Origin of the sequence: Halobacillus litoralis (genome assembly GCF_009856355.1) — a bacterium.
In the GTDB taxonomy this organism is placed as follows: Bacteria; Bacillota; Bacilli; order Bacillales; family Halobacillaceae; genus Halobacillus; species Halobacillus litoralis_B.
Genome location: NZ_WMEW01000004.1, coordinates 1 through 115,343, shown reverse-complemented (window position 1 = coordinate 115,343; position 115,343 = coordinate 1). Strand labels below are relative to the sequence as shown.

General features: G+C 46.9%; 116 protein-coding genes (1 of these 116 running past the window's edge). 115 read left to right on the top strand and 1 reads right to left on the bottom strand.

Features of this window, described 5'->3' with window-relative positions; all coding sequences use genetic code 11:
• From smc to mutL, 107 genes are all read left to right on the top strand, one after another.
• Nucleotides 1–914 carry the 3' portion of a chromosome segregation protein SMC gene (gene smc, locus GLV97_RS08010; protein ID WP_160889463.1) on the top strand. Its footprint begins 2,647 nt before the window's first position, so 914 of the gene's 3,561 nt are visible here — the last part of the coding sequence; the start codon falls outside the window, past its left edge; it ends in the stop codon at nucleotides 912–914.
• A gap of 13 nt (nucleotides 915–927) precedes the next feature.
• On the top strand, nucleotides 928–2,238 hold the full coding sequence (ftsY, locus tag GLV97_RS08005; RefSeq protein WP_160889462.1) for a signal recognition particle-docking protein FtsY: 1,311 nt from the start codon (nucleotides 928–930) through the stop codon (nucleotides 2,236–2,238).
• Between the two features lie 89 nt (nucleotides 2,239–2,327).
• A complete protein-coding gene (locus GLV97_RS08000) occupies nucleotides 2,328–2,657 on the top strand; it encodes a putative DNA-binding protein (protein ID WP_160889461.1) in 330 nt (109 codons plus the stop codon).
• Nucleotides 2,658–2,670: 13 nt separating this feature from the next.
• Nucleotides 2,671–4,011, top strand: a complete 1,341-nt coding sequence (ffh, locus tag GLV97_RS07995) for a signal recognition particle protein (protein ID WP_160835582.1) — start codon at nucleotides 2,671–2,673, stop codon at nucleotides 4,009–4,011.
• 90 nt (nucleotides 4,012–4,101) lie between these two features.
• The gene (gene rpsP / locus GLV97_RS07990) at nucleotides 4,102–4,371 is read left to right on the top strand and encodes a 30S ribosomal protein S16 (RefSeq protein WP_160835583.1); all 270 of its coding nucleotides are present in this window, start codon (nucleotides 4,102–4,104) and stop codon (nucleotides 4,369–4,371) included.
• An 18-nt stretch (nucleotides 4,372–4,389) separates the two neighbouring features.
• On the top strand, nucleotides 4,390–4,617 hold the full coding sequence (locus GLV97_RS07985; protein WP_160835584.1) for a KH domain-containing protein: 228 nt from the start codon (nucleotides 4,390–4,392) through the stop codon (nucleotides 4,615–4,617).
• Nucleotides 4,618–4,683: 66 nt separating this feature from the next.
• On the top strand, nucleotides 4,684–5,070 hold the full coding sequence (locus GLV97_RS07980) for a YlqD family protein (RefSeq protein WP_160835585.1): 387 nt from the start codon (nucleotides 4,684–4,686) through the stop codon (nucleotides 5,068–5,070).
• 4 nt (nucleotides 5,071–5,074) lie between these two features.
• The gene (rimM, locus tag GLV97_RS07975) at nucleotides 5,075–5,590 is read left to right on the top strand and encodes a ribosome maturation factor RimM (protein ID WP_160835586.1); all 516 of its coding nucleotides are present in this window, start codon (nucleotides 5,075–5,077) and stop codon (nucleotides 5,588–5,590) included.
• 1 nt (nucleotide 5,591) lies between these two features.
• A complete protein-coding gene (trmD, locus tag GLV97_RS07970) occupies nucleotides 5,592–6,320 on the top strand; it encodes a tRNA (guanosine(37)-N1)-methyltransferase TrmD (RefSeq protein ID WP_160835587.1) in 729 nt (242 codons plus the stop codon).
• A gap of 131 nt (nucleotides 6,321–6,451) precedes the next feature.
• Nucleotides 6,452–6,796: a 50S ribosomal protein L19 gene (rplS, locus tag GLV97_RS07965; RefSeq protein ID WP_027954188.1), complete on the top strand. Its 345-nt coding sequence runs from the start codon at nucleotides 6,452–6,454 to the stop codon at nucleotides 6,794–6,796.
• A 116-nt stretch (nucleotides 6,797–6,912) separates the two neighbouring features.
• On the top strand, nucleotides 6,913–7,464 hold the full coding sequence (gene lepB / locus GLV97_RS07960) for a signal peptidase I (RefSeq protein WP_160835588.1): 552 nt from the start codon (nucleotides 6,913–6,915) through the stop codon (nucleotides 7,462–7,464).
• Between the two features lie 10 nt (nucleotides 7,465–7,474).
• The gene (gene ylqF / locus GLV97_RS07955; protein WP_160840243.1) at nucleotides 7,475–8,317 is read left to right on the top strand and encodes a ribosome biogenesis GTPase YlqF; all 843 of its coding nucleotides are present in this window, start codon (nucleotides 7,475–7,477) and stop codon (nucleotides 8,315–8,317) included.
• Between the two features lie 99 nt (nucleotides 8,318–8,416).
• Nucleotides 8,417–9,178: a ribonuclease HII gene (locus GLV97_RS07950; RefSeq protein ID WP_160889460.1), complete on the top strand. Its 762-nt coding sequence runs from the start codon at nucleotides 8,417–8,419 to the stop codon at nucleotides 9,176–9,178.
• Nucleotides 9,179–9,393: 215 nt separating this feature from the next.
• Nucleotides 9,394–10,554 carry an ADP-forming succinate--CoA ligase subunit beta gene (gene sucC, locus GLV97_RS07945; protein WP_160835591.1) on the top strand — a complete coding sequence of 387 codons (1,161 nt, stop codon included), beginning with the start codon at nucleotides 9,394–9,396 and terminating at the stop codon, nucleotides 10,552–10,554.
• Nucleotides 10,555–10,571: 17 nt separating this feature from the next.
• A complete protein-coding gene (gene sucD, locus GLV97_RS07940) occupies nucleotides 10,572–11,474 on the top strand; it encodes a succinate--CoA ligase subunit alpha (RefSeq protein WP_160835592.1) in 903 nt (300 codons plus the stop codon).
• Between the two features lie 77 nt (nucleotides 11,475–11,551).
• Nucleotides 11,552–12,433 carry a DNA-processing protein DprA gene (dprA, locus tag GLV97_RS07935; RefSeq protein ID WP_160840245.1) on the top strand — a complete coding sequence of 294 codons (882 nt, stop codon included), beginning with the start codon at nucleotides 11,552–11,554 and terminating at the stop codon, nucleotides 12,431–12,433.
• 158 nt (nucleotides 12,434–12,591) lie between these two features.
• On the top strand, nucleotides 12,592–14,667 hold the full coding sequence (topA, locus tag GLV97_RS07930) for a type I DNA topoisomerase (RefSeq protein WP_160889459.1): 2,076 nt from the start codon (nucleotides 12,592–12,594) through the stop codon (nucleotides 14,665–14,667).
• A gap of 291 nt (nucleotides 14,668–14,958) precedes the next feature.
• Complete coding sequence (gene xerC / locus GLV97_RS07925; RefSeq protein ID WP_160835595.1) at nucleotides 14,959–15,858, top strand: tyrosine recombinase XerC; 900 nt, start codon at nucleotides 14,959–14,961, stop codon at nucleotides 15,856–15,858.
• Nucleotides 15,859–15,863: 5 nt separating this feature from the next.
• Nucleotides 15,864–16,409 (top strand): ATP-dependent protease subunit HslV, encoded by a 546-nt coding sequence (hslV, locus tag GLV97_RS07920; protein WP_160840247.1) that lies wholly within the window; start codon nucleotides 15,864–15,866, stop codon nucleotides 16,407–16,409.
• Nucleotides 16,410–16,421: 12 nt separating this feature from the next.
• The gene (gene hslU, locus GLV97_RS07915) at nucleotides 16,422–17,819 is read left to right on the top strand and encodes an HslU--HslV peptidase ATPase subunit (protein WP_160835597.1); all 1,398 of its coding nucleotides are present in this window, start codon (nucleotides 16,422–16,424) and stop codon (nucleotides 17,817–17,819) included.
• 26 nt (nucleotides 17,820–17,845) lie between these two features.
• A complete protein-coding gene (gene codY, locus GLV97_RS07910; protein WP_160835598.1) occupies nucleotides 17,846–18,625 on the top strand; it encodes a GTP-sensing pleiotropic transcriptional regulator CodY in 780 nt (259 codons plus the stop codon).
• Between the two features lie 459 nt (nucleotides 18,626–19,084).
• Complete coding sequence (gene flgB / locus GLV97_RS07905; protein ID WP_160835599.1) at nucleotides 19,085–19,474, top strand: flagellar basal body rod protein FlgB; 390 nt, start codon at nucleotides 19,085–19,087, stop codon at nucleotides 19,472–19,474.
• 3 nt (nucleotides 19,475–19,477) lie between these two features.
• Nucleotides 19,478–19,930, top strand: coding sequence for a flagellar basal body rod protein FlgC (gene flgC / locus GLV97_RS07900; protein ID WP_160835600.1), 453 nt, complete (start codon nucleotides 19,478–19,480; stop codon nucleotides 19,928–19,930).
• Between the two features lie 28 nt (nucleotides 19,931–19,958).
• Nucleotides 19,959–20,261 carry a flagellar hook-basal body complex protein FliE gene (fliE, locus tag GLV97_RS07895; RefSeq protein WP_160840803.1) on the top strand — a complete coding sequence of 101 codons (303 nt, stop codon included), beginning with the start codon at nucleotides 19,959–19,961 and terminating at the stop codon, nucleotides 20,259–20,261.
• A gap of 62 nt (nucleotides 20,262–20,323) precedes the next feature.
• Complete coding sequence (gene fliF, locus GLV97_RS07890) at nucleotides 20,324–21,928, top strand: flagellar basal-body MS-ring/collar protein FliF (protein WP_160889458.1); 1,605 nt, start codon at nucleotides 20,324–20,326, stop codon at nucleotides 21,926–21,928.
• A gap of 12 nt (nucleotides 21,929–21,940) precedes the next feature.
• Nucleotides 21,941–22,954 carry a flagellar motor switch protein FliG gene (gene fliG / locus GLV97_RS07885; RefSeq protein WP_160889457.1) on the top strand — a complete coding sequence of 338 codons (1,014 nt, stop codon included), beginning with the start codon at nucleotides 21,941–21,943 and terminating at the stop codon, nucleotides 22,952–22,954.
• Nucleotides 22,947–23,693, top strand: a complete 747-nt coding sequence (gene fliH / locus GLV97_RS07880; RefSeq protein ID WP_160889456.1) for a flagellar assembly protein FliH — start codon at nucleotides 22,947–22,949, stop codon at nucleotides 23,691–23,693. Before fliG ends, fliH begins: the two co-directional genes overlap by 8 nt.
• The gene (gene fliI / locus GLV97_RS07875) at nucleotides 23,686–24,993 is read left to right on the top strand and encodes a flagellar protein export ATPase FliI (protein ID WP_160835604.1); all 1,308 of its coding nucleotides are present in this window, start codon (nucleotides 23,686–23,688) and stop codon (nucleotides 24,991–24,993) included. The genes fliH and fliI overlap by 8 nt, the downstream gene beginning before the upstream one ends.
• A 12-nt stretch (nucleotides 24,994–25,005) precedes the next feature.
• Nucleotides 25,006–25,458, top strand: coding sequence for a flagellar export protein FliJ (fliJ, locus tag GLV97_RS07870; RefSeq protein ID WP_160835605.1), 453 nt, complete (start codon nucleotides 25,006–25,008; stop codon nucleotides 25,456–25,458).
• 4 nt (nucleotides 25,459–25,462) lie between these two features.
• The gene (locus GLV97_RS07865) at nucleotides 25,463–26,047 is read left to right on the top strand and encodes a MotE family protein (RefSeq protein ID WP_160889455.1); all 585 of its coding nucleotides are present in this window, start codon (nucleotides 25,463–25,465) and stop codon (nucleotides 26,045–26,047) included.
• Nucleotides 26,048–26,236: 189 nt separating this feature from the next.
• Nucleotides 26,237–27,451: a flagellar hook-length control protein FliK gene (locus GLV97_RS20265; protein ID WP_160889454.1), complete on the top strand. Its 1,215-nt coding sequence runs from the start codon at nucleotides 26,237–26,239 to the stop codon at nucleotides 27,449–27,451.
• Nucleotides 27,448–27,891, top strand: coding sequence for a flagellar hook assembly protein FlgD (gene flgD / locus GLV97_RS07855; protein WP_160889453.1), 444 nt, complete (start codon nucleotides 27,448–27,450; stop codon nucleotides 27,889–27,891). Before GLV97_RS20265 ends, flgD begins: the two co-directional genes overlap by 4 nt.
• A 271-nt stretch (nucleotides 27,892–28,162) precedes the next feature.
• Complete coding sequence (flgG, locus tag GLV97_RS07850; RefSeq protein WP_160889452.1) at nucleotides 28,163–29,056, top strand: flagellar basal body rod protein FlgG; 894 nt, start codon at nucleotides 28,163–28,165, stop codon at nucleotides 29,054–29,056.
• A 35-nt stretch (nucleotides 29,057–29,091) separates the two neighbouring features.
• A complete protein-coding gene (locus tag GLV97_RS07845; RefSeq protein ID WP_160835610.1) occupies nucleotides 29,092–29,301 on the top strand; it encodes a flagellar FlbD family protein in 210 nt (69 codons plus the stop codon).
• 4 nt (nucleotides 29,302–29,305) lie between these two features.
• Nucleotides 29,306–29,722 (top strand): flagellar basal body-associated protein FliL, encoded by a 417-nt coding sequence (fliL, locus tag GLV97_RS07840; protein ID WP_202409571.1) that lies wholly within the window; start codon nucleotides 29,306–29,308, stop codon nucleotides 29,720–29,722.
• A gap of 21 nt (nucleotides 29,723–29,743) precedes the next feature.
• Nucleotides 29,744–30,745 (top strand): flagellar motor switch protein FliM, encoded by a 1,002-nt coding sequence (gene fliM / locus GLV97_RS07835; protein WP_160889451.1) that lies wholly within the window; start codon nucleotides 29,744–29,746, stop codon nucleotides 30,743–30,745.
• Nucleotides 30,738–31,928, top strand: a complete 1,191-nt coding sequence (gene fliY, locus GLV97_RS07830) for a flagellar motor switch phosphatase FliY (RefSeq protein ID WP_160889450.1) — start codon at nucleotides 30,738–30,740, stop codon at nucleotides 31,926–31,928. The genes fliM and fliY overlap by 8 nt, the downstream gene beginning before the upstream one ends.
• A gap of 30 nt (nucleotides 31,929–31,958) precedes the next feature.
• Nucleotides 31,959–32,321 (top strand): response regulator, encoded by a 363-nt coding sequence (locus GLV97_RS07825; RefSeq protein ID WP_160835614.1) that lies wholly within the window; start codon nucleotides 31,959–31,961, stop codon nucleotides 32,319–32,321.
• 13 nt (nucleotides 32,322–32,334) lie between these two features.
• Nucleotides 32,335–32,985, top strand: coding sequence for a flagellar biosynthetic protein FliO (locus GLV97_RS07820; protein WP_160889449.1), 651 nt, complete (start codon nucleotides 32,335–32,337; stop codon nucleotides 32,983–32,985).
• The gene (fliP, locus tag GLV97_RS07815) at nucleotides 32,978–33,643 is read left to right on the top strand and encodes a flagellar type III secretion system pore protein FliP (protein ID WP_160840259.1); all 666 of its coding nucleotides are present in this window, start codon (nucleotides 32,978–32,980) and stop codon (nucleotides 33,641–33,643) included. Before GLV97_RS07820 ends, fliP begins: the two co-directional genes overlap by 8 nt.
• Before the next feature lie 11 nt (nucleotides 33,644–33,654).
• Entirely contained in the window at nucleotides 33,655–33,930 is a 276-nt protein-coding gene (fliQ, locus tag GLV97_RS07810; RefSeq protein WP_160835617.1) for a flagellar biosynthesis protein FliQ, read from the top strand.
• Nucleotides 33,927–34,703, top strand: a complete 777-nt coding sequence (fliR, locus tag GLV97_RS07805) for a flagellar biosynthetic protein FliR (RefSeq protein ID WP_160835618.1) — start codon at nucleotides 33,927–33,929, stop codon at nucleotides 34,701–34,703. The genes fliQ and fliR overlap by 4 nt, the downstream gene beginning before the upstream one ends.
• Before the next feature lie 6 nt (nucleotides 34,704–34,709).
• The gene (gene flhB / locus GLV97_RS07800; RefSeq protein WP_160840261.1) at nucleotides 34,710–35,795 is read left to right on the top strand and encodes a flagellar biosynthesis protein FlhB; all 1,086 of its coding nucleotides are present in this window, start codon (nucleotides 34,710–34,712) and stop codon (nucleotides 35,793–35,795) included.
• Between the two features lie 15 nt (nucleotides 35,796–35,810).
• The gene (gene flhA, locus GLV97_RS07795) at nucleotides 35,811–37,844 is read left to right on the top strand and encodes a flagellar biosynthesis protein FlhA (RefSeq protein ID WP_160889448.1); all 2,034 of its coding nucleotides are present in this window, start codon (nucleotides 35,811–35,813) and stop codon (nucleotides 37,842–37,844) included.
• On the top strand, nucleotides 37,841–38,944 hold the full coding sequence (gene flhF / locus GLV97_RS07790) for a flagellar biosynthesis protein FlhF (protein WP_160889447.1): 1,104 nt from the start codon (nucleotides 37,841–37,843) through the stop codon (nucleotides 38,942–38,944). Before flhA ends, flhF begins: the two co-directional genes overlap by 4 nt.
• Nucleotides 38,928–39,800, top strand: a complete 873-nt coding sequence (locus GLV97_RS07785) for an AAA family ATPase (RefSeq protein WP_160889446.1) — start codon at nucleotides 38,928–38,930, stop codon at nucleotides 39,798–39,800. Before flhF ends, GLV97_RS07785 begins: the two co-directional genes overlap by 17 nt.
• Nucleotides 39,797–40,861: a chemotaxis-specific protein-glutamate methyltransferase CheB gene (locus GLV97_RS07780; protein ID WP_160889445.1), complete on the top strand. Its 1,065-nt coding sequence runs from the start codon at nucleotides 39,797–39,799 to the stop codon at nucleotides 40,859–40,861. Before GLV97_RS07785 ends, GLV97_RS07780 begins: the two co-directional genes overlap by 4 nt.
• Nucleotides 40,852–42,834: a chemotaxis protein CheA gene (locus tag GLV97_RS07775; protein ID WP_160889444.1), complete on the top strand. Its 1,983-nt coding sequence runs from the start codon at nucleotides 40,852–40,854 to the stop codon at nucleotides 42,832–42,834. The genes GLV97_RS07780 and GLV97_RS07775 overlap by 10 nt, the downstream gene beginning before the upstream one ends.
• 13 nt (nucleotides 42,835–42,847) lie before the next feature.
• Nucleotides 42,848–43,318 carry a chemotaxis protein CheW gene (locus GLV97_RS07770; RefSeq protein WP_160889443.1) on the top strand — a complete coding sequence of 157 codons (471 nt, stop codon included), beginning with the start codon at nucleotides 42,848–42,850 and terminating at the stop codon, nucleotides 43,316–43,318.
• Nucleotides 43,311–43,841 carry a chemotaxis protein CheD gene (locus GLV97_RS07765; protein WP_160889442.1) on the top strand — a complete coding sequence of 177 codons (531 nt, stop codon included), beginning with the start codon at nucleotides 43,311–43,313 and terminating at the stop codon, nucleotides 43,839–43,841. Before GLV97_RS07770 ends, GLV97_RS07765 begins: the two co-directional genes overlap by 8 nt.
• A gap of 50 nt (nucleotides 43,842–43,891) precedes the next feature.
• Nucleotides 43,892–44,662, top strand: a complete 771-nt coding sequence (locus tag GLV97_RS07760) for a FliA/WhiG family RNA polymerase sigma factor (RefSeq protein ID WP_160840269.1) — start codon at nucleotides 43,892–43,894, stop codon at nucleotides 44,660–44,662.
• 39 nt (nucleotides 44,663–44,701) lie between these two features.
• On the top strand, nucleotides 44,702–45,124 hold the full coding sequence (locus GLV97_RS07755) for a hypothetical protein (RefSeq protein ID WP_160889441.1): 423 nt from the start codon (nucleotides 44,702–44,704) through the stop codon (nucleotides 45,122–45,124).
• A 167-nt stretch (nucleotides 45,125–45,291) separates the two neighbouring features.
• Nucleotides 45,292–46,029 carry a 30S ribosomal protein S2 gene (gene rpsB, locus GLV97_RS07750; protein WP_074734064.1) on the top strand — a complete coding sequence of 246 codons (738 nt, stop codon included), beginning with the start codon at nucleotides 45,292–45,294 and terminating at the stop codon, nucleotides 46,027–46,029.
• A gap of 125 nt (nucleotides 46,030–46,154) precedes the next feature.
• Complete coding sequence (gene tsf / locus GLV97_RS07745; protein ID WP_160835629.1) at nucleotides 46,155–47,039, top strand: translation elongation factor Ts; 885 nt, start codon at nucleotides 46,155–46,157, stop codon at nucleotides 47,037–47,039.
• 118 nt (nucleotides 47,040–47,157) lie between these two features.
• Entirely contained in the window at nucleotides 47,158–47,880 is a 723-nt protein-coding gene (gene pyrH / locus GLV97_RS07740) for a UMP kinase (RefSeq protein WP_160835630.1), read from the top strand.
• Between the two features lie 3 nt (nucleotides 47,881–47,883).
• Nucleotides 47,884–48,441 (top strand): ribosome recycling factor, encoded by a 558-nt coding sequence (frr, locus tag GLV97_RS07735; protein WP_027954235.1) that lies wholly within the window; start codon nucleotides 47,884–47,886, stop codon nucleotides 48,439–48,441.
• Between the two features lie 154 nt (nucleotides 48,442–48,595).
• Nucleotides 48,596–49,363, top strand: coding sequence for an isoprenyl transferase (locus tag GLV97_RS07730; protein ID WP_160835631.1), 768 nt, complete (start codon nucleotides 48,596–48,598; stop codon nucleotides 49,361–49,363).
• A 15-nt stretch (nucleotides 49,364–49,378) separates the two neighbouring features.
• Nucleotides 49,379–50,173: a phosphatidate cytidylyltransferase gene (locus GLV97_RS07725; RefSeq protein ID WP_160889440.1), complete on the top strand. Its 795-nt coding sequence runs from the start codon at nucleotides 49,379–49,381 to the stop codon at nucleotides 50,171–50,173.
• Between the two features lie 22 nt (nucleotides 50,174–50,195).
• Nucleotides 50,196–51,341 (top strand): 1-deoxy-D-xylulose-5-phosphate reductoisomerase, encoded by a 1,146-nt coding sequence (gene dxr, locus GLV97_RS07720; protein WP_160835633.1) that lies wholly within the window; start codon nucleotides 50,196–50,198, stop codon nucleotides 51,339–51,341.
• Between the two features lie 16 nt (nucleotides 51,342–51,357).
• Complete coding sequence (gene rseP / locus GLV97_RS07715; RefSeq protein WP_160889439.1) at nucleotides 51,358–52,614, top strand: RIP metalloprotease RseP; 1,257 nt, start codon at nucleotides 51,358–51,360, stop codon at nucleotides 52,612–52,614.
• An 87-nt stretch (nucleotides 52,615–52,701) separates the two neighbouring features.
• Nucleotides 52,702–54,405, top strand: a complete 1,704-nt coding sequence (locus GLV97_RS07710; RefSeq protein ID WP_160840273.1) for a proline--tRNA ligase — start codon at nucleotides 52,702–52,704, stop codon at nucleotides 54,403–54,405.
• 94 nt (nucleotides 54,406–54,499) lie between these two features.
• Nucleotides 54,500–58,792: a PolC-type DNA polymerase III gene (locus GLV97_RS07705; RefSeq protein WP_160835636.1), complete on the top strand. Its 4,293-nt coding sequence runs from the start codon at nucleotides 54,500–54,502 to the stop codon at nucleotides 58,790–58,792.
• Between the two features lie 324 nt (nucleotides 58,793–59,116).
• Nucleotides 59,117–59,590, top strand: a complete 474-nt coding sequence (rimP, locus tag GLV97_RS07700) for a ribosome maturation factor RimP (protein ID WP_160840275.1) — start codon at nucleotides 59,117–59,119, stop codon at nucleotides 59,588–59,590.
• 13 nt (nucleotides 59,591–59,603) lie between these two features.
• On the top strand, nucleotides 59,604–60,707 hold the full coding sequence (gene nusA, locus GLV97_RS07695; RefSeq protein ID WP_160835638.1) for a transcription termination factor NusA: 1,104 nt from the start codon (nucleotides 59,604–59,606) through the stop codon (nucleotides 60,705–60,707).
• A 14-nt stretch (nucleotides 60,708–60,721) separates the two neighbouring features.
• Nucleotides 60,722–60,997 carry an RNase P modulator RnpM gene (gene rnpM, locus GLV97_RS07690; RefSeq protein WP_160840276.1) on the top strand — a complete coding sequence of 92 codons (276 nt, stop codon included), beginning with the start codon at nucleotides 60,722–60,724 and terminating at the stop codon, nucleotides 60,995–60,997.
• Nucleotides 60,994–61,308: a YlxQ family RNA-binding protein gene (locus GLV97_RS07685; protein WP_027954245.1), complete on the top strand. Its 315-nt coding sequence runs from the start codon at nucleotides 60,994–60,996 to the stop codon at nucleotides 61,306–61,308. Before rnpM ends, GLV97_RS07685 begins: the two co-directional genes overlap by 4 nt.
• Before the next feature lie 7 nt (nucleotides 61,309–61,315).
• Entirely contained in the window at nucleotides 61,316–63,373 is a 2,058-nt protein-coding gene (gene infB / locus GLV97_RS07680; protein WP_160889438.1) for a translation initiation factor IF-2, read from the top strand.
• Entirely contained in the window at nucleotides 63,370–63,648 is a 279-nt protein-coding gene (locus GLV97_RS07675) for a DUF503 domain-containing protein (RefSeq protein WP_160835642.1), read from the top strand. The genes infB and GLV97_RS07675 overlap by 4 nt, the downstream gene beginning before the upstream one ends.
• A gap of 27 nt (nucleotides 63,649–63,675) precedes the next feature.
• Complete coding sequence (rbfA, locus tag GLV97_RS07670) at nucleotides 63,676–64,026, top strand: 30S ribosome-binding factor RbfA (RefSeq protein WP_160835643.1); 351 nt, start codon at nucleotides 63,676–63,678, stop codon at nucleotides 64,024–64,026.
• Between the two features lie 65 nt (nucleotides 64,027–64,091).
• Nucleotides 64,092–64,988 carry a tRNA pseudouridine(55) synthase TruB gene (gene truB, locus GLV97_RS07665; RefSeq protein ID WP_160889437.1) on the top strand — a complete coding sequence of 299 codons (897 nt, stop codon included), beginning with the start codon at nucleotides 64,092–64,094 and terminating at the stop codon, nucleotides 64,986–64,988.
• Nucleotides 64,989–65,012: 24 nt separating this feature from the next.
• Nucleotides 65,013–65,891, top strand: coding sequence for an adenylyltransferase/cytidyltransferase family protein (locus GLV97_RS07660; protein WP_160889436.1), 879 nt, complete (start codon nucleotides 65,013–65,015; stop codon nucleotides 65,889–65,891).
• Between the two features lie 128 nt (nucleotides 65,892–66,019).
• A complete protein-coding gene (rpsO, locus tag GLV97_RS07655; RefSeq protein ID WP_128522718.1) occupies nucleotides 66,020–66,289 on the top strand; it encodes a 30S ribosomal protein S15 in 270 nt (89 codons plus the stop codon).
• A gap of 116 nt (nucleotides 66,290–66,405) precedes the next feature.
• Nucleotides 66,406–68,532 (top strand): polyribonucleotide nucleotidyltransferase, encoded by a 2,127-nt coding sequence (pnp, locus tag GLV97_RS07650; RefSeq protein ID WP_160835646.1) that lies wholly within the window; start codon nucleotides 66,406–66,408, stop codon nucleotides 68,530–68,532.
• A gap of 142 nt (nucleotides 68,533–68,674) precedes the next feature.
• Nucleotides 68,675–69,595 carry a polysaccharide deacetylase family protein gene (locus tag GLV97_RS07645; RefSeq protein WP_160889435.1) on the top strand — a complete coding sequence of 307 codons (921 nt, stop codon included), beginning with the start codon at nucleotides 68,675–68,677 and terminating at the stop codon, nucleotides 69,593–69,595.
• Between the two features lie 12 nt (nucleotides 69,596–69,607).
• Entirely contained in the window at nucleotides 69,608–69,841 is a 234-nt protein-coding gene (locus GLV97_RS07640) for a YlmC/YmxH family sporulation protein (RefSeq protein WP_160835648.1), read from the top strand.
• Nucleotides 69,842–69,951: 110 nt separating this feature from the next.
• Nucleotides 69,952–70,848 (top strand): dipicolinic acid synthetase subunit A, encoded by an 897-nt coding sequence (gene dpaA / locus GLV97_RS07635; RefSeq protein WP_160889434.1) that lies wholly within the window; start codon nucleotides 69,952–69,954, stop codon nucleotides 70,846–70,848.
• Nucleotides 70,845–71,441 (top strand): dipicolinate synthase subunit B, encoded by a 597-nt coding sequence (locus GLV97_RS07630; protein WP_160835650.1) that lies wholly within the window; start codon nucleotides 70,845–70,847, stop codon nucleotides 71,439–71,441. The genes dpaA and GLV97_RS07630 overlap by 4 nt, the downstream gene beginning before the upstream one ends.
• A gap of 103 nt (nucleotides 71,442–71,544) precedes the next feature.
• On the top strand, nucleotides 71,545–72,591 hold the full coding sequence (asd, locus tag GLV97_RS07625) for an aspartate-semialdehyde dehydrogenase (RefSeq protein ID WP_160835651.1): 1,047 nt from the start codon (nucleotides 71,545–71,547) through the stop codon (nucleotides 72,589–72,591).
• Nucleotides 72,592–72,616: 25 nt separating this feature from the next.
• Nucleotides 72,617–73,858 (top strand): aspartate kinase, encoded by a 1,242-nt coding sequence (dapG, locus tag GLV97_RS07620; RefSeq protein ID WP_160835652.1) that lies wholly within the window; start codon nucleotides 72,617–72,619, stop codon nucleotides 73,856–73,858.
• Nucleotides 73,855–74,736 (top strand): 4-hydroxy-tetrahydrodipicolinate synthase, encoded by an 882-nt coding sequence (gene dapA, locus GLV97_RS07615; protein ID WP_160840279.1) that lies wholly within the window; start codon nucleotides 73,855–73,857, stop codon nucleotides 74,734–74,736. The genes dapG and dapA overlap by 4 nt, the downstream gene beginning before the upstream one ends.
• Nucleotides 74,737–74,860: 124 nt before the next feature.
• The gene (locus GLV97_RS07610) at nucleotides 74,861–75,583 is read left to right on the top strand and encodes a ClpP family protease (RefSeq protein ID WP_160835654.1); all 723 of its coding nucleotides are present in this window, start codon (nucleotides 74,861–74,863) and stop codon (nucleotides 75,581–75,583) included.
• Nucleotides 75,580–75,786, top strand: a complete 207-nt coding sequence (locus GLV97_RS07605) for a YlzJ-like family protein (protein ID WP_160835655.1) — start codon at nucleotides 75,580–75,582, stop codon at nucleotides 75,784–75,786. The genes GLV97_RS07610 and GLV97_RS07605 overlap by 4 nt, the downstream gene beginning before the upstream one ends.
• A gap of 127 nt (nucleotides 75,787–75,913) precedes the next feature.
• Complete coding sequence (locus GLV97_RS07600; protein WP_160835656.1) at nucleotides 75,914–78,229, top strand: DNA translocase FtsK; 2,316 nt, start codon at nucleotides 75,914–75,916, stop codon at nucleotides 78,227–78,229.
• A 254-nt stretch (nucleotides 78,230–78,483) separates the two neighbouring features.
• On the top strand, nucleotides 78,484–79,209 hold the full coding sequence (locus GLV97_RS07595) for a GntR family transcriptional regulator (protein ID WP_160835657.1): 726 nt from the start codon (nucleotides 78,484–78,486) through the stop codon (nucleotides 79,207–79,209).
• A gap of 103 nt (nucleotides 79,210–79,312) precedes the next feature.
• Nucleotides 79,313–80,434, top strand: coding sequence for a BMP family lipoprotein (locus tag GLV97_RS07590; RefSeq protein ID WP_160836465.1), 1,122 nt, complete (start codon nucleotides 79,313–79,315; stop codon nucleotides 80,432–80,434).
• 118 nt (nucleotides 80,435–80,552) lie between these two features.
• A complete protein-coding gene (locus GLV97_RS07585) occupies nucleotides 80,553–82,079 on the top strand; it encodes an ABC transporter ATP-binding protein (RefSeq protein ID WP_160889433.1) in 1,527 nt (508 codons plus the stop codon).
• Complete coding sequence (locus GLV97_RS07580) at nucleotides 82,079–83,125, top strand: ABC transporter permease (RefSeq protein WP_160889432.1); 1,047 nt, start codon at nucleotides 82,079–82,081, stop codon at nucleotides 83,123–83,125. The genes GLV97_RS07585 and GLV97_RS07580 overlap by 1 nt, the downstream gene beginning before the upstream one ends.
• A gap of 1 nt (nucleotide 83,126) precedes the next feature.
• Nucleotides 83,127–84,086: an ABC transporter permease gene (locus GLV97_RS07575; RefSeq protein WP_160840283.1), complete on the top strand. Its 960-nt coding sequence runs from the start codon at nucleotides 83,127–83,129 to the stop codon at nucleotides 84,084–84,086.
• Between the two features lie 134 nt (nucleotides 84,087–84,220).
• Nucleotides 84,221–85,507, top strand: coding sequence for an EF-P 5-aminopentanol modification-associated protein YfmF (yfmF, locus tag GLV97_RS07570; protein ID WP_160835661.1), 1,287 nt, complete (start codon nucleotides 84,221–84,223; stop codon nucleotides 85,505–85,507).
• The gene (gene yfmH / locus GLV97_RS07565) at nucleotides 85,507–86,802 is read left to right on the top strand and encodes an EF-P 5-aminopentanol modification-associated protein YfmH (protein ID WP_160835662.1); all 1,296 of its coding nucleotides are present in this window, start codon (nucleotides 85,507–85,509) and stop codon (nucleotides 86,800–86,802) included. The genes yfmF and yfmH overlap by 1 nt, the downstream gene beginning before the upstream one ends.
• A complete protein-coding gene (ymfI, locus tag GLV97_RS07560) occupies nucleotides 86,792–87,514 on the top strand; it encodes an elongation factor P 5-aminopentanone reductase (RefSeq protein ID WP_160835663.1) in 723 nt (240 codons plus the stop codon). The genes yfmH and ymfI overlap by 11 nt, the downstream gene beginning before the upstream one ends.
• Before the next feature lie 67 nt (nucleotides 87,515–87,581).
• Nucleotides 87,582–87,842: a DUF3243 domain-containing protein gene (locus GLV97_RS07555; protein ID WP_160835664.1), complete on the top strand. Its 261-nt coding sequence runs from the start codon at nucleotides 87,582–87,584 to the stop codon at nucleotides 87,840–87,842.
• Between the two features lie 184 nt (nucleotides 87,843–88,026).
• Entirely contained in the window at nucleotides 88,027–88,818 is a 792-nt protein-coding gene (locus GLV97_RS07550) for a DUF3388 domain-containing protein (RefSeq protein WP_160835665.1), read from the top strand.
• Between the two features lie 18 nt (nucleotides 88,819–88,836).
• Nucleotides 88,837–89,754, top strand: a complete 918-nt coding sequence (locus GLV97_RS07545; protein ID WP_160889431.1) for a helix-turn-helix domain-containing protein — start codon at nucleotides 88,837–88,839, stop codon at nucleotides 89,752–89,754.
• A 108-nt stretch (nucleotides 89,755–89,862) separates the two neighbouring features.
• A complete protein-coding gene (gene pgsA, locus GLV97_RS07540; protein WP_027954273.1) occupies nucleotides 89,863–90,441 on the top strand; it encodes a CDP-diacylglycerol--glycerol-3-phosphate 3-phosphatidyltransferase in 579 nt (192 codons plus the stop codon).
• Nucleotides 90,438–91,676, top strand: a complete 1,239-nt coding sequence (locus GLV97_RS07535) for a competence/damage-inducible protein A (protein WP_160835667.1) — start codon at nucleotides 90,438–90,440, stop codon at nucleotides 91,674–91,676. The genes pgsA and GLV97_RS07535 overlap by 4 nt, the downstream gene beginning before the upstream one ends.
• Nucleotides 91,677–91,843: 167 nt before the next feature.
• Nucleotides 91,844–92,887, top strand: coding sequence for a recombinase RecA (gene recA / locus GLV97_RS07530; protein WP_160835668.1), 1,044 nt, complete (start codon nucleotides 91,844–91,846; stop codon nucleotides 92,885–92,887).
• 283 nt (nucleotides 92,888–93,170) lie between these two features.
• Nucleotides 93,171–94,733 (top strand): ribonuclease Y, encoded by a 1,563-nt coding sequence (gene rny, locus GLV97_RS07525; RefSeq protein WP_160835669.1) that lies wholly within the window; start codon nucleotides 93,171–93,173, stop codon nucleotides 94,731–94,733.
• A 79-nt stretch (nucleotides 94,734–94,812) separates the two neighbouring features.
• A complete protein-coding gene (locus GLV97_RS07520; protein ID WP_160889430.1) occupies nucleotides 94,813–95,610 on the top strand; it encodes a TIGR00282 family metallophosphoesterase in 798 nt (265 codons plus the stop codon).
• Between the two features lie 108 nt (nucleotides 95,611–95,718).
• Entirely contained in the window at nucleotides 95,719–95,979 is a 261-nt protein-coding gene (locus GLV97_RS07515; RefSeq protein ID WP_160835671.1) for a stage V sporulation protein S, read from the top strand.
• Nucleotides 95,980–96,222: 243 nt separating this feature from the next.
• Entirely contained in the window at nucleotides 96,223–97,263 is a 1,041-nt protein-coding gene (gene tdh / locus GLV97_RS07510; RefSeq protein ID WP_337194088.1) for an L-threonine 3-dehydrogenase, read from the top strand.
• Between the two features lie 17 nt (nucleotides 97,264–97,280).
• Nucleotides 97,281–98,456, top strand: coding sequence for a glycine C-acetyltransferase (locus GLV97_RS07505; protein WP_160889428.1), 1,176 nt, complete (start codon nucleotides 97,281–97,283; stop codon nucleotides 98,454–98,456).
• 256 nt (nucleotides 98,457–98,712) lie between these two features.
• On the top strand, nucleotides 98,713–100,278 hold the full coding sequence (miaB, locus tag GLV97_RS07500; protein ID WP_160889427.1) for a tRNA (N6-isopentenyl adenosine(37)-C2)-methylthiotransferase MiaB: 1,566 nt from the start codon (nucleotides 98,713–98,715) through the stop codon (nucleotides 100,276–100,278).
• The gene (locus tag GLV97_RS07495; RefSeq protein WP_027954282.1) at nucleotides 100,279–100,707 is read left to right on the top strand and encodes a RicAFT regulatory complex protein RicA family protein; all 429 of its coding nucleotides are present in this window, start codon (nucleotides 100,279–100,281) and stop codon (nucleotides 100,705–100,707) included.
• Between the two features lie 169 nt (nucleotides 100,708–100,876).
• Nucleotides 100,877–101,455, top strand: a complete 579-nt coding sequence (locus GLV97_RS07490; protein WP_160835675.1) for an outer spore coat protein CotE — start codon at nucleotides 100,877–100,879, stop codon at nucleotides 101,453–101,455.
• 165 nt (nucleotides 101,456–101,620) lie between these two features.
• Nucleotides 101,621–104,200 (top strand): DNA mismatch repair protein MutS, encoded by a 2,580-nt coding sequence (mutS, locus tag GLV97_RS07485; RefSeq protein WP_160889426.1) that lies wholly within the window; start codon nucleotides 101,621–101,623, stop codon nucleotides 104,198–104,200.
• A gap of 13 nt (nucleotides 104,201–104,213) precedes the next feature.
• On the top strand, nucleotides 104,214–106,094 hold the full coding sequence (gene mutL / locus GLV97_RS07480) for a DNA mismatch repair endonuclease MutL (protein ID WP_160889425.1): 1,881 nt from the start codon (nucleotides 104,214–104,216) through the stop codon (nucleotides 106,092–106,094).
• 123 nt (nucleotides 106,095–106,217) lie between these two features.
• On the opposite strand, the gene GLV97_RS07475 is transcribed toward mutL, so the two are convergent.
• A complete protein-coding gene (locus GLV97_RS07475) occupies nucleotides 106,218–106,577 on the bottom strand; it encodes a helix-turn-helix domain-containing protein (protein WP_160835678.1) in 360 nt (119 codons plus the stop codon).
• Nucleotides 106,578–106,763: 186 nt separating this feature from the next.
• Here GLV97_RS07475 and miaA point away from each other — a divergent pair, with 186 nt between their 5' ends.
• From miaA to GLV97_RS07435, 8 genes are all read left to right on the top strand, one after another.
• Nucleotides 106,764–107,708 carry a tRNA (adenosine(37)-N6)-dimethylallyltransferase MiaA gene (miaA, locus tag GLV97_RS07470; protein ID WP_160889424.1) on the top strand — a complete coding sequence of 315 codons (945 nt, stop codon included), beginning with the start codon at nucleotides 106,764–106,766 and terminating at the stop codon, nucleotides 107,706–107,708.
• Between the two features lie 30 nt (nucleotides 107,709–107,738).
• On the top strand, nucleotides 107,739–107,963 hold the full coding sequence (gene hfq / locus GLV97_RS07465) for an RNA chaperone Hfq (RefSeq protein ID WP_160835680.1): 225 nt from the start codon (nucleotides 107,739–107,741) through the stop codon (nucleotides 107,961–107,963).
• A 149-nt stretch (nucleotides 107,964–108,112) separates the two neighbouring features.
• Entirely contained in the window at nucleotides 108,113–109,048 is a 936-nt protein-coding gene (locus GLV97_RS07460) for an AAA family ATPase (RefSeq protein ID WP_337194087.1), read from the top strand.
• Between the two features lie 79 nt (nucleotides 109,049–109,127).
• Nucleotides 109,128–110,363 carry a GTPase HflX gene (gene hflX, locus GLV97_RS07455; protein WP_160835681.1) on the top strand — a complete coding sequence of 412 codons (1,236 nt, stop codon included), beginning with the start codon at nucleotides 109,128–109,130 and terminating at the stop codon, nucleotides 110,361–110,363.
• A gap of 17 nt (nucleotides 110,364–110,380) precedes the next feature.
• A complete protein-coding gene (locus tag GLV97_RS07450) occupies nucleotides 110,381–111,643 on the top strand; it encodes an aminotransferase class I/II-fold pyridoxal phosphate-dependent enzyme (protein ID WP_160889423.1) in 1,263 nt (420 codons plus the stop codon).
• A 111-nt stretch (nucleotides 111,644–111,754) separates the two neighbouring features.
• Nucleotides 111,755–112,159 carry a MerR family transcriptional regulator gene (locus GLV97_RS07445; protein WP_160835683.1) on the top strand — a complete coding sequence of 135 codons (405 nt, stop codon included), beginning with the start codon at nucleotides 111,755–111,757 and terminating at the stop codon, nucleotides 112,157–112,159.
• A gap of 28 nt (nucleotides 112,160–112,187) precedes the next feature.
• Nucleotides 112,188–113,519 (top strand): type I glutamate--ammonia ligase, encoded by a 1,332-nt coding sequence (glnA, locus tag GLV97_RS07440; RefSeq protein WP_160835684.1) that lies wholly within the window; start codon nucleotides 112,188–112,190, stop codon nucleotides 113,517–113,519.
• A gap of 232 nt (nucleotides 113,520–113,751) precedes the next feature.
• Nucleotides 113,752–114,852, top strand: a complete 1,101-nt coding sequence (locus GLV97_RS07435; RefSeq protein ID WP_160835685.1) for an N-acetylmuramoyl-L-alanine amidase — start codon at nucleotides 113,752–113,754, stop codon at nucleotides 114,850–114,852.
• Nucleotides 114,853–115,343 lie beyond the last annotated feature (491 nt).

Genomic DNA, 115,343 nt, shown 5'->3' with positions numbered 1-115,343 from the left:
CTGCTTCAGAAGACATTCAGTCTCTCCGCAAAGAACGGTCGGATATCAGCGGGGATGTGCAGAAAGAGGACGAATCTCTAAAGGAGCACAACCGCCTGCACCAAAACTACCTGCAGGATATTCAGCAGAAGGAAGTAAAAGCCAACCGTCTGGACGTAGAGCTTGATAACCTTCTCACGTACCTGCAGGAGGAATACGTGATGACATTTGAAAAGGCGAAACGGGATTACGATACCGTAGTGGATGTCGATCAGGCTGCAACGAAAGTGAAGCTGATTAAACGGTCGATTGAAGAACTTGGCACGGTGAACCTTGGAGCCATCGATGAATATGAGCGTATTAAAGAGCGGTATGAGTTTTTGAAAGGCCAGCAGGACGACTTGCTGGAAGCTAAAACAACCCTTCATCACGTCATTAACGAAATGGATGGGGAGATGAAGCGGAAATTCGAAGATACCTTCACGAAAATCCGTGCGGAATTTAATGAAGTCTTCCGTACGCTCTTCGGAGGCGGCCGTGCTGATCTTCAGCTGACCGATCCTGGGAACATGCTGGAAACCGGTGTGGATATCGTTGCTCAACCGCCCGGCAAAAAACTCCAGAACCTAAGTCTTTTATCCGGCGGTGAAAGAGCATTGACAGCTATTGCTCTCCTGTTTTCCATCTTGAGAGTCCGGCCGGTGCCGTTCTGTGTCCTGGATGAAGTGGAAGCGGCTCTTGATGAAGCCAATGTGGACCGGTTTGCCCGGTTCCTGAAAGAGTTCAGCCGAAACACGCAGTTTATCGTCATTACCCACCGGAAGGGAACGATGGAGGAGTCGGATGTGCTGTATGGAGTGACGATGCAGGAATCCGGTGTTTCCAGACTGGTTTCCGTCCGTTTGGAAGAAACACCTGAATTATTGGAAGCATAGAAAGGAAGATTGGATGAGTTTTTTCAAGAAGCTGAAAGATAAATTCGTAAAAGGACAGGATGTGGAGGAAGAAGGGAAGGGTCCTGCGGTTGATGAACAGGCAGAAGAAGATGGCTCTGTTCCTTCAGACCATTCGGATGAGGAGGTTTCGCCGGAAGTCTCCACATCTCTCCCGGAAAACGAGGAGCCGCCCATGACCGAGGAACCTGCTGCGGAAGAAGCGGTTGATTCTGATGTATCCGGGACAGAAGAGGACGATAAGGAAGAGGAAGTGGAATCCGAAGCCGGGATTCATGGGGAAGACGAAGCGGACGACAGCATACCGGCAGCAGTAGAGGGCGAGGTACAGGAAGAGGATGAGGATGAGAAAGAAACCATCGCTTCCAAGTTCAAAAAAGGACTGGCCAAAACGAGAAATTCCTTCTCAAGTAAAATCAATGACCTTGTTGCCCGCTATCGTACCGTCGATGAGGATTTCTTTGAAGAACTGGAAGAAGTGCTGATTTCAGCTGACGTCGGAGTCACGACCGTCATGGAAATGATTGAAGAACTTGAGATGGAAGTGAAACGCCGAAACGTCCAGGACCCTCAGAAAGTCAAGGAAATCATTTCCGAAAAACTGGTAGACATTTATTATGGAGATGAGGATGCCGGGGAAGTAGAAGGCCTGGCGGAAAACCCGGATGGTCTGACGGTGTACCTGTTTGTCGGAGTCAACGGTGTTGGGAAAACGACTACCATCGGGAAACTCGCCCACCGTTTGAAATCCGAAGGGAAGAATGTCACGCTTGCTGCCGGTGACACATTTAGAGCCGGTGCAATTGAACAGCTGGAAGAGTGGGGGAACAGAGTGGGAGTCAACGTTACCAAACATTCGGAAGGCAGTGACCCGGCTGCGGTGGTTTACGATGGCATCAAGGCGGCTAAATCACGCGGCGCGGATGTGTTGATTTGTGATACGGCCGGCCGCCTGCAGAATAAAGTCAATCTAATGAACGAACTCTCCAAGGTGAAGCGGGTCATTGAACGGGAGGTTCCTGGTGCCCCTCACGAGGTTCTGCTCGTTCTGGATGCAACAACCGGTCAGAATGCCATGAGTCAGGCAAAAACTTTCGCAGAAGTAACAGATGTATCAGGGATTGTCTTGTCGAAGCTTGATGGAACAGCGAAAGGCGGTATTGTTCTGGCTATCCGGAATGAACTGGAAATCCCGGTGAAGCTCGTGGGGCTCGGGGAGAAAGTGACCGATCTGGAAACGTTTGATGCCCACGCCTTTGTATATGGCTTGTTCGCAGAAATGATTGAGGAGTATGAAGAGGAATAAGAAAATACGTTGTATACCTTGACACACAGGGACATGCCCGTTAATATTTATGTGTAAAGGTATTTCACTTAACAAGGAGTGCTTCAAGCGTGCTTGAAAAGACGACAAGGATCAATTACCTATTCGATTTCTACCAATCGTTGCTGACTCCTAAACAGAGAAATTATATGGAGTTGTATTATCTCGAAGATTATTCTCTTGGTGAAATATCCGAGACCTTTGATGTATCCCGTCAAGCGGTGTATGATAATATCCGCCGGACGGAAACCATGCTTGAAGAATATGAAAAAAAGCTTCATTTATATGAAAAATTCCAAAAACGCCAGCAGGTGATAGCGGAAATGGAAGCAGCTGTTGACAAACAGGAGCTTCCCAGGCATACTGCCGTCTGGCTCGAACAACTACAAGATTTAGAATAGGAGGGTTTCTTCGATGGCATTTGAAGGTTTATCCGACCGTTTGCAGGAAACGATTAAAAAAATCAAAGGCAAAGGGAAGGTAACCGAACAAGACGTAAAAGAGATGACGCGGGAAGTCCGTCTCGCCCTCCTCGAGGCCGATGTTAACTTCAAAGTAGTGAAGGATTTTGTCAAACGCATTCGTGAACGGGCTGTCGGCCAGGAAGTTATGGATAGTCTGACCCCGGGCCAGCAGGTCATCAAGGTCGTGAAAGAAGAGCTGACTGAGCTTATGGGCGGCAATGAGAGCAAAATTGCCGTGGCCAAGCGCCCGCCAACCGTCATTATGATGGTCGGTCTCCAGGGGGCCGGTAAAACGACGACGACGGGAAAGCTGGCCAACCTTCTCCGGAAGAGTTACAACCGCAATCCGATGCTGGCAGCCGCCGACGTCTATCGTCCAGCCGCCATCCAACAGCTGGAAACGCTCGGTAAACAGTTGAGTATGCCGGTTCATGCGGAGGGAACAGATGCGGACCCCGTAGATATTGCACGCAATGCGGTGGCCAGAGCGAAAGAAGAACATCATGATTATGTTCTGATTGATACCGCCGGTCGGCTTCATATCGACGGTGATCTGATGGGAGAACTGCAGCAGATTAAAGATGCGGTCAACCCGGATGAAATCTTCCTTGTGGTCGACTCCATGACGGGACAGGATGCGGTCAACGTAGCGGAAAGCTTTGATGAACAGCTGGATGTCAGCGGTGTCCTGTTGACGAAGCTTGATGGGGACACCCGCGGCGGTGCTGCTCTGTCTATTAAGGCTGTAACTGGTAAACCGATCAAATTTGCGGGTATGGGAGAAAAGCTGGATCAGCTTGAAGTTTTCCACCCGGAACGTATGGCCTCCCGTATTCTCGGTATGGGAGATGTCCTTACTCTAATTGAGAAGGCTCAGACCCAGGTCGATGAGAAACAGGCCAAAGAGCTGGAATCGAAAATGAGGAACGCTTCTTTCACGTTCGAGGATTTCCTTGAGCAGATGGAGCAGGTGAAAAACATGGGGCCGCTGGACGAGATCCTGAACATGATACCCGGGGCCAACAAGATGAAGGGGCTGCAGAATGTTTCCTTTGACGACAAGCAGATCGTCCATGTTGAAGCAATTATTCAGTCTATGACCAAGCATGAGCGTCAGGATCCATCATTGATGAATGCGGGACGTAAAAAACGGATCGCCAAAGGGTCAGGTACCTCTGTTTCAGAAGTGAACCGTCTTTTGAAACAGTTTGAAGAAATGAAGAAAATGATGAAGCAGATGAGCAATACCAAAGGGAAAAAAGGCCGCGGAATGAAATTTCCGTTTATGTAATGGAAAAAACCTTTACACACCCTTGAAGTTCTGCTAAAATCTAATTCTGTGTGAAACAATTAATTAAAGAAATTTTGGAGGTTGTTAAATATGGCAGTAAAAATTCGCCTAAAACGTATGGGATCTAAGCGTAACCCATTTTATCGTGTAGTAGTTGCAGACTCTCGCTCTCCTCGTGATGGCCGCATCATCGAGCAGATTGGAACATATAACCCGGTTGTTAACCCAGTTGAGGTTAAAATCGATGCTGATAAAGCAATCGACTGGATGTCCAACGGTGCGAAGCCGAGCGATACAGTGCGTAACCTATTCTCTAACGAAGGCATCATGAAGCAGTTCCACGATAAGAAAAACCAATAATAAATTAGTGGTGATATCATGAAAGCCTTAATCGAAACGATCGTCACTCCGCTTGTCGATCATCCTGATGACATCAAGGTGGATGTGAAAGAAGAAGAGCACAAAACGGTGTATCATCTTTCCGTCCATCCGGATGATGTCGGGAAGGTGATCGGAAAAAACGGGCGGATTGCGAAAGCGATTCGAACTGTCGTGTATGCGGCAGGCTCTGATTCTGATAAAAGAATCTATTTGGATATCATGTAAGAAGGGAGAGGGAAAACCTTTCCCTTTTTTACTATGTAATCTTTATGATAGAGAGGCGGTCAGAGAATGCAGATCATCAGAAAAGTACCTGTCAAACAAGTCCTGACAGATTCCAGCCGGGCCGAGCTTAAGGAGCGGTTCAGTCAGAGGGAGCGCCAGCTTGACGAAGAATGCCGGCAGCTTGCTTTTGAACAGAAAAAACTGGAGCGCAAACCCGGCGTATCCAAACAGGAAGTAGAGCGGAGGTTTTCCCGCGAAATCAGCCGCAGGAAAGATCAGCTCAGGTGGATAGAGTACCAGCGGAAACAGCTCGATATCCTTCCGGATGGAAGTGAGCTGGAGACGGATGAAGTCGATACTCTGATCACGATTGAAGAAGGTGACAGGTGGGAGGATATTGTCCAGGACCGCCAGATTGTCATTAAGGATGGAAAAGTCATACGAGCGAGGTAATAACATGGATAGACAAATGTTTAATGTCGGAAAAATTATTAACACACACGGCATAAAAGGAGAAGTTAAAGTTCATCGGATCACGGATTTCGAGGAACGCTTCCAACCCGGGCAGCTTTTGTATTGGGTGGATGATAAAAAGGAAACAAAGACTTTGGTCGTCCGCAGTCATCGGATCCATAAAGGATTCGACCTGATCAGTTTTGAGGATCTACCATCTATCAATGATGTCGAACCACTGAAGAATGTAACCCTGATGGTTTCCGAAGAAGAACAGGAAGAGCTCGGCGATCATGAATTTTATTTTCATGAGGTTATCGGATGTACTGTCTACCTTGAATCAGGCGAGGAACTCGGTGTGATAAAAGAGATTTTGACGCCGGGAGCGAACGACGTGTGGGTCGTTAAACGGAAGGGAAGCAAAGATCTTTTAATCCCATATATAGAACCGGTTGTAAAAAAGGTGGACCCAATGGAAAAAACCATCATCATCGATCCAATAGAAGGGCTGCTGGACTGATATGCATATTGATATTTTAACGCTGTTTCCAGAGATGTTTGAAGGTGTCCTGCAGAATTCTATTATGAAAAGGGCTCGTGAGCAGCAGGCTTTTTCATACGATTATATCAATTTCCGTGATTACACAACGAGCAAGCATAATAAGGTGGATGACTATCCTTACGGGGGCGGGGCAGGGCTCGTTCTTTCCCCGCAGCCGATTTTCGACAGCATTGAAGCCATCCAGGAAAAGGCAGAGAAGCAGCCGCGTGTCGTCCTGCTCTGCCCACAGGGGGAACCTTACAATCAGCAGAAAGCGGAAGAACTTTCCGAGGAGGACCATCTCGTATTTATCTGTGGACATTATGAAGGGTACGATGAACGCATCCGCCAGGAGCTCGTGACCGATGAAATTTCTATCGGGGATTATGTGCTCACAGGTGGTGAACTCGGGGCCATGGTCGTCATTGACTCTGTTGTCCGTCTGCTGCCGGGAGTGCTGGGAAATGAACAGTCCGCTCCGATGGACTCGTTTTCCAACGGGCTGCTTGAGCATCCTCATTACACGCGCCCCGCGGATTTCCGTGGGATGAAGGTCCCCGATGTCCTTCTCTCCGGTAATCACGCTAAAATTGACGAGTGGAGACACAAAGAGTCTTTAAAACGGACCTTTGAACGCAGACCAGATCTTTTAGAGAAGAAAGAGCTGTCGGATAAGGAAAAAACATGGCTGGATGAGTGGGAAAAATAACGGATACCGGTTGAAGTTTTTTGGCCCGTATGGTATATTAAATTTTGTGCTTAAACGATCGGTTTAAGTGGAAAACGATGTTCCGCTGCCTCTTAGAAGACAAGAGCATTAGTTAAAAAGGAGTGAAGATCATGCAACAGTTGATTCATGACATTACAAAAGAACAGCTTCGTACAGATCACCCTGACTTCCGTCCTGGTGACACTGTCAAAGTACACGTGAAGGTTGTCGAAGGCACCCGTGAGCGTATCCAGGTATTCGAAGGTGTTGTTATTAAACGTCAGAACGGTGGAATCAGCGAAACATTCACAGTTCGTAAGATTACTTACGGCACTGGTGTTGAGCGTACATTCCCAGTTCATTCACCACGTATTGCTAAAATCGAACGTTCCCGTCGTGGTAAAGTACGCCGTGCGAAACTTTACTATCTACGTAACCTTCGTGGTAAAGCAGCACGTATTAAAGAAATTATCTAAACCGGTGAAAAGGAGCTTGCGTATGCCAAGCTCCTTTTTTCTACTTTATAATATGTTTCAGCTGTTATACGATGAAAACAGTGAAAAGGAACGTCATAAGACAGGGAAGTGGGGAAATGAAGCAACAATGGTTGGATTGGATCAAAGCATTTGCCATCGCTGCTGTCCTGGCAGTGATTGTGCGGGTGTTTATATTTGCGCCGGTTGTCGTTGAAGGACCGTCTATGCTTACGACACTTCACAGTGGAGATCATCTCATTGTGAGTAAGCTTCATAAACGTCTGACTTCTCCTGATCGGTTTGATGTGGTCGTTTTTCATGCAACAGAACAGAAAGATTACATAAAACGGGTCATCGGTGTCCCAGGGGATCACATCGCCTATGAAAATGATCAGTTATATGTGAATGGCGAACGGGTGGAGGAACCGTTTCTGGAAGAAAGAAAGGCACAGCTTCCGGAGGACGGAATACTGACCAGCGACTTCAGAATGGAAGAGGACATTCCAGGCGGTTTTGAGGAAGTCCCTGACGGCCATGTCTTTGTGCTGGGGGATAACCGGGACAATTCCACAGACAGCCGTGTCCTCGGCATGATACCTGAGGAGCAGCTGGTTGGGGAGGCTGTTTTATCCTACTGGCCGCTTGATCGTATCCGTATCGTTAATTAGGAGGATTTATATGACAATACAATGGTTTCCCGGGCACATGGCCAAAGCCAAACGGGAAGTAGCAGAAAAACTTAAACTCGTTGACTTTGTCATCGAACTTGTCGATGCACGAGCCCCTTTATCTTCACAAAACCCCATGCTTCACGGGATTCTCCAGGAAAAGCCGAAGATGGTTGTGCTTATGAAAAAGGATCTGGCAGACCCTGGCGTGACAGAACAGTGGATTGAATATTTCCAAAATCGGAATATTCCAGCTGTGGCTATTGAAGCCAACCAGAAGCAGGATGTCCAGCGGGTGATTCAGAAAGCCAAAGCACTCGGGAAAGAAAAAATAGATAAACTTGTAGCCAAAGGGATCCGCCCAAGAGCATCAAGAGCGATGATCATCGGAATTCCGAACGTCGGGAAATCCACACTGATCAACCGTCTCGTGAATAAAAGAGCTGCTAAAACCGGGGATAAGCCGGGGGTGACGACGAAACAGCAGTGGATTAAAGTGAAGAAAGAATTTGAACTGCTCGATACGCCGGGAATTCTCTGGCCGAAGTTTGAAGAAGAAGAAGTCGGGTACCGTCTCGCGTCTATCGGGACGATCAAGGACCAGATTCTGCCTAAAGAAGATGTGGCCGCCTATGTTCTTGATTTCCTAAGCCGGGAATACCCACGTCTGCTTGAAGAACGATTCGGCCTGGAGCAGGTTGATGACATGATGGAAGTTTTCGAGCATATCGGGAAAAAACGGGGCTGTCTGGAAAGCGGAGGCCATGTGAATTTTGAAAAGGTGTCCGATATCATTCTTCAGGATCTGCGGACAGGGAAACTGGGCTTGATCAGTCTGGAAACACCTGAATAAAGCAGAAAGGAGCGCTGCAGGCCCGTGCCTGGGGGCGCTCTTTTTTTTGATTTAAACCGCATCACGAACCACCGACAATAGAGAAACGGAGTGTCAGTAATGTCCAAGCGCACAATCAATGAAATTAAAGCCATGCTGCAAGCACAGAAGCCTACAGAGGGGGAATGGGAGGAACTGACCGGAGATACGCGTAAAGGCGTACAGAAGCTTTTAAAGCAGTATACAGACAGGCAGAAGAAAAAAGAAGCTCTTCGAAACCAGTATGAAGACATGCTGGAATTTGAAAAAGAGGCCTGGCAAAGAGGCCGTACCTATGTATGCGGCATCGATGAAGCAGGAAGAGGTCCGCTCGCAGGACCGGTGGTTGCAGGAGCTGTCGTCCTCCCTGATGATTATTATCTGGAGGGGCTTTATGATTCCAAGCAGCTGTCAGAAGCAAAGCGGGCATGGTATTATGAACAAATTACGAAAGATGCCGACTGGGCAGCCGGAATTGTGTCCAGCAGGGAAATTGACCAGCTCAATATCTACCAGGCATCCAGGCTTGCTATGAAACGCGCTGTATCCCGGTTGAATCAGCAGCCCGATCATCTGCTTGTCGATGCGATGACGCTTGGGGAAGGGTGGAGTGAAACGAAGCTGATCAAAGGGGACCAGCGGAGTGTATCCATCGCTGCTGCCAGTATTATCGCTAAGGTGACACGGGACCGTATGATGGCCGATCTTGATGAAGTATATCCAGGCTATCAGTTTAAGTCCAATCAGGGTTACGGTACGAAAGACCATCTCCACGCGCTTGAAACCTATGGCGTCACCCCCGTACACCGAAAAACCTTTGCCCCCGTTAAAAATATGATGTAGCAGATAAATAGAGCGTCTGTGTATGAGAATACCTCACTGAAACGGGTCAGGAGAAGGGATGCGGAATGCTTCTCTCCTTCTGACCCGTTTTGTTTACATAAGATAATTTTTGTTAATCTATTGAATTTTTCGACAGATATCACGCTTTTTATGGACAATTGACAGCGTTTTTTTATACAATGTACTTGCAGTGAAAATTGATGGGAGGATGAAACATGAACATTCATGAGTACCAAGGAAAACAAATCATGCGTGATTTTGGCGTTTCTGTGCCAAATGGCTACGTAGCTTATACAGTCGATGAAGCTGTTGAGGCAGCAGAGAAGCTCGGCAGCAGCGTGACTGTTGTAAAAGCGCAGATCCATGCAGGTGGGCGTGGAAAAGCGGGCGGAGTTAAAATCGCCAAAAATCTTGATGAAGTACGTACATATGCCGATGAAATACTAGGTTCAACGCTTGTCACCCATCAGACTGGACCGGAAGGCAAAGAAGTTAAGCGCTTACTCATCGAGGAAGGATGCGACATTCAAAGTGAATATTATGTCGGCCTTGTTCTTGACCGTGCTACAAGCCGGGTGACTATGATGGCTTCTGAAGAGGGTGGTACCGAGATTGAGGAAGTGGCAGCTGAAACTCCGGAAAAAATCTTCAAAGAAGTGATTGATCCGGTTACCGGGCTGACACCTTTCCAGGCCAGACGTCTTGCTTTTAATATCAATATTCCTAAAGAAGCCCTCGGTAAAGCTGTCAAGTTCATGCTTGGCTTGTATGATGTGTTTGTGAAGAAGGATTGTTCCGTAGCTGAAATCAATCCCTTAGTCACTACAGGGGACGGTAATGTTCTTGCGCTGGATTCAAAATTGAATTTTGACGACAACGCCCTGTTCCGTCAAAAGGATATTATGGAGCTTCGTGATCTGGATGAAGAAGACCCGAAAGAGGTGGAAGCGTCCAAATATGACCTCAGCTACATCGCCCTTGATGGAAACATCGGCTGTATGGTTAACGGAGCCGGGCTGGCGATGGCTACGATGGACACGATTAAGCATTACAGCGGAGACCCGGCCAACTTCCTTGATGTTGGCGGCGGTGCAACAACCGAGAAAGTTACAGAAGCTTTCAAAATTATTTTATCCGATGATAACGTAAAAGGGATTTTCGTTAACATTTTCGGCGGTATTATGAAATGTGATGTCATTGCCGAAGGTGTCGTTGAAGCGACGAAGCAGATCGGCTTGACGCTTCCTCTTGTCGTACGTCTGGAAGGAACCAACGTCGAGGACGGGAAGAAAATCCTGGATGAATCCGGTTTGAATATTACTTCTGCTGATTCCATGGCAGAAGGTGCACAAAAAATCGTGGAACTAGTGAAGTAGGAAAGGCGGGGAATGAGATGAGTGTTTTTATTAACAAGGATACTAAAGTGATTGTTCAAGGAATTACGGGATCAACAGCCTTGTTTCACACCAAGCAGATGGTGGAATACGGCACGCAGATTGTCGGTGGTGTAACACCAGGAAAAGGCGGCACAGAAGTTGAAGGCATTCCTGTATTCAACACCGTATCGGAAGCGGTGGAAAAAACAGGTGCCAACGCTTCGGTCATCTACGTACCTGCCCCATTTGCTGCAGATGCGATCATGGAAGCAACTGATGCAGAAATGGACCTGGCGATCTGTATCACTGAACACATTCCTGTTCTGGATATGATTAAAGTGAAACGGTATATGGAAGACAAGAAAACGCGTCTTGTCGGACCGAACTGTCCTGGTGTCATTACGCCGGATGAGTGTAAAATCGGCATCATGCCTGGTTATATCCATAAGAAAGGCCATGTAGGGGTTGTATCCCGATCCGGTACGTTGACATATGAAGCTGTACATCAATTGTCTGAGGCAGGTCTCGGACAGTCCACTGCCGTTGGAATCGGCGGCGACCCTGTAAACGGAACCGATTTTATTGACGTCTTAAAAGCATTTAACGAGGACGATGATACGGAAGCCGTCATTATGATTGGTGAAATCGGCGGTACTGCTGAAGAAGAAGCGGCTGAATGGGTGAAAGCCAATATGAACAAGCCTGTTGTCGGCTTCATCGGAGGAAGAACAGCTCCTCCAGGGAAGCGTATGGGACACGCAGGCGCCATCATCTCCGGTGGTAAAGGTACAGCGGATGAGAAGATCCGTGTCATGAACGAATGCGGGATTCAAGTGGCTGAAACGCCATCTGTGATGGGAGAAACCCTTATTGAAGTGTTGAAAAATGAAAATCTTTTCGACAAATGTAAAACCCATTAATGAGTAGTGTGAAAGGAGGCCGTATCGTTATAGATGCGGTCTCCTTATCATGAAATCTATCATAAACGAGGTGCTGTATGAACTCTAAACGAACCAGACTGATCGGCCTTCACAGCCTTTCGGTTTTAAGCCGAGCACGATTAAGAAAGTTGTTAATATCTGACCCGGATCTTGATTTCCTCACCCATCTTTCCCCGGAACAATTCGCTCTTCTAACTCAAATCCCCATCCGCACTTCCCGCATGGTTTATCAAAGGCTGAAAGACCCTAATATAATGAAGAAACTCGACAATAATCTTCGACGATATACAATATTCACGTGGTTTGATGAATGTTATCCATCTATGCTCCGGACCATTCCCGACCCTCCTCTCGTATTGTATATCGAAGGTGACCCAGACATACTCTCCGCCCCTTTTTCCCTCAGCGTCATCGGCACAAGAAAGCCGTCCTCCTATGCGTATCCCGCTATGAAAAAGGTGCTCCGTCCACTCATCCACCATGGGGCCCTGATCGTCAGTGGAATGGCTTACGGGATCGATCAATATGCGCATACGCTTGCGGTTCAAAATGGAGGAAAGACAGCAGCCGTGCTTGGATCAGGTTTCGAGCATATTTACCCTTCCAACAACCTTTCCCTGTATAAACAGATGACTGATCATCATATAGTCATTAGTGAATACCCTCCCCATATGCCGCCGAAGAAATATCACTTTCCTGAACGGAACCGGCTCATATCCGGTTTGAGCCCGGCCACATTTGTTATTGAAGCGAAAATGAAAAGCGGAACGATGATTACCGTCGACCAGGCTCTGGAACAGGGGAGGAGTGTGTACGCCCTTCCCGGACCGGCGGGAAGCCTTACGAGTGAAGGGTGCCACCACCTTATTAATGAAGGGGCCAAGCTTGTTCATACGTATCATGATATAGCCGAGGACTGGTTTGAAAAATTTGAATAATCGATGACAAAGGTGGTACAGTACTAAGAAGAATTGGTCGTTATTCCCTGTTAAAGAGAGAAGACGCGTTTGACAAACGGTTTCATTGTATTTAATAATAGGGAAGATTTATTTTATGTAAAATTTATAGAGAAAACACCTCTATGGGAGGAACCTGTATGGCAGATTATCTTGTAATAGTGGAATCACCTGCAAAAGCAAAAACAATCGAACGATATCTTGGAAAAAAATATAAAGTTAAAGCTTCCCTCGGGCATGTCCGTGACCTTCCAAAGAGTCAAATGGGTGTGGATGTCGAGCATGAATTTGAACCAAAGTATATTACGATACGAGGCAAGGGCCCTGTTTTAAAAGAGTTGAAGACGGCCGCTAAGAAGGCCAAGAAAGTCTACCTCGCAGCCGACCCCGACCGTGAAGGGGAAGCCATTGCCTGGCACCTGGCCCACAGTCTGGACATTGATGACAAGTCCAAATGCCGTGTCGTATTTAATGAAATTACAAAAGAAGCAATCAAAGATTCCTTTAAACAGCCGCGGAGCATCGATTCCGACCTGGTGGACGCACAGCAGGCCAGGCGGATCCTCGACCGGCTTGTCGGGTACAATATCAGTCCGATTCTATGGAAAAAAGTTAAAAAAGGGCTGAGTGCCGGACGCGTCCAATCTGTTGCTGTGAAAATCATTATTGACCGTGAAAATGAGATTAAAAAATTCCAGCCGGAAGAATACTGGACGATTGAAGCTGATTTCCTGAAGGATAAAGAGCCCTTCGAAGGATCCTTTTACGGAGTGGATGGGAAAAAGCAGGAGCTGAAAACGCAGCAGGATGTTGAAGCGGTCCAATCCCGTCTCAACGGAAAAGACTTTACTGTAGACAAAGTAAATAAGCGGGAAAGACGCCGGAATCCTTCGCTGCCTTTTACAACATCCTCTCTCCAGCAGGAAGCAGCGAGGAAACTCAACTTCAGAGCAAAGAAGACAATGATGATTGCTCAGCAGCTTTATGAAGGGATTGACCTCGGCGGTAAACAGGGAATCACCGGTTTGATTACGTATATGCGTACCGACTCTACGCGGCTTTCCAATTCCGCAAAGGATGATGCGAAACAATACGTGGAGAACAATTTCGGTAAAGAGTTTCTAGGTGCCGGTAAAACTGCTAAAAAGCAGGAAGGGGCCCAGGATGCCCACGAGGCAATCCGCCCGACAGGAGCTGACAGAGATCCTAAAGCGATGAAGAGTATCCTGTCCAGAGACCAGTACCGCCTTTACAAACTGATCTGGGACCGTTTTATTGCCAGTCAGATGGCACCAGCCGTCCTTGACACGATGACGGTGCATATGACTAATGAAGGAGTGGAGTTCCGTGCAACGGGCTCTGAGGTCAAGTTCAAAGGTTTCATGAAAGTCTACGTAGAAGGCAATGATGACAACAAGAAGGAAAAGGATAAGCTGCTCCCTCATCTTGAGGAAGGTATGACCGTTAAAGCAGAGGAGATCAAACCGAACCAGCACTTTACGCAGCCGCCTCCACGCTACACCGAAGCGCGCCTGGTCAAAACTCTGGAGGAACTGGGGATTGGACGTCCTTCCACCTATGCACCCACCCTGGACACGATCCAGCGCCGTGGATACGTGGCTTTGGACAATAAACGCTTTGTTCCTACTGAACTTGGCGAGATCGTCCTGGATCAGCTGAGAGAGTATTTCCCGGAAATCATTGACGCTGCATTCACAAAGGAAATGGAAGATGACCTGGATGCGATCGAAGAAGGGAAAGAGGAATGGGTCAACATCATCAGCCATTTCTATGAAGGTTTCCAGCCCAGATTGGAAAAAGCCGAGAAAGAAATGGAAGAAGTGGAAATTAAAGATGAGCCCGCCGGCATTGATTGTGAGAAATGCGGCCATGAGATGGTTTATAAGATGGGGCGCTACGGAAAGTTTCTCGCCTGCTCCAACTTCCCGGACTGCCGGAATACAAAGCCGATTTTGAAAAAGGTCGGAGTGACTTGTCCGAAGTGTAAGGACGGAGAAGTAGTAGAAAGGAAGAGTAAGAAGAACCGTAAGTTCTTTGGATGTGAAAATTATCCGGACTGCGACTTCATTTCCTGGGATAAACCGATCAGCCGTCCATGTCCGAAATGTGAATCACTGCTTGTAGAGAAGAAAGTCAAGAAGGGCACCCAGATTCAATGTACCAGCTGTGATTATAAAGAAGAGCCGCAGGCCTGAGTCCTGTTATATTTTGAAGAGCCTATGACTATCCTTTTAGTTATAGGCTCTTTCCAATTATTTTAATTGACACGGGTGCAGTTGGACGCTATAATTACGCTTTGGTAAGGCTACATACTTGACAGCGCAGGTAACTGTGAGCGGATTCCAGCTGGATAGGCTGTAATCATTTCCAAATAATTGTTTAGACTTGGAAACAATTCAGAATTTTGTTACATTTTAATTAAATCCATTGTTTATGTGTTCAATGGTGTGATAAAATTTAATCGCCTTTGTGAGGTGAAGAGACTCATGCAGTCCTTTAAAGAATCTTTTATGGAATATCTTCAGATTGAAAAGAATGCTTCCCCTTTGACGATCAAACATTACGCCAGGGATATTGATGAATTCTATGCCTTTCTTACGGCAGAAGGCACAGCCATTGAAAGCTGTGATTACTCCACTGTCCGGGTGTTTTTGACGAGGCAGTATGAGGCGGGCTACGCGAGAAAGACTGTGTCCAGAAAAGTGTCCAGTCTCCGCAGCTTTTTCAGGTACTTGGAAAGGGAGAAGTGGCTGGACAGCAATCCGTTTGCCAATGTGTCTCTTCCTAAGGCGGAAGCCCCCATTCCTAATTTCTTTTATGAACAGGAGCTGGATCAGCTTTTTCAAGTCAGTGATCTGACAGATCCACTCGGTCAAAGAAATCAGGCCCTGCTCGAATTGTTGTATGGAACAGGAATTCGTGTGAGTGAATGTGTCCAGTTGAAAACGGGGGATCTGGATTTTTCCCTGAATACAGCTCTGGTGCTCGGGAAAGGGAGAAAGGAGCGGTACGTTCCGTTTGGAAGATCAGCTTCAACAGCACTTCGAAAGTATATGGAAGACGGCCGCCTGATTTTATCGGCTAAACAAAAGGAGCCGGTCAAAACATTGTTTCTCAATGCCCGCGGGGGACCGCTGACGGCTGATGGAATTCGATTGATTTTAAATAAAATGGTGAAGGAAGCTGCGTTAACTGTGGACGTCCACCCTCATAAACTCCGGCATACATTTGCTACACATATGCTGAATGAGGGGGCCGATATGAGGTCCGTACAGGAACTGCTCGGCCATGAACATCTATCCTCTACGCAGATTTATACGCATGTAACCAAGGATCGACTGAGAAATGTATATATGAACAGCCATCCAAGAGCGAATAAGAGGTGAATCACATGGATCAGCAATTTCACGCAACGACAATTTTCGCCGTCCAGCATAATGGAAAATCAGCCATGAGCGGGGACGGACAAGTGACATTAGGAAATCAGGTAGTCATGAAGCATACAGCAAAGAAAGTAAGAAGACTGTTTAACGATCAGGTGCTCGCTGGTTTCGCTGGATCTGTAGCAGATGCTTTTACACTCTTTGAGAAGTTTGAAGGCAAGCTGGAAAGCTACGACGGTAATCTGGCAAGAGCTTCTGTGGAACTGGCCAAGGAGTGGCGCAGTGACCAGGTGTTAAGGAAGCTTGAAGCTATGCTGATTGTGATGGATAAGGAAAAAATGTTTCTCGTTTCCGGAACAGGGGAAGTCATTGAACCAGATGACGGTATACTGGCAATTGGATCCGGCGGCAATTTTGCTCTTAGTGCCGGCCGCGCATTGAAAAGGTACTCCCCGGACCAGTCCGCTCCGGATATCGCCAGGGCTGCACTTGAAATTGCCGGCGAAATCTGTGTGTTTACGAATGATCAGATTGTTTTGGAAGTTCTTGAATAAGGAGGGCCAGGGATGTCTATAGAGTTAACCCCTAAACAAATTGTTGAAAAACTGGATCAATACATTATTGGACAGGACAGTGCCAAGCGCTCTGTGGCCATTGCGCTTAGGAACCGTTACCGCCGTATGCAGCTGACCGATGAGCTGAAGGATGAAATTGTTCCTAAGAACATTCTGATGATGGGCCCGACAGGCGTAGGTAAAACAGAAATTGCCCGCAGGCTGGCCAAACTTACAGGCGCTCCTTTCGTAAAAGTAGAGGCTACTAAATTCACGGAAGTCGGCTATGTCGGCCGTGACGTTGAATCCATGGTTCGTGACCTCGTAGAGATGGCTGTCCGTATGGTTAAGGAAGAGAAGATGGAAGCCGTCAAGGACCGTGCAGAAGAACAGGCGAATAAAAGACTTGTAAAGCTCCTCGTTCCATCTAAGAAGAAGCAGAACAATAATTTTAAGAATCCTTTCGAAATGCTGTTCAACCAGAACGGTCAACAGGACAACCAAACGGATGAGTCTCAGGAAGAAGCCGAAATCGAAACCAAACGGAGCCGCATCCGCCATCAGCTGGATATGGGGGAACTGGAGGACCGCATGGTGACGGTGGAGGTGGAAGAGTCCCAGTCCTCAATGTTTGATATGCTCCAAGGGTCAGGTATGGAACAGATGGGGATGAACATGCAGGATGCATTCAGTCAGTTCATGCCGAAGAAAAAGAAAAAGCGCCGTCTGGCTGTATCAGAAGCCCGGAAGGTATTGACCCAGGAAGAAGCAGGGAAGCTTGTGGATATGGATGAAGTCGGACAGGAAGCGGTTTATAAAGTAGAGCAGTCCGGCATGATCTTTATTGATGAGATTGATAAAGTCGCAGCTAAGGGAGAAAATCAGGGGAACGTCTCCAGAGAAGGTGTACAGCGTGATATTCTTCCGATTGTAGAAGGTTCTACGATTGTAACGAAATATGGACCTGTAGCGACAGATCATATTCTCTTCATAGCAGCCGGGGCCTTTCATATGGCCAAACCCTCTGACCTGATTCCTGAACTCCAAGGCCGCTTTCCGATCCGCGTGGAACTCAATAAGCTCAGTGTTGCAGATTTCAAGCGTATATTAATGGAGCCGTCCAATGCGCTTTTAAAACAATATATAGCTTTACTTGAAATTGAAGGTATAAAGGTTGAATTTTCTGACGATGCTGTTACCAGACTCGCAGAAATCGCTCATGAAGTGAATCAGGAAACAGATAATATCGGCGCCCGCAGACTTCATACCATTCTTGAGAAACTGCTTGAGGATCTATCGTTTGAAGCTCCGGATGTCATGATGGAAACCATCGAGATTACACCGCAGTATGTAGACAGTAAATTATCATCAATTGTTAAAAACAAAGATCTCAGCCGATTCATTTTGTAAGAGAGATCAACAAGGAGGAAATGCACATGAAACTACTAGATCGTGCACGTAAGATCAACGCAATGCTGCAGAAAACAACAGGAAAGTCCGTCGACTTCAATGATATGTCCGCAACGATGCGTGATGTTATTGAAGCGAACACATTCGTATTAAGCCGCCGCGGAAAGCTGCTCGGCTTTGCCATTAATCAGGAAATTGAGAATGAGCGTATGAAGGCCATGCTATCCGATCGTCAATTCCCTCAGGAGTATACACAGAGTCTGTTCAATATTCAGGAAACGACAGCTGATATTGACATCGACAGTGAATATACTGCCTTCCCTATTGAGAACCGTGATTTGTTTGAAAACGGTTTGACAACCATCGTTCCGATCATCGGAGGCGGACAACGCCTGGGGACATTGATTCTCAGCCGTTTAAACGGAAATTTCAATGATGATGACCTGCTTCTTGCCGAATATGGGGCAACGGTTGTTGGCATGGAGATTCTTCATGAGAAGACAGAGGAAATCGAACAGGAAGCGCGAAGCAAAGCGGTTGTTCAAATGGCCATCAGCTCCCTGTCCTACAGTGAACTGGAAGCCATTGAGCATATCTTTGATGAACTGGAAGGCAATGAGGGGCTTCTCGTTGCAAGTAAGATTGCTGACCGCGTAGGGATTACCCGTTCTGTAATCGTTAACGCTCTTCGTAAACTGGAAAGTGCCGGCGTGATCGAGTCCCGTTCCCTCGGTATGAAGGGGACATATATCAAAGTGCTTAACAACAATTTCTTAGTAGAGCTTCAGAAGCTCCGGACAAATTAAAAAAAAGCAGGCCGAGAGCTTGCTCAGGCTGTCGAGACTTTCTCGACAGCCTTTTTCTTTTCCAATCTCTTTTATTTTTCACCGTCCGTGGAAAGGGAATTGGCTTTCGATCCTGGCGGGAAGAAAAAAGCTTGTAAAGAAACAAGGGTTTCTCTATAAGCTTTTTTCTTTTTAAATTCTTCTATCCCATGTTCTTCCTGCTGGGTGGATTATTTTTTATTTCATTAGAAATCCACACTATTCGACACCTTTTTATGCCATAATGTTCATTATAAGAGTCTATTCGACTGCAATTCCATTTAAAGTTATTTATATAGGTTCAAAGTATTGGGTCTTTAAGTCTGTTTGTAATACTCTCGTAAAAAAGATGAGGATTATATAGACAAATTTTAAGTAAATTTTTTAAAATTAAAGTTATCCCAATGGAAAAATTGTCGAATAAAGGATAGAGGTGGCTAAATGAGCCTGTTCAATGATACGTTTACTTCCCTTCACGGTGCCCTTGATTATTCTGCAGCTAAAAATAGAGCGGTATCCAGCAATATTGCCAACGCAGATACGCCGGGATACAAAGCTGAAGGAGTGGCTTTTAAAGATATCCTTGCTGAGAAGACCTCGTTTCAAACGAAAATCACCCGTGCAGGACATATTGATTTCAACGCAGACGCAGATCCCTCTTTTACTACATACAAGAAACACGCCACGTCTTATCACCCCAATGGAAACAATGTGGATATCGATAAAGAGATGAATGAGCTGGCGAAGAACCAGATTCAATATCAGGCTTTGGTGGAACGCATGAATGGCAAGTTTCAAAGTCTCCAGTCTGTTTTAAAAGGTGGTGGATAATAAATGAGTATCTTTCAGGCTATGAATGCAAGCGGCAGTGCGTTGACAGCGCAGCGGCTGCGTATGGATGTGGCATCATCCAATATCGCTAACGCTGATTCTACAAGAGCCTCCATTAATGAAGCGGGGGAATGGGAACCGTACCAAAGGAAAATGGTCGTCCTGGAGCCCCGCAGCCAGCAATTCAAGCATATTCTGCAGCAAACATCAGAGAACAGCAGCCGGACCACAGGGGTCAAGGCTTCGGAGATTGTGGAAGATGAAGAACCATTCAAGATGGTTTACAATCCAACTCATCCGGATGCAGGTAATGAAGGGTATGTCCAGGTTCCGAACGTGGACCCTTTGCAGGAAATGGTGGATATGATGAGCGCAACGCGTTCATACGAAGCCAATGTGACATCTTTAAACGCTTCAAAAAGTATGCTGATGAAAGCTTTGGAAATCGGCAGATAAAAAAGGAGAGATGAAATGAATGGCTGAAATGATTCCATTAACTACCCTCCAATCGACATCCGGACCTGCGCAGTCACAGCTGCAGAAGGGGGGTTCTCCAAGTGAGGCCCACCGATCGTTTTCTGTTCAATTGAAAAACGCGGTTGACCAGCTGAACCATCTGCAGGTTGAATCGGATGAAAAAACGAAGGCTCTTGCAGCGGGGGAAATCGATGATCTGCACGATGTCATGATTGCCTCACAGAAAGCTGGGATTACAATGCAGACAGCTGTGGAAGTGCAGGGCAAGGTTATAGACGCATACAAAGAAATGATGCGGATGCAGGTATAGCAGGTCATCGGAAGATTTGCATTATACGATTCGGTTAGATCGTAATTTTTTTGGGGGCAGTTATGAAAGAGCAAATACATTTATATAAAGAGCGGATCACAGCTTTTTGGCAAGGTCGAAGCAAAGGACAGCGGACCTTCATGATAGGGGCAGGTGCTGTACTGGCTGCTGCCTTAGTCGTGATGAGCGTGCTTGGGTCCAGTTCCGGAATGGTGCCTCTCTACAAGGATATCACCGTGCAGGAGTCCGGACAGATCAAAGCAGAACTGGATACCCGCGGCATCCCTTATGAACTGGATCAGGGAGGTACAAGTATTCTGGTCCCGGATTCAGAGGTGGAAGGTCTGCTTGTCGATCTGGCAGCTGCGGGCATTCCGAACAGTGGAACGATAGATTACAGTTTTTTCAGCAGCAACCTGTCATGGGGGATGACAGATAATGAATTTGATGTCATCAAACTGGATGCGATGCAGACGGAACTGGCCGGACTGATGACAGGGATCCAAGGGATAGAAAATGCGAAAGTGATGATTAACATGCCTGAAGAGCAGGTATTCGCTTCCGATACAGCGGCAAATGCTTCCGCATCCATCGTTCTCGATGTCCAGCCTGGATATCAGCTCGAAGCGAATCAGGTGGAAACCCTTTATAACCTTGTTTCGAAGTCTGTTCCTGACTTATCTAAGGATAATATCGTCATCATGGACCAGAATTTTAATTACTTCGATAATAATTCCGAAATGGCTGGACAGGAAGATATATATACATACCAGCAGAAGGTCAAGGCGGATATTGAAAAAGACATCAAGCAAAGGCTTCAGCATACGCTCGGAATGATGATTGGCGGCCAGAAGGTTATTGCGACTGTCACGGCGGATATTGATTTTACTAAAGAAAACCGTGTGGAAGAACTGGTTGAGCCTGTGAATGAGGAAACGATGGAAGGCCTCCCTGTCAGTATAGAGCGTATTGAAGAAACTTACGAAGACGGTGCTGTACCTGAAGGCGGTACAGCCGGGACCGGGGACGAGGATATCCCGAATTATGAAGCTGGTGAAACCGGAAACGGCGATTATGAAATGAAGAAGGAAACCATCAATAATGAATTCAACCGCATCAGGAAAAACATAGAGGAAAGTCCTTATAAGGTGCGTGACCTCGGTATTCAGGTTGCTGTAGATAATAAAAAGTCTGTCAATGATGATGGCAGTGTTGAATACTTATCGGCTGCTGAAGAGCAAAATGTTCAGGAAAGTATTCAATCCATCGTGGATTCCATGATTATGACATCCATCAACGCAGAGTATGAGCAGGAAAGTACTGATGAGAAGGTTTCGATTGTTTTTCAGGAATTCAGTGGACAAATGGAAATTCCAACCGATGGGCCATCTACAGGGCTCCCGCTGTGGGCCTACGCCGTGGGTGGGGGAATGCTGCTGGTTATCATCGTTTTAATCTGGAGACTTATGCGTGGAAACAAAGAAAAGGAAGAAGAATTCCATGTGTATCCGGAGGAAACCCCGCCTTCTGAAGAATATCCGGAAATTCCGCAAATGAAGGAAAAAGAAGATGAATCGACCCAAAAGCGGAAACAGCTTGAAAAAATGGCAGCAGAAAAACCAGAGGACTTTGCAAAGTTACTGCGCTCCTGGATTGCGGATGATTAAGGAGGTCTGAAGATGGCTTTGAATAAGCAGACATTAACAGGTAAACAAAAAGCAGCCGTCCTCCTTATATCATTAGGACCGGATGTTGCTGCACAGGTATATAAACATTTAACGGAAGAAGAAATTGAGCAGCTCACTTTAGAGATTTCCTCGGTTCAAACAGTAGATGCTAAAAAGAAGGAAGATATTGTGGAACAATTTCATCAGATCGCCCTGGCTCAGGATTACATATCCCAGGGGGGTATCGGCTATGCAAAGACGATTCTTGAGAAGGCGCTGGGAGTTGAAGAAGCGTCTAATATCATCGGACGTCTGACCTCTTCTCTGCAGGTGAAGCCGTTCGATTTCGCCAGAAGGGCCGATCCGGGGCAGATTTTAAACTTCATTCAAAATGAACACCCTCAAACCATTGCTCTTGTATTATCCTATCTGGATGCTGAGCAGGCCGGGCAGATTTTGTCGGAACTTCCGCAGCAGCTGCAGGGTGATGTGGCACGCAGGATTGCTGTCATGGATTCAACATCACCTGAAATCATCAGTCAGGTGGAGCAGATCCTTGAGAGGAAATTATCGGCAACGGTTACCCATGATTATACAGAAACGGGCGGCATTCAGGCTGTGGTTGAGGTACTGAACGGAGTGGACCGCAGTACAGAACGCACCATTTTAGATTCCCTGGAAATACAGGATCCAAACCTGGCAGAAGAAATTAAAAAGAGAATGTTTGTCTTTGAGGATATTGTCGCCCTTGATAACCGGGCTGTCCAGCGTGTAGTCAGAGATGTTGATCAGGATGATCTGCGTCTTGCGCTCAAGGTGTCCAGTGAAGAAGTGAAAGACGTTGTCTTCAATAACATGTCCGACCGTATGGCCCAGACTTTTAAAGAAGAAATGGAATTCATGGGTCCTGTACGTCTGCGTGATGTTGAAGAGGCTCAAACGAGGGTTGTTTCCACTATTCGACATTTAGAGGACATCGGGGAAATCATCATTGCCAGAGGCGGGGGAGATGACATCATTGTCTAACTACCCGCAGTCCGAACGAAGAGTCATTCAAATTAAGGAAGTGAAGCCTGTTCGGAATCTACGTTCACCCGAACAGGAAACGATACAGAACGACATGGAAGATCGCAGGCATTCTCTTCATCAGGAAGTGATGGAGCTGGAAGCTCGGAAACAAAAGTTGAGGGAAGAAACGGCTTCTGAAATTGAAGCTGTGAAACAGGCCTGGGAAGAAGAAAGGAAAGCATTGGAGAATGAAGCTTTCCGGAAAGGCTTTGATGAAGGAACGAATAAGGGACACGAGGAAGCCGCACAGGCCTTTGAAAGCAGGATTCAACAGGCCAATCAAATAGTTGAACAGGCCGGAGAGGTCCTTAAAGAAAAGGTGAAGGAAAGTGAGCGGGTGGTTTTGGATCTTGCCCTGACGTGTGCAGGGAAAATTATGAAAACAGAACTCTCCCAGCAACCTGAAGCATACCTTGCGCTGGTGAGAGGCGCCATTGAAGAAGTGCAGATGCAGCCGGAAATCGTGATTTATGTGCACCCGGACCAGTATGCCGTTTTACAGGGGCAGAGAGAAGAACTACATGAAGCTGTCCGTCACACAACGGACCTCTCCATCTATGCAAAAGGAGAACTTCCTCCTTTCACTTGCAGAGTCGAATCACCATTCGGGATTATAGATGCAGGAATCGATACTCAATTGACAGAACTGCGTAAAGCTGTAATGAAAGCAGCGGAAAGGACATCTGTTGATGAATAAGTCATATTTTGAAGAGGTAATTCAACAAACGGATGCTTATAAACGCTACGGAAAAATTCACCGTGTCGTCGGTCTGATGATTGAATCAAAAGGTCCGGAGGCTTCCATCGGGGAAGTATGTATGATTCATTCCCCAGCCCGGGAGCAGGCACCTATGCAGGCAGAAGTGGTCGGTTTCCATAATGAAAACATTCTTCTAATGCCTTATCAGGAGGTGATCCATATCAGTCCCGGAAGTCTCGTGGAAGCGTCCGGTGGTCCTATGAAGATCCATGTAGGCAGGGGGCTGATCGGCAGTGTTCTGGATGCTTCCGGCCGTCCACTCGACGGAAGCCGGCTGCCCAGGGGATTGAAAGAATATCCTACAATACAGGAACCTCCCAATCCTTTATCAAGACCTCCGGTAAGAGAGCCGATACAAGTGGGTGTCCGGGCCGTTGATTCCCTCCTGAGTGTCGGCAAAGGGCAGCGCATCGGCATTTTTGCCGGCAGTGGTGTTGGAAAAAGTACGCTGATGGGAATGATTGCCCGAAACAGTTCTGCTGATTTGAATGTGATTGCATTAATAGGAGAAAGAGGCCGGGAAGTCCGGGAGTTTATTGAGCATGATCTCAAAGAGGAAGGCCTGAGGCGGTCGATTGTTGTTGTGGCAACTTCCGATCAGCCCGCTTTAATGAGGGTGAAGGGGGCCTATACAGCGACAGCCATCAGTGAGTATTTCCGGGACCTTGGTTACAACGTTAACTTAATGATGGATTCTGTAACAAGATTTGCTATGGCTCAGCGTGAAATCGGCTTGGCCACCGGAGAACCCCCTACTACTAAAGGGTACACACCATCTGTCTTTGCTCTCCTTCCTAAGCTGTTGGAGCGCACGGGTTCTTCCACTCATGGGACGATTACGGCTTTTTACACGGTCCTTGTCGACGGAGATGACTTGAACGAACCGATTGCTGATACAGTCCGCGGAATTCTGGACGGTCATTTTGTTCTTGATCGTAAACTGGCCGAGCAGGGAAGGTTTCCTGCAATCAATATCCTGAAATCCATCAGCCGGGTGATGAAGCAGATGGTTTCAGAGGATCATGCACGGGCGGCATCACAACTCCGCTCCCATTTGGCGACTTATGAAGAGAACCGGGAATTGATCCAAATCGGTGCCTATAAAAAAGGGTCCAGCCGTGATATTGATGAATCGATGGCTTACTACCCCCGACTGGTCGAGTTTTTAAAGCAGGATGTGTATGAACCGGCAGGCTACGAAAGGTCGGTTCAAGACTTGAAAGGACTGTTTGAATAGGAGGATATCGAAATGCCGGCAGTTGTTGAGACCTATCAAAAGATTAAAGACTTGAGAGATAAAGATAAGCATGAGAAACAAAAAGATTACCAATCAGCGGTGGAAACCTTCGAAGAGCAAGCGGGTGCGCTTTATGAAAAGCTTAGAGAAAAAGAACAGGCAGTTGAGCAGTTTAACGATACCTTATCACACGGGTCCGTTCAGGCCCACGCCTTTGTTCAGCACCGTCAGTACATCGAACATCTGGACAGCGCCCTCGATGATCTTCAACCTTCCGTCCAACAGGCGCGGTTGAAAATGGAACACGCCCGGCACGTATTAACAGACGCCTACGTCGAAGTGAAAAAATACGAGAAATTAATAGATATGAAGGAAGAAGAGCATATGCAGTGGATGAAGCATGAAGAACATAGACATATGGATGAACTGTCCATGAATCAATACATGAAATTTTTCAATAGGTGATGGTATGGCTGAGAAATTGAAGAACAATCAAATGAAAGAACGCTCCCCTGGTAAAATTCTGCTCGCTGTCCTCATTCCTTTCATTTTTCTCATCGTCCTCGCATGGACGGCGCTGACTTTGACGGGGGTCAGTGTTTCCAAAGAAATCGAAAAAGCTGCCGCCCATATTCCAGGCCTTTCCATGATCGCCTCCATTGATAAGACCGAAACGGCCGAGGGAGAAAGCGACCGCATGGAAGCATCGCTGGCTAACAAAGAAGCTGAAATTAACCAATTGAAACAAGAGGTTTCAGAAAAAGAGGCTTTAATGGAAGAAAAGGACAGACAAATTCTGCAGCTGGAGGCCGATTTGGAGCAGACTTCACAGCCTTCAGCAGAGAACGAGGAACAGGAAGATGCTGTGAAGGATCTGGCTCTTTCGTTCCGTGAAATGGATGCAGAAGATGCCGCTCCTATTTTACAGGAAATGAACCAGGATCAAGCTGTACTCGTTCTTAAGGAGATTACAGGTAAAGAGCGCGGAGATATTCTGGGTGCTATGGAATCAACCGCAGCGGCAGATATCGCCGTACGTTTAATGGAAGAGTAAGCAGCAGGTCTGGAAGGGAGGGAAAAAAAGATTAACACGTTTTTTACGGTATTACCAAAAACGATCGCTGCCCAGCCGTACAATCGCACTAGGCCAAAAACAGAAGGTGTCCCATTTAAGCAGGCTCTCCAATCTGTCACCGGGGCGGAAGCAGAGAAAACCGGGAATAGCAAATGGACGAAAGGACGCGTGCAAGAGTTATCAGACAACATTCAGAAGCTGATCAGCCATCGTATGCAAAGGTCAGAGTCCGGTGATCCCGAATCTGAGTTCAGCGCCGCCGATCTCCAGCTGCATAATCAACGGCGCGGAATTCAAGAAGAACTCCAGGAGTTTCTGAAGGCCCCCCCGGATAAGCTGCCCATCCCGGCCGGAAGGTACTTAAGCTCTGGTGCTTTTTCTTCCGAAGAAAAGGTGAAAGAGGCGCTTCCAGCTAATCCGGACGCTGCTCAGGAGATGGATGCGGCCGCCGGTATAAAGGATATGGCACTCCTGTTCCAAGGTGTTCTTAATCGTGTGTCACCCTCTGCTTCTATGAACGTCGAACAGACGCTGCGTTTTTACTCTAACCAGTTCAGTCAAGTTGTTGATGCTGGAAGGAACGGCGGGCAGGTGGGTGCTGACGTAAAGAAAATCCTGCTGTCATTGACCAAGGCTGTCAAGCAGGCATCGGTGGATTCAGTAGAATCGGATGTGCTGGATCGGGTGTTCAAAGGCGCACCGCTTGAAAGGCGTTTATTTCATCAGCTTGCTGCGCGATTGGATCAGCATCAGAAGCTTCCTCCAACGTATCAGCAGCAGAACCCTTTGACGGAAAAAAACCTTGGCAGATGGGTTCAGGAAGCATTAAACAGTGCGGGTGATCGTTCCTCTGCATCTTCCTGGCCGGAAGTTTCAGGCGTCATGTCTAAAGTGGAACAATACGTGCTTCATGTAAATCAAACAAAAAATGATCAGGCCCGCCCTCCCGGCTTTCTGCAGGAGCTGGAGCAGATGGTTCAGAACAGCCGCCTCTTTTCAAATTCGACGGGTCACAAGGAAATGCACATCCAATTGAAGCCGGGGAGTCTCGGAAATATGATGGTACAGGTTATCCGGCAGGATGGAGAGATGATCGTCAAAATGATGGTGCAGACACAGGCAGCCAAGGAAATGCTTGAAGGAAATCTCCATCACCTGAGACCTATGTTTTCTCCTCAGCAGGTCGTCGTTGAAAAGAGTGAAACCTGGGTCTTTCCTCAAATCCCTTCCAGTCAGCAGTCACCTGATGAGCATGGATTTTCTGATGAATCCAGCCAAAAGGAAGAAGACATGCGGCAGGTGAATGAAGAAGAGGAGGAAAAAGAGGAAGCGGCCTCTTTTCAAGATCTTTTAATGAATGAGAAAGTGCAGGTGATCCCGTGACCTCGATAGATCCGTCGTTATATTTAAAGAATCAGCAGACTCACACATCAGGAAGCAGCACCCTTGAAAAGGATGATTTCCTGAAAATCCTGATGACACAAATTCAAAATCAAAACCCGCTTGATCCGATGAAAGATCAGGAGTTCGTCTCTCAAATGACGCAGTTTTCAAGCCTCGAGCAGATGACGAATATGTCGACAGCTTTTCAATCGTTTACGGAACAGCAGAACATGTCTTCATTGATTACATACAGCGGCCTGATTGGAAAGGAAATCACGTACTCCTCCAAAGATCAGGGAGAATTGAAAACAGATGTCGTGGCAGCAGTTACCCAGAAAGAAGACGGTACGTATGTTGAACTGCAGTCCGGCAGCCTTGTAGATGTTCAGGATGTAACGAAGGTTGGTCAAAAGAACGGTTCAGGAAAGCAGGAGACTTAATAGATCGGAAAAAAACAGGAGGGCCAGCCGCCTTTCAAAGGGAAACGTGTCAGCACCCCTTAGTCTGAGAAGGAAGGCGGCGCCTGTCTTCAATAGGGACAGCCGTACAATGATAACATCGGTGAATAGGAGGATAACCCCTCCCGTATTTCCGTACGAATATGAAGTGCCGTTTTTATTCATATATAGGCTGGACCCGTGTGAAGGGAAGCCTCAGCCGGATCGGATTGACCGAAGCACCGGCACTAAACCCGAAAGGAATGTTCATAACATGCTACGTTCACTCTATTCAGGAGTTTCTGGAATGAAAGGTTTTCAAACGAAATTAGATACAATCGGCAATAACATTGCCAACGTAAACACATACGGCTTTAAGCAGGGGCGCGTAACCTTTCAGGATATGATGAGCCAGACGATGTCCAATGCACAAGGTCCGATTGAAAATGGCAGCGGTGGAAATGTGACGGGGGGTCTGAATGCTTCCCAGGTCGGGCTGGGTACGCAGATCGGGTCTATTGATACGATCCATACTCAGGGGAACCGCCAGTCCACCGGCCGTCCGCTTGATCTTGCACTTGAAGGCGACGGCATGTTCGTTCTTGCAGAAGCTGGAACTGCTGGAGTTAATGTGCAGGGAGGTAATACAGACCTTTCCCAGCTTCAAATCAGCTTCACTAGAGCCGGTAATTTTTACTTGGATGATGATGGAGCTTTAGTCAATAACAGTGGGAAATACGTCATGGGGGACGAAGGAGCAATTACTATTCCTGATGATGCCCAGAGCTTCAATGTTCAAACCGACGGGACCGTTAATTACATTGATGCCAACAATGTAGTCCAGCAGGCGGGTCAGATTATGCTTGCCAACTTTTCCAACCCGGGTGGTCTTGAAAAAATCGGCGGTAATGAGTATCGGGCAACACCAAACTCCGGGCTCTTGAGTGCGGATGGCACGGAGGACGGATTAAACAGTCTCGATGATTTATCCATCGCCGGCCAAAATGGAACAGGCGGAATGATCGCAGGCGCACTGGAAATGTCCAACGTCGATCTTGCTGATCAGTTCACCGAAATGATTACGTCCCAGCGCGGGTTCCAGGCGAATACGAAAATCATCACCACTTCTGATGAGATTCTCCAGGAACTTGTAAATCTGAAGCGGTAAGGATTGATGGAGGGTTTCCCACCCTCCACCTTTCTATGATTACACTGACCAAGTTAAACGGACAATCCTTTACCTATAATGCGGTTTACATAGAACAAGTCCAATCCAATCCGGATACGACCATTACTACAGCAGGCGGTCGTACATTTCTCGTTTTGGAATCAGAGGAAGAAGTGGCTCTGAAGGTAACGGACTATTTCCGCAGTATAGGTCTGATCCAAGCTGTAGATAAGGCAGGTGAGTAAAAGGATGAACGTGTTCAAGGTGATGATCATCACGCTAAGCACATTAACGATTCTCGGTGCTGCCGCCCTGGTTTTTGTCTTAAATGTCAATGGCGGACAAGAAACAGCTGGAGAACGCAGCATTGATGACATCCGGGAGGCCTCTTTTGTAACAGAGGAGATGACTACAGACTTAAAGGATGGAAGCTATGTAAGAATCAGCTTTCAAGTGGTGACAGACAGCAAGGATACGAAAAAAGAAATGGAAAAGAGAGATTTCCAGATCAAGAATACATTGATTAAGGAACTATCTGTGATGGAATCGGAAAACTTTCAATCTGGAATCTCTGATTTAGAGAAAAAGATGAAAGTAAAGATGAACGAACTGCTGGAAGAAGGCAGGGTCACGGAGGTTTATACCGTTAACAAAGTCCTTCAATAACAGAAGGAAGGGGGAGAAGGTTTGGCGGAAGAGGTTCTCTCACAAAATGAAATTGATTCCCTTCTATCAGCGTTATCTTCAGGAGAGATGGACGCTGAGGAGTTAAAAAAAGAAGAACAGGAAAAGAAAGTAAGGGTGTATGACTTTAAGCGGGCCTTGAGGTTTTCCAAGGATCAGGTGCGCAGCCTTTCCAGAATCCACGAAAATTTCTCCAGGCTGCTGACGACTTATTTTTCAGCACAGTTACGCACGTATGTGGATATCGAGGTGGCATCGGTGGACCAGCTCCCATATGAGGAATTCATTCGATCGATTCCAACCATGACCATATTGAATATCTTCAGCGTTTCTCCATTGGAAGGAAGGATTCTGCTTGAAGCCAACCCGAATGTGGCCTATGCCATGCTGGACCGTGTCCTTGGAGGCCGGGGGAGCAGTGTGAACAAGGTGGATAATTTAACCGAAATCGAAACAACGATTATGTCGCATTTGTTTGAACGGGCGCTTGAAAATTATCAGGAGGCATGGGGCTCCATCGTAGATATCGAGCCTATGCTGGAGGAGTTTGAAGTGAACCCTCAATTTCTTCAGATGGTTTCTCCCAATGAAACAGTCATCGTTGTCTCATTGAATACAACTATCGGGGAAACGAGCGGCATGATCAACGTTTGTATTCCACATGTCGTATTAGAGCCGGTTATACCGAAACTTTCTGTTCATTACTGGATGCAGAAAGAACCGTCTAAAGAAAGAAATCCGCTGGAATATGAAGCGATCACCCGGACCATTCAGGGGGCGGAATTGGATGTGCGGGCACTTCTTGGCGAGGCGGATATGAGTATTGAACAATTTTTGAATCTTGACGCAGAAGATGTGATCCGTCTTAATCAATCCATTGAGCAGCCAATGATTATGAAAGTGGATGAGGAGCCGAAATTTTATATTCAGCCGGGACAGGTGAAAAGTAAAATGGCTGTTCAAATCTTAGAGGAGTATACAGAAGGAGGCGGGGAAGATGAGTGATGACATGTTATCCCAGGACGAAATTGATGCGCTATTGAATGGCGGAGGTGACAAGGACAATCAAGAAGAGCCGGGGTTGTCCCCTAAACAGTCGCATCTGGCCATTCTTGAGGAAGATGCACTTGGAGAGATTGGAAATATATCCTTCGGCAGCTCAGCAACAGCGCTGTCTTCTCTCCTCAATCAAAAAGTAGCAATTACTACGCCGGAAATATCGGTGGTGTACCGGAAGGATTTAGCGGCAGAATTTCCAAAGCCGCATGTAGCTGTAGGAGTAACCTATACGGCAGGGTTTACAGGAGAAAATGTGTTTGTAATGAAGACGAAAGACGCGGCCATTATCGCTGATCTCATGCTCGGCGGTGATGGATTGGACCCTGATGAGAACCTGAGCGAAATTGCTTTAAGCGCGGTACAGGAAGCGATGAACCAGATGATGGGATCGGCAGCGACCAGTATGTCCACCATTTTTCATAAAAAAGTGGATATCTCACCACCTTCAATCAATGTTCTGGACCTGGGGGATGATTCTGGAAAAGAGATGATCCCTGAAGATGAAACGTTGGTCAATGTCGCTTTTCAATTGAAAGTCGGAACGTTGATTGACTCAAAAATCATGCAGCTGATCCCTCTGCCATTTGCTAAGAACCTTGTAGAGCAGCTGCTTGATCCAGAAAGCTCTCAAACAGGTGAATCAGTTATTTTTGATGAAAGAAAAGAGCAGGGGGAATCTGCTGCAGAAGAGAAGCCGCAGCCTTCTGCCCAGGTGCCGCAGGATAGGGAGGTATCACATCCGGATCCTGATGGACAGCCGGCCGAACCCCAGTATGTCGGAGGGCCGGGGGGCAGAAGCGCCCGGGAAGCGGACGTTCATCATGCCCAGTTCCAACAGTTCGAACCTACCTCATTGGCAGGAACAGCTCAAAAGAACCTTGATATGCTGATGGATATCCCCTTAAAAGTGACCGTAGAACTCGGGAGAACGAAACGGACGGTTAAGGAAATTCTTGAATTATCCGCAGGGTCTGTCGTGGAACTGGATAAACTCGCGGGAGAGCCGGTCGATATTCATATAAACGAAAAGCTGATGGCTAAAGGGGAAGTCGTCGTTATCGATGAGAACTTCGGGGTGCGGGTGACGGATATTTTAAGTCCAAAAGACCGCCTTACAAAATTACGATAATGCAGGAACGATAAGACAGGAGGAAGAGTAATGGGAGAACGAATATTAGTTGTAGATGATGCCGCTTTTATGCGGATGATGGTGAAAGATATTCTGACAAAGAACGGGTATGAAATTGCCGGGGAAGCAGAAGATGGGCAGAAGGCTGTAGAGCTTTATAAAGAAGAAAAGCCGGATCTTGTGACGATGGATATCACGATGCCGGAAATGGATGGAATTACAGCCCTGAAGGAAATCAAAGCCGTCCATCCGGATGCTAAAGTCATTATGTGCTCAGCTATGGGACAGCAGGCCATGGTTGTAGATGCCATTCAGGCTGGTGCGAAGGACTTTATTGTGAAGCCCTTCCAGGCAGACCGTGTGATTGAAGCGATTCAGAAAGCATTAAGCTGAAGCAGGGACTATGATGTTTTCTGCACCAAGAATATCAGCATTGTTGATGGCAGCTGTTCTTCTGCTGGCTGGTTTTCCTTTGGAAGCGGCAGCCCAGCCCTCTGTGAATGAATGTCTGTCAAATCCGGCACTGGAGGGCTGCCCTGGGGCAGACGGAGAAGCGGACGCATCCGGAACCGCAGACGGAACAGCTGGAAACCAGCCTTCGCTCCTGTGGAACTTCCTAAAGCTCGGGATGGCCCTGGTTTTTGTCGTAGCTCTGATTTACGGTCTGCTTAAGGCATTCAATCGAAAAAACCAGTGGTTGAATCAATCGAGGATAATGGAAAACCTTGAAGGTATGAGTGTCGGCCCCAATCGTTCTGTTCAGGCTGTACGAGTGGGGGAGCAGGTGTTTCTATTAGGTGTGGGGGATACGGTGGAATTGATCACTGAAATTACGGATCCGGATACGAAGGCCTCTTTTCAGAAAAAGGAACAGGCAGCTTCGACACCAGGGGCCTCCATGAAAAACCTGCTGGGGAAACCCCGCCGTCAGCAAAGGGCGGGAAAGCACGCCTCTACCCTTCAATTTCAGCAGCTTTTTGAAACCCAGTTGAACGATATGAAAAACAAACAGAAAAAAGCAGCAGAGAGAAAAAGGAGGGAGCAGGAAAATGAATGAATTTGTTGATATATTCACAAGTTCAGATCCTGAAAACATTGCTACCTCAGTCAAACTGCTGCTCCTGTTAACGGTTTTATCACTGGCTCCGGGACTGCTGATTTTAATGACGAGCTTTACTAGAATTCTTATTGTTTTGTCTTTTGTGCGGACATCGCTGGCCACCCAGCAGATGCCGCCCAACCAGGTGTTGATCGGAATTGCTTTGTTTTTGACGTTCTTCATCATGGCTCCCACGTTTGAGGAAGTCAACGAGCAGGCCTTAACCCCGCTGTTTAATGAGGAGATCACACTGGATGAAGCGTATGACGAAGCGAGTGCGCCAATGAAGGAGTTCATGGGCAGACACACAAGACAGAAGGATCTGGCGTTGTTTATGAATTATTCCGGGCTTGAAGCGCCATCCTCAATCCAGGAAGTGCCGCTCACCACACTGGTGCCGGCTTTTGCAATCAGTGAACTGAAAACCGCTTTTCAAATGGGGTTCATGATTTTCGTCCCGTTTTTAGTCATTGATATGGCTGTCGCCAGTGTGTTGATGTCGATGGGAATGATGATGCTTCCGCCGGTCATGATTTCCCTGCCGTTTAAAATACTGCTGTTTGTCCTCGTGGACGGATGGTTCTTAATCACCAAATCCTTGCTGGAAGGCTTTTAGGAGGAACCACAATGAATAGTAATATGGTTATCTCATTTGCCAAGGAAGGAATTTACACGGTGCTGCTGATCTCAGGCCCTCTGCTCATCCTAGCATTGGCTGTAGGACTGATTGTAAGTATATTTCAGGCTACAACGCAGATTCAGGAACAGACCCTTGCTTTTATTCCTAAAATAGTAGCTGTATTGATCGGCTTGATCGTCTTTGGCCCGTGGATGCTTACGAATATGGTTGAATTCACAGCGGAAATCTTTAATAACCTGAATATGCTGGTGGGCTCAGTATGATCGAATCGATGGCGCTCGTAAATCTGCCGGCTTTTCTGCTGGTCTTCGTCCGGGTGACGGCTTTCTTTGCATCGCTGCCTTTGTTTTCTTATCGGACAGTTCCGGTCACACATAAAGTAGGGTTCAGCTTTTTTTTAGCAGCCCTTATGATTTTCACCCTTCCCGTTCCTGAACTGACAGTGGACGGGACGTATTTTCTTCTTCTATTAAAGGAAGCTGCTGTCGGGCTTGGGGTGGGGCTGCTTGCCTATATTATTTTAGGAGCCATTCAAATAGCGGGCGGATTTATCGATTTTCAAATGGGCTTTGCAGTGGCCAATGTGATCGACCCGCAAACAGGGGCTCAGAGTCCTTTGGTGGGCCAGTATATGTATATCATAACCTTGTTGTTTATATTAGTCGTCGATGGCCATCATATGATGATTGACGGTATATTCTACAGCTATCAGTTTATTGCTGTTGATCAGTTCCTTCCTTTAAAAGAAGAAGGATGGGTGATGTTTGTCATTCAATCTTTCAATAAAATGTTTGTGACGTCCTTCTTGATGGCGGTTCCCATTGTGGGATGTCTGTTTCTCGTAGATATCGCCCTTGGAATTGTCGCCCGTACAGTGCCGCAGTTGAATGTATTTGTCGTCGGACTGCCTCTGAAAATTTTCGCTGCGCTGTCTGTTCTCGTTATAGCTATGAGCTTTTATGTTTATTTGATTCAGATTTTGTTCGAAACCATGCTGGAAACCATGCGGGGGTTTATGGATGTACTTGGAGGCTGATGAGCGATGCTGACGATGAAATTGGACCTGCAATATTTCGCAGCCGATGAAAAGACGGAAAAAGCAACGCCTAAAAAGAGGCAGGATACGAGAAAGAAAGGGCAGGTGCCCAAAAGCCAGGATGTAAACACGGGTTTTCTGCTGTTGTTGATGTTCGGCGGCCTGTTCCTGCTCGGTGGACATATGAAGGATGCGGTCTTGGACCTATACCGCCACGCTTTCACTTATTATGTGCATCTGGACTTAACACAGGAGCAGACCCATACCATTTTTGTGGAAATGACGCTGGAAACCGCAAAGGTGACAGCTCCGCTTATGGGAATTGCGGTCGCTGCAGGGATCGCTTCCAACCTTCTTCAAGTAGGAGTCTTGTTCACAGGAGAGCCGTTAAAAGCGGACTTAAAAAAAATCGATCCCATCAAAGGAGCCAAGCGGATTTTTTCGGCACGCGCCCTTGTGGAATTGGTAAAGTCTCTGTTGAAAATCAGCATTGTCGGGGTGATCACCTTCTCAATCATCTGGGTGAACAAAGATCAGATGATGATGATGTCTCTGAAATCGGTGGAAGAAGCGCTGTCCTTCTTCGGTACGATTACTGTCATCATGGGCATTGCTTCAGCCCTCGCCTTGCTGTTCCTATCTATTCTGGATTATACATATCAGCGCTATGATCACGAGAAGAACATCCGCATGTCCAAAAAAGATATTAAGGATGAGTATAAAAACATAGAGGGAGACCCTCAAATCAAAGCGAAAATTAAGGAAAAGCAGCGCCGGATGTCAGCGTCGAGGATGATGAGTGAAGTACCTCAGGCTGATGTCGTCATTACAAACCCCACTCATTATGCGGTGGCGGTGAAGTATGATGAGCAGGAATCCGATGCTCCGATTGTCGTAGCCAAGGGCGTGGATTTCCTCGCTCTCAAAATCAAGGACATTGCCAGGGCTCACGATATTGTGACGGTGGAGAACAGGACGCTGGCGAGATCGCTTTACGCCGAATGTGAATTAGATAAGCCGATTGAGGAAGAGTTCTTTAAAGCGGTTGCTGAAATACTTGCCTACGTCTACCAGCTGCAGGAAAAGATTTAAGAAAGGAGGGCCCTTATGTCACCAAGAGATTTATCTGTCCTGTTAGGTGTAATTTTAATCATCATTATGCTCGTTATCCCTTTACCAGGGTGGCTCCTCAGTTTTTTTATCCTTATTAATATTACACTTGCTCTTATTGTTATTTTAGTATCCATGAATATGGATGAGGCGCTGCAGTTTGCTGTGTTCCCGACCCTTCTCCTGCTGCTTACGTTGTTCCGTCTTGGATTGAATGTATCGACGACACGTTCCATCCTCTCCGAGGCGGAAGCAGGTGGTGTTGTAGCAACATTCGGAACATTTGTCATTGGTGGAAACCCGCTCGTTGGTTTTGTCGTCTTCATCATTCTGGTCATTATCCAATTTTTAGTTATTACCAAAGGAGCGGAACGTGTGTCCGAAGTGGCCGCCCGCTTCACCCTTGATGCGATGCCGGGCAAACAGATGAGTATTGACGCCGACCTGAACGCAGGCATGATTAATGAACATCAGGCAAAGGAAAGGCGAGGGAAGATTGAGAATGAGGCCGATTTTTACGGAGCCATGGATGGGGCCAGTAAATTCGTGAAAGGAGATGCCATCGCAGGAATTATCATCGTTATGATCAACATCATTTTTGGATTGATTATTGGAATGGTTCAAATGGGCATGTCCTTTAATGAAGCCATCGATACCTATATGCGCCTGACCGTCGGTGACGGACTTGTCAGTCAGATTCCTGCCCTGCTCATATCCACGGCGACCGGGATTGTTGTCACAAGAGTCGCATCAGAGGGGAATTTGAGCACAGACGTGACCAGTCAGCTGCTCCGCTATCCAAAGCTTCTGTATATCGCAGCAGCTACCATATTCCTTCTCGGTCTGACGCCGATTCCGATTCTCTTAACAAGTCTGATTGCCGGCGTACTGGCGTTTGGAGGCTATCGTCTTTCGAGGCAGTCTGGAAATCAGGAAACAGATGAACCGGAAGAGACAGATGAAGCCGAAGGGGAGCAGATGCGCTCTCCGGAAAATGTTGTTGATCTCATCACTATGGACCCCATAGAATTTGAGTTCGGTTATGCCTTAATTCCTATTGCTGATACAAGTCAAGGGGGAGATCTGCTTGACAGAATCGTGATGATCCGGCGGCAGCTTGCCATCGAACTCGGCCTTGTGATTCCAGTTGTACGTATCCGGGATAACATTCAGCTCAGTCCGAACGAATACCGTCTGAAAATTAAAGGGAACCAGGTGGCCGGTGGAGAGCTTCTGCTGGACCATTATCTGGCTATGAGTCCCGGCGATGAAGATGACGGAATCGACGGCATCGATACACAGGAGCCTGCATTCGGACTCCCGGCCAAATGGATTTCCGGAGACATGAAGGATGAAGCGGAATTGTCAGGGTACACGGTTGTCGATCCTCCCTCTGTCGTTTCCACTCACATCACAGAAGTGATCAAACGGCACGCCCATGCGCTTCTCGGCCGCCAGGAAACCCAGCAGCTGATCAATCATTTGAAGGAATCCTATCCGATACTGGTTCAGGAAGTCACTCCAGATCCACTTAGTGTCGGAGAAGTCCAAAAAGTGCTGGCTAAGCTGCTGCGTGAAAACATTTCGATTAAGAATCTGCCGGTCATCTTTGAAACGCTGGCTGATTTTGCAAAGATGACCAACGATACAGACCTGCTTGGTGAGTATGTCCGCCAGTCTCTCTCGGCACAAATCACGAATCAGTTTAAAGGGGAGAGGGACCAGATGAAAGTGATAACCGTTTCCGGTCAGGTGGAGAAGCTGGTCGCCGACCATATTAAGCAGACGGAGCATGGCAGCTACCTTACTCTTGACCCTGAAAAGCAGCAGGCGGTCCTCTGGTCTACTGCTGAGCAGGTGGAGCGGGTGACGCTTCAGGAGGAGACGGCTGTTCTTCTCTGTTCGCCGGCTGTGCGCATGTACATGAAGCAGCTGTTGGACCGCGCGCTCCCACAGGTCGTCGTACTTTCCTACAATGAATTAGATCCAGGTGCAGAAGTTCAGAGTGTCGGGGTGGTGAATGTATCGTGAAAATAAAGAAGTTTCACGGAGCGTCGATGCCGGAAGCTATGGCAAAGGTGAGAAGTGACTTTGGGGCGGATGCGTTGATCTTAAGCTCCAAAGTCATTAAGCACGGGGGCTTTCTAGGATTGTTTAAAAAAGAAATGACAGAGGTGGTTGCTGGTATGGACCCGGATGTTCACGTTGAACGAAAGAAACCGCAGCGCCCTGTGCCTCTGCCGAATGCGGAGAATAATGGTGGGCAGCAAAAGATTCTTGATGAACTTTCCCATGTAAAAGCACTGCTTCAAAAAGATGCACCGGAGAGTCATCCTTTGTCCCCAAAGATGGACCAGTTAGCACGGTATTTAACAAGCCGGGGGTTGAAAGAGGTACATGTTCAGAATCTCCTGTCTTCCATCGATGAAAAGTATGAACCTTTAAGCAGAAAAGAAGAGATCAAAAAGACAGCCGTGGAAGAGTTAACGGTTATGATGGAAGAGCTCCCATTCGGACACGTCTTCCAAAAACGATATGTCCATTTGTTCGGACCGACAGGAGTCGGAAAGACGACGACCCTTGCCAAACTGGCCGGAGATGCAGTTTTGAATAAGGGATGGACCGTAGGATTCATTACTACAGATACTTACAGGATTGGTGCGGTGGAGCAGTTGAAGACCTACGCTGGTATCCTCCAGGCGCCGGTGGAAGTGGCCTACAACATGGACGATTACAGGAAGGCTAAGGAAAACCTGAAAGGCGTTGATCTCGTTTTCATCGATACGGCGGGGCGGAATTACCGAAATCACACGTTTATTAAAGACCTTCAGGAAATCATTGATTTTGAAGAGGAAGCCGATTATTTTCTTGTCTTATCTTTAACAAGTAAATATGTGGATATGCAGACCATTTACGAGAATTTTTCCTCACTGCCTCTAGGGAAGATCATTTTTACAAAGGAAGATGAAACATCAACGATGGCGGATGCTGTCAATCTCATGCTTGAGAAAAGACTGGGCGCGGCTTATATCACGAATGGACAGGACGTTCCGGATGATATTCAAACCGTTTCTGCAGGGAATATCGCCTCCCGGCTTATGAAGGGGTACACCGATGAAGGATCAAGCTGATATTCTTCGAGCCCGTATGCTTTCCCGGGGAACACATGCACCGGCCCAGGTGCTGGCGGTTGCCAGTGGAAAGGGAGGCGTCGGGAAATCAAATATTACGATTAATTTCGCATTATCCTTGTGCCGCTCCGGAAAAAGAGTGTTGGTCCTGGATATGGACGTCGGTATGGGGAATGTGGATATTCTATTAGGGAGAACATCGACGTCCAGTTTACCGGACCTCATCCATCACCGGTTGACATTTCAACAAATTATTGAACAAGGGCCGGCTGGCCTGGAATTTGCTGCCGGCGGATCCGGTATGACAGAGCTTCTCGAAATGAACGCAGAGGACTTTGAGTATTTTAATCAACAGCTGGAAGACGTATCGAAGGAGTACGATGTCATTCTTCTGGATATAGGGGCCGGAATGACGGAGAAAAGCCGGGCTTGGCTGCTTGCCGCAGATGAAGTGATTGTTGTAACCACCCCGGAGCCCACTGCTGTTACTGATGCGTACGCACTAATGAAGCATCTCGTCTTCCAAAACTCTCATCTCCCTTTTTCATTAATCGTTAATCGGGCGCAAACGAAACAGTCCGGTGAACTCACTATGACACGTATGCAGGAGGCTGCCCATAGATTTTTACATGTTGAAACACAAAAACTGGGTGTAGTGCTTGAAGATCGATACGTCTTCGAGGCCGTTGTAAACCAGGTTCCTTTCCTTATCCATGCTCCTAAAGGGAAAGCAAGTCGGGCTCTCGGTCAGATCACTGACCGGTTTTTAAACCGTTCGGCACCTGCCGCCCATAGAGAGCAGCCGGGTTTTTTAGAAAAGTTGAAACGGCTGGTGTGGAAGGGGGACGTAACGTGAAAGAAATCAAGGTCTTGATTGTCGATGATTCTGCTTTTATGAGGCGGGTGTTGAGTGACATTCTTCAACAGGACCAGCGGCTGACGGTTGTGGGAGCCGCCCGGAATGGGAGGGATTGTCTGCGAAAGCTGAAGCAGGTTCAGCCGGATGTGATTACCATGGATGTGGAAATGCCTGTCATGGACGGTCTTTCCACTCTGGAGAGAATTATGGAGGAGAATCCTCTCCCTGTCGTTATGGTGTCAAGCCTCACGAAAGACGGTACAGAGAGTACCTTGAAAGCCATGGAACTTGGTGCAGTGGATTTTATACCAAAACCTTCGGGAGCTGTTTCTCTGGATATGGCCAGGGTAGAGGCAGAAATCGTCAGGAAAGTGAAAGGAGCAGCAGAAGCTGATACAGGCGTGCTGGCCCGTCGTCACACCCCTGTTTATCCCCGGATACCTGTATTCCAAAAAGGGACGAAAAGGGTGATAGCTGTAGGTACGTCCACGGGAGGGCCGCGAGCCCTTAAGGAGGTTCTCGCCACCCTTCCGGAAAAATTACCTGCGCCTCTTGTCATCGTCCAGCATATGCCGCCAGGGTTTACAAAAGCTCTGGCTGATCGTCTTGATAAACTTTCTTCCATCAAAGTAAAAGAGGGCGCGCATGAGGAAGAATTGAAAAATGGTGTAGCCTATATTGCCCCTGGAGGTACACATATGACGGTTGTGCAGAAAGGGGAAAGGCTTTATCTACACTTAAACGACCAACCACCCGTGAGTGGACACCGGCCGTCTGTCAATACGTTGTTTCAATCGCTCGCCGCTGTACGAGGGTGGATGGTTACAGCTGTGGTCATGACCGGGATGGGAACCGATGGTCTGGAAGGCATGATTCAGCTTCGCAGCAGCTGCCCAACCTATACGATCGCAGAATCTGCACAATCCTGTGTCGTCTATGGTATGCCCAAAGCCGTCGTCAAATCAGGGATGGCTGATGAAGTAACCGGCGTTACAAACATAAGTGCTGCTATCGTACGCGCGCTTCAGAACCAGGAAGGGGTGGAAGAATGGAAATGAATCAGTATATAGAAGTATTTATCGATGAAAGTAAAGAGCATCTCCAAGCCATCAACGATCATCTGCTTACCCTGGAAAAGAACCCCCGGGACCTTACCATAGTCAATGAAATTTTTCGCTCCGCCCATACCTTAAAAGGAATGTCGGCTACTATGGGATATCAGGATTTGTCGGACCTGACCCACAAGATGGAGAATGTGCTGGATGCCGTAAGAAACGAACAGCTTCTTGTGGATGAAGGTGTGTTGGATATCGTTTTTCATGCGGTCGATGATCTGGAAGCGATGGTCCTCGATATCGTGGATGGAGGTGACGGGGAGCGGAATGTAGAAGAAGCTGTCCGAATGCTTGAGGCGGTTGAAAGCGGTGGGCAGCAGTCTCCAAAAACCACGACAAGTGCCGGTAATGAACGAAAGCCGGAACTGTTCCTGGATGATTATACAAAAAATGTGATCAAGATGGCGGAGGAGTCCGGGAGTCATCCCCTGCTGGTTCACACACACCTCCGAAATGACTGCCTGTTAAAAGCCGCAAGAGTCTACATGATTTTTGAAGTTCTTGAACAAGCGGGGGAGGTCGTCCATGCTGCACCGCCGGTGGAAAGCCTTGAGAATGAGGAATTCGAAAGCAGCTTTACGGTACTTCTAATCACGCAGGAATCAGCGGAAGGTATCAAGACTGCAATTGAAAAGGTATCCGAGGTGGATTACGTTCACGTTGAACCTTTTAAGGAAAAAGAAACTCAACCGCCGGAAGGGCCTCAGGTTCAGTCTCAAGCAGAAATATCGGATGAGTCCGCTCAAAAAACAAAAAAATCAACACCCAGAGGACGTACCATCCGGGTCAATATAGAACGTCTGGATGCTCTAATGAACCTGTTTGAGGAACTGGTGATTGACCGGGGGCGCCTGGAGCAGATTTCTTCAGACCTTGCACATCAGGATCTACAGGAGACGGTGGAGCATATGACGAGAACATCCAGCGACCTCCAGAGCATCATTTTAAACATGCGGATGGTTCCTGTGGAGCAGGTGTTTAACAGGTTCCCCCGCATGGTACGGCAGCTGTCGAAGGACTTACATAAACGTCTGGAATTAACCATTTCAGGAGCAGAGACAGAACTGGATCGTACCGTCATAGATGAAATTGGTGATCCCCTCGTCCATTTAATCAGGAATGCGGTGGATCACGGGATAGAAAGTCCTGAAGTGCGTGAGTCCAAAGGGAAACCGGCGGTCGGGCAGATTGAATTAAAAGCCTATCACAGCGGCAACCATGTGTTCATTGAAATAACCGATGACGGAGCGGGCATCGACCGCACGAAAGTGGCCGGCAAAGCTGTGAAAAATCAACTCGTTACACAAGAGCAGGCCGAGACGATGTCGGATTCCCAGGTGTTTGATTTAATAATGGAAAGTGGTTTTTCCACTGCGGACCAAATTTCGGATATTTCGGGCCGTGGCGTTGGACTGGATGTTGTAAAGAGCACCATTGAATCTCTCGGAGGGATCATCACCATTGAGTCGGAATATGGAGAAGGCAGCCGGTTCTCCATTCAGCTTCCACTCACCCTCTCCATTATTTCTGTCATGCTTGTGGAGGTCCAGAAAGAAACGTACGCCATCCCGCTTTCTTCTATTATAGAAACCGCTGTCGTGAAGAAAGAAGATCTTATGAATGCCCACAACAGAAAAGTGATGGATTTCCGTGGCCGAGTCATTCCCCTTATTTTTTTAACGGAACTTCTCCAGGTACCCGTGGAGTTGGAGGAAAAGGATGATTATTCTGTTGTCATTGTCCGCAGGGGTGAAAAAATGGCGGCGCTGGTGGTTCATTCATTTATTGGTCAGCAGGAAGTGGTTTTGAAATCTCTCGGTGACTATCTTTCCGGAGCCTTTGCGATTTCCGGTGCCACGATCCTCGGCGATGGACAGGTGGCATTGATCCTGGACAGCAATGCGTTAATCAAGTAACAGGAGGGATTGTATGACAGAACAAAAAGAGCATACGCAGAAGGTCATCGTTTTTCAAATTCAGGATGAAGAGTATACACTCCCGGTCCAGACTGTGGGGTCGATTGAAAGAATGGTGCCGATTACGCGAGTTCCGGGTGCTCAACCTTTCGTAAAAGGGGTCATCAATTTAAGAGGGGTTGTCACTCCTGTGATTGATCTGCGGGAGAGGTTCGGATTTGAACCTTTCCCTGAAACCGAACAGACCCGGATCATTACGGTGACGGTCGCTGACATGAACGTTGGTTTAATTGTAGACGCTGCCAACGATGTGCTGGATCTTGAAAACGATGCAGTGGAGCCCCCTCCAGAAGTGGTCGGCACGGTAGAGGCCGATTATATCCAAGGGGTGGCCAACGTGGAGGGCCGGCTGTTTATCCTGTTGAATTTAGAAAAAGTACTGGCTGAAGAAGATGTGCTGCACTTGGAACGAATGCATGGTTAATTCTTCTGGAGGCCTGGAACAGACTCAACCGGAGGGTCTTCAGAAAAAGTACGTGAGGGTCGGAATCGGACAAATGGCTGCAGCAGGCAGGGAAACCGTGTTAAAAACAACAGGACTTGGCTCCTGCGTCGGGGTTATCCTGTATGACGGGAAAGGGGCGGCCGGTATGATTCATATCATGCTTCCGGAGGTCCATACCGCAGTCCATGGCTGCGTTAACCGGTGGAAGTATGCGGATCCAGCTGTCGATGACCTTGTCGCTCATCTCATTGATAAAGGATGCTGCCCCGGAAATTTGAAAGCAAAAATTGCGGGAGGCGCTCATATGCTTTCGGTTAAAGTCCGTAGCAGGCTGATCCGGATAGGAGAGCGGAATGTAAGGGCGGTCAAGCACCGCCTTTCTTCACACGGCATCCCTGTCATCGCCGAAGATACCGGTGGACGGAATGGAAGATCCATCTTATTTAATGTAGAAACCAGTCAAATGATTATAAAAACCGGTGGCAGCGAACTTCAACTATGAGAGCTTCCGACCGGTTCATTGAATAAAGAAAAAATGCGGGGAGGATGAAAATGACAGGTGGTTTATCTTCTCAGGAACAGCAGTGGTGGAATTTATGGACGAATGAAAGAGACGGTGAGGCAGCAAACCAGCTTGTCCAGCTTTACGATTACCTGGTGAATTATCACGTCCACCGGATCGCGGCTCATTTACCGAAAAACGTGAGCAAAGATGATGTAAGAAGTCTCGGAATGCTGGGCCTTTATGATGCATTGAAAAAATTTGACCGATCCCGTGATTTAAAATTCGATACATATGCCTCCTTCCGAATCCGTGGTTCTATTATTGATGGGTTAAGAAAGGAAGACTGGCTCCCACGTTCGGTAAGGGACCGGGCTAAAAAAATCGAACAGGTCACAGAGCAGCTCGAACAGAGGCTGCAGCGGCCGGTGTCATCCAAGGAAGTTGCTGAAGCCGCAGGCCTGACCGCCCGGGAAGTGGAAGCGGCCGTCAAAGATTCCTTGTTTGCCAATGTCCTCTCTATGGAAGAGAAGCCCAAAGATAGCGGAGACGACCACAAAGAGGGAATCGGATACTCCATTCCTGATGAGGAGACGGGGTCTCCGGACGCCTCTCTTATTAGACAGGAAGACTACGAAGAACTGGCTGATCAGATTGAACAGCTGAAGGAAAAAGAGAAGCTGGTCATCAGTCTTTTCTATAAGGAAGAGCTGACACTTACAGAAATCGGCCACGTGTTAAATTTAACGACTTCCCGGATTTCACAGATTCATGCAAAAGCGATCTATAAACTAAAGCAGTCTCTCCAGAGTGTCCTCTAATAAAAAAGGGGGAGGCTGCGGGCGAAAGGCGGATCATCGTTGACTTCATTCCTATTAGTGGTCAGTTTTCTTGTTGACGGTTTGATTTTATTGGGTCTTATGATTATGATGAAAAAAATCCGCCGGACAGAAGAACTCGAACGAAGACAGGAGCAGGTAGCTTCTGAGATTGAAGACTTGTTTTCCTCTTATTTGTATGAGATTAAAGAAGAGAATAAGCGTATGGAGGCCTGGGCTTCTTCCAGCTCCGTAACAGAGCAGGTGTCCGGAGAGGGCGGGGATGAAGAAAAATACAGCATGTATGTGCCTCCCGTTCCAGATCCATCCGTCGATGACTATCAGCCCTCCCTTCATTCCAAAGTGATGGAAATGAAGAAGAACGGGTGGTCAGCAGAGGAAGCGGCCCGGGCATTAAATAAAGGAAAAACCGAAATCGAACTGATGTATAAGTTTAACCGGTAAAAATGCTGAAAAAAACTTGAACGATCATTACCTTTGTGGTATATTTACTGACGGTGTCAATACACACGCCTTTGGATCCGCTTGTGAGGTTGCTCCGATACGGAGTTCACAGGAAGGAAATGAAAAGGGCGGAGGATACTAAAAAAACCAAAACAGGAGGAACAAACATGTCTGTAATTTCTATGAAACAGCTTCTAGAAGCTGGTGTTCACTTTGGACACCAAACTCGTCGTTGGAACCCGAAGATGAAGAAATACATCTTCACGGAGCGTAACGGCATCTACATCATCGACCTTCAGAAAACAGTGAAGAAAGTTGATGAAGCATTCAACTATGTGAAAGAGGTCGCTGCTGACGGCGGTAACATTCTTTTCGTAGGTACGAAGAAACAAGCACAGGATACTGTACGTGATGAGGCTACCCGCTGTGGTATGTACTACATCAACCAACGCTGGTTGGGCGGTACCCTTACAAACTTTGAAACCATCCGCAAACGTATTAATCGTTTGAAAGATATCGAGCGTATGGAAGAAGACGGTACTTTCGACGTACTTCCTAAAAAAGAAGTCGTTGATATGCTTAAAGAAAAAGATCGTCTTGTTAAATTCCTAGGCGGTATTAAAGAAATGAAGAGCCTTCCGGATGCAATGTTCGTGATCGATCCTCGTAAAGAGCGCATCGCGATTGCTGAAGCTCATAAATTGAATATCCCAGTTGTCGGTATCGTTGATACGAACTGTGACCCTGACGAAATCGATTATGTCATCCCTGCAAACGATGACGCAATCCGTGCTGTCAAACTGCTTACTTCCAAGATGGCTGACGCTGTCCTTGAAGCGAAGCAGGGGGAAGAAACAGAAACAACTGAAGAAACTGAAGCTGCTGTAGAAGCTGCTCAGGAGTAAGAAGGGTCTAAAGGTGATAAGGGGGTATACCTTTATCACCTTTTTTAAAGATTTCCTTTTATTCAACCAGTTCCGGTATGTGGCCGGGCTGTTTAACCTTGTACATTAAAAAGGAGGCTTTCACAATGGCTGTAAATGCAAAGATGGTAAAAGAACTACGTGAAAAAACAGGTGCTGGAATGATGGATTGTAAGAAAGCACTGACTGAAACTGATGGTGACATGGACAAAGCGATCGAATGGCTTCGTGAGAAAGGGATTTCCAAAGCGGCTAAGAAAGCAGACCGTATTGCAGCAGAAGGTTCTGCAGCAATTGAAATCTCCGGTAACACGGCTGTTCTTTTCGAAGTGAACTGTGAAACAGACTTCGTTACGAAGAACGACCAGTTCAAAGAACTTCTAAAAGATCTTGGTCAGCACCTTGTTTCCCAAAAACCTGCAACTGTTGAAGAAGCACTTGAGCAGAAGCTTCATGGTGAAGGCGAAACACTAAGCACATACATTACAGAGCGCGTAGCGAAAATCGGAGAGAAAATCTCCCTCCGCCGCTTCACACTCAAAGAGAAAACAGACAACGACGCATTTGGTGCCTACATCCACATGGGCGGAAGCATCGGCGTATTGACTGTACTTGAAGGTTCTACGGATGAAGCTGCTGCAAAAGACGTAGCGATGCACGTAGCTGCTGTAAACCCTCGTTATGTTTCCCGTGACGAAATTCCTCAAGAGGAAGCGGAAAAAGAGCGTGAACTTCTTAAAACGCAGGCCTTGAACGAAGGCAAGCCTGAAAACATCGTTGAAAAAATGGTGGAAGGCCGTTTGAACAAGTTCTTCGAGGAAATCTGCCTGCTTGACCAGAGCTTCGTAAAAGATCCGGACCAGAAAGTGAAGCAGTACGTTGCTTCTACCGGCGGTCAGATCACAAACTTCGATCGTTTCGAAGTCGGCGAAGGTATGGAAAAACGTGAAGAAAACTTCGCAGACGAAGTCATGAGCCAAGTTAAAAAATAATGATGTTGAAACATAGGGGACACTGCAGGTGTTCCCTATTTTCAAAAAGGCTACATACATGATATACATGCTATGAGCAGCCATGTTCGATTTTTAGAAAAACACACGGGAGGTAACTATGACTACTGCTCGCTATCGGAGAATTGTATTAAAATTAAGTGGAGAAGCCTTAAGTGGTAAAGCAGGATTCGGGCTTGAGCCGAGCATCATAAAATCTGTGTCACGTCAGGTGAAGGAAGTGGCTGAACTTGGCGTGGAAGTAGCGGTTGTTGTCGGAGGCGGCAACATCTGGCGCGGCAAGGTCGGTGCTGAAATGGGCATGGACCGTGCAAATGCCGATTATATGGGAATGCTGGCTACAGTCATGAACTCACTGGCTCTTCAAGACAGCCTTGAAAACTTAGGGATCCCAACCCGTGTCCAAACTTCTATAGAAATGAGACAGGTGGCTGAACCTTATATCCGTCGTAAAGCCATCCGTCATTTGGAGAAAAAGCGTGTGGTTATTTTTGCTGCCGGAACAGGAAATCCGTATTTCTCAACAGATACAACGGCTGCTTTAAGAGCGGCCGAAGTGGAAGCGGATGTCATTCTGATGGCTAAAAACAATGTGGACGGCGTCTATACAGACGATCCGAAAACGAACGAGGATGCCGTGAAATATGATGAGCTTTCCTACATGGATGTTTTAAATGAAGGACTGGGTGTAATGGATTCAACAGCTTCTTCATTATGTATGGACAACGATATTGATTTACTGGTATTCTCGATTACGGAAGATGGAAATATTAAAAAAGCCGTAATGGGCGAAAATATTGGAACCATTGTGAGGGGGAAATAAATTATGTCTGAAGCTGTGATTAATGAAACGAAACAACAAATGGAACAAGCGGTGCAAGCTTACTCCCGTCAACTTGCCACGGTAAGAGCGGGACGCGCGAACCCTTCAATCCTGGACAACGTATACGTGGATTACTACGGTGCTGCAACTCCATTAAATCAGCTGGCACAGGTGTCTGCACCTGAACCACGCCTGCTTGTCATTACTCCATATGACAAGACAGCGATTGCTGAGATTGAAAAAGCGATTCTTAAAGCAGACCTCGGTCTGTCACCATCCAGTGACGGTAATGTTGTACGTATCAACATTCCAGCACTTACGGAAGAGCGTCGTAAGGATCTTGCGAAAGTAGTAGGAAAGTATTCGGAGGAAGCGAAAGTACAGGTTCGTAACATCCGCCGCGATTCCAACGATCGTTTGAAGAAGCTTGAAAAAGACGGCGAATTGACAGAAGACGATCTTCGTTCCTACCAGGACGATGTGCAGAAGCTCACCGACCAGAATGTAGAGAAGATTGATCAACTGGCTAAAACAAAAGAAGAAGAAATCATGGAAGTTTGATTTTTCTCTAACCTCATATGCCATAAAGTGGTAAAGCCGCGCTGTAGATGTTTGGCAGCGCGGTTTTCTTTTTTTCACCGGCTGCAGGGCTCGGCATATACGATGCATTTAGTATATAATAGAAAGATGGAAGACACGGACTGGAGGATTAACGATGCCAATCAAGTTTCCATTTGCAAAAACAAAAAAACAAGCAGAGGCACAGCCGCTCGGGCTTGATCATACTCATCTTCCGAAGCACGTGGCCATTATCATGGACGGGAACGGCCGCTGGGCTAAAAATAGAGGAATGCCGCGGATTGCAGGACATAAAGAGGGTATGGGAGTGGTGAAGAGGATTGTAAGCTATGCTTCTGACCTCGGTGTCCAGGTGCTGACGCTGTATGCTTTCTCTACAGAGAACTGGAAACGGCCAAAGAATGAAGTGGAGTTTCTCATGAAGCTTCCTGTAGATTTCCTGAATACATATCTGCCTGAATTGATTGAAAAAAACGTTCAGGTCCGTACCATTGGCGATTTTGATGTTCTGCCTCCCCACACGAAGAAAGCCGTCCAGGAGGCGATCGAACGAACGAAGGACAATGATGGACTTGTATTGAATTTTGCCCTGAACTACGGCAGCCGTTTCGAAATGGTGCATGCAGTCAGGCAGATAGCAGAAAAGGTGAAAGAGGGCGCTCTCGACCCCTCGGATATCAGTGAAGAAATGTTTTCTTCGGAGCTGTATACGTCCGAGTTGATAGAGCCGGACCTTTTGATCCGGACAAGCGGGGAACAGCGCTTGAGCAATTTCCTGTTATGGCAGCTGGCCTATGCAGAATTCTGGTTTACAGAAGTGTACTGGCCTGACTTTAATGAGAGCCATTTCGAAAAAGCTCTTTATGATTTTCAAAATCGCAAACGTCGGTTTGGCGGAGTATAAGGTGTGAATGAAGGAATGAAACAAAGAACAATTACTGCAGTAGTAGCAGCACTTATTTTTATCCCGATTGTTCTCCTTGGGGGATGGCCGTTTAAAGCCTTTGTCTATTTCGTAGCCAGTATCGCCCTGATGGAGCTGATACGTATGAAGAAAATTGCCCGGTATTCGGTCGCGGCAGGTCTGGGTCTTGTCCTGATGTGGGCGCTCATGTTTCCGTATGAGGTCTTCGACAATGTGGTGGACTCCGATGACCTTGTAACGAAATCGGAAATCACTCTGCTGGCGGTCCTCGTCCTGTTGAGTTATACCGTGCTCGTGAAGAACCGGTTTACATTTGATGATGCAGGGTTCCTGCTTCTTTCATCCATCTACATCGGTATGGGTTTCAATTACTTAATTGAAACAAGGGATGCAGACTTACCGTATATCCTGTTCGCCCTATTCATCGTATGGGCAACAGATACGGGTGCCTATTTGTTCGGAAGGTCGTTTGGAAAACATAAACTGTGGCCGCAGATCAGTCCTAAGAAAACGATCGAAGGCTCTATCGGCGGCGTGGTCCTTGCCTGTGTTGTAGCCTTTATTTTTCATCTCGTTGAACCCCTGGAGCATTCTTTGATTGTCGTTCTTCTTGTAACGGTGCTCATATCGATTGCGGGGCAGATTGGAGATCTTGTTGAATCAGCTTTCAAGAGACATTATGCAGTTAAGGACTCCGGAAAGATCCTTCCCGGGCACGGTGGTGTTCTTGACCGGTTTGACAGCTTGATATTCATTCTTCCAATTCTGCATTTAATCAACTTTATTTAGTAATCAAGAAGGGATGGAGAACATGAAACACATTTCATTATTAGGGGCGACAGGCTCTATTGGGATACAAACACTGGATGTCATCAGGCTCCACCCTCAACAATTTTCGCTGTACAGCATGGCTTTCGGCCGTAACGTAGAGAAAGCCGTCCCGCTTATACAGGAATTTAAACCAGCGGTCATTGTTGTGCAGGATGAGGATACAAAGCAGCGTTTGCAGAGGGAAATAGACCATTCCCACATTCTTATCGGAAGAGAAGGTTTAATTGAGGCTGCTTCTGCCGATGATGTGGATGTCGTCGTCAACGCTGTGATGGGAAGTATCGGTCTGCCTGCTACATTAAAAGCCATTCAGGCTCGTAAACAAATCGCCATCGCTAATAAAGAAACCCTCGTAACGGCCGGTCACCTCGTTATGGCGGAAGCCGAAAAATACGGGGTGGAACTGCTTCCGGTAGATAGTGAGCATTCCGCTATATTCCAGGCTTTAAATGGTGAGAACAGGAAAGAAATAGAAAAACTGATCATTACCGCTTCCGGTGGCAGCTTTAGAGATAAGACGAGAGATGAGCTGGAGGGCGTGACGGTGGAAGATGCATTGAACCACCCCAACTGGAGCATGGGGGCGAAAATTACGATCGATTCAGCTTCCATGATGAATAAGGGACTTGAAGTTATTGAAGCCCACTGGCTTTTTCAAGTGCCTTATGAACAGATTCATGTTATTCTTCATAGAGAAAGCGTGATTCATTCCATGGTGGAGTACGTAGACCGGAATGTCATAGCCCAGCTTGGGACACCGGATATGAAAGTGCCTATTCAGTATGCCTTGACCTATCCAAACCGGATGGACCTTCCAATTACGAAGCATTTGAACTTAGAAGAAATTGCGGCTCTCCATTTTGAGAAAATGGATATGGAGCGTTTTCCATGCCTGCGGATGGCCTATGAAGCGGGCAGAGCAGGCGGATCCATGCCTGCTGTACTGAACGCAGCGAATGAAGAAGCTGTTCAAATGTTTTTGGAAGGCCGAATATCCTTCCTGGAAATCGAATCATACATCGGAGAAGCGTTGGAAAGACATGACAAGATTCATAACCCGGACTTGTCTACCATAATTTCTATTGATGAGGAAACAAGGAAGAGAGTCCGTTTCCATTTAAATTAAAAGGAAGGTGCTTCATTTGACTACAGTGATTGCATTTATACTCATGTTCGGATTATTGGTGTTCGTCCATGAGTGGGGGCATCTCATATTTGCCAAACGGGCAGGTATGCTGGCGCGTGAGTTTGCCATCGGCTTTGGGCCGAAAATATATCATTTTAAGAAAAATGAAACCTTGTATACCATCCGCCTGCTTCCTATCGGCGGTTATGTCCGTGTAGCAGGGGAAGATCCTGAAATTGTAGAATTGAAAGCCGGTCATCATGTCGGTCTGGAATTCAATGATGAGGGCAGGGTGAACCGGATCATTGTGAATAATAAATCCAAGCATCCAAAAGCCCGTGTCATTGAAGTCGAAAAAGCGGATCTTGACCACCGGCTGGTTATCGAAGGTTATGAAGTGGATGAGGACGAAAAGCTTTATTTTGAAGTCGATCCAAAAGCGATGTTCGTCATGGATGAAAATGAAACACAGATTGCGCCGTATAACCGGCAGTTCGCATCCAAAACGGTACCGCAGCGCGCCATGCAGCTGTTCGCCGGTCCGATGATGAATTTCGTCCTGGCGATTATCCTGTTTATGATTTTAGGTTTTATTCAAGGAGTACCTTCGGATGAAGCCAAACTTGGTGAGATTCAGAACGGCACACCAGCCCAGGAGGCCGGTCTCAAAGCCGGAGATGAAGTGACCGCTGTGGACGGGGAATCCGTCAGTACATGGGAGGAGTTCACGTCCATCATAAGAAACCATCCCGGAGAGGAAGTTACGTTGACTGTTGAACGGGACGGGTCCGTTCAACAGATGAATGTGACCCCTGCTTCCATAGAGGATCGGGATATGACGATTGGGCAGGTAGGTGTAGCCAGAGCGTTTGAGGAATCCCTTACTGACAAGCTGACATTTGGTTTCACTCAGACGTATGAGTGGGCCGGATTGATCCTGACCAACCTTGGTAAACTCGTAACGGGGCAGTTTTCGCTTGATATGCTTTCGGGCCCAGTCGGAATTTATGATGCTACAGACCAGGTCGTTCAGACGGGGTTCACCAACTTTGTCATGTGGACGGCTATCCTGAGCATTAACCTTGGTATTGTCAACCTTCTTCCACTCCCAGCGCTTGACGGCGGACGTCTGATCTTTGTAGGGCTGGAAGGTGTCAGAGGGAAGCCGATTGACCCTCAGAAGGAAGGGCTTGTCCATTTCATTGGATTTGCTCTTCTGATGCTGTTAATGCTCGTCGTAACATGGAACGATATTCAACGCTTATTCCTATGATGAATCCTACAGCTGGAAGTCTAAAGGCAACAGGCGTTACCTGGACTTCCGGCTTTCTTTTATTAACATTGAATTGAGGTGTAGATGATGAGACAAAGTCATATGTTCATTCCTACTTTAAAAGAAAACCCAGCTGATGCAGACATTAAGAGCCACCAGCTTTTAGTCCGCGCCGGCTACATACGCCAGATTGCTTCCGGAATTTATAGTTTCCTTCCAATCGGGCAGCGTGTGCTGAGAAAAGTCGAAAATATTGTAAGAGAAGAAATGGAAAAGATCGGCGCTCATGAAATGGCTATGCCTGCCCTTGAGCCTTCCGAACTATGGAAGGAAACCGGCCGCTGGTCTACGTTCGGCTCGGAGCTGATGCGTTTGAATGACCGTCACAACCGTGAATTTGCTCTTGGAGCGACACATGAAGAAGTCATTACAAGCCTTGTACGTCATGAAGTCAAAAGTTATAAGCAGCTTCCATTGACGGTCTTCCAAATTCAGAATAAATTCCGTGATGAAGCACGTCCCCGTTTTGGTCTGCTCCGCGGCCGCGAATTTTTAATGAAGGATGCCTATTCCTTTAACGAATCTTATGAAAGCCTTGACGAAACCTATGATCTGATGTTCCAGGCATATTCCAACGTGTTCTCCCGCCTGGGCTTGAATTTCCGTGCGGTCATCGCTGATTCCGGGGCCATGGGAGGGAAGGACACCCATGAATTCATGGTTCTTTCTGAAGTAGGGGAAGATGTGATCGCCTATTCAGACACCTCCCGCTATGCTGCCAATATTGAAATGGCTCCTGTAACAGCCGTTTATGAAAAGTCTCCGGCAGCACCTATGGACATGGAGAAAGTCGAAACGCCGGACTGCAGAACCATGCAGGAGGTCGCAGACTTTTTCGGGCATAAATTGGAGGAAGGCTTAAAGGCGATTCTGTTCAAAGTGGACGAGCAGTTTGTCATGGCTGTAACAAGAGGGGATCATGAAGTCAACGATGTGAAACTGAAAAACCTCTATGATGCGGATATGGTGGAGCTTGCAACAGCGGAAGATACGAAGCGCATGATGGGTGCCGGCTTCGGTTCCCTTGGTCCTGTAGGAGTCCCGGAGGAAGTGGAAGTCGTTGCAGACCAAGCTGTTGAAGCCCTTGTTAATGTTACCTGCGGTGCTAATGAAGACGGATATCACTATAAAAATGCTACCCCTGAAAAGGATTTCCAAGTATCCCGTTATGCGGATCTCCGTTTCATCCAAGAAGGTGATCCATCTCCGGATGGGGAAGGAGTCATTAAATTTGCCCGTGGGATCGAGGTTGGACATGTGTTCAAGCTTGGGGAATTCTATTCCCAGCGCATGAATGCAACATTCCTTAATGATCAGGGGAAAGCATCAACGATGATCATGGGCTCCTACGGGATTGGAGTATCACGGACTCTGGCGGCTGTTGTGGAACAGTACAACGATGAACGCGGCATTACCTGGCCGGCCAACATCGCTCCATTCCAGGTTCACCTTCTTTCTATGAATCCGAAGAAAGAAGAGCAGAAGGAACTCGCTGATCAATTGTATGATCAGCTGCTTGAATCCGGTATTGAAGTTTTATATGATGATCGTAAGGAAAGAGCCGGCGTGAAGTTTGCGGACAGTGATCTTTTCGGAATCCCTGTACGGGTTACGGTTGGAAAACAAGCCGGCGAAGGAATTGTAGAAGTGAAAGAACGAGCGTCTGGAGAGCAGAAGGAACTTTCTGCTTCAGAAATCGCTGACTATATAAAAAACTGGTACAAAGCTTAATTTTTTGTAACGGGAGGTACCCTTGCTTGGGATCAGAGGAGCAAGGGTATTTCCATGAATGAGCTTGGTCCTTATGGTAAGGGGAGGAATCACGTTGAGTGTGAACAGTCAGGAGAAGATGCACTATTTACTGGAGCAGATCCAGTTTCCTCATAATCTGATTGAACCTCATTTCAAAGAAAGCCGGATGCAGAAGCTTGTGGTCTTCAAGGAAAAGAAAGCGTGGCATTTTCATTTTGCCATGCCCAGGCCGCTTCCGCCTTCGATTTATGAGCTGTTCACAAGTAAGTTGATCCATGCTTTTCGTGCCATTGCCGAAATCGATTGGACAATTGAGGCAGACAATAAGGAGCTGCCCCAGGAAGATATTGTAGAGTACTGGCAGAACTTTATTAAGACGCTGACCAATTTGACCCCGGGGTACAAAGATCTATTGCTGGAACAACAACCAGAAGTTAACGGAAATAAGATTATGTTAACCTGCAGGAATTTAGCTGAAAGTCATGCCGTACAGAAAAAGCTGGAGGAACCGCTCAAGCAGTATGCCCAGCGGGCAGGTCTTCCTGCCTTTGTTTTATCCACACAGGTGAAACATGAAAAAGAGGAAATCAAAAAGTTTCAGGAAGAACGGCAGAAAGAAGATAAAATCCTAGTGCAGCAGGCAGTGAAAGAACAGGAAGAACGGGCGAAGGATAAAGACGATCAAAAGCCTAAAGGGCCGATTGAGATCGGCTATAAAATCCAGGATGACATCATTCCTATGGAGGAAATTCAGGAAGAAGAGAAGCGCATCGCTGTCCAGGGGTATGTGTTTGATGCCGAAGTGAAGGAGCTCCGCTCCGGCCGGCACCTTCTGCTGTTGAAGGTCACGGACTATACCGACTCCTTCTCTATCAAAATGTTCTCCCGCGGAGATGATCACGCTGATATGTTCAAGCTCGTCCAGCCGGGCATGTGGATCAAAGCCCGGGGAGGCGTTCAAACAGACAGCTTCACCAATGAACTGACGATGATGGCTAACGATATCAATGAAGTGAAGCCGAAGCTTCGTCAGGATGAAGCGCCTGAAGGGAAGAAACGGATAGAACTGCATGCCCATACGACGATGAGTGCTATGGACGCTCCAGTATCTCCTTCCCGTCTGATTAAGCAGGCAGGGGACTGGGGGCATGAAGCGATTGCCATCACCGATCACGCCGTCGTGCAGGCGTATCCTGACGCGCACAGTGCAGGGGAAAAGAATGGGGTGAAAATCCTTTACGGTGTTGAAGCCAACCTGGTTGATGATGGGGTGCCGATCGCCTATGGAGAACAGGACCGGGAGTTAGAACAAGCTTCCTATGTTGTTTTTGACGTAGAGACGACTGGTTTATCAGCTGTTTATGACAAGATCATTGAACTGGCAGCCGTGCGGATTCAAGGGGGAGAAATTGTCGACCGCTTCGAATCCTTCGCCAATCCTCACCATCCGCTTTCCCAGACGACGATCGATCTGACAGGCATCACTGATGATATGGTGAAGGATGCGCCTGAGATTGAGGAAGTGTTGAAGGATTTCTATACGTGGACTGGGGACGACATTCTCGTTGCCCATAACGCAAGCTTTGACATGGGCTTCTTGAATGCCGGCTATCAGGCGATCGACTTAGGGAAAGCCGGGAATCCGGTCATTGATACCTTGGAACTGGCTCGTTTTCTCGTCCCGGAGCTGAAAAACCACCGGCTGAATACCCTTTGTAAGAAGTTCGATATTGAGCTTACCCAGCACCACCGGGCTATATATGATGCTGAAGCGACTGGTTATCTTCTGTGGAAGCTTTTGAAAAGAGCGATGGAAAGGGAAATAACCAATCACCAGAATCTGAACGACTACATGGGTGAAGGGAAGGCATATCAACGCTCAAGGCCGTCCCATGCCACACTGCTGGCGACGAACAGCACCGGCTTGAAAAACATCTACCGGCTTGTTTCTGAAGCACATGTGAACTATTTCTACCGTGTGCCGCGGATTCCAAGATCCCTGCTTAAAAAGTATCGGGAAGGTATTCTTGTCGGATCCGGCTGTGATAAAGGGGAAGTCTTTGAAACGATTATGCAGAAATCGGAAGAAGAAGCTGAGAAAGTGGCGGATTTCTACGATTATATTGAGATTCAGCCTCCGGGGAACTATTATCACCTTGTTGAAAAAGACCTCGTTCAGACAGAAGCGCAGATCCTTGATATTCTTAAGCGTCTGACCGCTCTGGGAGAGCGGCTGGGTAAGACGGTTGTTGCAACAGGGAATACCCACTATCTTGAGCCGCATGAAAAGCAGTACCGGCAGATTCTTATTTCGTCTCAGAACGGAAACCCGTTGAACAGACAAACCCTGCCGGAGGTGCACTTTAAGACGACGAACGAAATGATTGATGAGCTTTCCTTCCTTGGCAGAGAAAAGGCGGAGGAACTGGTCGTGACGAATACGCATAAAATCAACGATATGATCGGGGAAGTTTCTCCAGTGAAGGATGACCTTTACACGCCCAATATTGAAGGGGCTGATCAGGAAATCCGTGATATGTCCTATAATAAGGCGAAAAGCATCTACGGGGACGATGTGCCGCAGTTGATCATAGACCGGCTGGAGAAGGAACTGGATAGTATCATTGGGAACGGTTTTGCGGTTATTTATCTCATATCTCAGAAGCTCGTTACAAAATCCCTGGAGGACGGCTATCTCGTTGGCTCACGGGGTTCTGTTGGATCGTCCTTTGTGGCGACGATGACAGAAATCACCGAAGTTAACCCGCTGCCTCCTCATTATGTCTGCCCGTCGTGTCAGTACAACGAATTCTTTACAGATGGTTCTGTAGGTAGTGGGTTTGACCTGGAAGAAAAAGACTGTCCTGAATGCGGGACACCTTTGAAGAAAGACGGCCAGGATATTCCGTTTGAAACCTTCCTTGGGTTCAAGGGGGATAAAGTCCCGGATATTGACTTGAACTTCTCAGGTGAATATCAGCCGCATGCACACAACTATACAAAAGAGCTGTTCGGGGAAGACAACGTCTACCGTGCCGGAACCATTGGTACAATCGCTGAAAAGACGGCCTACGGCTATGTGAAAGGCTATGCGGGTGATCATCAGCTCCATTATAAGAATGCGGAAATCGACAGGCTTGTCCATGGATGCACAGGCGTCAAGCGGACGAGCGGACAGCACCCTGGAGGGATCATCGTCGTCCCGGATGATATGGAGATTTACGACTTTTCTCCTATACAGTATCCGGCAGATGATACAAAGTCTGAATGGAGAACGACGCACTTTGATTTCCACTCCATTCACGATAACCTTCTTAAGCTGGATATCCTCGGACACGATGACCCGACCGTTATCCGTATGCTTCAGGATTTGAGCGGCATCGACCAGAAGGAGATTCCTGTCGACGATCCTGAAGTTATGAAGATCTTCAGCGGCCCTGAAGCTCTCGGAGTAACGGCGGAACAGATCATGTGTAAAACCGGAACCCTTGGGGTACCGGAATTCGGTACACGGTTCGTACGACAGATGCTTGAGGATACAAAACCTAAAACCTTTGCTGAACTTGTCATCATTTCAGGCCTTTCCCACGGTACTGACGTGTGGCTTGGCAATGCGGAGCAGCTGATCAATGACGGCATTTGTACACTGCCGGAGGTTATCGGCTGCCGTGATGATATCATGGTGTATTTAATGCATAAGGGTCTTGATCCATCCCTTGCCTTTAAAATCATGGAATTTGTGAGGAAGGGAAGAGGCCTCCAGGATGAATGGATTGAAGAAATGAAAAAGCATGGAGTGCCGGACTGGTATATTGATTCCTGTAAGAAAATCAAATACATGTTCCCGAAAGCACACGCCGCTGCTTATGTTCTGATGGCCGTCCGGATCGCCTATTTCAAAGTCCATTACCCGATCTTCTTTTATGCGGCTTATTTCACTGTCCGGGCCAGCGATTTCGAGCTGGAAACGATGATGAAGGGATCCGACGCGATCCGTGCCCGTATGAATGAAATTCAGAGCAAAGGATTTGATGCCACACCGAAAGAGAAAAGTTTGATGACTGTGCTCGAAATTTCCCTTGAAATGTGTGAGCGCGGGTTCAGCTTTAAAAACGTGGACCTGTATAAATCAAGCGCGACTGACTTCCTCGTGGAGGGAAATCAGCTGATTCCTCCATTCAATGCGGTTGATGGTCTTGGTACCAACGCTGCTATTAACATCGTTCAGGCCCGCGAAGAAGGGGAGTTCCTTTCCAAACAGGACTTAAGAGAGCGGAGCCGGATCTCCAAAACGGTGCTGGAATATCTGGATAACTTCGGTTGTCTTGAAGGAATGCCGGATGAAAACCAGCTGTCTCTTTTTTAGGGCGGCATGGTTTTCATCCGTGAACAGCCCTCCGGTTGCAAACCACAGGCAGTTGTGATATATTTTTTATGGTGAGAAGAGCGATAGGAACGCCGAAAGAGTGGGGTAACCCGCTCTTTTGTCATATTTCAGGCTCTTACTTTTGTGGAAACTTTTCAATGCAGCAGGGGTCTTTTATGCCCGCGAAGAGAAACCGCTATGATCCATGTCATAGCGGTTTCTCGTGGCCTCTGTGACTGGAAAGCCCTGGTACTTAAATGAAATCAGCCCAATCATCTAATACTAAGGAAACTAAACAATGAACAGGCCAAAGGAGGGAAAAGCATGAGTGATCATGTGACATCCGTAGCGGAACGTCTTGTCCAGCCAATCTTGGATGATATGAATTTGGAACTTGTCGACATCGAATACAAAAAAGAAGGGCAGAACTGGTATCTGCGCGTCTTTATTGATAAAGAGGGCGGCGTTGATATTGAGGAATGCGGTCAAGTGTCGGAGCAGCTAAGTGAAAAGCTGGATGAAGAAGACCCTATCGATATCCCATATTTTCTAGAGGTTGCTTCTCCAGGAGCGGAACGCCCGTTGAAAACGGAAGCTGACTTTAAGAAGTATACCGGTAATTATGTCTATATGAAGCTGTATGAACCAATTGATGGGGAGAAGGAGTTTGAAGGGACATTGAAGTCTTTCGAACAATCCACAGCTGTCGTAGAAATCCGTATAAAAACAAGAAAAAAACAGTTGGAAATTCCTTATGAAAAAATAGCCAAAGCGAACCTAGCTGTTACGTTTAATTAAGGGGGAGAAATCGTTGAGTAGTGAACTATTTGATGCCATGGATTATCTGGAAAAGGAAAAAGGCATCGACAAAAATCTATTATTGGAAGCGCTGGAAGCAGCCCTGATCTCTGCGTATAAGAAAAACTTCAATTCCGCAACCAATGTCCGTGTGGATATTAATGAAGAGGAAAGTACGATGAGAGTACTGGCCCGGAAAGAAATCGTAGAAGAAGTGATGGACCCTCAACAGGAAATTTCCCTCGAGGAAGCCAATGGCATTGATCCAAACTACGATGTCGAAGACGTTATTGAAGTAGAGGTTACACCGATGGACTTCGGCCGGATCGCAGCTCAGGCGGCCAAGCAGGTTGTAACACAGCGTGTCCGTGAAGCCGAGCGCGGCATCATATACGGGGAGTACGTTGATCGTGAAGAAGATATCATGACGGGGATCATCCAGAGAAAAGATCCACGTTTTGTTTATGTGAATCTGGGTAAAATTGAAGCGCGCCTTCCTGAAGGTGAGCAGATGCCTTCCGAAACCTATGAAGTTCACGATCGGTTGAAAGTGTTCGTGACGAAGGTGGAAAACAGTAACAAAGGGCCTCATATTTACGTATCCAGAACCCATCCGGGACTTCTGAAGCGTTTGTTTGAAATGGAAGTACCTGAGATTTATGATGGCACTGTGGAAGTCATGAGTGTAGCCCGTGAAGCCGGGGACCGCTCTAAAATCTCTGTATACGCAGAAGATCAGGAAATTGATCCGGTCGGCTCCTGCGTAGGGCAGCGCGGTCAGCGTGTCCAAACCATTGTAAATGAATTAAAAGGTGAAAAGATTGATATTGTTCAGTGGTCAGAAGATCCTGTTGAATATGTGTCCAATGCGCTGAGTCCTTCCAAAGTCGTCGAGGTTCTTGTAGACGAGGAAGATAAGGCGACAACGGTCATCGTTCCTGATTATCAGCTTTCCCTGGCTATCGGAAAACGGGGTCAGAATGCCCGCTTGGCAGCTAAGCTGACGGGTTGGAAAATTGATATCAAGAGCGAAAGTGAAGCACGGGAACAAGGTCTGCTTTCTGAAACACCGGAAGATGAAAGTGATGACTTTGATGAAGATCTATTAGAGGATTAAGGAGGGGGAAGACAATGACCCGTTCCAAGAAACAGCCGCTTCGGAAATGTGTGGTTACACAGGAAATGCTTCCGAAGCAGCAGTTAATCCGAGTCGTCCGCAATAAAGACGGAGAGGTATTTGTGGACGACACTGGAAAGATGAATGGCCGTGGTGCCTATGTAACCAAGAGTCTTGATGTCATTGAGCAGGCAGAAAAACAGCAGCTGCTGAACCGTCATTTGAAGGCTTCTGTAAGCGAGGACGTGTATACGGACCTTAAATCCAAAGTTCAGGCTGACCCGTCATGAGCGGAAGTTACCTGAATTTGATCGGCCTTGCCGTCCGTGCCGGGAAGTGCACGTTTGGGGAAGAGTCCATCGTCAAGGACATCCGCAAGCGGAAAGCCAAGCTGGTTCTGATTGCCAATGATACTGGAAAACAAACAAAGAAAAAGCTGACAGATAAATGCAGCTTTTATCAAGTACCCTGCTACGAGGTGGATGACAGGGAAGTTCTGTCACAGGCCGTCGGGAAAGCAGGAAGAGTCGCGATCGCAGTTCTGGATCAAGGATTTGCGAAAAAGTTGCAATCGCTGCTCGATGAATCTATTCGGGGGTGAAAGATATATGAGTAAAATGCGCGTATACGAATATGCCAAAAAGAATGAACTATCAAGTAAACAAGTGATTGAGAAACTCCAAAGCCTGAACATTGAAGTGAACAATCATATGTCTACATTAGAAGACGGATCGGCTGAAAAACTCGATAAAGCCTTTGGTAAATCTGCCGGCAAGCAGAAACAGGACAACAAGAGTGGAAACTCCAAGCCGAACAACAAAAAGCAGGGGAACCAAAAATCCCGCGGCAATAACCAGAGAAGACAAAAGCCTTCTTCCCAGCAGCAGGCTCCGAAAAAGCCGAAGAAACAGCTGCCTGAGAAAATCACTTTTGTCGGCAGTTTAACTGTCGGTGAACTGGCGGAAAAACTCGGCAAGGATTCTTCTGAAATCATTAAGAAGCTTATGTTCCTTGGCGTTATGGCAACAAAAAACCAGGAACTGGAGCCGGAATCCATTGAGCTGATCTGCGAAGAATTCGGTGTAGAAGTCGAAGAAGAAGTCGTAGTTGATGAAACTGATATCGAGAACATGACTTTCGATGACGAACCGGAACATCTGCGTGAGCGCCCGGCAGTCGTAACAATCATGGGCCACGTTGACCACGGGAAAACGACACTTCTTGACCAGATCCGTAATACGAAGGTAACAGAAGGGGAAGCCGGCGGGATTACCCAGCACATTGGTGCTTATCAGATTGAAGAAAATGATAAGAAGATTACGTTCCTTGATACTCCTGGACACGCCGCTTTCACAAGCATGCGTTCCCGTGGTGCTCAGGTAACGGATATTGCCATCCTCGTAGTTGCAGCTGATGATGGAGTGATGCCGCAGACAAAAGAAGCGATCAGCCACGCCAAGGCAGCAGAAGTACCAATCATTGTTGCTGTCAATAAGATGGACAAAGAAGGTGCCAACCCGGACCGTGTCATGCAGGAGCTTATGGAATATGAGCTTATTTCCGAAGAATACGGCGGGGAAACGATTTTCGTTAAAATGTCCGCTGTTCAGGGAGAAGGAATTGATGAGCTTCTGGAAATGATTGTTCTCGTTTCTGAAATGGAAGAACTAAAAGCCAACCCTGAGCGTCACGCGTACGGAACTGTCATTGAAGCAGAGCTTGATAAAGGGCGCGGACCTGTCGCCACCCTGCTCGTTCAAAATGGTACACTGAACGTCAGCGATTCCGTTGTCGTAGGAAACACATGGGGTCGTGTAAGAGCGATGGTCAACGATATTGGACGCCGCGTCAAGACAGCTGGACCATCCACTCCTGTTGAAATTACCGGATTGAACAATGTGCCGCAGGCTGGAGACCGTTTCCTTGTCTTTGATGACGAGAAGAAAGCCCGCTCCATTGGTGAAGCCCGTGCTCAAAAGCAGCTGGAAGTCAGCCGTGGTTCAAATGCTAAAGTAAGCCTGGACGATTTGTTCAACCAAATTAAGCAGGGCGAAGTGAAGGAAATCAACTTGATCCTTAAAGGAGATGTCCAGGGTTCTGTAGAAGCATTGGCCGGATCTCTTGAGAAGATCGAAGTGGAAGGCGTGAAGGTGAAGATCATCCACACGGGTGTCGGCGCGATCACAGAATCTGACGTGAATCTGGCTTCCGCTTCCAACGGAATCATCATTGGTTTCAATGTACGTCCCGACGGGAATGCTAGAAAAGCAGCAGAATCTGAGGATGTAGAAATCCGTCTTCACAACATCATTTATAAAGTTATGGAAGAGATCGAATCAGCGATGAAAGGGATGCTTGACCCTGAATTCGAAGAGAAAATCATCGGTCAGGTTGAGGTTCGTGAAATCTTCAAAGTATCCAAGATTGGTACCATTGCCGGTTCTTACGTTACTGACGGTAAAGTCACCCGCAACTCCGGCATCCGTGTCATTCGTGACGGCGTCGTTATATATGAAGGTGAAATTGATGCCCTGAAGCGTTATAAAGATGATGCGAAAGAAGTTGCACAGGGGTATGAGTGTGGAATTACCATCAAGAACTTCAATGACCTTAAAATCGGTGACATTATTGAACCTTATGAAATGCAGGAAATTGAGCGCAAATGATAATAAGCGCAGAAGTGGATTGCTTAATCTATGATGCGCAGTCGTTGAAAAATAAGCGTGCCGTATTGAAAAGGATCAAAACGAGACTGCACAATGAATTCAATATCGCTGTCAGTGAGCTTGAGTTTCAAAACCTCTGGCAGCGTACACGTCTCGGACTGGTCACGATTGCCAGTGATAAAACAATAGCTGAGCAGACGATGCAGCAGGCGCTTACTTTCATCGATTCTTTTCCGGAAATTGAACGGACGGAAACACAGATTGAATGGCTGTGATGTTTTGTTTGGAAGAGGTGAATGAACATGAACGATTTACGTGCCAGCCGCGTTGGGGAGCAGATGAAAAAAGAGATGAGTGACATCATCAGCAAGAAAATCAAAGACCCCCGCGTAGGCTTTGTCACGGTTACCGAAGTGAAGGTAACTGGTGACCTGCAGCAGGCAAAAGTATATATTTCCGTATTAGGGGACGACAAACAAAAGCATGATACGCTTGTAGGCCTTGCCAAAGCGAAAGGGTTCATCCGCTCTGAAATCGGGCAGCGGATCCGACTTCGGAAGACCCCTGAAATTATGTTTGAGTTTGACGAAGCTGTTGAAAGAGGAAACCGTATTGAAACGATCCTCCGCGACCTTAACGATACGGAAAGCTGATATAAATCCGTGCTGCTCCAGCACGGATTTATCTTTGATAAAATGAGGATTCAGGAGGTGGACGTATGGATGGAATTCTGCCATTGTGGAAGCCGAAAGGATTTACTTCCCACGATTGTGTAAGTAAGGCCCGCGGCATGCTGAAAACGAGGAAAATTGGACATACGGGGACACTGGATCCGGATGTAGAAGGGGTGCTCCCCCTGTGTGTCGGAAAAGCAACGAAAATCGTTCCTTTTCTGACCGACACAACGAAAGTCTATGAAGCCGTCGTTACCCTTGGGTATGCGACAGACACAGAAGATGCCTCTGGAAAGACTGTAGAAACAGGCAGGCTGAAGCAGCAGCCGGAAGTCCAGGACATTAAAGAGGTCCTCGCTGATTTTACAGGAGAAATCACCCAGACGCCTCCGATGTATTCGGCCGTCAAGGTAGACGGAAAGAAACTGTACGAATATGCACGGGAAGGAAAGACGATTGAACGCCCTTCCAGAAAGGTATACATAAGTGAACTGCATATGACTTCCTATGATGCGTCTCTTGAGGAGGATACTTATTCATTCGGCATCCGCGTCGCCTGCTCAAAGGGCACGTACATCCGTACGCTCTGTGTGGATATCGGAAAAGCGCTCGGCTTTCCGGCTCATATGAAAAGCCTTATTCGCACGGAGACAGGGGATATTCATAAGGAGGACTGCTTCACTTTCGATGCTGTTCAGGAAGCGGCAGATCAAAACCGTGCTGCCGACCTGCTGCTGCCGCTCTCTAAAGGGCTCACTCACCTTCCGTCGATCGATGTAGACGAAGAAACGAGAGAAATGGTGAAGCACGGCCGTGTCCTTGATGCACCTCGTGATTTAACAGCCGACACATTTACGATCCAGCATGAACAGGAAGTTGCGGCTGTTTATCAAAAGCATCCTACAAAGCCGGGATATATCAAGCCGGTGCGGGTATTTTAAAATTTTGTAAAGCGGGTGACTGCAGTGGAGACCTTTTACTTAACTTATCAATCTGCTGATTTTCCGGTTCCCGATCCCAACGTAATGGCCGTCGGTTTTTTTGACGGTGTCCATAAAGGCCATCAAAAGGTTATAGAAACAGCGGTGAACGAAGCTGAACGCACGGGGGTAAGCAGCTCCGTGATGACGTTTGATCCTCATCCTTCTGTCGTACTGGGAAAGGGACGTCCGCATGTTTCCTACATTACACCTGTTCAGGAAAAAGAACGGATCTTAAGCGGTATGGGGGTGGACTATCTGTTCGTTGTAACCTTCGATAAGGAACTGGCAGCCCTTTCTCCGCAGGATTTTGTGGAACATTTCTTTGTATCGCTGCGGGTGACGCACGTGGCAGCCGGATTTGATTTTACATTCGGCCACAAAGGAAAGGGAACGATGAAGGACCTCCCTCATTACGCTAAAGGACGTTTTACCCAGACTACGGTAGCCAAAGTTGAGAAGGATACGGAAAAAGTCAGTTCGACGAGAATTCGGAAACTGTTGGAAACAGGAAACATCACGGCGGTCAACCATCTTCTGGGGAGACCTTTTTCCGTAGAGGGGGAAGTGGACGGGCCGGACAGCAGCCGGAAAATTCGGTTTTTCCCTTCTGACGAGTATCTGTTTCCACCTGCAGGGGTTTACTACAGTAAAATCTTCATTCAAGGGAAACCTTTGTCCGCCGCTGTGACTATTTCGGAGCGCGGAAGCGGCAGGGAACATCATGTGTGCTGGACGGCCGCTTTTCTTGGTGAGCTTCCAATAGAACCAAAGGCAGCGGCGTGTATACAATTTCTGTCCCGGGCTGAAGGGCCGGATGAGGACGGAGAAGAGGATATCCAAAGATTTTTCGGCTTAGAATAAGGGTTTCTCTTGCATTTCGCCTCAAAAAATTGTACTCTTTAATATGGAACCTTCGCTTGGCGGTTCGTAACTCCGACGACCGCTCGGGGAATGGGAATTCTTAAATATTTACAGGAGGTGTAGTCAACATGGCTATCACACAGGAACGTAAACAGGAACTAATCAATGAGTACAAAACTCACGACAACGACACAGGTTCTCCAGAGGTACAGATTGCTGTACTTACTGAGCAGATCACGACATTGAACGAGCACCTGCGCGCTCATAAGCAGGACCACCACTCCCGTCGCGGACTGCTTAAAATGGTAGGTAAGCGTCGTAACCTATTGAACTACCTTCGTAATAAGGACATTACACGTTACCGCGAGTTAATCAAGAGCCTTGGCTTGCGCCGTTAATGAATGGAAAAAGCGGGAGTATTCCCGCTTTTTCTGTATGTTTACATACAGAAGGGTGTAAACTTACAATAGTCCCTTCAGTTGAATTAGAGTTATTGAGAGGAGTTTAGTTCTTTATGGCAGAAGAAAAACAAGTGTTTTCGATTGATGTCGCCGGCCGTACTTTTTCAGTAGAGATTGGAGAACTGGCGAAACAAGCGAATGGCGCAGCACTCATCCATTATGGTGATACAACGGTGCTTTCTACGGCAACAGGTTCTAAAGAGCCGAAAGACCTGCCGTTTTTCCCTTTAACCGTAAATTATGAAGAGCGTTTATATGCCGTTGGTAAAATTCCAGGCGGCTTTATTAAAAGAGAAGGGCGTCCAAGTGATAAGGCAGTTCTTGCCTCCCGCTTGATTGACCGTCCGATTCGTCCGTTATTCCCTGACGGTTACCGAAATGATGTACAGGTGATCAGCTCCGTGATGAGTGTGGATCAGGATTGTTCATCCGAAATGGCCGCTATGCTCGGTTCGTCCATTTCCCTTGGAATTTCAGATATTCCATTTGAAGGCCCGATTGCCGGTGTCATTGTCGGCCGTGTTGACGGTGAATATGTGATCAACCCGACGGTGGACCAGCAGGAGAAAAGTGATATCGACTTGACTGTTGCCGGTACGAAAGATGCCATCAACATGGTCGAAGCGGGAGCACAGGAAGTTTCCGAGGAAGACATGCTCGAAGCCATCATGTTCGGACATGAGGAAATCAAACGTCTTGTAGCCTTCCAGGAAGAGATCGTGGCAGCAGCAGGCCGTGAAAAGATGGAAGTGCAGCTGTTCGATCTTGATGCAGAACTGAAAGCAAAAGTAGAAGAACAGGCGTCAGATGCTCTTGTTGATGCAATTAAAACAGAAGAGAAGAAAGCCCGTGAAGCTGCTATTGATCAGGTGAAATCCGACATTACAGCCCTGTATGAAGAGCAGGAAGCCGATGAAGAAACACTCAAGCAGGTTGGTTCCATTCTGGACGATATGGTGAAGACAGAAGTGCGCCGCCTGATTACAAAGGATAAAATCCGCCCGGATGGCCGCGGCGTCGATGAAATCCGTTCATTGTCCTCACGTGTAGGACTCCTGCCGCGTACGCATGGATCCGGATTGTTCACACGTGGACAGACACAGGCGTTGAGCGTGTGTACACTAGGTGCTCTTGGAGATGTACAGATTCTTGATGGACTTGACCTCGAAGAATCCAAGCGTTTCATGCACCACTATAACTTCCCTAAATTCTCTGTCGGGGAAACAGGCCCGATCCGCGGACCTGGACGTCGTGAAATCGGACACGGGGCTCTTGGTGAACGTGCCTTGGAAGTTGTTATTCCATCAGAAAATGATTTCCCTTACACGATCCGTCTCGTATCTGAAGTGCTGGAATCCAACGGTTCCACCTCCCAGGCGAGTATCTGCGCAAGTACGCTGGCTATGATGGATGCAGGTGTACCGATTAAAGCACCGGTGGCCGGTATCGCTATGGGACTTGTAAAATCCGGAGAAGATTATACAATCCTTACAGATATTCAGGGAATGGAAGATGCTCTTGGAGATATGGACTTTAAAGTAGCTGGTACAGCTAAAGGTGTAACGGCGCTGCAGATGGACATTAAGATCGACGGCCTTTCACGCGAAATTCTTGAGGAAGCACTGGCCCAGGCGAAAAAAGGCCGTATGGAAATTCTTGAGTCTATGCTGGCCACTCTTCCTGAAACTCGTTCTGAGCTTTCTCAGCATGCACCGAAAATCATGACAATGAAAATTAATCCTGATAAAATCCGTGACGTCATTGGACCAAGCGGAAAGCAGATTAACCAGATCATTGATGATACAGGTGTTAAAATCGATATTGAGCAGGATGGTACCGTGTTTATTTCATCCACGGATGCCGGCATGAATGCAGCCGCTCAAAAAATCATTGAAGACATCGTCCGCGAAGTTGAAGTCGGCGAAGTTTACAATGGAAAGGTGAAGCGTATTGAGAAGTTCGGCGCATTTGTTGAATTATTCAAAGGCAAAGAAGGACTCGTGCACATTTCCGAAATGGCTGAAGAGCGCATTGGTAAAGTGGAGGATATCGTATCCATCGGAGACTTTATCAAAGTAAAAGTAAAAGAGATCGACAATCAGGGGCGAATCAATTTGTCCCGTAAAGCTGTTCTGATTGATGAGAAAAAAGAACAGGAATCCAATGTCGAACAATCCTAAACACTAAAGAAAAGAAACTGGCTTGCCAGTCTCTTTTTTTTTTGTCTTTTTTACCAAAAACCGATGGACAAGATGGAGTGACGGCTTTCACTGGTCTAATATCCGGGCCACTCCCATACGATGATAACAGGGGGGATTGTCCATGAAATTCCGAACGGCTGCGGCTTGTATAATTATCCTTTCCTTTATAACGGGTGTGGGACTTGCTGGTCTTACGGTGGAAAAAGACGTACCTGTTTATAAAGAAAGCTCCCTTTACCAGAAAATCGTGAATGAAAAAGACAAACATGAGTTGAAGGCTGAGGATGCTGTTATTGATTCGGTCTGGAAAAAAACGCCGGGGATTTACGGGCGTGAGGTAGATGTTGAGGCTTCATATAAGAAGATGAAAGAAGATGGAACCTATAAAGAAGAACATTTAGTGTATAAAATGACAAGGCCGGATGTGTCCCTTGAAGACCTGCCGCCGGCACCGGTTTACAGGGGGCACCCGGACAAAAAAGCCGTTTCCCTTTTAATCAATGTATCGTGGGGCGAGGAGTATATTCCTGAAATGGTTGATCTGCTTAATAAACACCAGGCGAAAGCGGCCTTTTTTATTGATGGAGCTTTTGCAGATGAGTTTCCTCATTTAATCCAGATGATTGAAGAGGAGGGTCACACCATTGGAAGCCATGGGTATGGCCATAAGGATATGGGGAGGATGTCTAAAGCCGAAGCAGCTGATAACTTAAAACAGGCCGATGATATTCTCTTTGCCTTAACGAAGCAGAAGATTGAATATTTCGCTCCTCCATCCGGCAGCTTTCACATGGAAACCGTGGAGGCGGCAGATGATCTCGGAATGGAAACGATTCTGTGGACCGTTGATACGATCGACTGGCAGAAGCCCTCTAAAGACGTCCTTGTCAACCGGGTGCTGAACAAAGTACATAACGGGGCAACGGTTCTGATGCACCCTACACAGGTGACCGTTGACAGTCTGCCGCAGCTGATTGAAGGGATCCGCAAAAAGGGACTGCAGATCTCTGACCTGCCGAAGATGTTAAGTGAAGAAAGATAGGAGGCCGAGCGGATGAGAATGAAAGCTATGGCAAAGAAAGAAGTCATTGATGTGGAAAATGGAGAAAAACTGGGGGTTTTAGGCCGGGCGGATTTGATCATTGATCCGGATTCCGGTCGGATCATTTCACTGGTCATTTTAAATCACGGCTTAATTGGGATAGGGTCTTCCAACAAGGAATTGACGATCGATTGGGAACAGATTCAAACCATCGGCGAGCATACCATTCTATTGAAAAGGAAATGAAAAGCCTCAGCTTATGCTGCGGCTTTTTTTGTTAGTGGTTGAAATCACTAACTCCACGTTCCGGCATAGGATACAAGGAGATAAGACATTAGAAAAAGGAGACATCCGGGATGCTAACAGGATACCATATAGCAGTTATTGGGGGCGATGCCCGGCAGATTGAGCTTATACGTAAGCTTAATGAATGGGGTGCTGCCGTTTATCTTGCAGGATTCGACCAACTGAATGAAAGTTTCAGGGAAGCTGTCGATCTTGATTTTGATAGTAAGCAGGTGGAACAGCTCGATGCCATCATACTTCCCGTACCTGGCACGGATGGGAATGGAAATATAGAGGGAATCTTCTCCAATCAGTTGATTCAATTGAAGGAAGAATGGTTAAAGAAGACACCTCCTCACTGTCAGATTTTCACCGGAATCGCCAACGAACATTTACATGATCTCGCAGAAAGTTCGAACAGGAAATTGATTCCTCTCATGGACCGGGATGATGTAGCGATCTACAATTCGATTCCTACCGTTGAAGGAACATTGATGCTCGTTATCCAGCATACAGATTTCACCATTCATGGATCGAGGGTGACTGTACTTGGACTCGGACGTGTAGGGATGAGTCTCGCACGGACCTTTCATCATTTAGGTGCAGATGTCAGCGTCGGGGTAAGAACAACGAGCAGTGCAGCCAGGGTCCATGAAATGGGGCTGGTCCCATTTGACATGAACCGTCTGGATGGCAGAGATATGACTTGTGACATCCTGATCAATACAATTCCTTCCCAGGTTGTCACACCCGGGATCATTAAGCAGCTTCCGTCGCATGCTTTAATTTTAGATCTTGCTTCCAAGCCGGGCGGAACGGATTTCCGGTACGCCGATAAACGTGGAATTCGAGCACTGCTGGCTCCGGGACTGCCCGGCATTGTGGCACCGAAAACAGCTGGCCGGATCATTGCTGATGTAGTTTCCAGACTGATCCAGGATCATTCCAGAAAGGAAAATGAAGCATGACAAATTTAAAAGGCAGAGTAATTGGGTTCGGTTTAACCGGTTCCCATTGTACGTATCATGAGGTTTTCCCGGTGATGCAGGAACTGGTGGATATGGGGGCAGTCGTTGTGCCGGTATTGTCCTATACGGTACAGAAAACGGATACGCGTTTCGGAGAAGCCGCCGACCACTTGAAGAAAATTGAAGAAATTACTGGTGAAAAGCCGATCATGACTATTCCGGATGCGGAGCCTCTCGGACCTAAGCGGCCGCTGGACTGTATGGTCATCGCTCCATTAACCGGAAATTCAACAAGTAAGCTGGCCAACGCTTTAACGGACTCCCCGGTTTTGATGGCGGCTAAAGCGACCCTTCGAAACGAAAGCCCAGTGGTGTTAGCTGTTTCTACAAACGATGCGCTGGGATTGAATGGGATTAATGTGATGCGCTTAATGGCTACAAAGAACATCTATTTTGTTCCGCTTGGTCAGGATCACCCTTATAAAAAGCCGAACTCTCTTGTAGCCGATATGACAAAAATCCCGCAAACCATTGAAGCGGCCCTGGAAGGAAAGCAGCTCCAGCCGGTTTTAATAGAAAGATATCCAAATTAATAAAAGTTTCTTTTCAGTGATTCTCCCATTTATGATAAAATAACAAAAATAGTGACATGTTTTACTATTCGTACAATAAATCAGTGAAGAAAGGGTGCCGAAGATGAATGATACAAACCAATACAATGTAGCCGTCGTAGGAGCAACCGGAGCGGTAGGCTTGAAAATGCTCGAAACTCTGGAAGACAGGGATTTTCCCATTGGAGAACTCAAACTCCTTTCTTCCAGCCGGTCAGCCGGACAGAAGTTAACATTTAAAGGCAGAGAATATACCGTGGAGGAAGCTGTACCTGAAAGCTTTGATCATGTGGATATTGCATTATTCTCCGCCGGAGGGTCGGTTTCCAAGAAATTCGCCCCTGAAGCTGTAAACCGAGGCGCCGTCGTGATTGATAATACAAGTGCGTACCGAATGGCTGAAGGTGTACCACTGGTTGTACCGGAAGTGAATGAAGCGGATATCCAAAATCATAAAGGAATCATTGCCAATCCGAACTGTTCGACGATTCAAATGGTTGCTGCACTGGAACCGCTGAGAAAGCAGCTCGGCCTCAGCCGTGTGATCGTTTCCACCTACCAGGCGGTATCCGGTGCGGGGAATGAAGCAGCTGATGAGCTGCGGGAACAGTCCATGGACTTTTTGAATGGCGAAGATTTAAAAGCGGAAATCCTTCCCGTCAAAGGGGATGAGAAGCATTTCCCGATCGCCTTCAACGCCCTGCCGCAAATTGACGTTTTCCAGGAAAACGGATATACCTTTGAAGAAATGAAGATGATCAATGAAACGAAGAAAATCATGCATGCCCCGGATCTATCCGTTGCTGCAACGTGCGTTCGTCTTCCGTTTTTTACTTCCCATGCAGAGAGCGTGTATGTTGAAGTGGAACAGTCCGGTGTGACCGTTCAGAATATTCAGGATCTCCTGGATCAGGCGCCGGGACTGACACTTGAGGATGATCCTTCGACACAAACATATCCGACACCGCTGACGGCAGCCGGTAAGAAAGATGTGTTTGTAGGAAGAGTCCGCAAAGATCTTGACCATGAAAAAGGATTTCATATGTGGGTCGTCTCTGACAACCTTCTGAAGGGTGCCGCATGGAATTCCGTTCAGATAGCAGAGCGTCTCGTTGCTAATCAATGGCTGTAAACTTCTATGGAGTTGAGGTGGCCGAATGAAAGTGATTGTACAAAAGTTCGGAGGAACATCAGTCCGGGATCTGGAAAGCAGATCCCGGGCTGTCCATCATGTAAAAAAAGCACTGAATGAAGGATACAAAGTAGTTGTTACAGTATCTGCCATGGGACGGAAGGGAAGTCCCTACGCGACGGATACGCTGTTAAGTCTGATTCATTTTCCTGATATTGATGTATCCCTGAGGGAGCAGGATCTTCTCATGTCCTGCGGGGAAATCATTTCCTCCATTGTTTTCTGTCATGAATTGTGCCGGGAAGGAATAAAAGCTGTGTCTTTAACGGGTGCTCAGGCCGGAATCGTTACCAATGATGATTTTACAAAAGCGAAAATCACACAAATGAACCCAGGCCGCATTTACCGGGAATTAAAACAGGTGGATGTCGTCGTCGTTGCAGGATTTCAGGGGCAGACCCTCCAGGGAGAGATCACGACCATCGGCAGAGGAGGCAGTGATACAACCGCTGCTGCACTGGGAGCTTCTCTTCAGACAGAATACATCGATATTTTCACGGATGTGGAAGGCATTATGACCGCAGATCCCCGGCTTGTCGAAGATGCCCGTCCTCTTCAGAGTATTACGTACAACGAAATCTGCAACCTCGCTTACCAGGGAGCTAAAGTCATCCATCCCCGTGCCGTTGAAATTGCTATGCATGCGAAAGTCCCCATCCGGGTAAGGTCAACCTATTCCGATCACCCAGGTACGCTGGTGACAGGTTTGAAGAATCATCCGTCCGGCAGCGACTTAATCGAAAAGACAGTGACCGGAATCGCCCACATTAAAGGACTCACTCAGATCAAGGTTCAGTCCAAAGAAGATCCTTCCAAACTCCAATCCGATGTCTTCAAATCCATGGCATCCGCCAACATATCAGTCGACTTCATCAACATCTCTCCAAGCGGTGTTATCTACACCATCAGCGACCTCTATACGAACAAAGCCCGCCGGATTCTTCAGGACCTCGGTTATGAACCGGAAATTCGGGAAGGATGCGCGAAAGTGTCAACAGTTGGGGCCGGAATTACCGGAATACCGGGTGTGACGGCCGACATCGTTCAGGCACTCACAGACAAGGGCATTTCAATTCTTCAATCTGCCGATTCCCATACGACCATCTGGGTTCTGATTAAGGAAGAAAACCTTATTTCTGCTGTCAATGCCCTCCATGACGTATTTCAGCTGAGTCATTCAACAAGAAAGGGAGAAATGCAGCCATGAGTTTTGGAAAAGTTTTAACGGCTATGGTCACTCCTTTTGATGATCAAAACAAAGTGGACTTTGATCAGACCTCCATCCTGATTGAACATCTCATAAGCAGTGGTTCTGACGGTCTTGTTATTACGGGGACGACAGGAGAATCTCCGACGCTGACACGGAGTGAAAAGATTTCCTTATGGAAACATGCCGTTCAGACCGTTCATCAACGGGTCCCCGTCATTGCGGGCACAGGCAGCAACAATACCAGCGATACCATTGAAATGTCCCGGCAGGCAGAGGCGGCAGGCGTTGATGCTGTTATGCTTGTTGCCCCCTATTATAATAAACCGGATCAGGAGGGGCTGTACCGGCACTTTAAGGCTGCAGCGGAATCCGTATCCCTCCCGGTCATGATTTACAATGTCCCTGGACGATCCGCAGCGAAAATAGAGCCGGAAACGGTCATCCGCCTTTCGAAAATCAGCAACATCACGTCTGTGAAGGAAGCCTCCGGGGACCTTAATGCCATTGCATCGATTGTGGCACACACGGACCCTGGATTTTCGGTGTACAGCGGGGATGACCATTTGACACTGCCCGCTTATGTCATCGGCGCTGCCGGGATCATTTCTGTAGCCTCCCATGTGATCGGAGATGAAATGCAGCGGATGCTCCGCCTGTTTGATCTTGGAAGAGGCCGGAAAGCAGGAGCCCTGCATCGGGAGCTGCTTCCTATATATGAGGGGATGTTTTCAGCGCCATCCCCGGCTCCAGTGAAAGAAGCGCTGCGCTGTATTGGGATCGAAACGGGTGGTGTGAGACTTCCGCTCCGTGCGTTGAATAAGGAGGAAAAGGAAGACATAAGATCCTTGTTAAATCATTCTTCTGTACAGAACTGACCGGCTGAGGTGCCGGTTTTTTCTTTTCCGATTCCTTTTCGTATCCAAAAGCATTGGATTTCCTGTATGTTTCTTTCTATTTTCAGTCATACTACAGGAAAAGAATGTGAAAGGAGCGGAACAGATGAAAGATGAACCTTCCAAAGAAAAAGATCAATCGAAATCCCAATCATCCCTTGTTGATAAAATCCAGCAGCTGGGGCAGAGCAATGTCCCCCAGCCGGCGGACTCAAACATCCATGTCCTGCCGATTATCGGCCAGGTGGAGGGCCATGTCCAGCTGCCTTCACAAAATAAAACCACCAAGTATGAGCACCTCATTCCACAGCTGATTGCCATTGAGCAGAACCCTAAAATTGAGGGCCTTGTCGTTCTCCTGAATACAGTTGGCGGTGATGTTGAAGCAGGACTTGCCATATCAGAAATGATTTCTTCCCTTTCCAAGCCGACAGTTTCCATCGTACTCGGCGGAGGGCATTCCATCGGCGTTCCGATATCCGTCGCAGCCGATTATTCGTTCATTGTGGAAACGGCGACGATGACTATTCACCCTATTCGTATGACCGGTCTTGTCATAGGGGTGCCGCAGACATTTGAGTATATGGATAAAATGCAGGAGCGGGTCATCAGCTTTGTGACGAAGCATTCCAATATTCCTGAAGAAAAGTTTAAGGAACTCATGTTTGATAAGGGAAATTTGACGAGGGATATCGGAACAAATGTTGTCGGGCAGCAGGCCGTGGATCACGGCCTCATTGATGCGGTTGGTGGTGTCAAGGAAGCCATGGCTAAATTGAACGAACTGATAGAAAGCAATAGAGATGCAGATAACCAGGTGGTCCAATGACGATTTTATATACACCTCTTAGTGAGTATGATGTATTTCCCGATGATACCAGCATGGAGATGGTGTACCATGAGCATGATAACTGTCCCATGATGTGCAGACAGGGGCAGGACGGAAAAAAACAGATTGTTCAGATTCTCTCCACAGATCCTATGCATTTCCTGGATCCGTCTTTACAGCCGGGACAATGGTTGGACTCGTAACAAGTGGATAAGCTGTGATATAATAAAAGAACTGAATGGCGGGATGTCGGTCGTTTTTCTTCAGCAGTGGATGAAGGAAGGGCCGGCATCCTTCTCTTTTCAGTTTAAGTCAGGAGGTGGAATGATTATGGCTGGAAAACGCAAAAAAAAGAAAAAGCCATCCAATTTAAAGAGCCACGTGAAGTTTGAACTCGTCGGGCTCCTGTTTCTTTTTCTTGCTGTGATTGGAAGCGGGGCCTCGGCTATCAGTGACGGAGCCATCCCGGGAGGACTTGAAAGGTTCTGGCAGTTCCTTTTCGGTGTTTGGTACTTTATCGCTTCTCTGTTCTTTCTTATTGTAGGGATCTTCTTAATGGTGAAAAGAAGGTGGCCTTCGTTCTTACATAAACGATTGTTTGGTATTTATCTCATTCTTATATCCTTGATCCTGTTCACCCATCTGGAGACCTTGTCTGCGGATTTAGGAACAGGTAACGGCTCCATTTTAACGATGACGTGGGAACGGATTACAGAAATGATGCGCGGCGAACGCTCCTTCTACAGCGCCGGAGGCGGATTGACTGGAGCCATCCTGTTGTCGATCACCTATTACCTGTTTGCTCAGGCAGGAGCTGCCATCGTCGCTTTTTTCCTGTTTATCACCGGACTGTTGTTCGTAAGCGAATGGTCACTTGGTGATTTGTTTACCATCATCGGAAAGAACATGAAAAAACTCGGCCGTGAGCAGGTGGCAAGAATGAAAAATCAAAAACAGAGCCGTAAAGTGAAGAAAGAAGAAAAGACGAAAGAACTGGAAGAAGAAGAAGCTGTTGTATATGAAATCAATGATCCGCCATCCCCAGTGCAGGAGGAATCGAAGAATGAACCGATCATTCAGGATTTCACAGAAACCGCTTATGCCGCACAGGAAAAAGGGGACCCAGCCTCAACGAAGAAGCCATCTGCCGGGAAAGCGGAACCTGAGGGAGACGATGCAGCGCTTGAAAAGTCCATGCCTACGGCAGAGCTTGAGAACCATGACTATCACCTCCCTGGTATAGAGCTGTTGGATGAACCCACCTCATCTCCCCAGAGTCAGGGACGTTCTCATATTCAGGCTACCGTAAGAAAGCTGGAGAAAACGTTCCAAAGCTTCGGGGTAAAGGCAAAAGTAACCAAAGTTCACGTCGGACCATCGGTTACAAAGTATGAAGTTTATCCGGATGTAGGTGTGAAAGTCAGTAAAATCGTAAATTTAAACGATGATTTGGCGTTGGCTCTTGCAGCGAAGGATATTCGAATCGAAGCACCGATTCCCGGAAAATCTGCGGTTGGAATTGAAGTACCGAACCAGGAAGTATCGATGGTTTCTCTAAGAGAAGTACTTGAAACAGGCAGATCCAACCCGGAATCAAAGCTGAGCTTTGCTCTTGGGCGCGACATATCCGGTGAAGCCGTTATGTCTGAATTGAATAAAATGCCGCATATGCTTGTCGCCGGTGCGACAGGGAGTGGTAAGAGTGTCTGCATTAACGGCATTATTACCAGTATTCTTATGAGAGCGAAGCCTCATGAAGTGAAAATGATGATGATAGACCCGAAAAAAGTAGAGTTGAATGTGTATAATGGCATTCCTCATCTTCTTGCTCCTGTTGTGACAGATCCTAAAAAAGCTTCCCGGGCCTTGAAGAAGGTTGTCTCGGAAATGGAGCGAAGGTATGATCTTTTCTCTGACACAGGGACAAGGAATATCGAAAGCTATAATGAATACATTAAAAAGCACAATCAGGAACAGGAGGATGAACAGCCTCAGCTTCCCTACATCGTTGTGCTGGTGGATGAGCTGGCTGATTTAATGATGGTCGCTTCCAATGAAGTGGAAGATGCCATTACACGCCTGGCCCAGATGGCCCGTGCAGCTGGGATCCACTTGATCATTGCCACTCAGCGTCCTTCTGTTGATGTTATTACGGGTGTTATTAAAGCCAACATTCCATCACGGATTGCCTTTAGTGTCTCTTCACAGACAGATTCAAGGACGATTCTCGATTCCGGAGGTGCGGAAAAGCTGCTCGGACGAGGGGATATGCTGTTTACCCCGGTCGGTTCCAACAAGCCTACCCGGGTACAGGGTGCCTTTTTATCTGATGAAGAAGTGGAACGTGTCGTCCAGTTCTGTGTAGATCAACAGAAAGCCCAGTATCAGGAGGAAATGATTCCCGAAGAGGAAAGTGAAGTGAAACAGGAAGTCGATGATGACCTTTATCCGGAAGCGGTTCAAATGGTCATAGAAATGCAGAGTGCGAGTGTTTCCATGCTTCAGCGCCGGTTCCGGGTCGGTTATACCCGCGCGGCGCGTCTGATTGATGCCATGGAGGATAACGGGATTGTCGGCCCTTATGAGGGAAGTAAACCACGTTCTGTGCTCGTCTCTCAGCAGAGTGAAGAACAGCATACTTCATAACACAAAAAGACAGCCTACTTGAGCGGGCTGTCTTTTTTGTATGTCAACGAAACCCATAAATGAGTTCAAGAAAGGTGCCTTGCTTAAAATTTCACAATCTGTCAAAAATGAAGCAAAATTCATAAAAATGATCTAATTCTATTTATTTATCTGTTGAATAGTGGTATATTATTGTCAAAATATGATGTGTCGAACGTCAGAGGTCAGATCACTGCTGTGACACTGACTGATCTATAGATTCCGGGGTGAAACATATGTCAATCAAACAGGATACACGTCACCTCTATCTGCAGGTGATCGAACAAATTAAACGGGATATTGAAAACGGTATCTTTAAAGAAAAACAGAAGCTTCCATCCGAGTTCCAACTCTCTAAGACGCTTGGCGTTTCCCGAGCTACTTTAAGGGAGGCTCTGCGGATTCTGGAGGAAGAAGGGGTTGTCACAAGACGTCACGGGGTGGGGACGTTTGTGAATCCGAAACCTCTGTTTACATCAGGGATTGAGGAACTGGACAGTGTGACAGGAATGATCTTGAAGTCCGGGATGACACCGGGAACCCAGTATCTTTCTGCTGATTTAGTAGAAGCAACTGAAGAGGATAAGAAACGTTTTTCGCCACTGGACGTCATAAACCTGGCGAAAGTCGAGCGGGTTCGGACAGCAGACCAGTACCCCGTCGTGTATTGTACGGATAAGATACCCGAAGGACTGCTTCCCATCGATCAAATCCGTGAAGCGGACTCTCTGTTTAATGTCCTGGAGAAATACACAGGGAAATCCATCGGCTACGCGGTCACGCATATTGAACCGATCGGCTTTCACGAACGGATTTCTCCGATTTTGAACTGTGAGCCTGATCAAGCCCTGCTTCTTCTTAAACAAATGCATTATTCCCAGGATGATGTCCCTATGCTGCTGTCTTCCAACTATTTCAGGGCTGATAAATTCAGCTTCCACGTTTTGAGAAAAAGAGTGTAAGCGTTTACAATTTGATAACTACAGGGAGGTGAGGCCTCTAAAAACTGCCGTAAGTTTCTCTTGCTCCAACTTATACTTCAACCAATAGGGGGTAAACGTTTTGTTGAAAAGTCGTTTTCTTATGGTATTTGTTTTGTTGGTAACGTTAGGAATGATCCTTGCAGCCTGTGGTTCATCAGATAATGAAGAAAGTACCGGAGGGGATTCCGGTGAAAGCTCTGGAAGTGAAGACTCAGGCGGAGACAGCGGCAGTGGGGACTTTTCTGTAGCGATGGTCACCGATGTTGGTGGAGTCGATGATAAGTCCTTCAACCAGTCTGCGTGGGAAGGACTGCAGGCATTTGGTGAGGAAAATGGAATGAGCAAAGGAGAAGGGATCGACTACGCCCAGTCTGAGAGTGATGCCGATTATGCAACTAACCTGAACCGTCTCGTCCGTCAGGATTATAACTTAATTTTCGGCATCGGCTATCTTCTGCAGCCGGCCATTAAAGAAGTAGCCGGCCAGTATCCGGATACAAGCTTTGCCCTTGTTGATTCTGTGCAGGAAGGGGATAACATCGCAAGTATCGTATTTAAGGAGCATCAGGGTTCCTTCCTTGCAGGAGTTGCCGCAGCCAAGAAAACGCAGTCCAACCAAATCGGTTTTATCGGCGGGGTTGATGGCAGCCTGATCAATAAATTCGAAGCCGGCTTTGTAGCGGGCGTCAAATCCGTAAATGCGGATATTGATGTGGAAATTGAATACGCGGAGAATTTTAATGATCCTGAAAAAGGACGAGCTTTAGCTTCCAATATGTATTCCAAAGGTGTGGACGTCATCTATCATGCTTCAGGAGGAACAGGTAATGGAGTCTTTGCGGAAGCGAAAGACTTGAAAAATGCCAATCCTGATGAAGACGTATGGGTGATCGGTGTTGACCGTGACCAGCATGAAGAAGGTCAAATCGGTGATGCGAACGTTACACTGACTTCCATGGTCAAGCGTGTGGATATTGCTGTTCAGGATGTATCGGAACAAGCGATGAACGGGGAATTCCCTGGTGGTGAAGTCATCGAATATGGTCTGGAGGACGATGCCATCAGCATTGCTGAAACAAATGAAGAAGCGATGACGGAGGAAATCCGTTCATCTGTTAATGAATGGAAAGAGAAAATCATCAACGGGGACGTGGAAGTTCCGAGTACCCGTGAAGAACTGGAATCCTTTGTAGACGCACTGTAGGAGGAGAAGGCTGGTGAGAGCCGGCCTTTTCTTATGTCAATGAAAATCACCAAATGAAAAGCTGTTCCGGCCCTTTTCCTTTGGTGATTTTTAAAGGTCAAACGGGGGAGGAACCGAGATGGAATATGTAATTGAAATGCTGAAAATCAGAAAAGAGTTTCCAGGCATTGTTGCCAATGATGATATTACACTCCGGGTTCAAAAAGGAGAAATCCATGCCCTGCTTGGAGAAAATGGGGCGGGTAAATCCACCTTGATGAATGTTTTATTCGGCCTTTATCAGCCGGAACAAGGCGAAATAAAAGTCCGGGGTGAACAAGTGAAAATTACGGACCCGAATACAGCGAACGCCCTGGGTATAGGGATGGTGCACCAGCACTTTATGCTTGTAGACACATTTACGGTTACGGAAAATATCATACTCGGCAGCGAACCGAAAAAAGGCGGTACGGTCGACATAAAGAAAGCGGAAAAGCAGGTCACAGAGTTATCAGAACAGTACGGATTGAATGTAGACCCCAGTGCCAGGATCCGGGATATATCTGTCGGCATGCAGCAGCGTGTGGAAATTTTGAAAACGCTTTACAGAGGGGCGGATATTTTAATATTCGATGAGCCCACCGCTGTCTTAACTCCTCAGGAAATTAAAGAGCTCATTGAAATTATGAATAACCTTGTGAACGAAGGCAAATCGATTATTCTGATCACTCATAAGCTGAAGGAAATTATGCAAGTATGTGACCGGTGTACAGTTATTAGAAAAGGGCGAGGGATCGGGACCGTGGAGGTGAAAGATACGAGTCCTGATCAACTGGCTTCACTTATGGTAGGTCGTGATGTCAGTTTTTCAACGGATAAAACGCCTGCTCTTCCAAAAGAAGTCTACCTTTCTATTCAAGGCCTTCGCGTAAAGGATGGACGTGGGGTAGAATTGGTCAAAGGGTTGAACCTCGATGTCCGGTCCGGAGAGATTGTGGGTATTGCCGGTGTGGACGGCAACGGGCAGTCTGAATTGATCGAAGCTATCACAGGCTTAAGGAAGAGTGAAGCAGGGACGATCCGACTGCACGAAAAAATCATTTCCAATCTTACGCCGCGGAAGGTTACACGGTCCGGTGTCTCTCACATTCCGCAGGACCGTCATAAATTTGGCCTCGTCCTTGATTTTCCGATCGGAGAAAACATGGTTCTTCAGACCTATTACGATGAGCCTTTCTCAAAAAATGGCGTGATGAATTTTAAAAAAATCTATGATAAAGCCAGAGATTTAATAGAGGAGTATGACGTTCGTACCCCCGATGCTTATACAAAAGCAAGAGCTCTATCGGGTGGAAACCAGCAGAAAGCGATCATTGGCAGGGAAGTGGACAGATCCCCGGATTTAATTATTGCTGCCCAGCCTACGAGGGGGCTGGATGTAGGAGCAATCGAGTTCATTCATAAAAAATTGATCGAGGAACGGGATAAAGGAAGGGCTGTACTGCTTCTTTCCTTTGAACTGGATGAAATTATGAATGTCAGCGACAGGATTGCGGTCATGTTTGATGGTTCCATCATTCGAGAAGTAGCTCCAGAGGATACGAATGAGCAGGAGCTCGGCCTCCTTATGGCCGGAAATACAGGCCAGAAAGCAGGTGGCGTCTAATGTTTTCGAACCGGATGATCAATATCCTGATCCCTGTGCTTTCTGTTCTTCTCGGTCTTGCCGCCGGGGCTGTAATCATGCTTATTTTCGGATACAATCCTGTGGATGGATTTGCAGCTCTGTGGAGAGGGGCTTTTGGAGATTCGTACTTTTTTGGTGAGACGATCCGTCAAGTAACCCCATACATTCTTTCGGGGCTAGCCGTTGCCTTTGCTCTAAGGTCCGGTCTGCTTAACATCGGCGTAGAGGGGCAGGTGTTTGCAGGATGGCTCGCATCTGTATGGATCGGGATATCCTTTGAACTTCCTATGGCTGTCCATCTGCCCCTGGCGATTGCTGCAGCGGCATTAGCAGGAGCAGTGTGGGGATTTATTCCAGGGCTTTTGAAAGCGAAATTAGGGGTGCATGAAGTGATTGTGACAATCATGATGAACTACATTGCCCTTTATGTGACGAATGCCGTCATCCGGAATTTGTTGACCGACGGTGCCGACAGGACCGAAAATATTGCTGCTACAGCTTCGTTGAAATCCGAGTGGCTGGCGCAGATGACATTTTACTCCCGGATCCACTATGGATTTATCATTGCCCTGGCGATGGCTGGTGTCATGTGGTTTATTCTGAACCGGACGACGAAAGGATTTGAACTGCGTGCCGTCGGTTTTAATCAGCACGCCTCAAACTATGCAGGAATGAACGTGGGCCGGAATATTATAACGGCCATGGTCATATCCGGAGCGTTTGCCGGACTTGCAGGTGCTATGGAAGGGCTGGGTACGTTTGGTTTTATGTCGATTAAATCAGGGTTTACCAATATCGGTTTTGATGGGATCGCTGTGGCCCTTTTAGGAGCTAATACAGCTGTCGGGGTGGTTCTTGCCGCCTTCTTATTCGGAATTCTTAAAATCGGGGCGCTCAATATGCCGACAGAAGCCGGTGTACCAACCGAACTTGTAGAAATTATCATCGCTCTTATCATTTTCTTTGTAGCATCCAGCTACATGATCCGCTGGGTCCTTCTACGGTTCAAGAAGGAGGGGAAATAAAATGGAATTCTTAGAGGTGTTCAGCCGTATCCTTGGCTCTGCTGTTATTTTTGCGACCCCGCTGATTTTCACAGCGCTCGGTGGAGTTTTCAGTGAGCGTTCAGGGGTCATCAACATCGGCCTTGAAGGTCTGATGATCATGGGGGCCTTTGTAGGCATCGTCTTTAATTTAACTTTCCACACGGTATTCGGCGCTGCCACTCCGTGGATATCGATGTTGGCGGCTGTCGTTGTATCCGCCCTGTTTTCTCTCGTTCATGCCGTGGCATCGATTACTTTTCGTGCCGATCAAGTAGTCAGCGGCGTGGCCATCAACTTCCTGGCTCTCGGCATCGGGCTGTTTCTTACAAAGCAGTGGTATGACAAAGGACAGACAGACTTCATCAAACAGCCTTTTTATTCCTCAGATGTCCCTGTATTGAATAAGATTCCCGTTATTGGAGAGATGTTGTTCAGTGGCTGGTACTGGACGTCTTATCTAGCCATCGGCATGGCATTTGCCGCCTGGTTTGTGCTCTATAAAACGCCGTTCGGTCTCCGGTTGAGGTCGGTGGGGGAACACCCGATGGCAGCTGACACCAATGGGATCCATGTGTACCGGATGCGCTATATCGGTGTGATGATTTCAGGTGCCCTCGGGGGGCTTGGAGGTTCGGTATATGCCATGACGGTTGCATTGAACTTTTCTCACGGCACCATTTTAGGACAGGGGTTCATCTCGCTCGCCGCCGTCATCTTTGGCAAATGGCATCCTCTTGGTGCCCTCGGTGCAGCTGTCTTTTTTGGATTTGCTCAAAGCCTGAGCATTGTTTCTTCCGATATTGCCTTTTTAGAAGATGTTCCTTCCGTCTTCATGCTCATAGCCCCTTATGTCCTGACGATTCTGGCTCTCGCTGGATTTATCGGCCGGGCTGAAGCACCTAAATCTCTCGGAGAAGCATATATTAAAGGAAACCGATAAATATCTGTCCGGTGCTTCGGTACCGGGCTGATTTTTTTACTTTTGTCAACATATCACTTACTATAAAACTTAGTTATAATGGATGAATATGGACATGTGCGTCTATACTACTAAAAAGTACAAGGAGGATGGAAATGAAAATTTCAAAAGAAACGATACTCGAAAAAGATGGGTACCGTCTACATATTTTACCAAGTAAAAAGTATAAAACGATTAATATAGTAGCAAAATTCAAAGCTCCCTTAAAACGTGAAGGTATTACGGAGAGGGCGCTTCTTCCGCATGTGCTTCAAAAAGCCACAAATAAGCACCCTTCTGTAAGGTCTTTTCAGGCGGCTTTTGAAAACCTTTATGGGACCGCCCTGTCCAGCGATGGATCGAAAAAAGGGGAGAACCACGTCATCAGCTTCCGTATGGAAGTAGTGAATGAATCCTATTTGAATGACAATGAGCCCATTCTTGAAGAAGCCTTCCAATTGTTCCATAACGTTTTATTCGATCCGAAAACCGTGGAAAACGGATTTGATCCTGAAATTGTTGAGCGGGAAAAACAGACGCTCGAACAGAAAATTACTTCGATTAAGGATGACAAAATGAGTTATGCAAATCTCCGTTTGATGGATCACATGTGTAAAGGAGAGCCTTACGCTCTACATGTGCATGGATACCAGGAAGATATGGCATCCATCACTCCGGAATCGCTCTACAATTACTATCAGCAGATGATCCAACAGGATATGCTGGATGTCTACGTCATCGGAGATATGGATGAAAAAGATGTGGAAGCACTGACAGACCGGTATTTCCAGCGCAGCGGCAGCACAAACGCGGATAACGATCAGGTTTCCGTATCCAAAGACGTTCAGGATTCTTCTGAAATCATTGAACGGGAGGAAGTCAATCAAGGTAAGCTGCATCTCGGATACCGCACATACACGAAGTTCGGGGATGACGATTATTACGCGCTGCAGGTGTTTAATGGGATTTTCGGCGGGTTTCCAAGCTCCAAGCTGTTCATGAATGTGCGTGAAAAACATAGCCTCGCCTATTATGCGGCCTCAAGATTTGAAAGTCACAAAGGTCTTCTCCTTGTTTTCAGCGGGGTGGATCCAAAAGATTATGATCAAGCGAAATCCATTATCCTTGAGCAGATGGAAGCGATGAAAAACGGAGACTTCACGGAAGAACAGGTGGAGGAGACGAAGGAGCAGGTCATTAACCAATTGAAAGAGACCATGGATAATGCGAACGGTTTGATCGAAGTGCTTTACCATCAAATGCTTTCCGGAATTGACATGCCGGCCGGCAAACTTATTGAAAACATCCGAAAAGTTACGAAAGAACAGGTTATCCAGATGGCGGAGAAGATTAAACTGGATACGATTTATTTCCTAACAAGTCACGAGGGAGGGGAAAAGTGATGGAAGAATTAGTCTATCAGCAATTGAATGAAACGGTATATCAGGAAACGCTCGACAACGGTTTGAAGGTCTTCCTTCTATCCAAACCTGAAATGGCGAAAACCTTCGGGATTTTCACAACCAATTATGGGTCTATCGATCAAACCTTTACACCTATCGGCCGGGATGAAAAGGTAACCGTTCCTGAGGGGATCGCTCACTTTTTGGAGCATAAGCTGTTTGAAAAAGAAGACCGGGATGTCTTTCAGGATTTCACCCGTCTGGGAGCCTCCGCGAATGCGTTTACCTCCTTTACGAAAACGGCCTATTTGTTCACAGCTACCAGCCAGGTGGAGAAGAATGTCCAAACCCTGCTTGATTTTGTCCAGGACCCTTACTTTTCCGAGGAATCGGTGGAAAAAGAAAAGGGCATTATTGCACAGGAGATCCGTATGTATGACGACCAGCCGGACTGGAGATCCTTTTTCGGAACCATCCAGAGCCTTTACCATAACCATCCGGTTAAGGTGGATATTGCAGGTACCGTCGAAAGCATCCAGGATATTACGAAAGACGATTTATATACGTGCTATGAAACGTTCTACCACCCATCCAACATGGTTTTGTTCGTTGCCGGGAACATTGAACCGGAAGCCATGATGAATTTAATCCGTGAGAATCAGGGGCAGAAGGAATTTCCGCCGGCACCTGAAATCAATCGTTCTTATCCGGAAGAACCTTCACATGTAGCTCAAAAGGAGCATTCCATCACAATGCCTGTGACAACGGCTAAAGCGATGGTTGGTGTGAAGGAAGATGTAAGCGGCTTGAAAGGGGGAGAGCTACTGCGCCGGGAACTTCTTTCAGGTATGATTCTTGATTATTATTTCTCCAAGAGCGGCGCCTTTTATGAGGAACTGTATAAAGCCGATCTTATTGATGACAGCTTCCAGTTTGAAACAGAACTTGACCGTCATTTTGGCTTTACTATCCTTGGCGGTGATTCAAGAAAGCCGGATGAAATGGCTGCCCGTGTAAAGGAAATGCTCCATGAATTAAAAGATATGCGTATAGCCGATGAAGATTTCACTCGGATGAAGCGCAAAAAAATTGGTCAATTTATGCGTGCGCTCAATTCACTTGAATTTATTGCGAATCAATTTACTCATTATCATACATTAGGCGTCGACTTGTTCGAAGTGCTTCCAGTGATTGAATCGCTGACAGCTGATGATGCGGAGGAGTACCTTAAAGACTGGATTAATGAAGAAGCCATTTCTGTTTTCCAGGTGAAACCGCAGTCCAATGAATCGTAAACGCTGCCTGATCCTTGGAGCCAGCGGCGGGATCGGCGAAGCCGTGGTGCATCGGGTCATTGAGGATGGGTATGCTGCAGCCGTCCAGTATTTCACGAATGAAGATAAAATCCGGACGATTCAGCAGGGGATTCCGGAAGATCAATGGGCTGGATCCTTCCAGGCCGATCTTTCGACTAAGGAAGGGCTGCAGGCTTTCTTCCGCGTGCTTCCTCCTGAGTGGGATGCTGTCGTTTTTGCTGGCGGGCACATGTACAGTGGTTTGTTCCAGGATATGAAAGAGGAGGATATGGATGCTTTGTATTACGTCCATGTGAAATCCCTTTGGATGACGGCCAGACACGTCCTGCCGTATATGATACAGCAGAAACAGGGGAACATTGCTGTGGTATCTTCCATTTTCGGAACAGAAGGAGCAAGCATGGAAGTGGCTTATAGTTCTGTTAAAGGTGCCCAGAACACGTTTGTAAAAGGACTGGCTCAGGAACTTGCTCCGAGTCATATCCGTGTAAACGCCGTGGCTCCTGGTTTAATCCAGACGAAAATGAATGGGCATCTTACCCTGGAGGACCTTCAAGCGCTCGAGAATGATATTCCGATGGGCCGGGCCGGAACCCCTGAAGAGGTGGCTGATGCCGTCGGTTTCCTCCTAAGCCGGTCTTCCCGTTATGTAACGGGCCAGATTCTACATGTTAATGGTGGCTGGTGTTAATTTTATGAATAAGACCTGCTTTTCCTTCTCATACTAAGCTTGAAAAAATTCAGAGGAGGGAACAAACATGTCTGTGCTCGATAATTGGGATTCTTGGAAAGACTTTCTTGGTGATCGTCTCCATCAGGCCGAAGGACAGGGGATTAATAACCGGGCCGTTTCAGAATTAGCGTATGAAATTGGTGGATATCTGGCCAATTCTGTAGATGCTAAAAATAATGAGGAAGCCGTTCTTCGTGACTTGTGGAACGTCGCAGATGAAAAAGAACAGCATGCGATTGCCAATATGATGGTGAAGCTTGTTCAAAATAACGGTTCCCAGCAGTAACTGCAAAAAATCCGTACAAAACTGTACGGATTTTTTATTTATAAATTTCTGCTATTTTTTTGAAGAGATCATGTTTCCCGGCTTTCCTATTTAAAGAAAATCCTTTATGATAGATAAAGAGTAGATCAATCCAAATATCACTCGTCTTTGACAAATACCGACATTTTTTTAGAGGGGTTGGAACATGGATAAAACAGAATGGTATCTGGAATATGAAATTCAATACAACCGTCCGGGACTTCTGGGGGACATCTCCTCGCTGTTGGGTATGATGGCCATTAATATCGTTACGATCAATGGAGTTGAAAATTCGCACAGAGGTATGCTTCTTCTCTGCAAGGATGATGAGCAGATTACCCGCTTAAAATCGATTTTAAATACAATGGATACGATTAAAGTAACGAAACTCCGGCGCCCGAAACTGAGAGATCGTTTAGCGGTTCGTCACGGAAGGTACATACACAGTGATATCGACGACCGTAAAACGTTTCGTTTCAACCGGGAGGACCTTGGACTCCTGGTCGATTTTATGGCGGAACTGTTTATGAAGGAGGGCCACAAGCTTGTCGGCATCCGGGGCATGCCGCGGGTGGGTAAAACCGAATCCGTAGTGGCGGCAAGCGTTTGTGCCAACAAGAGATGGCTGTTTGTTTCCAGTACTTTGTTGAAGCAGACCGTCCGAAACCAGCTGATCGATGAGGAGTACAGCGAAGACAACCTGTACATCATTGATGGAATCGTTTCTGCAAAGCGGGCCAACGAAAAGCACTGGCAGCTGGTCAGGGAAATTATGCGCCTGCCTGCGACCAAGGTGATCGAGCACCCGGATATTTTTGTTCAGGAAACAGAATACAAGCTGGATGACTTTGATTACATCATTGAACTCAGAAACAACGAGGATGAAGAAATTACTTATGAACCTGTGGAAAAACCGGAAATGAAGATGAATGAGGGATTTTCCATGTTTGATTTTTAAAATTGGATGGTGTTACACATGGAGATTGGTGCCAGATTAAAGGAAGCAAGAGAGGCGAAGGGCCTTTCCCTTGAGGACCTTCAAGAAACAACGAAAATACAGAAGCGATACCTTCAAGCCATAGAAAAAAATGATTTCCAAGTCCTGCCCGGGAAATTCTACACCCGTGCGTTCATCCGTGAATATGCATCAGCTGTCGGGCTTGATCCGGAGCAGGTGATGGAGGAGCATAAAAACGAGCTTCCTACATATGAAGAGGAGAACACGGTTCAGTTCAGCCGGGTGCAGAAATCAAAGCAGGAAGCGGCGCAGAAAAGCAGGGGGTCCTCCCGCTTTCTTCCGACTTTCCTTACAGTAGGACTTGTTGTCGGTCTTATTTTAGTCTTTTGGATTTTTATGCAGAGTGGCAGTGACGAAAACGGGGCACCTGCAGACAGTTCATCATCAGATGAAATCAGCGTACCAGCGGGGTCCGAAGGAAGCGGAAGCGAGGATCCGGCAAATGATGAGGAAGAGCAGGAAGAGAGTGGAGAAGGCAGCGGGGCACAGGAGGATGCGGTCGAGGAAACCGAAGAGGATAGCGCTGAAGAGCCTGAGGAAGAGGGCACGGGCGTGGAACTTTCCGAAGAGGGCTCTGGTTCATTTCCTATGCACACGTATGAAGTGTCACCTGCCGATGATTCCGAGGTAACTGTTGAATTCTCCGGTAATGTATATATGGAGGTTCAGTCGCCGCAGGGGGGAGAGAACCTTGTGACTCCTCGTGAATATACATCTTCAGACTCTCCTGTTACCATTGATATAGGAGATAAGCAGGAGTTGTACATTAAAACAGGAAATGCTCCTGGTATGACTGTGAAAGTAGATGATCAACCGGTGACATTCCCTGATCCGGAACTGACGACACAGAAGTTATTGTTGCAATTGAAGGAATAAAAACCATATAATCATGAACGGGCTGCCCTTTCAAATATCGACAGAGTGATAAAGCCTCTCGATTGACCGGGCAGCCTTTTACTTACTGTTTTGTAGGAGTGTGAAGAAATGAATTTACCAAACAAGATTACGTTATCCAGAATTTTTCTTATCCCCATCTTTATTATACTCATGAGTGTTCCATTTGGCTGGGGCACGTTGGAAATGGGAGAAAGGGAGCTTCCTGTAGCCCACCTTGCCGGTGCCGTTCTCTTTATTATTGCATCTACCACGGATTGGATTGATGGATATATAGCCCGGAAATACTCCCTTGTAACCAACCTGGGGAAATTTCTCGATCCACTGGCTGATAAACTGCTCGTAAGTGCGGCACTTATCCTGCTTGTGGAAATCGGACTTGCTCCGGCATGGATTGTCATCCTGATTATCAGCCGTGAGTTTGCCGTCACAGGGTTAAGGCTCGTAGCAGCAGGGGAAGGTAGTGTGCTGGCGGCCAGTCAAATGGGTAAATTGAAGACTTGGATACAGATCATCGCTATTTCAGCACTGCTTCTTCATAACTGGCCGTTCGCCTTCATCGGTTTCCCGTTCGGTATGATCACCCTGTACCTTGCCTTAATCATTACTGTATATTCTGGTTATGATTACTTTAAGAAAAACTGGCATGTAATGAGAGATTCCAAATGAGAACAGAGATTATAGCCGTAGGGACAGAATTGCTTTTGGGACAGATCGCGAACACAAATGCCCAGTGGATATCGCAGAGAATGGCGGAACTGGGACTGCCTGTATACAGTCATGCAGTCGTGGGCGATAATCTGGACCGTGTCGCAGGCTCTTTCAGGGAAGCGGCAAGGCGTTCGGATATTGTCATTGTTACAGGTGGTCTGGGACCGACCGAGGATGATTTGACCAGAGACGCCGGAAGCATGATTCTTGGGAAGACCGTTCACGAACATGCACCCAGTATGGAAAGAATCGAAGCCTATTATAAAAGAAACAATAAGAAAATGAGCCTGAATAACAGAAAGCAGTCGCACGTTTTTGAAGGAGCGCATGTTCTGGACAATATGGAAGGGATGGCCCCTGGGCAGATCATTCAACAGGGGGAAGTAACCTGGGTGTTTCTTCCCGGGGTCCCCCGCGAAATGAAGGCTTTAATGGAAAGTGGAGTCATTCCTTACCTCCAGCAGTCCTTTTCTATTCAATCAGAGATCGTTTCAGAGATGCTTCATTTTATCGGTATTGGAGAATCTGACCTTGAAACGGAACTGCAGACGCTTATTTCCGGTCAGACCAATCCCACACTGGCCCCTCTGGCCAGTGAAGGGGAAGTAGGTTTACGATTAACCGCGACAGGGGAAACCACAGAGGAAGCGAAAGCGAAGATTGCTGAAATGAAAACCACCGTTCTTGGTAAGGTTGGAGATTTCTATTATGGAAGTGATGATCAAACGATTGAGGGCACTGTGCAGCAGCTGCTTTCCCGGCACGGGTATCGTCTGGGGGCAGCGGAGAGCTTCACTGGAGGAAAATTCATGGAGCGTATCATTTCCCTTCCAGGGGCTTCCGCGGTCTGTCAGGGTGGACTGACGACTTATACAGCTGAAATGAAGGAGCAGGTACTTGATATTCCTAAATACCTGATCAGGGAGTACGGAACTATCAGCCACGAGTGTGCAGAGATGATGGCATTGAATACTCAATCTCTGCTTGACGTCGATGTTGCGGTTAGTTTCACAGGTGTCGCCGGCCCGGACTCAAGTGAAGGGAAAGAGCCCGGCACAGTCTTTATCGGGCTGCAGATCAAGGATAAGAGTCCTGAAGTTCACCGGTTCCAGTTTCCGGGCGGTCGTGACCAGGTAAGGGAACGCGCTGTGAAGAAGGGTTTTGAACTTTTATTTCATCGCTTGAAAAATTGAAATTTCAATAAGGTCATGCGAAAGGTTTTTGAAAATCTCCGTAGGAGAACATCAAAAACCTTTTGTTCCCTTTGGATAAAAAAACGGGAACAAATATTCGCTTTTTGGTTGGCAAATGTTCCAAAACAAGTTATGATAGGTATAGAAATTTTGAAAGGCGGTATACAATGAGCGATCGTAAACAAGCATTAGATATGGCACTTCGTCAAATAGAGAAACAATTCGGAAAAGGTTCGATCATGAAGATGGGGGAAGGCGCTGAGCAGAGGGTCAATACGGTTCCCAGTGGATCTCTGGCTCTTGATGTGGCCCTTGGAGTCGGCGGCTATCCACGCGGTCGGATCGTGGAAATATATGGACCTGAATCTTCAGGTAAAACGACTGTTGCCCTTCACGCGATTGCTGAAGCGCAGAGAAAAGGCGGCCAGGCGGCATTCATTGATGCGGAGCACGCTTTGGACCCGGTCTATGCAAGAGCCCTTGGAGTGGACATTGAAGAACTTCTCCTTTCCCAGCCGGATACAGGGGAACAGGCTTTGGAAATCGCTGAAGCCCTGGTACGCAGCGGCGCTGTAGATATGGTGGTTATTGACTCTGTGGCTGCCCTTGTACCAAAAGCGGAGATTGAAGGGGAAATGGGAGATTCCCACGTGGGTCTGCAGGCCCGCCTGATGTCCCAGGCTCTTCGTAAGCTTTCCGGAGCGATTAATAAATCGAAGACGACGGCTATCTTCATCAACCAGATTCGTGAAAAGGTCGGCGTTATGTTTGGTAACCCGGAAACGACGCCCGGCGGCCGCGCTCTGAAATTCTACTCTTCTGTACGCCTTGAAGTACGCCGTGCAGAAACGTTGAAACAGGGGAACGAAATGGTGGGGAATAAAACCCGCTTGAAAGTGGTCAAGAACAAAGTGGCACCACCATTCAGACAGGCGGAAGTCGATATTATGTACGGGGAAGGCATCTCCAGAGAGGGAGAGCTTCTTGATATTGGAACAGACCTGGACCTTATTCAGAAGAGCGGATCGTGGTATTCTTATAACGATGACCGCCTTGGTCAGGGACGTGAAAATGCCAAACAGTATCTTAAAGAGAACGTTGAAGTTTATGAGGAAGTGAAACGTCTGATCCGCGACCATTATGGTATGGAAGCAGATGAGGAAGCAGCTGAAACTTCCAACAAGGATAACCAGGAAACGCTGGATGTGTAACCCGGTCCCTGCCGTTAATTGGCAGTTGAAAATGAAAAAAAGCAGCGCTTAAACAGCGCTGCTTTTCCAGTATTATCACATGTGGGAATAGACTGATATTTTTTAATTTTTGCATATGTCAGCAGATACATAGCGGGATTCCTTGACATTCCGCATAGGCAGGCATAAAATGAATGTGTATCATTTTCATCTTTATACCCTTAATTTAACAAATGAAACTGAAAATGAATCGTTTGTATTTACCGACAAACGGACCAAGTTCATAGCAAGAGGAGGTGAAATTATGGATTTGATATCCTCGCTCATCTTCATTTTGCTTGCCCTTATCATCGGTTCTGTTGTTGGTTATCTTATTCGGAAGTCGATAGCGGAAGCGAAAATTTCCAGTGCTGAGGAATTAGCCAGACAGATTGTGGAGGAAGGACACCGCAATGCTGAATCGGCCAAAAAAGAGGCTCTTCTTGAAGCGAAAGAAGAGAACCAGAAATTCCGCCAGGAAGCTGAAAGTGAAGTTCGCGAACGCCGCTTGGAACTGCAGAAAACTGAAAACCGTTTGAATCAGAAAGAAGAGAATCTTGATCGTAAGAGTGGGACGCTGGATCAGCGTGATCTTTCACTCGAGAAGAAAGAAGGAACTCTTGCCGAGAGACAACAACAAATTGAAGAAATGGAAAGCAAAGTGAAAGCTATGCTTCAAGAACAGCAGACAGAGCTTGAAAGAATTTCAAGTTTAACATCTGATCAGGCCAAACAGGTTATTTTGGAGCGTGTTGAACAGGAAGTCTCTCATGAGTCGGCGCTGATGATTAAAGAAGCGGAGAACCGGGCGAAAGAGGAAGCAGATAAAAAAGCAAAAAATATTCTATCCCTTGCCCTGCAGCGTTGCGCCGCTGATCACGTAGCCGAAACCACCGTATCTGTTGTCAATCTGCCGAACGATGAAATGAAAGGTAGAATTATCGGTCGGGAAGGACGAAATATCCGTACGCTGGAAACCTTAACTGGTATTGACCTTATCATTGATGATACACCTGAAGCGGTTATTTTATCCGGCTTTGATCCGATCCGGAGAGAAACAGCTCGGATGGCCCTTGAGAAACTTGTTCAAGACGGGCGTATACACCCTGCGAGAATTGAAGAAATGGTTGATAAGTCCCGCCGTGAAGTGGATGATTACATCCGCGAGGTCGGGGAACAAACAACCTTCGAAGTCGGGGTTCACGGTCTTCATCCAGACCTTATCAAGATACTCGGCCGCCTTAAATACCGTACGAGTTATGGTCAGAATGTCCTTAAGCACTCCACGGAAGTTGCCTACTTATCCGGCCTGCTGGCCGCAGAATTAGGTGAAGATGAAATGCTTGCCCGTCGTGCTGGACTTCTTCATGACATCGGAAAAGCGATAGACCATGAGGTAGAAGGAAGCCACGTTGAAATTGGTAAGGAACTTGCGATTAAGTATAAGGAAAATGACACTGTCGTGAACGCGGTTGCTTCCCACCACGGAGACGAAGAACCGACATCAGTTATTTCTGTACTCGTTGCGGCTGCCGATGCTTTATCTGCAGCACGTCCAGGCGCTAGAAGCGAAACGCTCGAAAACTATATTAAGCGCCTTGAAAAACTTGAGGAAATTTCTGAGTCTTACGAAGGTGTGGAGAAATCCTTTGCGATTCAGGCAGGTCGTGAAGTACGGATTATGGTCCGCCCTGATGAAATTGATGATCTTGAAGCGACAAGACTGGCGCGCGATATCCGGAACAGAATCGAGGGAGAACTCGATTATCCGGGTCATATTAAAGTAACGGTCATTCGTGAAACGCGCTCTGTCGAGTATGCGAAATAAGTAAAGCGGCCTTAAGGGCCGCTTTACTTATTTTTTAAAGGAAAACCGGATACATTATAGTAAAAGGAATGAATGATTTATGAGAATTTTATTTATTGGAGACGTCGTTGGCTCTCCGGGTAGAGATATGGTAGAGACTTATCTTCCAAAATTGAAAAAGAAGTTCCAGCCGGCAGTTACAATTATCAATGGGGAAAACGCGGCTTCAGGTAAAGGGATAACAGAGAAAATTTACCGAAGATTTCTTGAGCTGGGGGCGCAGGCGGTCACTCTGGGGAATCATGCGTGGGACAAGAAAGAAATCTTTGAATTCATCGATGATGCGGATTATCTGGTCCGCCCGGCCAATTTCCCGGAAGGTACACCCGGACGAGGTCTTACGTACGTGAAGACACCAAAAGGCGAGATTGCTGTGATTAACCTGCAAGGCCGTACGTTTATGGCCCCCAATGATGATCCGTTTCGAAAAGTGGATGAATTAATAGAACAGGCTTCCAAGCGCACATCGCTGATTTTTCTGGATTTCCATGCAGAAACGACGAGTGAAAAGCAGGCGATGGGCTGGTACGTAGACGGGCGTGTCAGTGTCCAGGTTGGGACACACACCCATGTGCAGACAGCTGATGATCGCATTCTCCCTTCCGGCACTGGATATATTTCGGACGTAGGAATGACCGGCCCTTATGATGGTATTCTCGGCATGGACAGGGAAGCGGTCTTAAAACGTTTTAAAACGAATCTGCCTGTACGTTTTGAAGTGCCTAAAACGGGAAGAGCACAACTAAGTGCCTTCTTGGTGGATGTAGATGATAAAACAGGCAGAACAGGGAAAGTGAAGCGAATCTTAATCAACGACGACCATCCTTTTTTTGAGTGATTATTTGAATTTTGTGACAAATTCATTCATAATGAAAAGGTAATATCCTACATCTCCAAGAATATAGTAGTTATGGAACAACTATAGTGATTGAAGGAGGAGCTAGTAATGGAAGTCTTAAAAGTATCAGCTAAATCTGTACCTAATTCTGTAGCAGGGGCTTTAGCGAATGTCATAAGAGAAAGAGGGACTGCTGAAATTCAAGCCATTGGTGCAGGGGCACTAAACCAGGCTGTAAAAGCGGTAGCCATTGCCCGCGGATTTGTCGCCCCCAGCGGAATGGATTTAATATGTATTCCAGCTTTTACGGATATTCTAATTGATGAAGAAGAACGAACAGCGATTAAACTGATTGTTGAGCCAAGATAACTGATCTTTCAGGGAGATCCATTACTTCATATTACCTGTTTCATTTAAAAGGACAAACCGCACTTAGACAGTGCGGTTTTTTATATGGGTTTAAAGAGGGGCGGCTTCCATCGTAAGCGGTATCATTATATGGCCGATTGTATTTACCCAGTGGACAGTTTAATTTGATTAATTTTTAATTCATGTTAAAATTGTTTTTATAAAGGGATAAAGATGAAAAAATATTCAAGGGAGATGTTCACTGTGAATGGAAAGATGAGAGCGATCATAAAACATCACCGCGGCCCTGGAGCGAAGCTTGAGGAAGTGGATATACCTCAGGTGAAAGACGATGAAGTACTGATTCGTGTAAAGGCTACCTCCATCTGCGGAACAGATGTACATATATATAATTGGGATGAATGGTCAGAGAGTCGTGTCCAGCCGCCTTATGTGTTCGGACATGAATTTTCGGGTGAAATTGTTGAAACAGGATCAAATGTCGAACACTTTCATACAGGGGATTATGTTAGTGCTGAAACCCACCTTGTCTGCGGCCACTGCCCACAGTGCTTGACAGGGAAATATCATATTTGTGCCCATACTAAGATCATTGGTGTAGATACACAGGGTTGTTTTGCTGAATACGTGGCCCTTCCCGCAGAAAATTTATGGAGAAATCCAGAAGACCTTCCTACAGATTTGGCTTCCATTCAAGAGCCGATGGGGAATGCTGTTCATACCGTCTTAAACGGAGAAGTAACAGGAAAAACGGTGGCTGTCATCGGGTGTGGTCCGATCGGTCTGATGGCTGTTGGAGTAGCTGTAGCAGCCGGAGCATCCCAGGTGCTGGCTTTTGATTTAAACCCATACCGTTTGGAACTCGCCGGGAAAATGGGGGCAACTGCTGTTATTCATTCGTCCGAAGAAGACCCGGTGGAAAAAGCGCTGGCTCTGACAAATGGCCATGGTGTAGATGTCGTCTGTGAAATGAGCGGACATCCAGTAGCTATGGATCAAGGGTTTAAAATGGTAACAAATGGAGGCCGCGTTTCCATCCTGAGTCTCCCGACGAAACGTGTAAGCCTTGATGTGACCAACGACATTGTCTTCAAAGGGGTGGAAGTTCAGGGCATTACCGGCAGAAAGATGTATAAAACGTGGCAGCAGGTATCCCGTCTTTTACAATCGGGCCAGGTGGATGTGAAACCGATGATTACTCATCATTTGAAGATGGAAGAATTTGAAAAAGGTTTTGATCTAATGAATAAAGGCTTGTGTGGAAAAGTAATTCTTCACCCATAACAAAAGGAGGATGAACAATGAAAGGCTTTGAGTATCTTCAGAAAGAACTGGACGAAATGCAGGAACAAGGAACGTTCAGACATTTAATTCCATTGGAGTCCGCTCAAGGATCCAAAGTGACAATCAAAGGAAAGGAAGTCATACAGCTTTCTTCCAACAATTATTTAGGACTGACCTCTCATCCGAGATTGAAAGCAGCTGCTGAAGAAGCCAATGCCCGGTATGGCGTAGGGACAGGGTCGGTGAGAACCATTGCGGGTACGCTGAAGATGCATGAAGATTTTGAAGAGAAGCTGGCCGAATTCAAACATACAGAAGCGGCTCTTGTCTTCCAATCCGGATTTACAACGAACCAGGGGGTATTATCCTCAATCCTTGGAAAAGACGATGTCGTCATTTCTGATGAGCTGAATCATGCTTCCATCATTGACGGGATCCGCTTGACCAAAGCGGACCGGAAAATTTACAAGCATGTAAATATGGAATCTCTGGAACAGGCTTTGAAGGAAAGCAGTAACTACCGGACACGTCTTGTCGTAACCGATGGCGTTTTCTCCATGGATGGAAATATAGCACCGCTTCCTGCCATTGTTGAACTGGCAGAAAAGTACGATGCTTTGATTATGGTGGACGATGCGCATGCGAGCGGAGTCCTTGGCGATAATGGACGTGGAACAGTGAATCATTTTCATTTAGATGGCCGTGTTCACATCCAGGTCGGAACATTAAGTAAAGCCATTGGCGTTCTCGGCGGCTATGTAGCCAGCACGAAAACCCTTAGGGAATATTTGATTCATAAAGGGCGCCCGTTCCTGTTTAGTACCTCTCATCCTCCGGCAGTCACGGCTGCCAACGAAGCTGCTATTGACGTCCTTTTGGAAGAGCCCGAACTCATTGAGCGACTCTGGGATAATACATCTTTCTTTAAGGATGGATTGAGTAAACTCGGATTTGATACAGGAATCAGTGAAACTCCGGTGACCCCGGTTATGATCGGTGATGACGCCCTGACCCACAAATTCTCTGATGAATTATTTGAAGAAGGAGTGTTTGCGCAGGGAATCGTATTCCCGACCGTGCAGCGAGGAAAAGGCCGCATACGTACGATCGTAACGGCAGAGCATTCCAAAGAAGAGCTTCAGCAGGCCCTGGACGCTTTTGAAACAGTGGGAAGGAGACTGGACATTATCTAAACCAGTCCCTCTTAAAGGACCTTTCTTTGTCTGCTGCATACGGACAGGACAGCCGCCTGTGTATCCAGGCGGTGAGCTTCCTCTGTAAGGACCATGAGGAAAAATCAGTAAGAATAAAAATCTTTTAAAGGATCGTTCGGTTTCATAGATGCCATAACGATCCTTTTTGTTCTGTATTTTTCCATTTGACTTAATTTATCATCAAAAACTTGATATAATGGTACAGTTAGAAGGATCGGCTTGAAAGGAGATTATAATGAACGAACAGCAGAGAAAAGAAATGTCTCAGATCCGTCAGACAGATACTTCCGCTGCAGATCAGGACAACTTGAACCGATTGAAACAGAAGACAAGTGAAGATTATATGAAATATTTTCAAACGACCTATCAGCCTCCAAATATGAGAGATGCTCAGCGCCGTAAGCGTAAGGAAACAGACATCCATTATGACTTTGAAATTCCGGAAGACATGGATCAGGCCGGTCGTGGAAAGAAATATATGATCCGTACATATGGATGCCAGATGAATGAACACGATACAGAAGTCATGGCTGGTATTTTTGAAGAGATGGGCTATGAACCCACGAATGATACGAAACAAGCAGATATTATTCTATTGAATACGTGTGCAATCCGCGAAAATGCTGAAAACAAAGTTTTCGGAGAAATCGGACACCTTAAGCCGTTGAAAATGGAGAATCCGAATCTGGTTATCGGGATCTGCGGCTGTATGTCTCAGGAAGAGTCTGTTGTGAATCGAATTTTGAAGAAGCACCCATTTATTGACCTGATCTTCGGTACTCATAACATCCACCGTCTTCCTCAGCTGGTGAAGGAAGCGATGTTCGGGAAGGAAATGGTTATTGATGTATGGTCGAAGGAAGGGGATATCATTGAAAACCTTCCCCGTTCTCGAAAAGGAAAAATCAAGGCCTGGGTCAACATCATGTATGGCTGTGACAAATTCTGTACGTACTGCATCGTTCCATACACGCGCGGCAAAGAGCGCAGCCGTCTTCCAAAAGACATCATTCAGGAAGTTCGTCACCTCGCCGCCCAAGGCTACAAGGAAGTCACACTTCTCGGTCAGAATGTGAACGCTTACGGGAAAGATCTTGATATGGAGTATGGCCTTGGAGACTTGATGGATGAGCTGCGGAGCATCGATATTCCGCGTGTCCGCTTTACCACATCTCATCCGCGCGATTTTGATGATCGTCTGATCGAGGTGCTTGCCAAAGGCGGGAACATGCTGGATCATATCCATCTTCCTGTCCAGTCCGGAAATACGGATGTCCTTAAAATTATGGGCCGTAAATATTCCCGGGAGGAGTATCTGGAGCTCGTCCGAAATATTCGCGACGCAATGCCGGGGGCAACCTTAACGACAGATATTATTGTCGGCTTCCCTAATGAGACAGAAGAACAGTTCCAGGATACTCTTTCTCTTGTAGAAGAGGTTGGATTTGAAGCAGCCTATACTTTCATTTACTCACCAAGGGATAATACACCTGCTGCGAAAATGAAAGATAACGTGTCGATGGAAGAAAAGAAAGACCGTCTTCAGCGCTTGAATAAATTGGTGAATCAGCAGTCAGCAGATGCGATGAGTCAATATGATGGCGAAATTGTAGATGTACTTGTCGAAGGGGAAAGTAAAAATAATCCTGATGTCCTGGCCGGATACACGAAGCGGAACAAACTTGTGAATTTCCGTGGACCCCGGTCCATTATCGGAAAGATTGTCCCTGTTAAAGTAATAAAGGCAAAAACTTGGTCTTTAGATGGAGAACTAGTAGAATCTAGCGTAGAGGTGAATTAAATGGCACAATACACACGTCAAGAAGTAGTCGATGAAGCAAAAAAACTAGCAAAAATGATGGCTGACATTGAAGAGATTGACCGTTTCAAGCAGCTGGAATCCAAGTTGAATGAAAATCAGAAAGTGCAGTCCCACATAAAGAAAATCAAGGCACTTCAAAAGCAGGCCGTCAATTTTCAGGCTTACGGAAAAACAGAAGCCTTGAACCGGATTGAAAAGGAAATTGACCGTCTCCAGGATGAACTGGACGAAATCCCGGTCGTCGCTGAGTTTAAAGAAACGCAGACGGTCATTAATGATATTCTGCAGATGGTTTCGAGTACGATTTCCCGCGAAGTAACCAATGAAGTGATCCGCTCTACAGGAGGAGATCTTCTGCAGGGGGAAACAGGTTCTTCCAACAATCAAAGTCATGGCTGCAGCCGTTGATGCATACACTTCCGTCAGAGGGGTTTCCCTCCGGCGGATTTTTTTTTGTACAATTTTATAGGCTCGTGCATACAATGAAGTAAACACGTCCTCAGGCTTTTCCCATGGAGTCACCATTCGCCCAGACCATGCATAGGATGGGTGGTAGAATAAGGAGGAATGAGAGCTCATGTCTTTTTTTGAACGGGATTACAGAGAAATTATTACCAAAGCTGTAATCGGTAAAGGTAAAAAGTTTACAGAATCCACGCACACCATCAGCCCTTCCCACCGTCCAACAAGTATTCTGGGATGCTGGGTGATCAACCACATCTACAATGCGAAAAAGAAAGGAGATCACGTAGAAGTTTCCGGCAGTTACGACATCAACGTCTGGTATTCCTACAACGACAATACAAAAACGGAAGTGGTAACAGAACGGGTGACGTATTGTGATTACGTTAAGCTGAGTGTGAAAGACGACAACTGCATCCATGATGATTTCGAAGTCATAGCCAAAGTCGTCCAGCAGCCGAACTGCCTGGAAGCTACGATTTCGGGGAACGGCCAGAAGATTGTAGTAGAAGTAGAAAGAGAGTTTGTCGTTGATGTGATTGGTGAAACCAAGCTTTGCGTAAAAGTGGACCCGCATGGCTGCGGCCACGATCATGACTACGAACAAGATTTGTCATCCGATGATTATTCAGCTATTGAAACGGACTTCCTTCCATCTTCTTCAAGCAGTGATGACCATGACGATAAGCATTAACTCCCTGTCATTCAGCAGGGGGTTCTTTTTTTTTGGAAAGGCCTGACAAGCGGAGTCATCAAAAAGGGCCCCGGTGTCTTATGGATGAGCGGTTTGTTAAAGAGGGTTGTTCCTATATGCTATAATGGATGAAGAATTCTACGTACGTTTTGGAGGATTGAACGAATGGCACAGTATACACCAATGATGCAGCAATATTTAAAGATTAAAGCCGACCAGAAGGACGCGTTTTTATTCTTCAGGCTCGGGGATTTTTATGAGCTGTTTTTTGAAGATGCCCTGAAAGCATCGCAGGAACTTGAAATTACATTAACGAGCAGAGATGGTGGGGGAAGTGAACGTATACCTATGTGCGGCGTCCCTTATCATTCGGCTGAAAACTACATAAGGCAGCTGATTGAAAAAGGCTACAAGGTGGCCATTTGTGAACAGGTGGAAGACCCGAAAGCAGCCAAAGGCGTCGTCAAAAGAGAGGTCGTCCAGCTCATCACTCCCGGTACCGTTATGGAAGGCAGTATGCTTGATGAGAAGGAAAACAATTATATTGCTTCCTTGAGCGCTTTTGAAGATGGATCGTATGCAGTGAGTTACAACGACCTCACCACAGGGGAAAATAGTACGGCCCTTATTTCAGGAGGGTTTGATGCAGCCTTGAGTGAACTGTACAGCCGCCCTGTTCGTGAAGTCGTCGTCGCATCGGATTTTGATGAGGAGCGGCAGTTGATGCTTAAGGAACGGCTTGGCTACACGCTCTCCCATCAGGATGACACATCCCTGGATGGAGACCTGGCCTCGTTGACAGCCGAAATCCAACAGGACAAGTTGTTGACAGGCACCGGCCGGTTGTTGAATTACATCCAGCACACCCAGAAGCGTTCCCTCGATCACCTGCAGCCGGTGAAAGTCATTGAATTGAAGCAGTATATGACGCTGGATATGTATTCGAAGAGAAACCTAGAACTGTTGGAAACCATCCGGAAGCAGGGGAAAACAGGGAGCCTGCTTTCTGTCGTGGATAAAACGAAGACATCCATGGGCGCGCGCATGCTGAAAAAATGGATGGAGCGCCCGCTTCTTTCTAAACAGGCGATCCAGACTCGACACGAGCAGGTGGAAGGATTCCTTGACCGATTCTTCGAAAGGGAGACCCTGCGTGAACAACTGACGAACGTTTATGATCTGGAACGGCTGGCCGGAAGGGTGGCCTTTGGGAACGTCAACGCACGAGATCTGCTGCAGTTGAAAAATTCCCTTGCCAGAATCCCTGAAATACTTGGCACCCTCCAGCAGTTTGACAACGATGCTGTGAAAGAGCTGTATCAGACGATTGACCCTCTGGAAGAGCTGAAGGATCTGTTGGAGCAGAGTATTGCCGAAGACCCTCCCATCAGTGTGAAAGAAGGGGGGCTGATTTGTGACGGGTATAACCAACAGCTGGATGACTATCGTGCAGCTTCGAAAAATGGAAAGCAGTGGATTGCTGAGCTTGAAAAGAAAGAGCGGGAAAAAACAGGCATTAAATCACTGAAGGTCGGGTATAATCGTGTCTTCGGCTACTATATTGAAGTGACAAAAGCCAATCTCCGCTATCTGCCTGAAGGGATGTATGAACGTAAACAGACATTAACGAACGCAGAGCGGTTCATTACACCGGAGCTGAAAGAAAAGGAAACATTGATTCTGGAAGCGCAGGAAAAAAGTGTGGAACTGGAGTATCAGTTATTCCTGAATGTAAGGGAAAGCGTGAAGTCATATGTTCAAAGACTGCAGCATCTGGCTGAACAGATCAGCCGTATTGATGTGCTGCAGGGATTTGCACAGGTGGCAGAGGCTTATCAATATGTGCGCCCGTCCTATAATGAGCAGCGCCGGGTGGATATACAGGAAGGCCGCCACCCGGTCATTGAACGAGTCATGCAGGATGGAACGTTTGTGCCGAATGACATTTACATGGATGACAAAACCGATGTACTTTTGATTACCGGCCCGAACATGTCCGGTAAGAGTACGTACATGAGGCAGCTGGCTTTAACGGCTGTGCTTGGACAGATGGGGAGTTTCGTTCCATGCGGCTCGGCCTCTCTTCCGATTTTCGATCAGATTTTCACCCGGATCGGGGCGGCTGATGATATTGTTTCCGGACACAGTACATTCATGGTCGAAATGCTGGAAGCGAACCATGCCCTCACCCATGCCACAGAAAACAGTATGATCCTGCTGGATGAAATCGGCAGAGGAACGAGTACGTATGACGGAATGGCACTTGCCCAGTCGATTGTGGAGTACATTCACGGAACAATTAAGGCTAAAACATTATTCTCCACGCACTATCATGAATTAACGTCGTTGGAAAATGAACTGGAGCGTTTGAAAAACGTCCACGTGCGGGCGGAAGAATATGAAGGGAATGTCGTCTTTCTGCACCAGATCAAAGACGGTCCAGCAGATGAGAGCTACGGCATTCATGTCGCAAAGCTTGCCGACCTTCCTGATTCGTTGATCAAGCGGGCGACAGAGCTCCTGGACCACCTTGAGGGATCATCGGGCGCTGAGGAATCGGCAGCTGTGGATGAAGAGGAGCAGCTCAGTTTATTTGTGGAAGAACCAAAAGAAAAACCAAAACAGGCCAGACACACCGACACGTCTATTCTGGAGAAGCGGCTCTCGTCGCTTGATTTAATGGAAATGACTCCAATGGATGCTATGAACGAACTGTATCAGCTTCAAAAAAGCTTAAAGAAATAAAGGAGGTTCATATATGGCACGCATTCGACTAATGCCTGATCACCTGGCCAACAAAATTGCAGCCGGAGAAGTGGTCGAGCGGCCTGCCTCTGTGGTAAAGGAACTGGTGGAAAACAGTATAGACGCAGGATCTTCCTGGGTGAAGATCGACTTGATGGAAGCCGGTCTTCAACGGATCCGTATCATTGATAATGGAGCAGGGATGGAGGAAGAGGACTGTGAGCGGGCTTTTCACCGTCATGCAACGAGTAAAATCCTGGATGAAAATGATTTGTTTCACGTGCGTACCCTTGGTTTCCGGGGGGAAGCCCTGGCAAGTATCGCAGCTGTCAGCCGGCTGAGTATTCAGACGTCTACGGGCGAAGAAGCAGGAACGAAACTCGACCTGGAAGGTGGTCACCTTATGCAGAAGGGCAGAGGGGATGCCCGCAAAGGGACGGATATCACGGTGGAGGAATTATTTTTCAACACTCCGGCGCGTCTGAAATATATGAAGACCATCCATACAGAGCTGGGTCACATTACCGATGTGTTGAACCGGATTTCCCTGGCCCATCCGGAAGTGCAGTTTGTCTGTACGCACAACGAAAAGCAGATTTTCAAGACCAACGGCCGCGGGGATCTGCTTCAGGTGATCGCAAGCATCTACGGGATGAACGTGGCAAGGAAAATGGTTCCAGTTGAAATGGAGACGTCGGACTTCAAAGTGAAGGGGTATATAGCCAAACCGGAAGTGTACAGGGCTTCAAGACAGTACATGTCTACGATCATCAACGGCCGCTATATAAAAAGTGTGCCGTTGAACAAGGCGGTCCAACAGGGGTATCACACCCTTCTTCCCATTGGCAAAAATCCGATTGTTGTGTTGAATATTGATATGGATCCAATTCTTGTCGATGTCAACGTCCACCCTTCCAAGTTGGAAGTGCGGTTTAGTAAGGAAAAGGAGTTGTATGCCCTTTTGGAAGAAACGATCCGGAATACGTTTCGAAAAGAAACCCTTATTCCGGATGTTCAGGAAACAAAAGCCAAGCCGAAAAAAGAGTATTCCGAACAGAAAACTTTTGAATTCCATGAAACAAGGAAACAGGAGGCTCACAACCAAAGAGAGTCAGCCGTCGATCATCTGCTGAAAGAAGAACCTCCGGCTGCAGCGGAGGCTGAAGAGGAGAAGTCCGAGGTATTTGCGGGGAAACAGGAAGCGATGCTGAAGGAAATGATGGCTGATTTCAAACCGGAGAAGAATGAAGATGAAGAAAATGTCGGGCAGGAGGAGGTACCTACAGCCCCCTCCAAGAAGGAGAGCAGCCGAAGGGTTCCTGTGATGTATCCAATCGGCCAGCTTCACGGCACCTACATTCTAGCTCAGAATGAAGAAGGTATGTACATCGTCGATCAGCACGCTGCACAGGAACGGATTAAATATGAATTTTTCCGGGATAAACTGGCACAGGTGGATCATGAAGTGCAGGAACTTTTAATTCCATTAACTTTCGATTTTTCTAAACAGGAAGCATTGAAGATTGAGGAATATAAAGAGGAACTGGAACAGGTCGGGTTGTTTTTTGAACCTTTCGGTGATACGACGTATATCATCCGCAGCCACCCGACATGGTTTCCAACAGGTTTTGAGCAGGAAGTCATTGATGATATGATCCAGCAGCTTGTTCAGGATGAGCGGATCAACATTTTGAAATTAAGGGAAGAAGCGGCCATCCTTATGTCATGCAAACGCTCCATTAAAGCGAACCATTACTTGAATCAATCCGATATGTTCCAGCTCCTTGAAGAGCTGCGCACATCGACGGATCCATTCACTTGTCCGCACGGCCGCCCCATCATCGTTTTCTTCTCTGAATATGAGATGGAAAAAATGTTCAAGCGGGTCATGTAAATAAAAAAGACAGCCGGATTTTAACCGGCTGTCTTTTTTTATGGACAATATATAAAAGAGGTATAAGTTGTTTACATAATATTATTACTGTATTTTGTATGACTCATCAAAAATAGGGGAGGGTCAGGAAATGTTTTTCTGCTGGAGCAGAAAACGGAAGTAATTATCTATCTGCTTAATATCCTCCGGCTGTATTCCAAACCAGGCTTTTTTATCAAAGAACACGGGTTTTGAATATCCTTTTGTTTCCAAAAGGTGCTTTATTTCCCTCATTTCATCTTCCAGCTCATCGCTCAGTCCAAGGAGATAATCTGCGGTGGTGTGAAGAGCATGAGCAATCTTCGACAAGTCTTCAAGATCAGGGGAAGTGTAACTGCGCTCCCAGTTGGATACCACCTGGGGAGAAACACCGACTTTTTCAGCCAGCATCGCCTGAGTCAAACGTCTTTCTTTCCGAAGTGTGCGAATCCTTTCATGAACCACGTTAGACGCCTCCTTTTTTTATACTATAACACAAACTAACGACATGCGATAGTAAGACTAACGAATATTTTGATTTTTAGTAACGGAATCCGTTAGTAACACTAACGGATTCCGTTAATTAAGTCGATGAGGTATGATTGTAGAGCCATTCATGTATAATAGAGGTGAAATAAAGGAGGTGGAAGTTTGAAACCAATCGTAGCTGCTGTTGTTGGACCGACAGCGGTCGGTAAAACAAAGCTGGGCGTACAATTAGCTCAAAAGTTTAATGGAGAAGTCATCAGTGGTGATTCCATGCAGATCTACCGGACAATGGACATTGGAACGGCTAAGGTCACCGAAGAGGAGATGCAGGGCGTCCCTCATCATATGATTGACATCAAGGATCCTCAGCAGGATTTTTCTGCCGCTGAATTTCAAAAAAGGGTTCAGTCGTTGATCTATGAGATTCACGAACGAGGGAAGCTCCCTGTCTTAGTAGGGGGAACCGGCCTTTACATACAAGCAACCTTGTTTAATTTTGAGTTTACTGAGGAAAAGAAGGATGAAACAATTATGAAGCGCCTGGAGGAGGAGGCAGCCGTTCACGGTCCTGTTTATATGTACGAAAGGCTGGAACGCCTGGATCCTGATCAAGCGGCTAAAGTTCATCCGAATAACAGCCGCCGGGTGCTGCGGGCGCTTGAGATTTATGAAACGACAGGGAAAAAGATGAGTGAGCAGAAGGCGGCAGAGTCGTCCGATTCTTCATTCACCCCTTTCCTGATCGGCCTTGAGATGGATAGAGAACGCCTTTATGAGCGTATCAACACCCGTGTGGATCAAATGATGGAGGAAGGACTTTTAGATGAAGTGCATCGTTTATATCAAGCAGGACTGAAGGATGCCCAGTCTATGAAGGCTATCGGCTATAAAGAACTGATTCCATACCTGGAAGGAGACGTGGACCTCCAGGAAGCGGTTGATCTTCTCAAGCGTAATTCGAGGCGGTATGCCAAACGCCAGTACACGTACTTTAAAAATAAGCTGGATGTCCATTGGTATGAAGTTACCCCTGAGAATTATGAGCATAAATTTCAAACGATTTTCGCAGATTTAGCAGGAATGATCGACAAAAGCGGCGAATCGTAATATTACAGATAGAAAAGAGGAGGAAGATCCATGGCTCAATCAGTAAATATCCAAGACAACTATTTAAATCAACTACGCAAGGAACGTATGCAGGTCACTGTCTTTCTGACCAATGGTTTCCAATTGCGTGGAATAATCAAGGCTTTTGACAATTTTACTATTCTATTGGAAACGGAAGGGAAACAGCAGCTGATATTCAAGCATGCCATCTCTACATTCGCGCCGATTAAGAATGTATCGCTGGATAAGGAATAAGGCTTACATAAGTCTTGAATGGATGGGGAAAGCGGATGCTCTTGAAGCATCCGCTTTTTTGTATTTCAATTGGAACGTATTCGCTGTGGGCGTTTGTCACAGGTTCTTTCCTTATTGCGTATGATGAAGCAGAATAAGGAGGGATCCACGTGTATCCGCAAGCCAAAACAGCAAGGCCCGGTACGATTAACATTGTCCTTCAAGATACAAGTTCAAGGTCTGCGCCTGAAAGCAGGGCCCTCACCCAGGAACGATCACCTTTCCGGATGATCGAAGACTTCTTTTCTTCCATCGTAGGCCTTGAAGCATTGAAAAGGCAGATGAAAGAGATTTATGCACAGGTGGTCATCGCGGGTAAGAGAGCGGATGCCGGTTTGAAAAAGAACCAGCAGGTGCTTCACATGGTGTTTAAAGGGAATCCGGGGACAGGGAAAACGACATTGGCCCGCATGGTCGCCCGGTTGTTTCATGAAGCGGGAGTTCTTGAGAAGGGGCATTTCATCGAGGCGGACAGAAGTGACCTCGTGGGGGAATACATTGGACACACAGCTCAAAAAACAAAGGATTTAATCCATAAAGCCCTTGGAGGGGTTCTTTTTATTGACGAGGCGTATTCTCTGGCGCGGGGAGGCGAAAAAGACTTCGGTAAGGAAGCGATTGATACGATTGTGAAATGCATGGAGGATCACCATGACGAACTCGTCATTATCCTTGCCGGGTACCCGGATGAGATGGAAGATTTTCTAACCATCAACCCCGGCCTCGCCTCCAGGTTTCCGCTGAAGCTTACCTTTAAGGATTATTCGTGGCGCGAGTTGTCTGCCATAGCCGCGGGAATGCTTGAGGACAGGGAGTACCAGCTGACTCCGGCGGCCGATGTGAAACTGCAGGAGCACCTGAGGTCGGTCTGTTCCCGGTCCCTCTTGAACTTTTCCAACGCCAGATATGTAAGGAATATGATTGAGGAGGCTGTCCGCCGGCATGCGTTTCGTGTCATGGCAGAAGAGTCTCCACAAAAAGAGGTGCTGATGACACTTGAGGCTGAAGATTTTTCTTTTCCAAAAGATGAAGAGCGTGTCCATTAGAAGGGGATGATACTCATAGATCCCCTTTTTCTGTTATGATGAAAGTGGATGATACAGGTGTAGAAAAGAAGGTGTTTAGATGAGTGCTAACGAACGCGTCGTTTTAGTAGCAAGAAAAGATCCGGCTGAGCTGGAGGAACGCTTCCAGTCTTCTTTGGAGGAATTGCAGTCCTTAACAGAAACCGCCGAGGGTGAAGTGTGTAAGATTATTACACAAAAGCGTGACCGGGTTCACCCCGCCACCTATCTTGGGGAAGGGAAGCTTCAGGAAATTAAGGAAGCTGCGGAAGAAAATGAAGCGGAACTGATCATATTTAATGATGAGCTTTCTCCGGGGCAGCTCCGGAATATTCAGGATATCGCTGAGGTCAGGGTCATTGACCGCAGCCAGCTGATCCTGGATATTTTTGCGGGCAGAGCGCGGACGAAAGAAGGGAAGCTTCAGGTGGAGCTTGCCCAGCTGCAGTATCTTCTGCCCCGCTTGTCAGGACAGGGGACAGCTTTGTCGCGTCTCGGGGGAGGGATTGGAACCCGTGGTCCCGGGGAGACAAAACTGGAGACAGACAGGCGTCATATCCAGCGCCGCATTGATGATATCAAACGGAGGCTGGATGCCGTTGTAAAACAAAGGGAGCAGTATAGAAAGAGGCGGAAGGAAAACCGGGCGTTCCAGGTAGCTATTGTAGGGTATACCAACGCAGGAAAGTCGACGTTTTTCAATAGAGTGACAGACAGCCGGTCGTTCGAAGAGGACCTCTTGTTTGCCACGCTTGACCCGCTGACACGTCAGATGAGCCTGCCTTCCGGTTTTCAGGCACTCGTATCGGATACGGTCGGGTTTATCCAGGATCTGCCGACAACGCTGATTGCTGCCTTCCGTTCCACATTGGAAGAAGTGACAGAAGCCGATTTCATCGTCCATATGGTGGATGCGTCTCATCCTGATCATATTCAGCAGGAGAAAACAGTACTCCGGCTTCTTGAAGATCTTGGTGCAGCGAAGCTTCCTATGCTGACGGTCTATAATAAGATGGATCTCCTGAATGAGGATTTCATTCCGGATTCCTTTCCTTCTATAACCGTGAGTGTCCATGATTCCATTGATTTGAAGCGGATCCTTCATAAAATTGAAGAGGTTCTTAAAGAAGAGTGGGACGAGTACGATGTGTTCATTCCAGCTTCTGAAGGGAAACGTCTGCAGCAGTTTAAGACGTACAGCATGGTTACATCGCTTACGTTCCATGAGGATAAGGAAGGATATGCGCTTCACGGATTTATCCATCCCGACCATCCATTGAAGCATCAGATTTATTAATAGAAAGAGAGTGCAGCATGAATATTCAAGCTTTGAAAGAACAAGTAGAAATCCAAATAACAGAACAGCACAGGAAAATCGGCCGGATTGTGGAAGAGAATCAATCCAAGGTTCTGGATGCGTTTCATAAACTACGGGTCAGCGATTCCCATTTCAATCCAACGACAGGGTATGGGTATGATGACTTTGGCAGAGATACACTGGAAGCCTTGTATGCAGAGATATTCCGGGCTGAGGATGCCCTCGTTCGTCCTCAGCTGATTTCCGGTACGCATGCGATTACGACGGCACTATTCGGGGTCCTTCGTCCAGGGGATGAGCTGCTTTACATATCCGGGGAGCCTTATGACACGCTCACGGAAGTGATTGGCACTGAAAATGGAACAGATAAAGGTTCCCTTAAAGATTTCGGTGTGGCTTACCAGTCCATCCCTCTGGATGAACAGGGTGGATTTTCCAAGCAGAAAATCCAAGCGGCTGTATCGGAGCGGACGAAGGTCGTCGCCGTTCAGCGCTCCAAAGGGTACGACAACAGACCGTCCTTCCCGATCAAGAAGATTGAGGAGATCATTGCGTTCGTCCGCAGTCTGAAAGAAGACGTAATCATTTTTGTCGATAATTGTTATGGAGAATTTGTAGAAACAAGAGAACCACTGGAAGCAGGGGCGGATCTTATCGCAGGGTCCTTAATTAAAAATCCAGGTGGAGGTATTGCCCGGATCGGTGGATATATTGCAGGGAAGGAAAATCTGATCGAACAATGCAGCTATCGTTTGACAGCACCAGGTTTAGGCAAAGAAACCGGAGCCAGTCTGAACAGCCTCCAGGAAATGTATCAGGGGATTTTTCTTGCGCCCCATGTCGTGGGAGAAGCTTTGAAAGGTGCCGTCTTCACATCGAGGTTTTTAAGTGAATTAGGTTTTGATACGAATCCTTCCTACGATGCACCAAGGACGGACTTGATCCAGTCCGTGAATTTTGAGAATGCAGACCAGATGATCCGTTTCTGTCAGGCTATCCAGCAGGCATCACCTGTAAATTCTCATGTAACACCACAGCCTGGTGCCATGCCGGGTTATGAAGATGAGGTTATTATGGCTGCGGGAACCTTTATTCAAGGAGCGAGCCTTGAACTTACAGCGGACGGACCTGTTCGTCCGCCTTACACCGCCTATGTCCAGGGCGGGCTCACGTATGCCCATGTCAAAACAGCCGTAATGAAAGCTGTGCAGGGGCTGGAAGATGAAGGAATGGTAAAAGTGGATTCCAAAGCCTTTTAAAGCCCTTTCAAAAAATGCAGGAGAAACAGTGTAAACATTCCTCACATATGTTGACATCTTCCCTCTGTAACGTATAATTAAAGTATCATCTTTACGGGAGGAGGCACATCGATGAGTGATGAAATTCGTCGTTCCATGCCGTTGTTCCCGATGGGGATTGTTCAATCGTTAACAGACCTTACAGCCAGGCAGATCCGTTATTATGAACAGCATGAGCTGATTCATCCTGCCCGGTCTGAAGGAAACCGCCGGATTTTTTCCTTCAATGATGTCGATCGACTGCTTGAAATTAAGGATCTCATTGACCAGGGAGTTAATATGGCGGGAATCAAAAAAGTTCTCAAGCTTGAAGAACAGCCGCAGAACGAGGCATATGATGGAGATCGTGTGAAGGAAGTTCACAATGAATTAACCGATAAACAGCTCCGCCGTATGCTGCAGCAGGAACTATTCACCGCGGGAAGACAAGGGAAACTAGCCATCAGGCAGGGAGAAATGTCAAGGTTCTTCCATTAATGAATTTTTGTTGGAGAGGGGTATTTCTATGGGTTTAACAAGAGAAGAAATATTTAAGAAAATCGACGAGGAAAATGTCAAGTTCATCCGTCTGCAGTTTACGGATATGCTCGGCACAATCAAAAATGTGGAGATTCCACTAAGCCAGCTCGACAAGGCACTGGACGGAAAAATGATGTTTGACGGATCCTCCATTGAAGGGTTCGTGCGTATCGAGGAATCGGATATGTATCTGGTTCCAGATCTGGATACGTTTGTCGTTTTCCCTTGGACGTCTGAAAAGGGGAAAGTGGCCCGATTCATCTGCGATATTTACAACCCGGACGAAACTCCTTTCGAGGGATGCCCGCGCTATAACCTGAAGCGCAACATTAAAAAAATGGAGAAGCTCGGATTTTCTGCCTTTAATATCGGTACAGAGCCTGAATTCTTCTTGTTTAAATTGGACGAAAAAGGCGACCCTTCCATGGAGCTGAATGACCGTGGCGGTTATTTTGACCTGGCTCCTACCGATCTTGGGGAAAACTGCCGTCGTGATATCGTGCTGGAACTCGAGGAGATGGGCTTTGAAATTGAAGCCTCCCACCACGAGGTTGCCCCTGGCCAGCATGAAATTGATTTTAAATATGCGGATGCTGTGAAGCACTGTGATGATATCCAGACCTTTAAACTGGTTGTCAAAACAATTGCGCGCCGGCACGGCCTGCATGCAACCTTCATGCCGAAGCCGCTGTTTGGTGTGAATGGATCCGGTATGCACGCTAACATGTCCCTCTTCAAAAATGGAAATAATGCTTTCTTTGATGAAGGTGGAAAAGAGCAGCTTTCCGATGTGGCCTATCAGTTTACGGCAGGTATTATTAAGCACGCCACGAACTTTACAGCGGTTACCAACCCGACTGTAAACTCCTATAAGCGTCTTGTACCTGGATATGAAGCGCCGTGCTACGTAGCCTGGTCCGGACAGAACCGCAGTCCGCTTGTCCGTGTACCAACATCACGTGGTCTCAGTACGCGTATTGAAGTGAGAAGTGTGGATCCGTCCGCCAACCCTTACATGGCTATGGCTGTCCTTCTGGCTGCAGGCCTTGATGGTGTGGAGAACGGCCTGCAGGCTCCAGCTCCAGTAGACCGTAACATTTACGTTATGGATAAGAAAGAACGTGAAGCCCATGGGGTCAAGGATCTGCCTGCAACATTGTATGACGCTCTGGAAGAGCTTCAGGAAGATCCGATCATGGTGGAAGCTCTTGGAGAGCACTTATTTGAGCACTTCATTGAAGCAAAAGAAATTGAGTGGGATATGTTCCGTACCCAGGTTCATCCATGGGAGCGCGAACAGTATCTGCAGACCTACTAATTCAAGAAGAAGGGCCCTGACTATAAGTCAGGGCTCTTTTTATGTTTCTCAGGGCGGCATCCGGTTGAAACACCGTCGTCTATAGCTGGCAGAAAATCTGACAGGATTCCTCCTTTTGTATGAAAGGCCGGCACCAAGGTTAGTATCCAAGCATACAGATGGAGTAGGATGATAGAAGAATGTCCTAGTAAACCACCTTTTCCAGAAAGGAAAAGTGGAGAGGGGGATGTATATGGCTAGATTAATCAATCCACCAGGGAGGTGGAATGGGCGTACTGTTGCTTTGGATGATGGGCATGGAATGGAAACACCAGGGAAAAGAACGCCATATATCCAGGAAATAGGAAGACAGATAAAGGAAAATGAATTCAACCGGAAAGTTGTGCAGTATTTAACGCCGATTCTGCTGGATCATGGATTCCGTGTGCTGCTCGTAGCACCAACAAATGAGGATACACCGTTATCCTACCGGACACGGGCAGCCAATGAGAACAAATCTGACATCTATGTATCGGTGCATTACAATGCTTTTGACGGATCTTTTGGTGGGGCGGATCCAAATGGCATCGAACTTTACGTCTATCCCGGTTATTTAAACCGATCAGCCGGAAAACTGGCGTCATCACTCGCAAAATACTTACGCCAGGGCACCGATCAGAACTTCAGAGGCATCAAAGAGGCGAACTTCCACGTATTGCGGGAAACGGACATGCCGGCGGTGTTAACAGAGAACGGCTATATGGATAACAAGCGGGAAGCTTTATTGATGATTGATGAAAGTTTTCAAAAAGAGGTTGCCGAGGAGCACGCCCGTGGTATTTTAGATTATTTCGGTATCCCGTATAAAGGCGGATTGGACTATCTTTCGCTCGGAGACACGGGCGCGGAAGTGAAAGAGATGCAGGAAAATTTATTAAAGCTGGGTTATACGATGAATGGTTTTGGAGCCGACGGCAGTTTCGGTCCTGCCACAGAAGCGGCCGTCAAGGCTTTTCAAAAGGATCAGAATCTTGAAGTGGACGGCTTTTATGGACCGAAAACGAAGGCGGCTATGGAGAAAGCTTTAGAAGACCTGGATAAAGGAGAAGAGGAAATGGAAAAACTGGCAGTTGTCATAAACTCTTTTGCAGATTTTCCCGCTGTAGAGGCGCTGGCCATCCGCAAAAATGCCTTAATTGCCCTCAGGGCGGTGGCAGAAAAGCGGCAGGTCGCTGAACAGATTATTGTGGCCGGGGGCGGCACGGATGGGCTTAAAGGAAGTAATTTTATCGACTTAACCGGGAAAACACGATTGGAGACCTCCCAGAATATTAAAAATTATTTAAGTCAATAAAAGGGCTGTAAAACATTCCAGTGTACATTTTCCATGTGTGCGCATATAATAAAAGAAACGGAACGCACGTTCGTGTTAGGGGTGTTCACATTGGAGACAATTTTTAACCAGTCTATAGAAAACAAGCAGGTCATTGATATGATCTATTTATCCGAGGGAAAGCATTGGTCCCAGCGATCCGTTCGAGTGATCAAAAATCACCCTGATGTTGTCCTTGCTTACTGTCTGCAGAAGAGGAGCGTCCGCACATTTCTGAAGAGGAACATTTATTCGGCTGATATCCATCGCCGGAATAAAAGGAATCGTACGGGTGCCTCTTAACGTTCCTGGATATGTTCAATATAAAAAAACGGCGGGAGATCCCGTGGCCACTGAAAAACTCCTTTTCCTATCAAGAGAAGTGGTTAAAGGTTGTTGTTGATTCTCACGAATCGCTTGTCGATGGATGCTTGCCGCGGGCACGGCCTCAGCTAACTTGGTCAAGAAGATCA

Excerpts from the sequence above, each read along its gene's own strand:
- GLV97_RS07555 (WP_160835664.1), top strand. The coding sequence starts at position 87,582 with ATGTCTGTGCTCGATAATTGGGATTCTTGGAAAGACTTTCTTGGTGAT.
- GLV97_RS07775 (WP_160889444.1), top strand. The coding sequence starts at position 40,852 with ATGGAAATGAATCAGTATATAGAAGTATTTATCGATGAAAGTAAAGAG.
- fliG (WP_160889457.1), top strand. The coding sequence starts at position 21,941 with ATGGCTTTGAATAAGCAGACATTAACAGGTAAACAAAAAGCAGCCGTC.
- fliR (WP_160835618.1), top strand. The coding sequence starts at position 33,927 with ATGATCGAATCGATGGCGCTCGTAAATCTGCCGGCTTTTCTGCTGGTC.
- codY (WP_160835598.1), top strand. The coding sequence starts at position 17,846 with ATGAAACTACTAGATCGTGCACGTAAGATCAACGCAATGCTGCAGAAA.
- GLV97_RS07505 (WP_160889428.1), top strand. The coding sequence starts at position 97,281 with ATGAAAGGCTTTGAGTATCTTCAGAAAGAACTGGACGAAATGCAGGAA.
- GLV97_RS07550 (WP_160835665.1), top strand. The coding sequence starts at position 88,027 with ATGGATAAAACAGAATGGTATCTGGAATATGAAATTCAATACAACCGT.
- GLV97_RS07610 (WP_160835654.1), top strand. The coding sequence starts at position 74,861 with ATGAAAGATGAACCTTCCAAAGAAAAAGATCAATCGAAATCCCAATCA.
- yfmH (WP_160835662.1), top strand. The coding sequence starts at position 85,507 with ATGGAAGAATTAGTCTATCAGCAATTGAATGAAACGGTATATCAGGAA.
- GLV97_RS07520 (WP_160889430.1), top strand. The coding sequence starts at position 94,813 with ATGAGAATTTTATTTATTGGAGACGTCGTTGGCTCTCCGGGTAGAGAT.
- rimP (WP_160840275.1), top strand. The coding sequence starts at position 59,117 with ATGAGTGATCATGTGACATCCGTAGCGGAACGTCTTGTCCAGCCAATC.
- rpsP (WP_160835583.1), top strand. The coding sequence starts at position 4,102 with ATGGCAGTAAAAATTCGCCTAAAACGTATGGGATCTAAGCGTAACCCA.
- GLV97_RS07545 (WP_160889431.1), top strand. The coding sequence starts at position 88,837 with ATGGAGATTGGTGCCAGATTAAAGGAAGCAAGAGAGGCGAAGGGCCTT.
- GLV97_RS07825 (WP_160835614.1), top strand. The coding sequence starts at position 31,959 with ATGGGAGAACGAATATTAGTTGTAGATGATGCCGCTTTTATGCGGATG.
- flhB (WP_160840261.1), top strand. The coding sequence starts at position 34,710 with ATGCTGACGATGAAATTGGACCTGCAATATTTCGCAGCCGATGAAAAG.
- rnpM (WP_160840276.1), top strand. The coding sequence starts at position 60,722 with ATGACCCGTTCCAAGAAACAGCCGCTTCGGAAATGTGTGGTTACACAG.
- miaB (WP_160889427.1), top strand. The coding sequence starts at position 98,713 with ATGAACGAACAGCAGAGAAAAGAAATGTCTCAGATCCGTCAGACAGAT.
- hslU (WP_160835597.1), top strand. The coding sequence starts at position 16,422 with ATGTCTATAGAGTTAACCCCTAAACAAATTGTTGAAAAACTGGATCAA.
- topA (WP_160889459.1), top strand. The coding sequence starts at position 12,592 with ATGGCAGATTATCTTGTAATAGTGGAATCACCTGCAAAAGCAAAAACA.
- GLV97_RS07645 (WP_160889435.1), top strand. The coding sequence starts at position 68,675 with ATGAAATTCCGAACGGCTGCGGCTTGTATAATTATCCTTTCCTTTATA.
- lepB (WP_160835588.1), top strand. The coding sequence starts at position 6,913 with ATGAAGCAACAATGGTTGGATTGGATCAAAGCATTTGCCATCGCTGCT.
- sucD (WP_160835592.1), top strand. The coding sequence starts at position 10,572 with ATGAGTGTTTTTATTAACAAGGATACTAAAGTGATTGTTCAAGGAATT.
- GLV97_RS07725 (WP_160889440.1), top strand. The coding sequence starts at position 49,379 with ATGAAACAAAGAACAATTACTGCAGTAGTAGCAGCACTTATTTTTATC.
- GLV97_RS07770 (WP_160889443.1), top strand. The coding sequence starts at position 42,848 with ATGACAGAACAAAAAGAGCATACGCAGAAGGTCATCGTTTTTCAAATT.
- pgsA (WP_027954273.1), top strand. The coding sequence starts at position 89,863 with ATGAATTTACCAAACAAGATTACGTTATCCAGAATTTTTCTTATCCCC.
- dprA (WP_160840245.1), top strand. The coding sequence starts at position 11,552 with ATGAACTCTAAACGAACCAGACTGATCGGCCTTCACAGCCTTTCGGTT.
- ymfI (WP_160835663.1), top strand. The coding sequence starts at position 86,792 with ATGAATCGTAAACGCTGCCTGATCCTTGGAGCCAGCGGCGGGATCGGC.
- glnA (WP_160835684.1), top strand. The coding sequence starts at position 112,188 with ATGGGTTTAACAAGAGAAGAAATATTTAAGAAAATCGACGAGGAAAAT.
- ylqF (WP_160840243.1), top strand. The coding sequence starts at position 7,475 with ATGACAATACAATGGTTTCCCGGGCACATGGCCAAAGCCAAACGGGAA.
- GLV97_RS07515 (WP_160835671.1), top strand. The coding sequence starts at position 95,719 with ATGGAAGTCTTAAAAGTATCAGCTAAATCTGTACCTAATTCTGTAGCA.
- fliQ (WP_160835617.1), top strand. The coding sequence starts at position 33,655 with ATGAATAGTAATATGGTTATCTCATTTGCCAAGGAAGGAATTTACACG.
- fliY (WP_160889450.1), top strand. The coding sequence starts at position 30,738 with ATGAGTGATGACATGTTATCCCAGGACGAAATTGATGCGCTATTGAAT.
- flgC (WP_160835600.1), top strand. The coding sequence starts at position 19,478 with ATGAGTATCTTTCAGGCTATGAATGCAAGCGGCAGTGCGTTGACAGCG.
- frr (WP_027954235.1), top strand. The coding sequence starts at position 47,884 with ATGTCTGAAGCTGTGATTAATGAAACGAAACAACAAATGGAACAAGCG.
- dapA (WP_160840279.1), top strand. The coding sequence starts at position 73,855 with ATGAGTTTTGGAAAAGTTTTAACGGCTATGGTCACTCCTTTTGATGAT.
- dxr (WP_160835633.1), top strand. The coding sequence starts at position 50,196 with ATGAAACACATTTCATTATTAGGGGCGACAGGCTCTATTGGGATACAA.
- GLV97_RS07435 (WP_160835685.1), top strand. The coding sequence starts at position 113,752 with ATGGCTAGATTAATCAATCCACCAGGGAGGTGGAATGGGCGTACTGTT.
- fliJ (WP_160835605.1), top strand. The coding sequence starts at position 25,006 with ATGCCGGCAGTTGTTGAGACCTATCAAAAGATTAAAGACTTGAGAGAT.
- GLV97_RS07535 (WP_160835667.1), top strand. The coding sequence starts at position 90,438 with ATGAGAACAGAGATTATAGCCGTAGGGACAGAATTGCTTTTGGGACAG.
- ftsY (WP_160889462.1), top strand. The coding sequence starts at position 928 with ATGAGTTTTTTCAAGAAGCTGAAAGATAAATTCGTAAAAGGACAGGAT.
- GLV97_RS07730 (WP_160835631.1), top strand. The coding sequence starts at position 48,596 with ATGCCAATCAAGTTTCCATTTGCAAAAACAAAAAAACAAGCAGAGGCA.
- flgB (WP_160835599.1), top strand. The coding sequence starts at position 19,085 with ATGAGCCTGTTCAATGATACGTTTACTTCCCTTCACGGTGCCCTTGAT.
- truB (WP_160889437.1), top strand. The coding sequence starts at position 64,092 with ATGGATGGAATTCTGCCATTGTGGAAGCCGAAAGGATTTACTTCCCAC.
- hfq (WP_160835680.1), top strand. The coding sequence starts at position 107,739 with ATGGCTCAATCAGTAAATATCCAAGACAACTATTTAAATCAACTACGC.
- dpaA (WP_160889434.1), top strand. The coding sequence starts at position 69,952 with ATGCTAACAGGATACCATATAGCAGTTATTGGGGGCGATGCCCGGCAG.
- sucC (WP_160835591.1), top strand. The coding sequence starts at position 9,394 with ATGAACATTCATGAGTACCAAGGAAAACAAATCATGCGTGATTTTGGC.
- rplS (WP_027954188.1), top strand. The coding sequence starts at position 6,452 with ATGCAACAGTTGATTCATGACATTACAAAAGAACAGCTTCGTACAGAT.
- GLV97_RS07760 (WP_160840269.1), top strand. The coding sequence starts at position 43,892 with ATGACAGGTGGTTTATCTTCTCAGGAACAGCAGTGGTGGAATTTATGG.
- ffh (WP_160835582.1), top strand. The coding sequence starts at position 2,671 with ATGGCATTTGAAGGTTTATCCGACCGTTTGCAGGAAACGATTAAAAAA.
- fliP (WP_160840259.1), top strand. The coding sequence starts at position 32,978 with ATGAATGAATTTGTTGATATATTCACAAGTTCAGATCCTGAAAACATT.
- GLV97_RS07605 (WP_160835655.1), top strand. The coding sequence starts at position 75,580 with ATGACGATTTTATATACACCTCTTAGTGAGTATGATGTATTTCCCGAT.
- tsf (WP_160835629.1), top strand. The coding sequence starts at position 46,155 with ATGGCTGTAAATGCAAAGATGGTAAAAGAACTACGTGAAAAAACAGGT.
- GLV97_RS07710 (WP_160840273.1), top strand. The coding sequence starts at position 52,702 with ATGAGACAAAGTCATATGTTCATTCCTACTTTAAAAGAAAACCCAGCT.
- infB (WP_160889438.1), top strand. The coding sequence starts at position 61,316 with ATGAGTAAAATGCGCGTATACGAATATGCCAAAAAGAATGAACTATCA.
- xerC (WP_160835595.1), top strand. The coding sequence starts at position 14,959 with ATGCAGTCCTTTAAAGAATCTTTTATGGAATATCTTCAGATTGAAAAG.
- trmD (WP_160835587.1), top strand. The coding sequence starts at position 5,592 with ATGCATATTGATATTTTAACGCTGTTTCCAGAGATGTTTGAAGGTGTC.
- GLV97_RS07985 (WP_160835584.1), top strand. The coding sequence starts at position 4,390 with ATGAAAGCCTTAATCGAAACGATCGTCACTCCGCTTGTCGATCATCCT.
- mutS (WP_160889426.1), top strand. The coding sequence starts at position 101,621 with ATGGCACAGTATACACCAATGATGCAGCAATATTTAAAGATTAAAGCC.
- fliF (WP_160889458.1), top strand. The coding sequence starts at position 20,324 with ATGAAAGAGCAAATACATTTATATAAAGAGCGGATCACAGCTTTTTGG.
- hflX (WP_160835681.1), top strand. The coding sequence starts at position 109,128 with ATGAGTGCTAACGAACGCGTCGTTTTAGTAGCAAGAAAAGATCCGGCT.
- dapG (WP_160835652.1), top strand. The coding sequence starts at position 72,617 with ATGAAAGTGATTGTACAAAAGTTCGGAGGAACATCAGTCCGGGATCTG.
- flgG (WP_160889452.1), top strand. The coding sequence starts at position 28,163 with ATGCTACGTTCACTCTATTCAGGAGTTTCTGGAATGAAAGGTTTTCAA.
- recA (WP_160835668.1), top strand. The coding sequence starts at position 91,844 with ATGAGCGATCGTAAACAAGCATTAGATATGGCACTTCGTCAAATAGAG.
- GLV97_RS07685 (WP_027954245.1), top strand. The coding sequence starts at position 60,994 with ATGAGCGGAAGTTACCTGAATTTGATCGGCCTTGCCGTCCGTGCCGGG.
- rimM (WP_160835586.1), top strand. The coding sequence starts at position 5,075 with ATGGATAGACAAATGTTTAATGTCGGAAAAATTATTAACACACACGGC.
- GLV97_RS07585 (WP_160889433.1), top strand. The coding sequence starts at position 80,553 with ATGGAATATGTAATTGAAATGCTGAAAATCAGAAAAGAGTTTCCAGGC.
- GLV97_RS07785 (WP_160889446.1), top strand. The coding sequence starts at position 38,928 with ATGAAGGATCAAGCTGATATTCTTCGAGCCCGTATGCTTTCCCGGGGA.
- fliE (WP_160840803.1), top strand. The coding sequence starts at position 19,959 with ATGATTCCATTAACTACCCTCCAATCGACATCCGGACCTGCGCAGTCA.
- GLV97_RS07980 (WP_160835585.1), top strand. The coding sequence starts at position 4,684 with ATGCAGATCATCAGAAAAGTACCTGTCAAACAAGTCCTGACAGATTCC.
- GLV97_RS07495 (WP_027954282.1), top strand. The coding sequence starts at position 100,279 with ATGGCACAATACACACGTCAAGAAGTAGTCGATGAAGCAAAAAAACTA.
- fliL (WP_202409571.1), top strand. The coding sequence starts at position 29,306 with ATGAACGTGTTCAAGGTGATGATCATCACGCTAAGCACATTAACGATT.
- rpsB (WP_074734064.1), top strand. The coding sequence starts at position 45,292 with ATGTCTGTAATTTCTATGAAACAGCTTCTAGAAGCTGGTGTTCACTTT.
- GLV97_RS07445 (WP_160835683.1), top strand. The coding sequence starts at position 111,755 with ATGAGTGATGAAATTCGTCGTTCCATGCCGTTGTTCCCGATGGGGATT.
- pyrH (WP_160835630.1), top strand. The coding sequence starts at position 47,158 with ATGACTACTGCTCGCTATCGGAGAATTGTATTAAAATTAAGTGGAGAA.
- GLV97_RS07950 (WP_160889460.1), top strand. The coding sequence starts at position 8,417 with ATGTCCAAGCGCACAATCAATGAAATTAAAGCCATGCTGCAAGCACAG.
- rpsO (WP_128522718.1), top strand. The coding sequence starts at position 66,020 with ATGGCTATCACACAGGAACGTAAACAGGAACTAATCAATGAGTACAAA.
- GLV97_RS07490 (WP_160835675.1), top strand. The coding sequence starts at position 100,877 with ATGTCTTTTTTTGAACGGGATTACAGAGAAATTATTACCAAAGCTGTA.
- GLV97_RS07580 (WP_160889432.1), top strand. The coding sequence starts at position 82,079 with ATGTTTTCGAACCGGATGATCAATATCCTGATCCCTGTGCTTTCTGTT.
- yfmF (WP_160835661.1), top strand. The coding sequence starts at position 84,221 with ATGAAAATTTCAAAAGAAACGATACTCGAAAAAGATGGGTACCGTCTA.
- GLV97_RS07595 (WP_160835657.1), top strand. The coding sequence starts at position 78,484 with ATGTCAATCAAACAGGATACACGTCACCTCTATCTGCAGGTGATCGAA.
- GLV97_RS07450 (WP_160889423.1), top strand. The coding sequence starts at position 110,381 with ATGAATATTCAAGCTTTGAAAGAACAAGTAGAAATCCAAATAACAGAA.
- rny (WP_160835669.1), top strand. The coding sequence starts at position 93,171 with ATGGATTTGATATCCTCGCTCATCTTCATTTTGCTTGCCCTTATCATC.
- GLV97_RS07575 (WP_160840283.1), top strand. The coding sequence starts at position 83,127 with ATGGAATTCTTAGAGGTGTTCAGCCGTATCCTTGGCTCTGCTGTTATT.
- asd (WP_160835651.1), top strand. The coding sequence starts at position 71,545 with ATGAATGATACAAACCAATACAATGTAGCCGTCGTAGGAGCAACCGGA.
- GLV97_RS07765 (WP_160889442.1), top strand. The coding sequence starts at position 43,311 with ATGGTTAATTCTTCTGGAGGCCTGGAACAGACTCAACCGGAGGGTCTT.
- hslV (WP_160840247.1), top strand. The coding sequence starts at position 15,864 with ATGGATCAGCAATTTCACGCAACGACAATTTTCGCCGTCCAGCATAAT.
- rbfA (WP_160835643.1), top strand. The coding sequence starts at position 63,676 with ATGAACGATTTACGTGCCAGCCGCGTTGGGGAGCAGATGAAAAAAGAG.
- GLV97_RS07640 (WP_160835648.1), top strand. The coding sequence starts at position 69,608 with ATGAGAATGAAAGCTATGGCAAAGAAAGAAGTCATTGATGTGGAAAAT.
- pnp (WP_160835646.1), top strand. The coding sequence starts at position 66,406 with ATGGCAGAAGAAAAACAAGTGTTTTCGATTGATGTCGCCGGCCGTACT.
- GLV97_RS07845 (WP_160835610.1), top strand. The coding sequence starts at position 29,092 with ATGATTACACTGACCAAGTTAAACGGACAATCCTTTACCTATAATGCG.
- GLV97_RS07675 (WP_160835642.1), top strand. The coding sequence starts at position 63,370 with ATGATAATAAGCGCAGAAGTGGATTGCTTAATCTATGATGCGCAGTCG.
- fliI (WP_160835604.1), top strand. The coding sequence starts at position 23,686 with ATGAATAAGTCATATTTTGAAGAGGTAATTCAACAAACGGATGCTTAT.
- flhA (WP_160889448.1), top strand. The coding sequence starts at position 35,811 with ATGTCACCAAGAGATTTATCTGTCCTGTTAGGTGTAATTTTAATCATC.
- GLV97_RS07820 (WP_160889449.1), top strand. The coding sequence starts at position 32,335 with ATGTTTTCTGCACCAAGAATATCAGCATTGTTGATGGCAGCTGTTCTT.
- GLV97_RS07865 (WP_160889455.1), top strand. The coding sequence starts at position 25,463 with ATGGCTGAGAAATTGAAGAACAATCAAATGAAAGAACGCTCCCCTGGT.
- GLV97_RS07630 (WP_160835650.1), top strand. The coding sequence starts at position 70,845 with ATGACAAATTTAAAAGGCAGAGTAATTGGGTTCGGTTTAACCGGTTCC.
- mutL (WP_160889425.1), top strand. The coding sequence starts at position 104,214 with ATGGCACGCATTCGACTAATGCCTGATCACCTGGCCAACAAAATTGCA.
- GLV97_RS07600 (WP_160835656.1), top strand. The coding sequence starts at position 75,914 with ATGGCTGGAAAACGCAAAAAAAAGAAAAAGCCATCCAATTTAAAGAGC.